The 109,630-nt window shown below is 68.7% G+C and carries 118 protein-coding genes, 5 tRNA genes and 1 riboswitch (1 of these 124 cut by a window edge); of the genes, 41 read left to right on the top strand and 82 right to left on the bottom strand.

The genetic code is table 11. The features are described 5' to 3' along the window. The 3 genes from EPO51_RS06330 to EPO51_RS06320 form a co-directional block, all read right to left on the bottom strand. A protein-coding gene (locus EPO51_RS06330) for a TonB-dependent receptor domain-containing protein (protein WP_293347416.1) crosses the window boundary here: on the bottom strand, positions 1-1,664 show its 5' portion. The gene continues 1,042 nt to the left of window position 1, outside the view; the window shows 1,664 of its 2,706 coding nt (coding positions 1-1,664); the start codon lies at positions 1,662-1,664; its stop codon lies beyond the left edge, outside the window. Positions 1,665-1,900: 236 nt separating this feature from the next. Then, a riboswitch (glycine riboswitch) is annotated at positions 1,901-1,990 on the bottom strand. Between the two features lie 246 nt (positions 1,991-2,236). Then, complete coding sequence (locus EPO51_RS06325) at positions 2,237-3,604, bottom strand: sensor histidine kinase (protein WP_293347413.1); 1,368 nt, start codon at positions 3,602-3,604, stop codon at positions 2,237-2,239. Further along, positions 3,601-4,263, bottom strand: coding sequence for a response regulator transcription factor (locus tag EPO51_RS06320; RefSeq protein ID WP_293347410.1), 663 nt, complete (start codon positions 4,261-4,263; stop codon positions 3,601-3,603). The genes EPO51_RS06325 and EPO51_RS06320 overlap by 4 nt, the downstream gene beginning before the upstream one ends. A gap of 86 nt (positions 4,264-4,349) precedes the next feature. Here EPO51_RS06320 and EPO51_RS06315 point away from each other — a divergent pair, with 86 nt between their 5' ends. Further along, positions 4,350-5,396, top strand: a complete 1,047-nt coding sequence (locus tag EPO51_RS06315; protein ID WP_293347407.1) for an ABC transporter substrate-binding protein — start codon at positions 4,350-4,352, stop codon at positions 5,394-5,396. 61 nt (positions 5,397-5,457) lie between these two features. On the opposite strand, the gene EPO51_RS06310 is transcribed toward EPO51_RS06315, so the two are convergent. The 3 genes from EPO51_RS06310 to EPO51_RS06300 form a co-directional block, all read right to left on the bottom strand. Next, positions 5,458-6,363, bottom strand: a complete 906-nt coding sequence (locus EPO51_RS06310) for a class I SAM-dependent methyltransferase (RefSeq protein ID WP_293347404.1) — start codon at positions 6,361-6,363, stop codon at positions 5,458-5,460. Between the two features lie 110 nt (positions 6,364-6,473). Next, a complete protein-coding gene (locus EPO51_RS06305; protein WP_293347402.1) occupies positions 6,474-6,983 on the bottom strand; it encodes a DUF302 domain-containing protein in 510 nt (169 codons plus the stop codon). Continuing rightward, positions 6,980-8,149 (bottom strand): patatin-like phospholipase family protein, encoded by a 1,170-nt coding sequence (locus tag EPO51_RS06300; RefSeq protein WP_293347399.1) that lies wholly within the window; start codon positions 8,147-8,149, stop codon positions 6,980-6,982. Before EPO51_RS06300 ends, EPO51_RS06305 begins: the two co-directional genes overlap by 4 nt. Positions 8,150-8,368: 219 nt before the next feature. On the opposite strand from EPO51_RS06300, the gene EPO51_RS06295 reads away from it, so the two are divergent. Continuing rightward, the gene (locus EPO51_RS06295) at positions 8,369-8,848 is read left to right on the top strand and encodes a cupin domain-containing protein (protein ID WP_293347396.1); all 480 of its coding nucleotides are present in this window, start codon (positions 8,369-8,371) and stop codon (positions 8,846-8,848) included. Positions 8,849-9,005: 157 nt separating this feature from the next. Further along, positions 9,006-10,214 (top strand): MFS transporter, encoded by a 1,209-nt coding sequence (locus tag EPO51_RS06290; RefSeq protein WP_293347393.1) that lies wholly within the window; start codon positions 9,006-9,008, stop codon positions 10,212-10,214. On the opposite strand, the gene EPO51_RS06285 is transcribed toward EPO51_RS06290, so the two are convergent. From EPO51_RS06285 to EPO51_RS06255, 7 genes are all read right to left on the bottom strand, one after another. Then, complete coding sequence (locus EPO51_RS06285) at positions 10,211-11,149, bottom strand: LysR family transcriptional regulator (protein WP_293347390.1); 939 nt, start codon at positions 11,147-11,149, stop codon at positions 10,211-10,213. The genes EPO51_RS06290 and EPO51_RS06285 overlap by 4 nt on opposite strands. Before the next feature lie 33 nt (positions 11,150-11,182). Continuing rightward, positions 11,183-12,496, bottom strand: a complete 1,314-nt coding sequence (locus EPO51_RS06280) for an NAD(P)/FAD-dependent oxidoreductase (RefSeq protein ID WP_293347387.1) — start codon at positions 12,494-12,496, stop codon at positions 11,183-11,185. Further along, complete coding sequence (locus tag EPO51_RS06275) at positions 12,496-13,320, bottom strand: 3-hydroxybutyrate dehydrogenase (protein WP_293347384.1); 825 nt, start codon at positions 13,318-13,320, stop codon at positions 12,496-12,498. Before EPO51_RS06275 ends, EPO51_RS06280 begins: the two co-directional genes overlap by 1 nt. 76 nt (positions 13,321-13,396) lie before the next feature. Further along, positions 13,397-14,308, bottom strand: a complete 912-nt coding sequence (locus EPO51_RS06270) for an MBL fold metallo-hydrolase (RefSeq protein ID WP_293347381.1) — start codon at positions 14,306-14,308, stop codon at positions 13,397-13,399. Then, positions 14,305-15,225: an ATP-grasp domain-containing protein gene (locus EPO51_RS06265; RefSeq protein WP_293347378.1), complete on the bottom strand. Its 921-nt coding sequence runs from the start codon at positions 15,223-15,225 to the stop codon at positions 14,305-14,307. The genes EPO51_RS06270 and EPO51_RS06265 overlap by 4 nt, the downstream gene beginning before the upstream one ends. Further along, positions 15,222-15,713 (bottom strand): hypothetical protein, encoded by a 492-nt coding sequence (locus tag EPO51_RS06260; RefSeq protein ID WP_293347375.1) that lies wholly within the window; start codon positions 15,711-15,713, stop codon positions 15,222-15,224. Before EPO51_RS06260 ends, EPO51_RS06265 begins: the two co-directional genes overlap by 4 nt. After that, on the bottom strand, positions 15,710-16,177 hold the full coding sequence (locus EPO51_RS06255) for a YHS domain-containing (seleno)protein (RefSeq protein ID WP_293347372.1): 468 nt from the start codon (positions 16,175-16,177) through the stop codon (positions 15,710-15,712). Before EPO51_RS06255 ends, EPO51_RS06260 begins: the two co-directional genes overlap by 4 nt. Before the next feature lie 281 nt (positions 16,178-16,458). Between EPO51_RS06255 and EPO51_RS06250 the strand changes: the two genes are divergently transcribed. The 5 genes from EPO51_RS06250 to EPO51_RS06230 all read left to right on the top strand — a co-directional run bounded on the left by EPO51_RS06250 (position 16,459) and on the right by EPO51_RS06230 (position 20,259). After that, positions 16,459-17,184: an alpha/beta fold hydrolase gene (locus EPO51_RS06250; protein WP_293347369.1), complete on the top strand. Its 726-nt coding sequence runs from the start codon at positions 16,459-16,461 to the stop codon at positions 17,182-17,184. A gap of 144 nt (positions 17,185-17,328) precedes the next feature. Further along, entirely contained in the window at positions 17,329-17,529 is a 201-nt protein-coding gene (locus EPO51_RS06245) for a hypothetical protein (protein WP_293347366.1), read from the top strand. A gap of 113 nt (positions 17,530-17,642) precedes the next feature. Beyond that, a complete protein-coding gene (locus tag EPO51_RS06240) occupies positions 17,643-19,166 on the top strand; it encodes a sensor histidine kinase (protein WP_293347363.1) in 1,524 nt (507 codons plus the stop codon). After that, positions 19,163-19,810 (top strand): response regulator transcription factor, encoded by a 648-nt coding sequence (locus tag EPO51_RS06235; protein ID WP_293347360.1) that lies wholly within the window; start codon positions 19,163-19,165, stop codon positions 19,808-19,810. Before EPO51_RS06240 ends, EPO51_RS06235 begins: the two co-directional genes overlap by 4 nt. A gap of 83 nt (positions 19,811-19,893) precedes the next feature. Continuing rightward, positions 19,894-20,259 carry a response regulator transcription factor gene (locus EPO51_RS06230; protein WP_293347357.1) on the top strand — a complete coding sequence of 122 codons (366 nt, stop codon included), beginning with the start codon at positions 19,894-19,896 and terminating at the stop codon, positions 20,257-20,259. Positions 20,260-20,495: 236 nt separating this feature from the next. On the opposite strand, the gene EPO51_RS06225 is transcribed toward EPO51_RS06230, so the two are convergent. Both EPO51_RS06225 and EPO51_RS06220 read right to left on the bottom strand, forming a co-directional pair. Further along, positions 20,496-21,113 (bottom strand): hypothetical protein, encoded by a 618-nt coding sequence (locus EPO51_RS06225; protein ID WP_293347354.1) that lies wholly within the window; start codon positions 21,111-21,113, stop codon positions 20,496-20,498. A 12-nt stretch (positions 21,114-21,125) separates the two neighbouring features. Beyond that, positions 21,126-21,428, bottom strand: a complete 303-nt coding sequence (locus EPO51_RS06220; protein WP_293347351.1) for a ferredoxin reductase domain-containing protein — start codon at positions 21,426-21,428, stop codon at positions 21,126-21,128. Between EPO51_RS06220 and EPO51_RS06215 the strand changes: the two genes are divergently transcribed. The 4 genes from EPO51_RS06215 to EPO51_RS06200 all read left to right on the top strand — a co-directional run bounded on the left by EPO51_RS06215 (position 21,427) and on the right by EPO51_RS06200 (position 24,601). Beyond that, entirely contained in the window at positions 21,427-21,702 is a 276-nt protein-coding gene (locus EPO51_RS06215) for a hypothetical protein (RefSeq protein WP_293347348.1), read from the top strand. The genes EPO51_RS06220 and EPO51_RS06215 overlap by 2 nt on opposite strands. Positions 21,703-22,177: 475 nt before the next feature. Further along, positions 22,178-23,338 carry a hypothetical protein gene (locus tag EPO51_RS06210; RefSeq protein WP_293347345.1) on the top strand — a complete coding sequence of 387 codons (1,161 nt, stop codon included), beginning with the start codon at positions 22,178-22,180 and terminating at the stop codon, positions 23,336-23,338. Next, complete coding sequence (locus tag EPO51_RS06205; RefSeq protein ID WP_293347343.1) at positions 23,335-23,751, top strand: hypothetical protein; 417 nt, start codon at positions 23,335-23,337, stop codon at positions 23,749-23,751. Before EPO51_RS06210 ends, EPO51_RS06205 begins: the two co-directional genes overlap by 4 nt. Before the next feature lie 529 nt (positions 23,752-24,280). Further along, positions 24,281-24,601, top strand: coding sequence for a hypothetical protein (locus EPO51_RS06200; protein ID WP_293347340.1), 321 nt, complete (start codon positions 24,281-24,283; stop codon positions 24,599-24,601). 503 nt (positions 24,602-25,104) lie between these two features. On the opposite strand, the gene EPO51_RS06195 is transcribed toward EPO51_RS06200, so the two are convergent. From EPO51_RS06195 to EPO51_RS06155, 9 genes are all read right to left on the bottom strand, one after another. Continuing rightward, positions 25,105-25,503, bottom strand: coding sequence for a putative quinol monooxygenase (locus tag EPO51_RS06195; protein ID WP_293347337.1), 399 nt, complete (start codon positions 25,501-25,503; stop codon positions 25,105-25,107). Next, positions 25,493-26,104 (bottom strand): formyltransferase family protein, encoded by a 612-nt coding sequence (locus EPO51_RS06190; protein ID WP_293347334.1) that lies wholly within the window; start codon positions 26,102-26,104, stop codon positions 25,493-25,495. Before EPO51_RS06190 ends, EPO51_RS06195 begins: the two co-directional genes overlap by 11 nt. Next, the gene (locus EPO51_RS06185; RefSeq protein ID WP_293347331.1) at positions 26,101-26,940 is read right to left on the bottom strand and encodes an MBL fold metallo-hydrolase; all 840 of its coding nucleotides are present in this window, start codon (positions 26,938-26,940) and stop codon (positions 26,101-26,103) included. The genes EPO51_RS06190 and EPO51_RS06185 overlap by 4 nt, the downstream gene beginning before the upstream one ends. Beyond that, positions 26,937-27,713, bottom strand: a complete 777-nt coding sequence (locus EPO51_RS06180; RefSeq protein WP_293347328.1) for a TatD family hydrolase — start codon at positions 27,711-27,713, stop codon at positions 26,937-26,939. The genes EPO51_RS06185 and EPO51_RS06180 overlap by 4 nt, the downstream gene beginning before the upstream one ends. Positions 27,714-27,721: 8 nt before the next feature. Beyond that, entirely contained in the window at positions 27,722-28,723 is a 1,002-nt protein-coding gene (locus tag EPO51_RS06175; protein ID WP_293347326.1) for a DNA polymerase III subunit delta', read from the bottom strand. Next, on the bottom strand, positions 28,716-29,351 hold the full coding sequence (tmk, locus tag EPO51_RS06170; RefSeq protein WP_293347722.1) for a dTMP kinase: 636 nt from the start codon (positions 29,349-29,351) through the stop codon (positions 28,716-28,718). The genes EPO51_RS06175 and tmk overlap by 8 nt, the downstream gene beginning before the upstream one ends. Positions 29,352-29,383: 32 nt before the next feature. Continuing rightward, positions 29,384-30,391: a septal ring lytic transglycosylase RlpA family protein gene (locus tag EPO51_RS06165; RefSeq protein ID WP_293347324.1), complete on the bottom strand. Its 1,008-nt coding sequence runs from the start codon at positions 30,389-30,391 to the stop codon at positions 29,384-29,386. Between the two features lie 334 nt (positions 30,392-30,725). Then, entirely contained in the window at positions 30,726-31,505 is a 780-nt protein-coding gene (locus EPO51_RS06160) for an SDR family oxidoreductase (protein ID WP_293347322.1), read from the bottom strand. Further along, on the bottom strand, positions 31,502-31,825 hold the full coding sequence (locus tag EPO51_RS06155; protein ID WP_293347320.1) for a nuclear transport factor 2 family protein: 324 nt from the start codon (positions 31,823-31,825) through the stop codon (positions 31,502-31,504). Before EPO51_RS06155 ends, EPO51_RS06160 begins: the two co-directional genes overlap by 4 nt. A 98-nt stretch (positions 31,826-31,923) precedes the next feature. On the opposite strand from EPO51_RS06155, the gene EPO51_RS06150 reads away from it, so the two are divergent. The 4 genes from EPO51_RS06150 to EPO51_RS06135 all read left to right on the top strand — a co-directional run bounded on the left by EPO51_RS06150 (position 31,924) and on the right by EPO51_RS06135 (position 38,919). Continuing rightward, the gene (locus EPO51_RS06150) at positions 31,924-32,835 is read left to right on the top strand and encodes a LysR family transcriptional regulator (RefSeq protein WP_293347318.1); all 912 of its coding nucleotides are present in this window, start codon (positions 31,924-31,926) and stop codon (positions 32,833-32,835) included. Between the two features lie 349 nt (positions 32,836-33,184). Beyond that, entirely contained in the window at positions 33,185-35,857 is a 2,673-nt protein-coding gene (locus tag EPO51_RS06145) for a hypothetical protein (protein WP_293347315.1), read from the top strand. Between the two features lie 10 nt (positions 35,858-35,867). Then, positions 35,868-37,763, top strand: coding sequence for a GMC family oxidoreductase (locus tag EPO51_RS06140; protein ID WP_293347312.1), 1,896 nt, complete (start codon positions 35,868-35,870; stop codon positions 37,761-37,763). Then, entirely contained in the window at positions 37,741-38,919 is a 1,179-nt protein-coding gene (locus EPO51_RS06135) for a catalase family protein (protein WP_293347309.1), read from the top strand. The genes EPO51_RS06140 and EPO51_RS06135 overlap by 23 nt, the downstream gene beginning before the upstream one ends. Here the strand turns inward: EPO51_RS06135 and EPO51_RS06130 are convergent. The 4 genes from EPO51_RS06130 to EPO51_RS06115 form a co-directional block, all read right to left on the bottom strand. Further along, positions 38,916-40,304 carry a Dyp-type peroxidase gene (locus EPO51_RS06130; protein WP_293347307.1) on the bottom strand — a complete coding sequence of 463 codons (1,389 nt, stop codon included), beginning with the start codon at positions 40,302-40,304 and terminating at the stop codon, positions 38,916-38,918. The genes EPO51_RS06135 and EPO51_RS06130 overlap by 4 nt on opposite strands. A 7-nt stretch (positions 40,305-40,311) precedes the next feature. Beyond that, positions 40,312-41,598 carry a hypothetical protein gene (locus EPO51_RS06125; protein WP_293347304.1) on the bottom strand — a complete coding sequence of 429 codons (1,287 nt, stop codon included), beginning with the start codon at positions 41,596-41,598 and terminating at the stop codon, positions 40,312-40,314. 19 nt (positions 41,599-41,617) lie between these two features. Beyond that, positions 41,618-42,049, bottom strand: a complete 432-nt coding sequence (locus EPO51_RS06120; protein ID WP_293347301.1) for a hypothetical protein — start codon at positions 42,047-42,049, stop codon at positions 41,618-41,620. Positions 42,050-42,497: 448 nt separating this feature from the next. Then, on the bottom strand, positions 42,498-43,700 hold the full coding sequence (locus tag EPO51_RS06115; protein ID WP_293347298.1) for a DUF2235 domain-containing protein: 1,203 nt from the start codon (positions 43,698-43,700) through the stop codon (positions 42,498-42,500). 189 nt (positions 43,701-43,889) lie between these two features. On the opposite strand from EPO51_RS06115, the gene EPO51_RS06110 reads away from it, so the two are divergent. The 3 genes from EPO51_RS06110 (at position 43,890) to EPO51_RS06100 (ending at position 45,768) form a co-directional block, all read left to right on the top strand. Continuing rightward, entirely contained in the window at positions 43,890-44,495 is a 606-nt protein-coding gene (locus tag EPO51_RS06110; protein WP_293347294.1) for a glycoside hydrolase family 19 protein, read from the top strand. A 96-nt stretch (positions 44,496-44,591) separates the two neighbouring features. After that, positions 44,592-45,275, top strand: coding sequence for a hypothetical protein (locus EPO51_RS06105; protein ID WP_293347290.1), 684 nt, complete (start codon positions 44,592-44,594; stop codon positions 45,273-45,275). Beyond that, positions 45,253-45,768 (top strand): hypothetical protein, encoded by a 516-nt coding sequence (locus EPO51_RS06100; RefSeq protein ID WP_293347287.1) that lies wholly within the window; start codon positions 45,253-45,255, stop codon positions 45,766-45,768. Before EPO51_RS06105 ends, EPO51_RS06100 begins: the two co-directional genes overlap by 23 nt. Before the next feature lie 46 nt (positions 45,769-45,814). On the opposite strand, the gene EPO51_RS06095 is transcribed toward EPO51_RS06100, so the two are convergent. From EPO51_RS06095 to EPO51_RS06070, 6 genes are all read right to left on the bottom strand, one after another. After that, complete coding sequence (locus EPO51_RS06095) at positions 45,815-46,147, bottom strand: hypothetical protein (RefSeq protein WP_293347284.1); 333 nt, start codon at positions 46,145-46,147, stop codon at positions 45,815-45,817. After that, a complete protein-coding gene (locus EPO51_RS06090; RefSeq protein ID WP_293347281.1) occupies positions 46,147-46,626 on the bottom strand; it encodes a hypothetical protein in 480 nt (159 codons plus the stop codon). Before EPO51_RS06090 ends, EPO51_RS06095 begins: the two co-directional genes overlap by 1 nt. After that, positions 46,623-46,961 carry a hypothetical protein gene (locus EPO51_RS06085; RefSeq protein WP_293347278.1) on the bottom strand — a complete coding sequence of 113 codons (339 nt, stop codon included), beginning with the start codon at positions 46,959-46,961 and terminating at the stop codon, positions 46,623-46,625. The genes EPO51_RS06090 and EPO51_RS06085 overlap by 4 nt, the downstream gene beginning before the upstream one ends. Before the next feature lie 309 nt (positions 46,962-47,270). Continuing rightward, positions 47,271-47,360 (bottom strand) — tRNA-Ser (locus tag EPO51_RS06080). Positions 47,361-47,404: 44 nt separating this feature from the next. Beyond that, positions 47,405-47,926: a TadE/TadG family type IV pilus assembly protein gene (locus tag EPO51_RS06075; protein WP_293347275.1), complete on the bottom strand. Its 522-nt coding sequence runs from the start codon at positions 47,924-47,926 to the stop codon at positions 47,405-47,407. After that, the gene (locus EPO51_RS06070) at positions 47,923-48,441 is read right to left on the bottom strand and encodes a TadE/TadG family type IV pilus assembly protein (RefSeq protein WP_293347272.1); all 519 of its coding nucleotides are present in this window, start codon (positions 48,439-48,441) and stop codon (positions 47,923-47,925) included. The genes EPO51_RS06075 and EPO51_RS06070 overlap by 4 nt, the downstream gene beginning before the upstream one ends. Before the next feature lie 136 nt (positions 48,442-48,577). On the opposite strand from EPO51_RS06070, the gene EPO51_RS06065 reads away from it, so the two are divergent. Continuing rightward, positions 48,578-50,140: a vWA domain-containing protein gene (locus EPO51_RS06065; RefSeq protein ID WP_293347269.1), complete on the top strand. Its 1,563-nt coding sequence runs from the start codon at positions 48,578-48,580 to the stop codon at positions 50,138-50,140. 126 nt (positions 50,141-50,266) lie between these two features. Further along, positions 50,267-50,497, top strand: a complete 231-nt coding sequence (locus EPO51_RS06060; RefSeq protein WP_293347266.1) for a sulfurtransferase TusA family protein — start codon at positions 50,267-50,269, stop codon at positions 50,495-50,497. Here the strand turns inward: EPO51_RS06060 and EPO51_RS06055 are convergent. The 3 genes from EPO51_RS06055 to EPO51_RS06045 form a co-directional block, all read right to left on the bottom strand. After that, positions 50,494-51,420, bottom strand: coding sequence for a YihY/virulence factor BrkB family protein (locus EPO51_RS06055; protein ID WP_293347263.1), 927 nt, complete (start codon positions 51,418-51,420; stop codon positions 50,494-50,496). The two genes, EPO51_RS06060 and EPO51_RS06055, sit on opposite strands and share 4 nt — an antisense overlap. A gap of 246 nt (positions 51,421-51,666) precedes the next feature. Beyond that, complete coding sequence (locus EPO51_RS06050; RefSeq protein WP_293347260.1) at positions 51,667-52,797, bottom strand: CaiB/BaiF CoA transferase family protein; 1,131 nt, start codon at positions 52,795-52,797, stop codon at positions 51,667-51,669. Positions 52,798-52,859: 62 nt separating this feature from the next. Continuing rightward, complete coding sequence (locus EPO51_RS06045; RefSeq protein ID WP_293347719.1) at positions 52,860-53,618, bottom strand: SDR family NAD(P)-dependent oxidoreductase; 759 nt, start codon at positions 53,616-53,618, stop codon at positions 52,860-52,862. A 125-nt stretch (positions 53,619-53,743) separates the two neighbouring features. Here EPO51_RS06045 and EPO51_RS06040 point away from each other — a divergent pair, with 125 nt between their 5' ends. Both EPO51_RS06040 and EPO51_RS06035 read left to right on the top strand, forming a co-directional pair. Continuing rightward, positions 53,744-55,075: a diguanylate cyclase domain-containing protein gene (locus EPO51_RS06040; RefSeq protein WP_293347257.1), complete on the top strand. Its 1,332-nt coding sequence runs from the start codon at positions 53,744-53,746 to the stop codon at positions 55,073-55,075. After that, positions 55,075-55,605, top strand: a complete 531-nt coding sequence (locus EPO51_RS06035; RefSeq protein WP_293347254.1) for a CcdC protein domain-containing protein — start codon at positions 55,075-55,077, stop codon at positions 55,603-55,605. Before EPO51_RS06040 ends, EPO51_RS06035 begins: the two co-directional genes overlap by 1 nt. Before the next feature lie 4 nt (positions 55,606-55,609). On the opposite strand, the gene EPO51_RS06030 is transcribed toward EPO51_RS06035, so the two are convergent. The 3 genes from EPO51_RS06030 to EPO51_RS06020 are packed head-to-tail and all read right to left on the bottom strand — an operon-like array spanning position 55,610 to position 59,824. Further along, the gene (locus EPO51_RS06030) at positions 55,610-55,993 is read right to left on the bottom strand and encodes a hypothetical protein (RefSeq protein ID WP_293347251.1); all 384 of its coding nucleotides are present in this window, start codon (positions 55,991-55,993) and stop codon (positions 55,610-55,612) included. Positions 55,994-56,046: 53 nt separating this feature from the next. Then, entirely contained in the window at positions 56,047-59,499 is a 3,453-nt protein-coding gene (mfd, locus tag EPO51_RS06025; RefSeq protein ID WP_293347717.1) for a transcription-repair coupling factor, read from the bottom strand. A 28-nt stretch (positions 59,500-59,527) separates the two neighbouring features. After that, positions 59,528-59,824, bottom strand: coding sequence for an FAD assembly factor SdhE (locus EPO51_RS06020; RefSeq protein WP_293347248.1), 297 nt, complete (start codon positions 59,822-59,824; stop codon positions 59,528-59,530). Positions 59,825-59,883: 59 nt separating this feature from the next. Between EPO51_RS06020 and recG the strand changes: the two genes are divergently transcribed. After that, positions 59,884-61,959, top strand: a complete 2,076-nt coding sequence (gene recG, locus EPO51_RS06015) for an ATP-dependent DNA helicase RecG (RefSeq protein WP_293347245.1) — start codon at positions 59,884-59,886, stop codon at positions 61,957-61,959. A gap of 65 nt (positions 61,960-62,024) precedes the next feature. Continuing rightward, positions 62,025-62,375, top strand: coding sequence for a YciI family protein (locus EPO51_RS06010; protein ID WP_293347243.1), 351 nt, complete (start codon positions 62,025-62,027; stop codon positions 62,373-62,375). Here the strand turns inward: EPO51_RS06010 and EPO51_RS06005 are convergent. Genes EPO51_RS06005 through kdsA form a run of 5 tightly spaced genes read right to left on the bottom strand, consistent with a single transcriptional unit; the run spans position 62,372 to position 67,860 of the window. Next, on the bottom strand, positions 62,372-63,367 hold the full coding sequence (locus EPO51_RS06005) for an NADP-dependent oxidoreductase (protein WP_293347240.1): 996 nt from the start codon (positions 63,365-63,367) through the stop codon (positions 62,372-62,374). The genes EPO51_RS06010 and EPO51_RS06005 overlap by 4 nt on opposite strands. Positions 63,368-63,399: 32 nt before the next feature. Further along, a complete protein-coding gene (locus EPO51_RS06000; RefSeq protein WP_293347237.1) occupies positions 63,400-64,491 on the bottom strand; it encodes a DUF3089 domain-containing protein in 1,092 nt (363 codons plus the stop codon). Between the two features lies 1 nt (position 64,492). After that, positions 64,493-65,494 (bottom strand): ADP-glyceromanno-heptose 6-epimerase, encoded by a 1,002-nt coding sequence (rfaD, locus tag EPO51_RS05995; protein ID WP_293347234.1) that lies wholly within the window; start codon positions 65,492-65,494, stop codon positions 64,493-64,495. Then, a complete protein-coding gene (gene rfaE2 / locus EPO51_RS05990) occupies positions 65,491-66,969 on the bottom strand; it encodes a D-glycero-beta-D-manno-heptose 1-phosphate adenylyltransferase (protein WP_293347231.1) in 1,479 nt (492 codons plus the stop codon). Before rfaE2 ends, rfaD begins: the two co-directional genes overlap by 4 nt. A gap of 33 nt (positions 66,970-67,002) precedes the next feature. Continuing rightward, a complete protein-coding gene (kdsA, locus tag EPO51_RS05985) occupies positions 67,003-67,860 on the bottom strand; it encodes a 3-deoxy-8-phosphooctulonate synthase (protein WP_293347228.1) in 858 nt (285 codons plus the stop codon). 189 nt (positions 67,861-68,049) lie between these two features. On the opposite strand from kdsA, the gene EPO51_RS05980 reads away from it, so the two are divergent. The 4 genes from EPO51_RS05980 to EPO51_RS05965 all read left to right on the top strand — a co-directional run bounded on the left by EPO51_RS05980 (position 68,050) and on the right by EPO51_RS05965 (position 71,624). Then, entirely contained in the window at positions 68,050-69,246 is a 1,197-nt protein-coding gene (locus EPO51_RS05980) for a class I SAM-dependent methyltransferase (RefSeq protein WP_465246590.1), read from the top strand. A gap of 45 nt (positions 69,247-69,291) precedes the next feature. After that, positions 69,292-70,293: a cysteine synthase A gene (locus EPO51_RS05975; protein WP_293347222.1), complete on the top strand. Its 1,002-nt coding sequence runs from the start codon at positions 69,292-69,294 to the stop codon at positions 70,291-70,293. Next, on the top strand, positions 70,281-71,123 hold the full coding sequence (sseA, locus tag EPO51_RS05970) for a 3-mercaptopyruvate sulfurtransferase (protein WP_293347219.1): 843 nt from the start codon (positions 70,281-70,283) through the stop codon (positions 71,121-71,123). Before EPO51_RS05975 ends, sseA begins: the two co-directional genes overlap by 13 nt. Positions 71,124-71,228: 105 nt before the next feature. Further along, the gene (locus tag EPO51_RS05965) at positions 71,229-71,624 is read left to right on the top strand and encodes a GNAT family N-acetyltransferase (RefSeq protein ID WP_293347216.1); all 396 of its coding nucleotides are present in this window, start codon (positions 71,229-71,231) and stop codon (positions 71,622-71,624) included. An 8-nt stretch (positions 71,625-71,632) separates the two neighbouring features. Here the strand turns inward: EPO51_RS05965 and EPO51_RS05960 are convergent, their stop codons facing one another. Continuing rightward, positions 71,633-72,733 carry an amino acid ABC transporter substrate-binding protein gene (locus EPO51_RS05960; RefSeq protein WP_293347213.1) on the bottom strand — a complete coding sequence of 367 codons (1,101 nt, stop codon included), beginning with the start codon at positions 72,731-72,733 and terminating at the stop codon, positions 71,633-71,635. 84 nt (positions 72,734-72,817) lie between these two features. Here EPO51_RS05960 and metC point away from each other — a divergent pair, with 84 nt between their 5' ends. Beyond that, entirely contained in the window at positions 72,818-73,981 is a 1,164-nt protein-coding gene (metC, locus tag EPO51_RS05955; RefSeq protein WP_293347210.1) for a cystathionine beta-lyase, read from the top strand. 7 nt (positions 73,982-73,988) lie between these two features. Then, the gene (locus EPO51_RS05950) at positions 73,989-74,837 is read left to right on the top strand and encodes a kinase (RefSeq protein ID WP_293347207.1); all 849 of its coding nucleotides are present in this window, start codon (positions 73,989-73,991) and stop codon (positions 74,835-74,837) included. On the opposite strand, the gene EPO51_RS05945 is transcribed toward EPO51_RS05950, so the two are convergent. The 13 genes from EPO51_RS05945 to EPO51_RS05885 form a co-directional block, all read right to left on the bottom strand. Further along, positions 74,834-75,610, bottom strand: a complete 777-nt coding sequence (locus EPO51_RS05945; RefSeq protein ID WP_293347204.1) for a pseudouridine synthase — start codon at positions 75,608-75,610, stop codon at positions 74,834-74,836. The two genes, EPO51_RS05950 and EPO51_RS05945, sit on opposite strands and share 4 nt — an antisense overlap. A 96-nt stretch (positions 75,611-75,706) precedes the next feature. Beyond that, positions 75,707-75,783, bottom strand: a tRNA-Arg gene (locus tag EPO51_RS05940). Positions 75,784-75,794: 11 nt separating this feature from the next. Next, the gene (locus EPO51_RS05935) at positions 75,795-76,103 is read right to left on the bottom strand and encodes an ETC complex I subunit (protein WP_293347201.1); all 309 of its coding nucleotides are present in this window, start codon (positions 76,101-76,103) and stop codon (positions 75,795-75,797) included. 29 nt (positions 76,104-76,132) lie between these two features. Further along, a tRNA-Pro gene (locus EPO51_RS05930) sits at positions 76,133-76,209 on the bottom strand. A 48-nt stretch (positions 76,210-76,257) separates the two neighbouring features. After that, entirely contained in the window at positions 76,258-76,680 is a 423-nt protein-coding gene (locus EPO51_RS05925) for a PaaI family thioesterase (RefSeq protein WP_293347198.1), read from the bottom strand. Beyond that, positions 76,673-77,182, bottom strand: coding sequence for a DUF192 domain-containing protein (locus tag EPO51_RS05920; protein ID WP_293347195.1), 510 nt, complete (start codon positions 77,180-77,182; stop codon positions 76,673-76,675). The genes EPO51_RS05925 and EPO51_RS05920 overlap by 8 nt, the downstream gene beginning before the upstream one ends. A 26-nt stretch (positions 77,183-77,208) precedes the next feature. Further along, a complete protein-coding gene (locus tag EPO51_RS05915; protein ID WP_293347192.1) occupies positions 77,209-77,787 on the bottom strand; it encodes a cold-shock protein in 579 nt (192 codons plus the stop codon). 207 nt (positions 77,788-77,994) lie between these two features. After that, a tRNA-Glu gene (locus tag EPO51_RS05910) sits at positions 77,995-78,069 on the bottom strand. A gap of 63 nt (positions 78,070-78,132) precedes the next feature. Continuing rightward, complete coding sequence (gene recJ / locus EPO51_RS05905; protein ID WP_293347189.1) at positions 78,133-79,929, bottom strand: single-stranded-DNA-specific exonuclease RecJ; 1,797 nt, start codon at positions 79,927-79,929, stop codon at positions 78,133-78,135. A 105-nt stretch (positions 79,930-80,034) separates the two neighbouring features. Further along, positions 80,035-80,988 carry a class II fructose-bisphosphatase gene (gene glpX, locus EPO51_RS05900; protein ID WP_293347186.1) on the bottom strand — a complete coding sequence of 318 codons (954 nt, stop codon included), beginning with the start codon at positions 80,986-80,988 and terminating at the stop codon, positions 80,035-80,037. A 46-nt stretch (positions 80,989-81,034) separates the two neighbouring features. Next, positions 81,035-82,327, bottom strand: coding sequence for a homoserine dehydrogenase (locus EPO51_RS05895; RefSeq protein WP_293347183.1), 1,293 nt, complete (start codon positions 82,325-82,327; stop codon positions 81,035-81,037). Continuing rightward, positions 82,324-83,544, bottom strand: a complete 1,221-nt coding sequence (locus EPO51_RS05890; RefSeq protein ID WP_293347180.1) for an LL-diaminopimelate aminotransferase — start codon at positions 83,542-83,544, stop codon at positions 82,324-82,326. Before EPO51_RS05890 ends, EPO51_RS05895 begins: the two co-directional genes overlap by 4 nt. Positions 83,545-83,685: 141 nt before the next feature. Continuing rightward, on the bottom strand, positions 83,686-84,081 hold the full coding sequence (locus tag EPO51_RS05885) for a hypothetical protein (protein ID WP_293347177.1): 396 nt from the start codon (positions 84,079-84,081) through the stop codon (positions 83,686-83,688). Positions 84,082-84,418: 337 nt separating this feature from the next. Between EPO51_RS05885 and phaC the strand changes: the two genes are divergently transcribed. From phaC to EPO51_RS05860, 5 genes are all read left to right on the top strand, one after another. Then, a complete protein-coding gene (gene phaC, locus EPO51_RS05880) occupies positions 84,419-86,158 on the top strand; it encodes a class I poly(R)-hydroxyalkanoic acid synthase (protein WP_293347713.1) in 1,740 nt (579 codons plus the stop codon). A 2-nt stretch (positions 86,159-86,160) separates the two neighbouring features. Next, complete coding sequence (locus tag EPO51_RS05875) at positions 86,161-86,565, top strand: lysozyme inhibitor LprI family protein (RefSeq protein WP_293347174.1); 405 nt, start codon at positions 86,161-86,163, stop codon at positions 86,563-86,565. Between the two features lie 117 nt (positions 86,566-86,682). After that, a complete protein-coding gene (locus EPO51_RS05870; RefSeq protein ID WP_293347171.1) occupies positions 86,683-87,009 on the top strand; it encodes a PadR family transcriptional regulator in 327 nt (108 codons plus the stop codon). Continuing rightward, a complete protein-coding gene (locus EPO51_RS05865; protein ID WP_293347168.1) occupies positions 87,006-87,572 on the top strand; it encodes a DUF1700 domain-containing protein in 567 nt (188 codons plus the stop codon). Before EPO51_RS05870 ends, EPO51_RS05865 begins: the two co-directional genes overlap by 4 nt. A 9-nt stretch (positions 87,573-87,581) precedes the next feature. Beyond that, positions 87,582-88,415 carry a GIN domain-containing protein gene (locus EPO51_RS05860; protein WP_293347165.1) on the top strand — a complete coding sequence of 278 codons (834 nt, stop codon included), beginning with the start codon at positions 87,582-87,584 and terminating at the stop codon, positions 88,413-88,415. 48 nt (positions 88,416-88,463) lie between these two features. On the opposite strand, the gene msrB is transcribed toward EPO51_RS05860, so the two are convergent. From msrB to EPO51_RS05835, 5 genes are all read right to left on the bottom strand, one after another. Beyond that, complete coding sequence (gene msrB / locus EPO51_RS05855) at positions 88,464-88,964, bottom strand: peptide-methionine (R)-S-oxide reductase MsrB (RefSeq protein WP_293347162.1); 501 nt, start codon at positions 88,962-88,964, stop codon at positions 88,464-88,466. An 80-nt stretch (positions 88,965-89,044) separates the two neighbouring features. Beyond that, complete coding sequence (gene argC, locus EPO51_RS05850) at positions 89,045-90,022, bottom strand: N-acetyl-gamma-glutamyl-phosphate reductase (protein WP_293347159.1); 978 nt, start codon at positions 90,020-90,022, stop codon at positions 89,045-89,047. Positions 90,023-90,103: 81 nt separating this feature from the next. Next, the gene (rpsI, locus tag EPO51_RS05845; RefSeq protein WP_465246589.1) at positions 90,104-90,592 is read right to left on the bottom strand and encodes a 30S ribosomal protein S9; all 489 of its coding nucleotides are present in this window, start codon (positions 90,590-90,592) and stop codon (positions 90,104-90,106) included. Next, a complete protein-coding gene (gene rplM / locus EPO51_RS05840) occupies positions 90,592-91,065 on the bottom strand; it encodes a 50S ribosomal protein L13 (RefSeq protein ID WP_293347707.1) in 474 nt (157 codons plus the stop codon). Before rplM ends, rpsI begins: the two co-directional genes overlap by 1 nt. Positions 91,066-91,244: 179 nt before the next feature. Beyond that, a complete protein-coding gene (locus EPO51_RS05835; RefSeq protein WP_293347156.1) occupies positions 91,245-92,276 on the bottom strand; it encodes a COX15/CtaA family protein in 1,032 nt (343 codons plus the stop codon). A gap of 89 nt (positions 92,277-92,365) precedes the next feature. Between EPO51_RS05835 and EPO51_RS05830 the strand changes: the two genes are divergently transcribed. Then, positions 92,366-92,563 carry a DUF2842 domain-containing protein gene (locus EPO51_RS05830; protein ID WP_293347153.1) on the top strand — a complete coding sequence of 66 codons (198 nt, stop codon included), beginning with the start codon at positions 92,366-92,368 and terminating at the stop codon, positions 92,561-92,563. A 4-nt stretch (positions 92,564-92,567) separates the two neighbouring features. On the opposite strand, the gene EPO51_RS05825 is transcribed toward EPO51_RS05830, so the two are convergent. Beyond that, positions 92,568-93,215: a TonB family protein gene (locus tag EPO51_RS05825; RefSeq protein ID WP_293347704.1), complete on the bottom strand. Its 648-nt coding sequence runs from the start codon at positions 93,213-93,215 to the stop codon at positions 92,568-92,570. Positions 93,216-93,298: 83 nt separating this feature from the next. Between EPO51_RS05825 and EPO51_RS05820 the strand changes: the two genes are divergently transcribed. After that, positions 93,299-93,375, top strand: a tRNA-Pro gene (locus tag EPO51_RS05820). Between the two features lie 18 nt (positions 93,376-93,393). On the opposite strand, the gene EPO51_RS05815 is transcribed toward EPO51_RS05820, so the two are convergent. The 6 genes from EPO51_RS05815 to EPO51_RS05790 all read right to left on the bottom strand — a co-directional run bounded on the left by EPO51_RS05815 (position 93,394) and on the right by EPO51_RS05790 (position 97,369). Beyond that, positions 93,394-93,801, bottom strand: coding sequence for a MerR family transcriptional regulator (locus EPO51_RS05815; RefSeq protein ID WP_293347150.1), 408 nt, complete (start codon positions 93,799-93,801; stop codon positions 93,394-93,396). Between the two features lie 15 nt (positions 93,802-93,816). Further along, complete coding sequence (locus EPO51_RS05810; protein ID WP_068876961.1) at positions 93,817-94,119, bottom strand: integration host factor subunit alpha; 303 nt, start codon at positions 94,117-94,119, stop codon at positions 93,817-93,819. A 100-nt stretch (positions 94,120-94,219) separates the two neighbouring features. After that, positions 94,220-95,200, bottom strand: coding sequence for a beta-ketoacyl-ACP synthase III (locus EPO51_RS05805; RefSeq protein WP_293347147.1), 981 nt, complete (start codon positions 95,198-95,200; stop codon positions 94,220-94,222). 1 nt (position 95,201) lies between these two features. Next, positions 95,202-96,257: a phosphate acyltransferase PlsX gene (plsX, locus tag EPO51_RS05800; protein ID WP_293347144.1), complete on the bottom strand. Its 1,056-nt coding sequence runs from the start codon at positions 96,255-96,257 to the stop codon at positions 95,202-95,204. A gap of 72 nt (positions 96,258-96,329) precedes the next feature. Further along, positions 96,330-96,845, bottom strand: a complete 516-nt coding sequence (locus tag EPO51_RS05795) for a YceD family protein (RefSeq protein ID WP_293347141.1) — start codon at positions 96,843-96,845, stop codon at positions 96,330-96,332. Beyond that, entirely contained in the window at positions 96,842-97,369 is a 528-nt protein-coding gene (locus tag EPO51_RS05790; protein WP_293347138.1) for a ubiquinol-cytochrome C chaperone family protein, read from the bottom strand. The genes EPO51_RS05795 and EPO51_RS05790 overlap by 4 nt, the downstream gene beginning before the upstream one ends. 110 nt (positions 97,370-97,479) lie before the next feature. Between EPO51_RS05790 and EPO51_RS05785 the strand changes: the two genes are divergently transcribed. Next, positions 97,480-97,974 (top strand): outer membrane protein assembly factor BamE, encoded by a 495-nt coding sequence (locus EPO51_RS05785; RefSeq protein WP_293347133.1) that lies wholly within the window; start codon positions 97,480-97,482, stop codon positions 97,972-97,974. A gap of 84 nt (positions 97,975-98,058) precedes the next feature. On the opposite strand, the gene EPO51_RS05780 is transcribed toward EPO51_RS05785, so the two are convergent. After that, complete coding sequence (locus EPO51_RS05780) at positions 98,059-100,194, bottom strand: sodium-translocating pyrophosphatase (RefSeq protein ID WP_293347131.1); 2,136 nt, start codon at positions 100,192-100,194, stop codon at positions 98,059-98,061. A 210-nt stretch (positions 100,195-100,404) separates the two neighbouring features. After that, the gene (locus tag EPO51_RS05775; protein ID WP_293347128.1) at positions 100,405-100,830 is read right to left on the bottom strand and encodes a hypothetical protein; all 426 of its coding nucleotides are present in this window, start codon (positions 100,828-100,830) and stop codon (positions 100,405-100,407) included. 119 nt (positions 100,831-100,949) lie between these two features. Here EPO51_RS05775 and EPO51_RS05770 point away from each other — a divergent pair, with 119 nt between their 5' ends. Beyond that, positions 100,950-101,900: a retroviral-like aspartic protease family protein gene (locus EPO51_RS05770; RefSeq protein WP_293347125.1), complete on the top strand. Its 951-nt coding sequence runs from the start codon at positions 100,950-100,952 to the stop codon at positions 101,898-101,900. 6 nt (positions 101,901-101,906) lie between these two features. Here EPO51_RS05770 and thiL read toward each other — a convergent pair whose 3' ends face one another. From thiL to glyA, 8 genes are all read right to left on the bottom strand, one after another. Further along, a complete protein-coding gene (gene thiL / locus EPO51_RS05765; RefSeq protein ID WP_293347122.1) occupies positions 101,907-102,854 on the bottom strand; it encodes a thiamine-phosphate kinase in 948 nt (315 codons plus the stop codon). Continuing rightward, a complete protein-coding gene (nusB, locus tag EPO51_RS05760; RefSeq protein WP_293347119.1) occupies positions 102,838-103,299 on the bottom strand; it encodes a transcription antitermination factor NusB in 462 nt (153 codons plus the stop codon). The genes thiL and nusB overlap by 17 nt, the downstream gene beginning before the upstream one ends. After that, positions 103,296-103,760 (bottom strand): 6,7-dimethyl-8-ribityllumazine synthase, encoded by a 465-nt coding sequence (gene ribH, locus EPO51_RS05755; protein ID WP_293347116.1) that lies wholly within the window; start codon positions 103,758-103,760, stop codon positions 103,296-103,298. Before ribH ends, nusB begins: the two co-directional genes overlap by 4 nt. 31 nt (positions 103,761-103,791) lie before the next feature. Next, positions 103,792-104,382, bottom strand: coding sequence for a riboflavin synthase (locus tag EPO51_RS05750; protein ID WP_293347113.1), 591 nt, complete (start codon positions 104,380-104,382; stop codon positions 103,792-103,794). Then, positions 104,383-105,027 (bottom strand): RibD family protein, encoded by a 645-nt coding sequence (locus tag EPO51_RS05745; RefSeq protein ID WP_293347110.1) that lies wholly within the window; start codon positions 105,025-105,027, stop codon positions 104,383-104,385. Between the two features lie 326 nt (positions 105,028-105,353). After that, complete coding sequence (locus EPO51_RS05740; protein ID WP_293347107.1) at positions 105,354-106,196, bottom strand: PEPxxWA-CTERM sorting domain-containing protein; 843 nt, start codon at positions 106,194-106,196, stop codon at positions 105,354-105,356. A gap of 479 nt (positions 106,197-106,675) precedes the next feature. Next, positions 106,676-107,146 (bottom strand): transcriptional regulator NrdR, encoded by a 471-nt coding sequence (gene nrdR, locus EPO51_RS05735; RefSeq protein WP_293347104.1) that lies wholly within the window; start codon positions 107,144-107,146, stop codon positions 106,676-106,678. A 31-nt stretch (positions 107,147-107,177) separates the two neighbouring features. Further along, complete coding sequence (gene glyA, locus EPO51_RS05730; RefSeq protein WP_293347695.1) at positions 107,178-108,467, bottom strand: serine hydroxymethyltransferase; 1,290 nt, start codon at positions 108,465-108,467, stop codon at positions 107,178-107,180. Between the two features lie 205 nt (positions 108,468-108,672). On the opposite strand from glyA, the gene EPO51_RS05725 reads away from it, so the two are divergent. Then, positions 108,673-109,107 (top strand): Ros/MucR family transcriptional regulator, encoded by a 435-nt coding sequence (locus EPO51_RS05725; RefSeq protein WP_293347101.1) that lies wholly within the window; start codon positions 108,673-108,675, stop codon positions 109,105-109,107. A gap of 265 nt (positions 109,108-109,372) precedes the next feature. On the opposite strand, the gene EPO51_RS05720 is transcribed toward EPO51_RS05725, so the two are convergent. Then, positions 109,373-109,630, bottom strand: a 258-nt coding sequence (locus EPO51_RS05720) for an aminotransferase class I/II-fold pyridoxal phosphate-dependent enzyme (protein WP_293347098.1), incomplete at its 5' end; no start/stop codon positions are given.

Raw genomic sequence — 109,630 nt, 5'->3', positions numbered from 1 at the left:
TTGACCGTGAAGTCGCCGGACATCGGTGAGAAGCTGAAGGTCTGGAAAGCCTTGGCCAGGTCCAGCGCGCCGACGGTCTGGTTGACCTTCTCGCGCCGCGCCTCGGCCCCGACCGCGATGGAGACCTGGCCGGCCGGCAGGCTGAACGGTTCGCCGCGCAGGCTGAAGCCGCCCACGCTCAGCGAGGTGGTGGCGCGCTGCGACGGCGTGCCGGTCACGTAGTCGATCGCCTGCTGCGAGGGCGCGCCCAGTCCAAACAGGTTGATGGGCACGCAGTTCGTCGAGGGGTTGGTCAGCGCCACCCGGCAGACCGCCTGACCAGTGGTCGGGCTGATCACCGAGTCCACCGCCTGGGCGTACTCGGTTCGCAGCAGGAACCCGGGGGTGTCGATATTGTTCTCGAACTCGCCGTAGCTGTAGTAGCCGCTCCAGCGCCAGCTCTCGCCGAACTCGCCATCCAGGGCGAGGGTGGCCTGGGTGTTCACCCGCTCGAAGTCGATCCGCGAATAGGACAGGTCGGAGTTGAACCGCCCCATGGTGAAGGTGGTCTGGCCGGCGGCCGCCATCGCCGTCCGCACGGCGGCGGGGAGGAAGGCGTTGTCGCTCTTGATGGTCAGATTGCCGCGGTTGTGGTCGCCGAACCAGATGTAGTCGTTCCACATCCGCGAGTGCCGCAGGTCGGCGGTGATCTTCAGCTTGTCGTTCACGTCATAGGTGATGCCGATCATGCCACTGTAGCGCCGCTGCGGGGTCACCAGCGGGCTGAGGTCGTCGTTGGACGGACCTTCGCCGCCGATCATCGAGGTGCCGACGACCTTGCCGTAGTTGAAATCCCGCAGCGAGCCATCGGGGTTGAAGGCCTTGCCCTTGAGCACGCCCGACATGATCAGGCCGCCGTAGGCCGCATCCGAGAAGCCGACGTCGCCCACATTGATGAAGGCCCCGGCGCCGTTGGAGACCTGGGCCCAGCGGCCGATGTTCTTGCGCGAGACCTTCGGGACGATACCCTCGTTGTCGAGGAACTCGCCGCCGACGACGATGTGGCCGCGACCGTCGGAGAAGGTCTCGCCGTAGGCGCCCTCGAAGCGGAACTCCTCGCCGTCGCTACGCGATGACAGGCCGTACTGCGCGCCGAGCTTAACCCCGGTGAACTCGCGGTCCATGGTGATGTTGGCGACACCGGCCACGGCGCCCGAACCCCAGGCGGCCGACGCGCCGCCAGTCACCACGTCGACCCCCTTGATGAGGACGGTGGGCACGGCGTTGAGGTCGTTGTCGCCCACCAGCCGGCGACCGTCGACCAGCACCAAGGTGCGGCTGATGCCCAGGCCACGCAGGTCGAGGGGGGCGTTGCCGGCGCCGGTGTTGGTGCCGGTGGTCTGGGGCGAGGTGGTGGCGCGGAACTGCGGCATGTCGTTGAGCGCGGCGGCCACGTTCGGCCGCGCGCCGACGCTCAGGTCCTCGGCGGTGATGTGGACGGTCGGGGTCGGCGCCTCGAAGCCGGCGCGGTCGATCCGCGAGGCCGTGACGACGACGGCCTCGACCTCGGCCTCGGCGCCGCCCGACTGCGCGGCGGCGGCGGTGGCGTAGCACGCCGCCAGCAGGGCGGGCGCCAGACTGCAGCCCATCAGCAGGCGAGTGCGGTTGCGGTTGAAAGTGGCCATACGAAATCCCCGATTCTCGTGGTCGTGAACGACAGTTGCTTCCTCCCTGTTCGCGATCTGATGTCGCTTCCCAGGCGGACGGCGCCCTCCCAAGCTCGGCTCATAGCCGCGCCTGGATTACGTCGCCCTCCGGCCGTCCTGCCCCCGCTGTCCACGAGCCTGAGAGATTCGAGCGCCCGTCGGCGTCTTGCTCCGTCGGCGAGGCCGGTTCCCCCGGCCTGCTTTCCAGCGTCAGTCCTTGCTCTGCGGTCCGTTTGCCTGAGCGTTTCCGGGGCGGTTGCGCCTTCGGCGTCGGGTCGACCCCGATCTCTCCCGCGAGAGCGCCGACAGGTAAGAATGAGGCGAGCCCGTGTGTCAAAGCTTCCCAGATCGGCATGATGTTCCAGCAATCTGCGACAGAAGAGCAAGAAAATGCCTCTGGACCCCCTTGGCTATCGTGTGAGTTGTGGGTGCGGGTGCGCGCCGCACACGCCGTGACAGGTTGCTGACAGTTTGGTGTCGAAAAGCCGCTGGCGGTCGAACCGCCGCGGCGCGGCCGATTGCCTAGATCCTGTGGTGTGGGCGCCACATATCTAGGCGGGTCGCAACCGCAGACGGACGACCAGGCCAGCCGCTCTCTGGCGGTTGCCGATCTCAAGACCGATGGAGAAGGCCTCGGCGATGGTTCGGACGATGGCGATGCCCAGCCCGGCGCCCGCCGTGCCCGTGGCCCGGTCGCCGCGGTAGAAGCGTTCGGAAAGGCGCTCCAGATCGCGGTCGCTGAGGCCGGGCCCGTGGTCCCAGACGGTGACCTGGTGGCCGGCGTCGCCGCCCGCCTTGAGGGCGACGAAGACGGTCCCCCCGCCATAGGCCACCGCATTGGAAACCAGATTCCGGAGCAGTTCCTGCAGGAGGACGGGGTCGCCCTTCGCCTCCACGGGCGCTTCCGGCAGGCGGGCGCGCAGGATCGCGGAGGGGTGGGCGCGCTGGGCGTCGAACAACACCTGGCGCACCACGCCGCCCAGTTCGGCGCTGCCCGAGGCGACCGCGGCCTCGGCCCGGGCCAGCGCCAGGAGCTGTCGCAGCACGAGGTGGAGCCGGGCGGAGGCGTCGCGCGAATCGCGGATCAGGGCCAAGGCGTCGCCGCGCGGAAGCCGCGAGCCGCCCAACAGCGCGAGATTGGCGGTGATCACCGAGAGCGGTGTGCGGAGCTGGTGCGAGGCGTCGGCGGCGAAGCGTTGGAGCGCCGTCGCCGTGCTGTCCAGGCTGGCGAGCAGGCTGTCGTAGGCGCGCACGAGGGGCTGGAGTTCGATGGGCAGGCCGCTCATGTCGGCCGGGGCGTAACTCGCGCGGGGTCGGCTGGACTGGTCGGTGAGCCGGGCCACCAGGCGGCGAAGCGGGCGCAGGGCCCAAACGGTGGCCGGCCAGATCAGCAGCGCCGCCCCCAGGACCAGGACGACGGGCAGGGCGATGAGACCCAGGAGCAGTTCCCGGACGTTGGCCTGTCGCGAGTCCAGGGTCTGGGCCACCGTCACGACGACCGGCTCGGCGACGCCGGGCACGAGCACGCGGGTCGCCGCCACCCGCACCGGCATCCCGCGGACCCGGCCGTCGCCGAAGGTGGTCTCGTCCGCCGGCGGCGGAACGCCCGCGGTCAGCTCCGGATAGCCCGTCACCAGGCGCGCGCCCTGACGCACGCTATAGAAGACAGCGTCCCGCTCCGGGCCGTCCAGGAGGCCCAGGGCCCAGGGCGACAAGGCGACGGTGGCGCGCCCGCCCTCGGCGCCGACCTGCTCGGCGATGGCCGAGACCGAGCCGGCCAGCAGGCGGTCCGAGGTGCGCTCGACGACCCGATGAGCGACGGCCGCGCCGCCCGCGGCGAGGGCGGCGGCGAGCAGCGCCAGGGGCAGGATCTGGGCGAGCAGCAGGCGGAACGCCAGGCTCGGGGGCGGCCGCTTCACGGGTCCAGCCTGTAGCCGTGCCCCTTCAGGGTGCGTAGCTGCGGCCCGTCCGGCTGCAGCTTGCGGCGTAGCCGTCCGACATGCACGTCGAGGACGTTCGGCGCCACGGCCTGGTCGCCGGGGAACATCTCGGCCATCAGCAGGTCGCGCTGGACAGTTCGCCCCGGACGGCTGGCCAGCACCTTCAACGCGGCCCACTCGCGCGGGCGCAGGTCGAGCACGCGCGCGCCCACGCGGGCCGTCCCGCCATGGAGGTCGCAGACGAGGGCGCCCACCGCGAGGATCTCTGAGGCCGCCCCCGCTCGACGGCGCGCGACCGCCCGGACACGGGCCACCAGTTCCTCGGGATCGAAGGGCTTAAGCACGTAGTCGTCGGCGCCCATGTCGAGGCCGGCGATGCGGTCGCGGACGGCGTCGCGGGCCGTCAGCATGACCACGGGGAGCGACGATCCCTCGCGCCGGAGCAGCGCCAGAACGTCGAAACCGTCGATATCGGGCAGGCCGATGTCGAGGATGACGGCATCGAAAGCCTGGCCGCCGGCGGACTTCAGGGCGGCTTCGCCGGTGGCGACGCAGTGGGGCTCGTGCCCAGCCGCCTTGAGCGTCGCGGAGAGCGAACGGGTGAGCAGCACATCGTCCTCGACAACAAGTATCTTCATGGTCGAGGTTGCGGGGCCGCGTGGTCAGTGTTTTCGGGGAGGGCAGCGCTATCCGACGCCAGTCGTTCCCGGGCGTCAAGACGGCCATGGCGCGGCTGGCGGCGATGCTCGCGCTGGTGGGCCTGGCGGCCTGCCAGCCGGCCGCCCCGGACCAGGGCACGGCTTCGGGCGTGGTCCGCCGCGCGCTCCACGAGGGCGAGGTCGTCGTCTACGGCAACACCGACGTGGCCGGCCCGGTGGTGGCGGGTTTCGAGCGGCGATTCCCGCGGGTGAAGGTGCGTTACCGCGAGCTCACCGCCACCGCCATCCAGGACGCGATCGTCTCCGAAGCGGCCACGGGCCGGCCGGTCGCGGACCTAGCCTGGAGCTCCTCGATGGACATTCAGGTCAAGCTCGTCAACGACGGCTATGCCCAGGCCTACCGGAGCCCGGGCGCCGCGCGGCTGCCGCGCTGGGCGGTCTGGCGCGATGCGGGCTTTGGGATCACCGCCGAGCCGATCGGGTTCGCCTACAACCGCCGCCTGCTGTCGCCGGCGGAAGCGCCTAAGAGCCATGCCGACCTGCTGCGCGCCATCCGGGAGAACCCCGAACGCTGGCGGGGCAAGATCGCCATGTACGACCCGGCCGCGAGCGGCGTGGGCTTCATGTACATGTCCGCCGACATCCAGGTTTATCCCGATGCCTGGACCCTGATGGGTGAAATCGGCCGCACCCGCCCGGGGCTCTACGTGCCGGGCGGCGCGATCCTCGGACGAGTGTCTTCAGGCCAGCACCTGCTCGCCTACAATATGAACAGCTCGTACGCCGCCGCATGGGCCAGCCGCGATCCGGAGATCGGATACGTCACCCCAAGCGACTACCACTTCACGATCTCGCGGATCGCCTTCATCACGCGTTCTGCGCCGCATCCGAACGCCGCGCGCCTGTTCCTGGACTACCTTCTGTCCGAAGAGGGCCAGGAGAAGCTGCGCGAAGGGCGCCTGACGCCGATCCTGGCGGCCCCGACCGGGCCTCAGCCCGCGGGCGGGCGGCCGATCCGCGTGGGGCCGGCCCTGCTGGCGAATCTGGACCAGGCGCGGCGCGCACGGCTGCTGGCGCAGTGGCGCGCGGGACTTTCGCCGGAAGCTCGCTGACCGCGCGCGCCCGGCCCGCCCGAGACGGACTTCGCCGTCACGCAGCCAAACACGACGCGCCCTATGGCTTCCTGAAAAAGCACGCCGTCGCGTCGCTGGGCAGCAGGCGCGCCAGCGGCCAGGTGATCCAGGTGAAAATCCACGCCGCCGCGGCCATCGGCAGGGATGTCTCCCGCACCATCCGGATGCGCGGCCACAGGCCCTTCAGATCGACGGTCGCGAGGCGAAGGTCGCCAGACGCCTCGAAGCCCGCACGTTCGGCCGCCCGCCGGAGCAAGGCGGGCGTGAAGTACCAGACATGGGGAGAGGGCAGGCCCTTCTGCCAGAGCCGGTCGTAGGGGCCGGAAACCCCGATCCGATCCAGGGCGGCCGCGACGCGGAAGAACAGCCCCCGCTTGTCCGGGCAGTTGAGGCATAGGACCCCGCCGGGTTGGAGGTGCCGGAAGGCGGCGACCAGCGCGGCCTCGACGTCGGGAATGTGTTCCAGCACGTCGTTGAAGACGATGGCGTCGAAGTGCTCTTCGGGGGAGAGGGCATCCGGAAAGAGGCCGCCGCGAATGGCGAGGCCGCGCTGTTGTCCCGTGGCCAGCACGTTCGCGTCCGGCTCGATGCCTTCCGCGGCAAAGCCGAAGTCGGCCGCCTGGTCCAGCAAGAAGCCCGGACCGCAACCCACGTCCAACAACCGCAGGCCCTTCTTTGCCGCGGGATCGGCGAGGGATTGCAGGATCAGGGCGTTGTTGCGCCGCCTCAGGGCGTCGAGGCCCGCCGCCCGCGCGCCTTCGTCCAGGGGGCCGTCGCTCGGCAGGTCCGGAATAGCCACCGGGAGATCCGATGAGAGCACGCCGCAGTCGGGACAGCGGAACAGCCAGTCGTGACGGTACGGGTCTGGTTTGCCGCCACAGACGGCGCAGGGGATAAGCATTGCTGGACCATAGCTCAGGGCTGCTCGGCGGGTCACGCTCTCCACGCACCGCCCGATGTCGCTCTTCGAAGTTGAATCGGAGCGACGTGCAAGCGCGCTGAGCCGACGAGCGTCGCCGCCGCCCTACGCCTGCTGGCCGGCCGTCGGCGCCAAGCTCAGTCGCCCTTCGCCGCGACACTCCCGGCGATCGAGCTGGCCACCTCGGAAGCCATCCGGATCTGGGCCCCCCGGTCGCGGATCTCGTAACGGTCGGCGATCCAGTTGAAGTCGGTGTAGGCGACCCAGACCTTCCCGGCGGCGTCCTGGGTCACCAGGATGCGTACGGGCCAGTCCAGGCCGGCATACGGGTTCGAGGTCAGGAACTGGGCGCCCAGGGGCGGGTTGCCGAACAGCAGCAGCTTGGAGGGGCGCAGCTCGATCTTCGCGCCCCTGGCGAGCTGGGCTTGATCGATCTCGGTGAAGAACTGGATGCCTTTGCCGGCGATATCGGCCTTGATGCGGGCGACGGTGTCGTCGAAGGCGTGGGCGCTGGCCAGGCGGACCACGCCGTGGGCCGGCTGGTTGGCGACGGTGGGGTCGGCCACGGCGGAGGCCGCGCCGGCGCAGAGGGCCAGGCTCACGCCGGCGGCAAGGGCCATCAGGGATTGGCGGGCGATGCGGGTCATTTCTGGATGTCCTTGGGTTCGATGTCTTCGGTGACGCGGCCCGCCTCGGCCTCGTGGAGGATGATGCCCTCCATGGGGTCGACACAGTGGGTCCACGGGGATTGGTCCAGCACCCGGGCGGTGTGGGCGTAGCCGGCTGCCCAGCGCGCCTTGATGCCCGAGGGGCTGAAGTCGATGTCCTTGGCATGGTCCTCGCCGGCGAGCGGCGGGGAGAGCAGGCGGATCACGTGCATCTGCGTCGGGCAGCCGTAGGCGGCGAGCGCGCCGACCTCATTCGAAGCCCGCACGTCAGGCGGCAGCTTCGAGGCCAGCTCCGAAATCACGTGCCTCAGCTTGTGGATCTGCTTCTGACGGGTGATGTGGGTGATCGCGCGGCTGGAATACTGGAGATCCTTCTGCCGCGAGAGCACGCTCCAGATGGAGTCCGGCTCGGGTCCGTTCGGAGCCCACATATGCACCGCGAACACCACGCCCGAACGGCGCGGCTTGTCGTCGAACACCGCCTCGACCGGCGTGTTGGAAAGAATGCCGCCGTCCCAATACAGCTCGCCCTCGATACGGACGGCGGGGAAGGCCGGGGGCAGGGCGCCCGAGGCCATGACGTGGCGCACGGTCAGAACGTCGTCCCGGCTGTCGAAGTATCGCATCTGGCCGGTCTGCACGTTGGCGGCGCCCACGGTGAGCCGGGGACGCTCTGCGTTCAGCAGCTGGGGGTCGAGCAATTCGCCGAGCGTCTTCTCCAGCGGATCGGTGGAATAGTAGCCGGCCAGCTCGGACCCGAGGGGGGTCTGCATGCCGAGGAACGCCCAGGGGTTCGGGCGGAAGAAGGCCTCCAGGCCGTTGGCCACAGTCATGGCGTTGGCCATCAGGGTCCCGATCCCGGGCAGCATCCCGGCGAACTGCGTGGTGCGCGAGTGGGTCATGCGGTCCCAAAACTCGCGCATCCGCTCAAGGCGCTGGCCGGGCGCGTTGCCGGCGATCAAGGCGGCGTTGATCGCCCCGATCGAGGTGCCGATCACCCAGTCGGGTTCGACGCCCGCCTCCTGCAGGGCCTGGTAGACGCCGGCCTGATAAGCGCCCAGGGCGCCGCCGCCCTGAAACACCAGGACGACCTGGCCCAGCTTGGACTTGTCGAGGGCGGCTGAGATCTTGGCGGCGGTCTTCATGCCGTCCTTGTCGCAAGCCGCGCCCCGCTGCGGAAATGTCGGTTGGGTAATGGCGCCATGCGGCCAGCACATCGGCAGCATCCACGCGAGCAGGTGAAGTATTCAACAGTCATGCGGAGCGTGAACCCTCCGCGCATGGCCGCCATAACTTAAAGCGAATTCAGCGCGCCGCGGCCGCTCTCTAGGTTCGGATCATCGAACACCCCAAGAGAGACCCCGATGAAGACCTCCCTGATCCTCACCGCGACAGCTTCGCTCGCCGCCGCCCTTTTCGCGTCCGGCGCCGCCTCGGCCGGGACCTGCCCGGCTGACCAGATGCGCGCCGACGCCCGCACGACCGGCGAGACGACGCCGTCCAAGGTCACCGACAACGAGCTCGCCTTCGTCGCCTTGGGCGGCGAGATCAATGGCCTCGACAACCGCCGCCTGCGCCTGCGGCGGCTGGTGGTCGAGCCGGGCGGTGTCGTGCCGTGGCACAGCCACACCGACCGGCCCGCCCTCATCATGACCGTCTCGGGGCAGATCACCGAGTACAACTCCACCTGCGCCGTGGGCATCGACCACAAGGCCGGCGAGGTCGCCGAGGAGAAGAAGGGCGTCAGCCACTGGTGGAAGAACAACGGCAAGGTTCCCGCCGTCCTGATCGCCGCCGACATCAAGAACGACGCCGACGCTACGGCCGCCGCCGACCACATGTGAGCACCGCCCGCGGCGCCGCTATCCCCCGCCCGGCGCGCCGCGGGTCCACCGAGGCCTCAAACCCCCAAGTCCAAGGCCTCGGCGCAGGCGCGTGGCGCACCCGGATCCGTTCCGGCGCGCCACGCGCCTTTTGCGTCTTCCAACCCGGAGAAACCCCATGACCGCCGCCGACCCCAGCCCGCTGCTGCGCCGAACCCTGATCGGCCTGATCGGCTTCCTGACCCTGGTCGACCTCTTCGCCGCCCAGGCCATCCTACCCACCCTGGCTCGGATGTACGGGGTCTCGCGCTCGGCCATGGGCGTGGCGGTCAACGCCTCCACGATTGGCATGGCGGCCGCCGGCCTGGTCGTGGCCCTGCTCAGCCACCGACTCCCGCGCCGCGGCGGCATCTGGGTCAGCCTGGCCCTGCTCGCCATCCCCACGACCCTGCTGGCCCACGCCCCGGACCTCGCGACGTTCACAGCTTTGCGGATCGCGCAGGGCGTATTCATGTCCGCGGCCTTCACCCTCACCATGGCCTACCTGTCCGAGCAGAACACCGGCGCCGCGACCGCCGGGGCGCTGGCGGCCTACATCACCGGCAACGTGGTCTCGAATCTCGTGGGGGGATTGGTATCCTCGGCGGTGGCTTCCACCGCCGGCGTGGCGGTCAACTTCTACGCCTTCGCGGCCTTGAACCTGGCCGGCGCTGCGCTGGTTTACCTGACGCTGAGCCAAGCCCCGGCCATGGCCGCCGCGGCGGCCGAGATGCGCCGGTCCGCCCTCTCGCGGATCGCGGCCCACTTCACCAACCGATGCCTCGTGGCCAGTTTCGGGATCGGCTTCTTCGTGCTGTTCGCGTTCCTGGGGACCTTCACCTACGTGAACTTCGTCCTGGCCGAGCCGCCTCTGCGACTGAGCTCCATGGCCCTGGGCTTGGTCTACTTCGTCTTCCTGCCTTCGATGATCACCACACCGCTGGCCGGTGGCGTCGCCAGCCGGTTCGGGCCGCGGCCGACCTTCTTCGGGTCACTGGGCCTGGCGGTGGCCGGGCTGCCGCTGCTTCTGGCGGATACGATCATCCCGGTGATCGCAGGGCTGACCCTCGTCGCCGTCGGGACCTTCTTCGCCCAGGCCACCGCCACTGGCTTCGTCGGCCGCGCCGCCCGCGACGACCGCGCGGCGGCCAGCGGGATCTACCTCGCCAGCTACTATCTGGGCGGCCTGGCCGGCGCGGCGGTGATCGGTCAGATCTACGATCGTTCGGGTTGGCCCGCCGCGGTTGGTGTGGTCGGCGCGTCGCTGGTGACGGCTGCGGCCCTCGCGGCGACCCTGCGGCCCGCGACGGCGGGCAGGGCGACCCCGGCGGCGGCGCAGGCGGCCTAGCTGTCGGCCGCTTCCAGTTCGCAGTCGTCGGAACCGCACGGCATGGGGTCCAGGGCGCCCGGCGGCCACTTGAATGCCCGGGCCTGCTGGACGAAAGCGCCGACGGCCGGGGAATGGGGACGGCCGCGGACCGTCACCAGCATGATCGTGCGGGTGAACTCCGGCTCGATCAGGCGGCGGGTGACCAAGGCGGGGTCGGTGACGCTGAGCTCGGGGAAGAAGCCGATGCCCAGTCCGGCTTTGATCATCCCCTGAACCCAGTCGTCCCGTTCCGAGGAGAAGACCTTCTTCCAGAACACGCCGGCCGCGCGAAGCTCCCGGCGGGCGTAGTCGAAGATCTCGCAATCCGTCCGGCTGACGTAGGGCTGCTCGTGAGTGTCCCGGCAGGTCACGACGTTCTGGGCCGCGAGCGGATGGTCCGCCGGCAGGGCGATCACGAAGCGCTCGCTGTAGAGCGGCAGGCCGTGGAAGCGGACGTCCAGCGCTTCCGGCAAGCCGAACAGGGCGAGGTTGAGGTCGCCCTTGGACAGCATCTCCTGCAACTCGGCAGAGCCTTCCTCGATGACTTCCAGGTCTACGTTCGGATGGGCCACCCGGAACCTGACGATCAGGTCGGCGATCATCTGCGGGCCGATGGTGCACATCACGCCGATCCGCAGGGTGACGTTGTCGAGCTTCTTGCTGGCCTTCGCCTGGGCCTTGGCGGCCTCGGTCTGGGTCTGGATCTGCTCCAGATAGGGCAGCATCATCTTGCCCAGCTCGGAGAGGTGGGTGTTCTGCCGCTCGCGGTGGAACAGCGGCCCGCCAAGCTCGTGCTCGAGCTGCTGGATGGCGCGGGTCAGCGCCGGCTGGCTGACGTTGGACTGCTCGGCCGCGCGCGTGAAGTTGAGCGTCCTCGCCAGGGCGAGGAAGTAGCGGACCTGCTGCATCTCCATGGCTGGTTTTCCCCCAGTTGCCAGGAAGCGCGGTTAGGAGGCGATACGCGCCTCCGCCGCCGGTGAGGCTACACGGATTGCCGGATCGCGCCCACGCGTCACGGCCTCGAAAACCAGCCGCGCGCCGCGCTCGAACGTGAGATACGACCACACCCAGTCCAGCACGACCTGCAGCCGGTTGCGGAAGCCGATCAGGAACCAGACGTGGGCCGCGCACCAGAAGATCCAGGCCGGGAAGCCGGTCAGCTTGACGCGCCCGAGGTCGGCGACGGCGGCCTGCCGGCCGATGGTGGCGAGGCTCCCGGCGTTGGCGTAGCGGAACGGGCCGGGCGCCCTCGCGCCGGCAAGCCGGGCGGCAATGACCTTGGCGGCATAGGCGCCGGCCTGCTTGGCGGCGGGCGCCACGCCGGGGACTGGCGCGCCGGTGGCGTCGCGGATGCTGGCGCAGTCGCCGATGAGGAACACCTCGGGATGGCCCGGCAGGGTCAGGTCCTTTTCGACGAAGACCCGGCCAGCGCGATCGGTCTCGGCGCCCAGCCAGCGACCGGCGGGCGAGGCCTGGACGCCCGCGGCCCAGATCACGTTGCCCGCCTCGATCCGCGCCTCGCCAACCTTCACGCCATGCGTGTCGCAATGGGCCACCGGCTGGCCCAGCATCAGCTCGACGCCCAGCGTCTCCAGGGCGCGCTTCGCATAGGCCGACAGGGACGGGCAGAAGGTGCTGAGGACCCGCGACCCGCCGTCGATCAGCAGGATACGCGCGCGCTGGCCGCGGATGCGGCGGAAGTCGCAGGCCAGCGCCCGGCGGGTCAGCTCGGCGATGGCGCCGGCCAGTTCCACGCCGGTCGGACCGCCGCCCACCACGACGAAGGTCAGCAGCCGTTCCCGGGCGTCGCGGTCCATGTCCAGTTCGGCGGACTCCAGGGCCAGCAGCACCCGGCGGCGCAGCGCCAGCGCATCTTCCAGCGACTTGAGGCCAGGCGCGTGCTCCGCCCAGTCGTCGCGGCCGAAATAGGCATGCGTGGCGCCCGCGGCGACGATCAACTGGTCGTAGGGCAGGGTCCGCTCGCCCAGCCGCACCCGGCGGGCGGCGAGATCGACGCCGGTCACCTCGTCCAGCTCGATGTGGATGTTCGGCAGGCGGCGCAGGATCATGCGGATCGGGCTGGCGATCTGCGTCGGCGCCAAGCCAGCCGTCGCCACCTGGTAAAGCAGGGGCTGGAACAGGTGGTGGTTGCGACGGTCGATGATCGTCACCTCAGCGTCGGTCTTCGCCAGCGCCGCCGCGGCGGAGAGCCCGCCGAAGCCCGCGCCGACGATCACCACCTTCTGGCGAGAACTGGCCATCAGTGGGCGGTCCAACCGCCGTCAACAGAGAGCGCCGCTCCCGTGATCGAGGCGCCGTGCTCCCCGCACAGGAAGGCGGTCAAGGCGCCGATCTCCTCCACGCTGGCGAACCTGCGGTTGGGCTGTGCGGTCAGGAGGACGTCGGCGATCACCTGCTCGGCGCTCATCATGTGGGCGCGGGCCTGATCGGCGATCTGCTTCTCGACCAGCGGCGTCCAGACGTAGCCCGGGCAGATGGCGTTGCAGGTCACGCCCATCCGGGCCGTCTCCAGGGCGACGGTCTTGGTCAACCCGACCACCCCGTGCTTGGCGGCGACGTAGGCCGACTTGAAAGGCGAAGCGACCAGGCCGTGGGCAGAGGCGATGTTCACGATCCGCCCGAAGCCGCGCTCCAGCATTTCCGGCAGGACGGCCTTGCTGGCGTAGAACGCCGAGGAGAGATTCACCGCGAGGATGGCTTCCCACTTGGCGTTCGGAAATTCGGTCACCGGCGCGACGTGCTGGATGCCGGCGTTGTTCACCAGGATGTCGATGGGGCCCAGCACATCGCGGGCGAAGGCGACCATTTCGCAGATCCTCTCCGGCATCGAGAGGTCGGCCGGGGAGTAGATCACCTCGACGCCGTGCAGCGCGGCCAGGGTCTCGCGGGTGCGTTCGATCGCCATCGGGTCGCCGAAGCCGTTCAGCACCAGGTTCGCCCCCCGCTCGGCCAGGCTCTCGGCGATACCCAGGCCGATGCCGCTGGTGGAACCGGTCACGATGGCGACCCGGTCCTCCAGCGGGCGGGAGAGGGTGGAGGTGGTCTGGGTGGCGGTGAGCGTCATGTGGGGGTCCTGTTGGGGTCAGGCCGGAAAGGTGCGTCGGCGCGCGCGCCCGGTGAAATACCGGGAGCGCATGGGCTCAGGCCGCGTGGCGCATGAAGAGCGGCCGCCAGAGCCCCCTCATGCCGATCTCGCCGGCCAGGTCGATCACGCCGCGCCGGTAGAGGTCGAGCAGATGGGCCAGGACGGAGTGACAGGCGGCCGGATGCAGGCGCTCGTCCGTGTCGGCGTACAGCCTGGCGGCCAACTGGCGCACGGTGGCCGGGCCGCCGGTCTCAAGCGCCAGCAGGATCTGCTTCTCGCGCTGGCGGCGGTGGACGATATAGGCCGCCAGGAAGCTGTCCACGCGCCGGATTGGCGGGCCGTGCGCCGGGAACAGCGCGTCGTAGCGTCGGGCGCGGATCCGCTCCAGGCTGCGCATGTAAAGGCCCATGTCGCCGTCGGGTGGGCTGACCACGCTGGTCGACCAGCCCATGACGCAGTCGCCGGGGAAAAGGGCGTTCTCCTCCAACAAGGCGAAGGCGTAGTGGTTCGAGGTGTGGCCCGGCGTTGCGACCGCCTCGACCGTCCAGCCCGGGCCGCGGAAGGTCTGGCCGTCGCTCAGCGCCACATCGGGCCGGAAGGCCAGGTCGTCGCCGGCCTCGAGGCGATCCCCGCCGCCCGAGGGCCGGCAGTAGGTCGTCCCGGAGTAGATCACGGCGCCGGTACGCTCCGCTAGCGGTCGCGCGGCCGGGGAGTGATCCAGATGGTTGTGAGTGACGAAGATGTGGGTGATCCGCTCGCCGCGCGTGGCTTTCAGGATCGCCTCGACCTGGCGCGGGTCGTCCGGGCCCGGATCTACGATCGCGACCTCGCCATGGCCGACGACATGAGCGCCGGTGCCCGTGAAGGTGAACGGGCCAGGGTTCTGCGCGATCACCCGCCGGATCAGCGGGCTCACCCGGTCGGGCCGACCGTACTTGAACGCCAACTCACGCACGAAGGGGATCATGACCTTGGCTCCGTGATCAGGGCTCGCAGCGCGCGGCCCATGCGGGCGACGGCCAGGAGCTTGTGGAAGAAGGGCAGGGCGATGGGCGGCCCCATGTCGGTCTTGTTGACGTCCACGACATAGAGCCGGCCGGTGGTCCGATCGCGCAGGATGTCCAGGCCGCCCCAATCCAGGCCCATGGCGCGGCAGAACACGCCTAGGGTCTCGATCTCATCGGGCGAAAAGACGTCCTCGGGCCGGGCCATGCCGACGCTGCAATTGTGGTTGGCGAAGCGATCCTCGACGCGGCGGCGCTTGAGGAACACCACCACCGGCTTGCCGCCCACGAACGGCGTGCGCAGGTCGACGGCCAGGCCGTTCTCGACGTTGTTGATCAGCCGCTGGTAGGTGCGGCCGGGTCGGGCCCGCCGGGGCAGGCGGACGATGCGCCCGTCATGGACGCCGTTGCCCTCGCCCTTTTCGACCGCCAGGCCGGCGCCGGCCTCAGGATCCAGCGACAGGGGATAGCCGAACACCTCGCCGAACACCTCGGCGACCCGGGTCTTGCTGATGTCGGCGCAACCGTAGTTGAAGGCGCGCGAATGCCAGCGAGGCGGCGGCGCGGCGACGGTAGCGTCCTCGAAGTAGAATGCCGCCTGGGCCTCGTCCGGTGATCGCGCGATCCGCACCCCGTTCCAGGCCGCCGCCGCCCAGATCAGGTACCAGGGCCGCGGCCGGTCCGGCGCGAACCAGACGGTCGGTCCCGGCGGCAGCAGGTGGTTCACGAGGCTCTTGGTCTGGATCGCGAGATATAGGCCGAACCAGGTCGCCGCTTCCGAGGCCAGGGCGCGATCGAGGGGGATCACCGCGCCGGTCTTCTTGACCCGGACGGCCCGTCCCTGGACGGAAAAGTCGGAGGTCCATGGCGTATCGCTCATGACTTGGTCGGCGCGAAGACGGCCGCCACCCGGTTGAGGAGGAGCGCGAATTCGCGCCGCCGGAACACGCCCAGCAGAAGGATCGCCGCGCCCAGGTTGATGCAGGCCGCGACGAACAGGCCCCCACCGTCGTGGTTGGGGTCGACGCCCAACGGCGTGAACAGATGGAAGCTGACCGCGCCGGCCATCACCAGGAAGCCGGCCAGGGCCCCGCCGGCCTGGAGGTGGCGCAGTTGCGGCGCGATCCCCAGCACCAGCAGGCTCGAGGCCAGCAGCTCGATCGAACCGATGACGTACTGGCTGAACAGGCCGGTGTGGGCGAAGAGGCCAGGCAGACCCAATTCGCTGGTCCAGCCATCCAGCCGGCCGAAGATCACCTGGGTCTTGGGGTGGTCGGTGAACTTGTAGCGCAGGCTGTCCAGGAAGACCGCCGCCATGAAGAGCGCCAGCGCATGCGGGACCAGGCCCAGGATGCGGGACCGGCTCATTTCAGCACCTTTGGCCAGTTGCGGTCGCCCTTGGCGATGTTGCCGGGGACGTCCTGCGCCCAGCGCTTCTGAACGTTCTGGTCGTAGTTGAGGTAGAGCTTGCCGTTCACGACCTTCCAGGCTTGCGGATCGCCCTTGGCGGTGTAGCCGCCGGCCACGGCCCAGGCGCAATAGCCGCCGTACTGGGGGGCATAGGCGGCCGGGTCGGCCTTGAATTTCGCCAGGTTGGCGGCGCTGGCGAAGCGGAACTCCGCGCCCTTCCAGACGGTGGCGAACTTCGCGTCGCCCTTGACCGGCGCGCCCGCGAAATAGCTGACGGCGTCGTAGCCACCGACCGCGACCTTCGAGAACGGCGCCACGTAGATCTCCGGCGCGGCAAAGGCGGGCGTCGCGATCGCCGTTGGCGCCAAGGCGATGAGCGTCGCAGCGGCGAAGGCCTTCAGGGTTGGTGTTCTTGTTCTCAAGCGAGCGTCCTCCCAGCACCGTCGCCGCTGCGACGCGACCGAACTGCCGGTCGACCTCTGAGATACTCAGTCCGCCCCGCGGGCGCTCATGCCGAAAGGTTATGGTTCGTCGAGGCGGGGCAATGGTCGCCTATCGGAACGAGGCGGGCCCGGCGGCATCAGACTTTGGGATAGGTGGCGACGGCTTGAGATCGGTCTAGGACGGCCTTCGGTTTCACCGGAGCTCGACGTCGATGATCAATAGACGTGCTGTGTTGTTGAACCTTTCCGCTGGCGCCGGCGTGTCCCTAATCGCCCAAGGCGCCGCCGCGCGGGTCAGCGCCCCGTTGAGCGCGCGCAACGTCGTCCTCGCCCACGGACTGTTCGCGGACGGATCATCCTGGGCGGAGGTGATCGGCAGGCTGCAGGCGCGGGGCTTGAACGTCACCTCGGTGCAGAACCCCCTCACGCGTCTGCCCGAAGCCGTGGCCGCGGTCCAGCAGGTGCTCGCGCGCCAGGATGGGCCGACCGTGCTGGCGGGCCATTCCTTCGCGGGCATGATCATCAGCGAGGCGGGCGTGCATCCCAACGTCTCGGCGCTGGCCTATGTGGCGGCGCGCGCGCCTGACGCGGGAGAGGACTATGGGGCGCTGGCCGGCCGCTTCTCGGCGCCGCCGGCGACGGCAGGCATCGTCTATGATGGCGATGAGGGTCGGTTGGGGGAGGCGGCCTTCCTGCGCGACTTCGCAGGCGACGTTCCGCGGGCGCGGGCGCGGGTGCTCTACGCCGCCCAGCAGCCGTTCCGAAAGGCGCTGCTGAGCGATCGGACCACCCAGGCCGCCTGGCGTTCAAAGCCGAGCTGGTACGCCGTCTCGACCGAGGACCGGACGATCAATCCGGACCTGCAGCGCTTCATGGCGAAGCGGATGGCCGCGACCACCGTCGAACTTCGCTCCAGCCACCTGTCGCTGATCTCGCACCCGGACGCGGTGACGCGGCTGATCCTGGACGCCGCGAAGCGAGCCTAGATGGCGGGCGGCGGCATATCCCCGGTGTGGTGGGCCTCGAGAACTCCCGCCGTCCGGGCCGCCCCTAAACCTGCGTATGATACCGCCGGCCACTGCCGGGCGGGAAAGATCGCCTCACACCGCAATGCGGATGAGGAGGCCTCGATGACCACCACGGCCATGAACTTCGGCGTCCCTGCCGGACCGGCGGTCGGCGGCTTCTCGCCCGCCGATGAGATCAACCACCGCGGTTCGGGCCTTGGCCGCCTGCCCATCGAGAGTCTGGCGACGCAGCTGGGCGGACAGCACGCCTGGCGCGACGCCTGCCCAGGTAGGTCCTTCGTGCTCTGGGTCGCGCGACGGTGACTTCGACGCTTCGGCGCACTAGGCGCGCCACCCGCCGGTTGCGGTCGCCCGACTCCTCGTCCAGCTTGGCGTTCGGATGGCTGTTCCTCGACAGGCGGTGGCGGGAGACCATGATGCGGGGCGATGCGGAGGCCAGGCGTATGGCGGGGCGGCTGCAGACCGCGCTCGCGATGACGCTCGCGGTCGGCATCTTCGCGCTGGATATCCTGAGCCCGCTGCAGGGCGCCGTCGCGGTGCTCTACACCACGGTCGTGCTGGTGGCGGCGCGCAGCCAGGCGCGGTCGCACGTGGCCACGGCCGGCGTGGTCTGCGCCGCGCTCGCCATCGTCGGCTACATCGTCAGCCATCGAACCGAGCCGTTGGGCTCGCCGGCCATGCGCCTGGCGGTCAGCCTCGTCGCCATCGGAATTACCACGACGCTCTCCATTCGCCACCAGGCGGCGGCCGAGGAGCGCCGGCGGGCGGACGAGCGCTACCGCGCCATCTTCAACGCCGCCGGGTTTCCCATCTGGGAGTCGGACTGGTCGGCGGCCTTGGCCTTGCTGCGCGACGGTCGCGAGGCCGACCTGGATCTGGTGCGAGAGGTCGTGGGCGCGATCCAGGTGCGCGACGCGAACCAGGCGGCGGCGCGCCTGTTCGGCTGGCGCCGCCGCGAAGAGCTGCTGGCGGGTGGGGTCGCGGCGCACTACACGCCCGCGACCGAGGCGGCTCTCGCCCGGATGTTCGGCGCCTTGATGCGCGGCGACCAAGCCATCGAGGAGGAGGCCTCGTTCCGGACGGCGTCGGGCGAGATCGTCGACGTGGTGCTCCGGGTCACGCTGCCGCCCGAGCACAACGGCTGGACCCATGTCCTGGTCATGGCGCTGGACCTCACCGAGCGAAACCGGGCCCAGGCGCGGCTGACTCAGGCGCAGGCGGAGTTGACGCACGTGTCCCGGGTTACGACCCTGGGGCAGCTTGCGGCGTCCATCGCCCACGAGGTCAATCAGCCATTGTCGGCGATCATAACCTACGCGAAGTCCGCCAAGCGCTGGCTGGCGCGGGAGGCGCCCGACGCGCCGGAAGTGTCGGACTGCCTGGAGCACATCGCCTCCAATGGGACCCGCGCCGCCGAGGTCATCGCCCGTATCCGCGACCTGGCGCGCAAGGCCGATCCCAAGCGGAGCCCGATCGACCTGACGCCGCTCGTCGCGGAGACGATCGCCCTGCTGCGCCGCGATCTACAGGCGCATGAGGTCGAGATCCGCATCGAGGCGCCGCCCGGTCTTCCGCCGGTCGCGGGCGATCGGGTGCAGGTGCAGCAGGTGCTGATGAACCTGATGTTGAACGCCGAGCAGGCGATGGCGGAGACGCCGGCGGAACGGCGCGAGATCGCCGTCGAACTGTCGAGCGATGACGACGGCGTGCTGGTCCAGGTCCACGATGGCGGCCCTGGGATCGTCGGCGTCGAGCCGGAAAGTCTCTTCAAGTCGTTCTTCACCACCAAGTCGGAGGGCCTGGGCATGGGCCTGTCGATCTGCCGTTCGATCGTGGAGCAGCATGGCGGCACGCTGGCCGCCGCCAACAATCCGAAGGGGGGCGCGACGTTCCGATTCCGTCTGCCCCTCGCGGACGCCAGCGAACAGGTCGCAGCATGACCCAGAATCCTGAAGCCGGCCGCGTGTGCGTCATCGACGACGACGCCGAAGTCCGCGGGTCGATCGGCAGCCTGCTGCGGTCGAGCGGGTTCGACGTGGCGCTGTTCGAGGGCACGGAGGCATTCCTGGCGGCGGGCGTTCCAAACGTCGCGTCGTGCCTCGTGCTGGACGTCCGGCTTCCGGGTGAGAACGGGCTCGACTTCCAGGAGCGGCTGGCCGGGCAGGGCATCCACATCCCCGTGATCCTGATCACCGGCCATGGCGACATCCCGATGACCGTCCGCGCCATGCGGGCGGGGGCTATCGACTTCCTGCCCAAGCCGTTCAGCGACGACGAACTGCTGCGCTCCGTCGCCGCCGCGATCGATGCAGACCGCACACGGCGGGCGGGCGACGCCGGGAACGCGCGGCTGAACGAGTGCTACCGGCGCCTGACTCCGCGCGAGCGCGAGGTCATGGGCTTCGTCGTGACGGGCCTGATGAACAAGCAGGTGGCCGCCCGCATGGACCTGTCCGAGATCACCGTGAAGATCCACCGCGGGAACGTCATGCGGAAGATGGAGGCGCAGTCGCTCGCCGACCTGGTGAGGATGGCCGAGGTGCTGGGCGTCCGCGACGAGAGCATCCACCGGTATAACATCTGAGTATGATGGTGCGTGCGCCGGCCGGAGCGCATCTGTCGCTCCCGCCCTGGCGCTCGGCCTGCGCGGCGTCCGGAGTGACCTTCTTGAGCTTCGCCCCCCTCATTGCGATCGTCGACGACGATCCCGGCGTTCGGGGCAGCGTGGACAGCCTGCTCCGCTCCGCCGGCATGGCGGGCCTGGCGTTCGCCAGCGCCGAGGAACTGCTGGCGTCCGGCGCGCAGGGGCGGTTGGCCTGTATCGTTACCGACCTTCACATGCCGGGTATGACGGGCTTGGAGCTGCAGGCGGAGATGGCTCTGCGCGGCTGGCGGCATCCGGTGATCGTGATGACGGCCTATCCGACCGACGCCGCTCGCGATCAGGCGATGGGCCGGGGCGCCGCGGCCTTCCTGACCAAGCCCATCGATCCGGACGGCCTGCTCGAGGCGATCGAGCGCGCCGTCGCCTGACCCGAGGCGCATCCTGGTATGCATGGGCGCGCCCAGGTGTCGCTGACTCTAAATGATCCGATCGATCTACAGGGAAGCCCGACTCCAAAACGCGGTCGACGACTCCAAAAGTGGGCTCACTTGATCGCAAATCGCCCGACTGGGTTTTCGTTTGGATATTGAATCAGGGCGCTCGCCGGAGATGGCGCCGGCGTGGTGACCGCTTAGCCCACGGCCGGAGGCGAGGAGCACGGATGCTACCCACCCCCTTCTTCGAGCCATACCCAGCTTGGCTTGAAAGCGCCGACCGGTGTGGGAATCTCTCGTTGTTCAAATATGTCACGCCGAATGAAGATCCCGCTGCGGTTCACAATGAGAGGCTTGGAACGTGCAGCTGGGCTCGCGAAGAAGGTGCGTCCTTTCAGCATCGAATAGACGTCACCGCAGATGGGGCACGCCTTCACTTGCCCATCGCTTGAGAGGAGAGGCGGCGCAAGGCGACCGTGGAGTGATGTCCAAGCTTCTACCCTTCGCTCGCCTCGGAGCACCTCGCCAGTGAAAATTCCGTCTTCCTCATCGATCAAGTCCTCGATGAGCGAGAGCCAGGGGCGGGCGACCAGCCGAGCGCCAAAATTGCCGGTCCACGTGAACTCGAGCTTGGCTTTCGGCTCCTTCGCCAAGTGTATGTCGAGGCGCGTTCGTCTCGCATCGATGTGGATGCCGCCGTCGGGCGCCCGGCAGGCCCAGTCCGGCCAAGCGATCGGTCGTCCGAGGAACTCGATGCTAGGGTAGGCTCTGCGATCGAGCGGCGCACAGTCGGAGGTTTGAGGGGCAAACCAAGCCCACGCGGTATCTGAGCGCCGCCCGTCAAGCATCAAACTCTCCGCTTACGGACCTCGCCGGGTTCTCTCGGCCATCCGCGCCAGTTCTCGATCAAGATACATAGATACGTTGGTACCCTTCGCCTTGTCGAACTCGCGCGTGACACGCTGAAGGATGTTGAGGGCCTCGTTGTACCGCTCCGGATTCGCCTCGAAGTAGGCGACCCAGTCTGCTCGCGCTCCCCCCTTGCCGCCAGTGTTCGGCAAGCCACCTGCTTCCTTGAAAGCCGACCTCAGCATGCCATGAAATTCCACGTGCAGGCTCTTACGCAGTGGGGCCAGTTCCTGCAGGTACGTGCGCGTCGCCATGTTCGTCCTGGCGGAACCGCCTGATCCATCGAGGGTCGACGTTGGCCCTTTGGGCGCTGGCTGGCTTCGGGACCTTTACGCGCATTCGCGGCCGCACGGATGGGAAGACCGCTTCAAGCACGCCATTCGGGACCCGCTGCTGCTGTTCGCGACCCAGCTTCCGCGAGAAGCCGTCCTGGCGTTGGACGAGCGCTCTTTGGCGTGGCCGGCGGATCTGCGCCGACACTGGACGTATGCCGCCGCGGCGGGCGCGATCGGCGGCTACGTCTCGTAGTGCTTAGCGGCAGATTGAGTGGCGAGGTTTGGAGTCAGAATCGGGCCCGATCGGCGAACGGGAGGGGAACTTGCGGAAAATCGGCGCGAGTCTCACGATATTGAGTCAGTGTCGCGGACTCCAAACAATTCGACTTCCGCTCGCGCGTCGCTGACTCAAAGGCCCGCGACCGACTCCAAATCCATCCGGAAATGATCCCAAACCCTGCACCGAGGATCGGAGGCTCGTATTGAGTCAAACCGGCCAAGGCCGGACTGCGGGCGCAGCGACGGAGCACCATGCAGAACGCTGCGCATAAGGGCGGCAGCATCGCCCCACTTTAGGCCGATAGCGATCGCAAGCCAGCATCGGTCGACTCCGATGTTCGTGTTTTGTTCTTGACTCAAGCTAAGCCTTGTGAGATGCTTCTCCTCTGATGCCGGTAGCGCGCTCGTCGGGCGCTAGGTGGCGTTCTCAGCAGGAAAGGCGAGGCGGGATGGCTGGGTATCGGCAGGCGCGCGGCGTGCTCGAAACGATGGCGGACTTTTATGACCGCCGTACGCGGGAAGTTGCGAGGCTCGGCCGTGAGGCGGAGGCGGTCGCACACAAGGCCTATGGCGATGCTCTGAGGTCGGGAACGGATCTGGTTCTTCGTACCCAGGAGGAGGTCAATCGCTTCGGTGCGAAGCTGCTCGATGATCGCAAGCCGGTCGTCAGGCGGTCTCCCCAGCCAGCCCACCCACCGCGCACCGCAGGCGGCGGTCAGGCGCCGAGGGTCAAGGTCGATCTGAATCGCAATCCTGTGGTGAAGGCGGTCGCCGGAGACCTTGCGGAGAAGGTCGGGAACGCTGCGGGCGTCGTGAGAGGCGGCGTCCATGCTGTGGAGGGTCTCGCCGATGGCGCGGTATTCCTCCAGCGTCTGACAAATCCATTGGACGTGTTGGTGAGCCCGCCTGGCCAATCGGCGGCTGGACAGCTGCTCGGAGCTGCGTCTGAGGGTGTGGACTATGTGCGAAGGGGCGTCGCTGACCCGCAAATCGTCATCCGCGACGTGCGCGACAAGGCGCATCAGATGCGGGTGGATCTGGATCCCACTGCGACTCGTGCGGCGCCGACGGTGAGTGGGGAGGTTCAGCGCCGGCTGAACATCGGCATGAACCAAGGTGAGCTATTGTTCGATGTGGGATCATTCCCTGTCGGCGGTCCCCTCGCCAAGAGCGTGAAGGGTCTCCGTGCGATTTCCCAGCCATCCAGGGCAGAGAAGTATCTGGAGCAGGGGTTCACGCCCGCACAGGCGGCTCACTTGGCCGAGCCTTACCCGAAGTACGGGATGGGCCACCACTTCGGCCCGCGGCGAGAGAGCCTCCCGCGCAGCTACAGCGAGAGCGTCTTCAATCGTCTGAAGCCAGAGGGTATCACCCGAGGTGACATGTACGAGCTTCACTACAAGGTCGACCCCGAATTCAAGGGAACTGGATTTCCTGCGAGGGTTGGCGGCGGCAGATGGAGTGGCGCAGATCTCGGGTTGAAGAAATACGGCCTGGCGGGGCGGATCTGGCACGGTAGTCCGGCCCCGCTGAAGGCGCGCGTAGGAGGTCTGGGAGGCGGCGCCGGCGCGGTTGCGCACGGGACGATGGACGAGGAGGATTCCTGGTGAGCGTCAGGCCGGAAGCGGAATTCCGAACCGCGCTTCCCTATGACGCCATCGAAGACGAGATAGACTTCGTGGAGTGGCCGGGACGGAACGTGACCGAGGCGATCGGGGCGATGCTCGCATCTCTCGGTTACGAGGTGTCGGCCCCGATCCACGCGGCCGAACACGGCTGGGAGCTCGATGTTCGCGCAAATAGTCGGCGCTTCTGGCTGCAGATCACTCGCTGGGATGAGCAGGACTGCAACCTCATGACGAAGGACATGACTTGGCGGATCTGGCGCCTGCAGCCCAGCTTCGAAGAGTTTCTGACCCAACTAGATACGGCGCTTCGTGGGGATGGGCGTTTCAGCCAGATCGGTTGGTTCCGGGATTGGAAGGACGAGACCCGATCGCCACATCCCGTCGAGGCGTCGTGAACTGGGATCTGCCTAAAGCGGTCCGACGACTGACCGTCTTTGGCGCACGCCGATCTCGCCCGAAGGTCGATGGCAGGAGGCGCACCTGTCTCGATACTGGTCCCTTCGGCGGAGCGACTTCGCTTTCTCCGCGTCGCGCTGCGGATTCTCGGCCCAGTAGATGGCCGACCGTCCAGCGACGCCGGCATCAACGCCTGGCTTGCGGATTGCCTGCATCTTCAGCCGGGCTGGGCCGTTCGACCGCGACGCGAATTGGATCCGCTGGCCGTGGTCGCGCTGGGGCTGCCAATCCGCTCGTTCCATGACCTCAGCCGACGATCACACGGTTGGTCCCCGGCGGTTCGTCGACGTTGGCGGCTCGCTGGGGCGCTGCGGTCTCGCCAGGCGATCCCGATCGGGGTGGAGCTGACGTCACACTAGACGCGGACTCGGCGATGAGCGATTCTCGCAGCGGCAAATCAAAAGGTGCGCGCGTCGAATGCCGCCAGAAGCGACGACCCCGAACGAAGAGGCCCGTGAAGTTCTGAGAGTGAACCTCTCCATGCGCCTTCCACGCTGGGCGCATAAGCAGATGAAGGCCGAGGCGAGGGCGGCGGGGCGCACGGCGGCAGACCTCTATGGTGAGGCAGTGACGCATTTCCTGCAGGAGGATGCGCCTCGGTTCCGAAAGTTCTTGCTCACCGGGCCGTCCTCCTCACCCTCCGTCACGCTGGCGCTGCCCAAGGCGACGGTCGCCCGGGTGCGGGAACTCGCTGACGAGTGCGACATGGTGATCAGCGACATAATCTACACAGCCGTGCTGGTGCACCTCGGCGAAGTCCAGCCGCAAGCGTTGGCGAAGGCAGCCTGATGCTCCAGGGGCTCGTTGACTTTGCCATGACGCTGCCGGCGGCCGGCCTTGTCCTCGTCGTGGCCCTGTTGGTCGAGCGCAGACTCGAGCGTTCATGAAGGCCGATGTTCGCCGAGGCGAACCTCAAGCGCTCCATCACAGCTCTCCATGTAGGTCCACGCAGGTCGGATGACCCCGCCGGACGTGGTTTGCGGGCGCGGCCGACTGGGGCGCCGGCACGGTGCGCGCTCCAGCGGCATCGCGCCTGCGAAATGGTCCGCGACGATCCTCGCGAGCAGAGAATGCACGCATCAATTCCGCCGCGCGCCAAAGGCCATGAGCTCACCGCCTCGGGGAGGTGGACAGCAATTGGAAGCTGGTCGCGGATATTCGAACCTGAGCGCGAGTTCTGACTCAAAAGGGGCGCGAAATCGACAAGTCGATCCCCAGTCGCAGTCTATTGAGTCAGCGACAAAACGACTACGAAAGAGGCTCTTCCCCGGCTTCGCGCCTAAGGAAGATTATCAGAAATGTTTGCCGGATGGTTGCAGCAAACCAAGGCCGCCGACCGGGTGGGTTTCGAAGCGTTCACCGAAGCCAGCGATCAGTGGGCGCGCCTTGGCGATGGTCGCCTGCACGCTAGGAAGCCTTAGCGAGCCGGCGTGGCTCTCCGGGCTGTCCCACGCCTCGGTGATCCAGATGGCGTCGGGATTGGCTGGATCGGTGGCGACCACGTAGCTCAAGCAGCCCGGCATGGCGCCCGCGCCTTCCAGCAGCAGCCTGACGAGCGCGTCGCGCTGGCCCGGTTGGGCCAGCATCTTGCCGATCAGGCCGTACATCGTCGCTCCCTCGGCGGCGGCGGCCGGTCCGGCGAGCGCCGCGGCGGCCGCGCCCGCGATGACGGTCCGCCGCTCAAACAGCATCCGGCAGCTCCAGTTCGCCGGTGGCGATCCGCTGCAGCGTCTCCACGAAGAACGCCGGCTCCAACGCCTTCACACGATCTTCCAGGCTCCGCGGCGTGTCACCGGGCGAGATCGGCACGCCACGGCGCGCCAGCTCGGCCCCGTGGTCGTACGCCTCGTCCACCAGGTGGATGACGATGGCGCTCTCGGCCAGGCCCGCCGCCAGCACCGCCTGGTGTACGCGCCCGCCGTACATGCCTTCGCCCCCGAACTGCGGCAGCGGCCCAGGGTGGATGTTGACGATCCGGCCGGCGTAGCGGGCGAGCGTCACCGGCCCCAGGCGGCGCAGATAGCCCGAGAGTACGATGAGCTCGACGCCGTGGCCGGTCATGGCGTCGGCCAGGGCCAGGTCGGCGGCGTCCGGGTTGTTGATCGTGGGGATGGCCAGCGCCGGAACGCCCCGCGCCGTGGCCCAGTCCAGCGCGGGCGCGGCCTTCTTGTTGCTGACCAGCAGCCGCGCCTCGGCGGCCAGGGCGCCACCGGCGACAGCGTCGACGATGGCCTCGGCGCTGGAGCCGTTGCCCGACGCCAGGAAACCGAGCTTAAGCGGCCGGGAAATCACGTCTTTTTGGCCTTCAGTTCATGTTGGAACGTCAGGCCGTCGTAGGCCGGCTCGACCCCGGCCGGCAGTTCGGCGCGAAGCTGCTCGAAATCCAGGTCGATGTGCATGTTGGTCAGGATCGCCCGTCGGGGCTTCACCCGGCCGATCCATTCCAGCGCCAGGTCCAGGTGCGCGTGGGTCGGGTGCGGCCGGCGGCGCAGAGCGTCCACGATCCAGACGTCCAGGTCCGCCAGCGCCTCGAACGCCGCGTCGTCCAGCCCGACCACGTCGCTGGAATAGGCAACGCCGCCAAAGCGATAGCCGACAGACCTCACGCCGCCATGGTCCTGGTCGAAGGTCGTCACCGGGATCGCGCCCGACGGCCCATCGACCTGCCACGACGTCCCGTGGCCCGGGATCAGATGGCGGTCGCAGATGGCCGGATAGCCGCCCTCGCCCTCGAAGATGTAGCCGAACCGGCGCGCCATCGTGGCGTCGGTCGCGGCGTCCATCCAGCACGGGATGCGCGCCTGCTGGCGCAGGTAGAAGGCCCGCACGTCGTCCAGGCCATGCACCTGGTCGGCATGGTCGTGGGTCAGCAGGACCGCGTCGACCCGCTTCACCCCGGCCCTCGCCGTCTGGATGCGCAGCTCGGGCGAGGCGTCGACCAGCACGGTGGTGGCTCCCGCGGCCTCCTGGGCGCCCTCGCCCTCCCCTGATCGCCGCACGAGGAGGGAACAGCGCGTTCGGAAGTTCTTCGGCTCGGTCGGGTCGCACATCCCCCACTCGCCGTCGGCCCGCGGCACGCCGCCGGAGGAACCGCAGCCCAGGATCGTGACCTCCAACGCGCCGCTCATGGCCGTGGAATCCGGTCGAACAGGTCGAAGAAGGCGTCCGTCGTCCGCGCCTCGGCCTCGTCCAGCGACCAGCCGCGCACCTCCGCCAGCTTGGCGAGGATGTGGGGGATGTAGGCTGGCTCGTTGCGCCGGCCTCGATACGGCACGGGGGCCAGGTATGGGCAATCGGTCTCTACGATGATCCGCCCGGCCGGCATGTCGCGGATCACGGCGCGCACATCCTCGGCGGCCTTGAAGGTGGCGATCCCCGAGACCGAGAACCAGGCGCCCAGCGCCGCCGCGCGCCGGGCGAGGTCCGCGCCTGAGGTGTAGCAGTGCATCAGTAGGCGGAACGGGCCCGCGGCGTATTCCGCCTCCAGGATCTCGCCCATCGCCTCGTCGGCCTCGCGGGTGTGGATCACAAGGGGCAGACCGGTCTCACGCGCCGCCGCGACGTGGGCTCGGAACACCTTGGCCTGTATGTCGCGCGGGCTGAGGTCATAGTGGAAGTCGAGGCCGCATTCCCCGATGCCCACGACGCGGGGGTCGGCGGCGAGCTCGACCAGGGTCGCGGAGGACAGGCTGGGGTTTTCCTTGGCCTCGTGTGGGTGCGTGCCGACGGTGCACCAGATGTCGGGCCGGTCGGCCAGGGCGCGCACGGCGGCGAAGTTCGACACGCGGTCCGAGATATTGACCATCAGCTGCACGCCGGCGGCGCGGGCCCGTTCGATGACGGCCTCGCGATCCTCGTCGAATTGCGGCGCGTGCAGGTTGACGTGGCTGTCGATCAGCATCGGCGGGGCTAGGCCTGGGCGGCCTGGCGGAGCTCCGTGAGCGCGGTGAACAGGGCGTCGGCGCGGTCGAGGTTCAAGGCCTCCACCTCGCGCGGCAGGCGCTGGAGCGTCTCCCACGCCTGCGCCCATCGATCAAGTCGCCCATACCCCTGCGCCGCCTGGTCCAGCGTCAGGCGGCGCACCCGGTCGGCCAGTCGGTCGAACAACAGGTTGAACTGAGCCTGGCCCTCGCCGCCCCGGAATTTCTCGGAGATCGAGAGTGCGCGGGTCTCATCGATCTTCGGCAGCTCCGACAGCAGGTCGCGGGCGGCGTCGTCCATGGCCAGGGCATTGGCGGCGGCCAGCGAAAGCGCCTGGCCCGGCGCGCCGTCGGCCATGTGCGCAAGACGCAGCGCCTCTTCCGGATTCACGTCGGCCCGGGCGCTGACGAAGGCGGCGGCGGCCTCGATCCCCAGCGGCTGGAACGCCAGCCGGCGGCAGCGCGAGCGGATGGTCGGCAGCAGCCGGCCGGGTGAATGGGAGACCATCAGCAGCACGCCCCTCGGGGGCGGCTCCTCCAGGGTCTTCAGGATGGCGTTGGCGGCGTTGACGTTCAGGTCGTCGGCGGCGTCGATGATCGCCACCCGGTGCGGCGCGCTGGCGGGCGACTTGGAAAAGAATTCGGCCAGGCGCCGGGCGTCGTCCACGGGAATGACCTTGCGCGCCTTGCCGTCGGGGCCCTCGCGCTCCAGCATCAGCAGGTCGGGGTGGCTGCGGGCGGCCACCTGCCGGGAGACGGGGTGCTCGGGATCGGCGCCTAGGACGCCGTTGGCGGGATAGGATGGCGCGCCCAGCAGGCGGCGGGCGGCGCGATAGGCGAAGGTCGCCTTTCCCACGCCCTCAGAACCGGTCAGCAGCCAGGCATGGTGCAGCCGGCCTCGGGCGCGGGCGGCCTCGAAGGCCTCTTCGGCCACGGCCTGGCCCTGCAGCTCATGGACGTCGCGGGGGTGGGGAACCTCAAGGTCAGCCATGGACGGCCAGCCTGGCCTCGACCGCGGCCCAGACGGCGGCTTCCACCACATCCATCGTGGCGGTGGCGTCGATGACGGCGCAGCGCTCCGGTTCGGCGGCGGCGATGGCCTGGAAGCCTGCGCGCAGGCGCTCGTGGAACGCCATGCCCTTGGACTCGAACCGCATCTCGGCGCCCGCCCGCGCATGGGCGCGGTCCAGGCCCACCTGCGCGGGCAGGTCGAACACGAGGGTCAGGTCCGGGCGCGTCGTCTCAAGGATATAGGTCTCGAGCGCGGTGATGAACGCCGGATCCACGCCGCCGGCCGCGCCCTGGTAGGCCCGCGTCGAGTCGGCGAACCGATCGCAGATCACCCAGGCGCCGCGCTCCAACGAAGGGCGGATGACGCGTTCGACGTGATCGCGCCGGGCGGCGTACATCAGGAGCGTCTCCGTCACCGGACTCCAGCGGTCGGCGTCGCCGCGCAGGACGATGTCGCGAATGCTCTCGGCGCCGGGCGAGCCGCCGGGCTCGCGCGTCGTGACCACCTCGCGGCCGTTCGCTCTCAGGCGCGCTGCGATGCGCTGCACCTGGGTGGACTTCCCGGCGCCCTCGCCGCCCTCGAACGTGATGAACCGACCGCGTGCCACGCGGGCCAAATTGGCCCGTTCGGGCGCTTTGTCTAGAAGCTGCTGACCACGCGGGCGTCCGCGAAGCCGAAGTCGGCGATGCGATCGCGCAGGGCGTAGGCGGCGGCCTCGTCCGCCGGGGCCGGCAGCACCACCCGGTATAATGTGAGGCCGTCCCTCTGCAGCGGCTCGATCGAGGCCATTCCGGCGGGCGAGAGCTGGGCCACCGCGCGCTGGGCGTTGGCCTGGCTGGAGAACGCGCCGGCCTGGATGCGCAGGCCCGGACCGGCCGCCGAAGCGCCCGAGGCCATCGCGACCTGGCCGCCGATGGGCGTGTTGGAGATCGCCGAGCCGGTGATCGGCGGCAGCGACTGGACGCTGATCTCGCCGGCGCTTTCCGAACGCGCCGCCATGGCGCGGGGCTGAGGTCCGCCCGCAGCCATCTCCATGGCCGGATCCGATGTCGCCGAAGCCCCGGCCAGGGGCCCCAGGGCCCCGGGCGCGATGCGCGTCGGCAGCGGCTTGGCGCCGGCGTAGCGCAGGCCGTCGGTCGGCAGCGGCGCGGGTCCCAGATAGCGGACGCGGACGTTGGCCAGCCCAGCCCGATCATAGCCCAGTTGGTGCGCGGCTTCGCGACTGAGGTCGATGATCCGGTTGTCGACGAACGGGCCGCGGTCGTTCACGCGGACCACCAGCTTTCTGCCGTTGTCGAGGTTGGTCACCTCCACCATCGACGGCAGCGGCAGGGTCGTGTGGGCGGCCGAGACGGCGTTCATGTCGAACATTTCGCCGTTGGCGGTGGCTTTCATATGGAACTGGTCGCCGTACCAGGAAGCGACGCCGCGCTGATCGTAGTCCGGCTGTTCGCGCGGCACGTACCAGACGCCGCCGACCTGGTAGGGCTTGCCGACCTTGTACGCGCCCTGCCCCGTCGGCGGGGTCGTGCCCAGGCCGTCGGCGCGGCTGGGATAGCGTGGGGTGACGCAGGCGGTGACCGAGGCCCCGGCGATCAGCACCAGCGCGATCCGGGCCGCGCGCCCGCAGGTCTTGGAATTCGTCATGTTCGCCTCCGACTCACCGTGAATCGTGGGCGGGGAAGCTTGCGACAGGGTTAACCGGATGTTGCCGACATGCCGAGAAGACTGCGGCGGACAGGGTGGATATCCCCTGCCCCAATGAAATCAAACCGTTGGAACGTCTAACCCGGCTACATTTACACATTGAATTCCAAAGACTTTCCGGCGTGTTGTCTAACCGCCGCCAGCCCGCAATCCAATGCAGCCCGCTTGGTGCCAGAGCCTCTGACGCGCCAGTTGCTGACATTGCGTCGAGGTCGCAATGGGGACATCGCGAGCCGCCCAAACTCGTCTCCGACGCCGTCTCGCCACGGTCCGTTCAGGCCGTAGGGACCGTCCCGCCGTCGATGAGGTACTCCGCACCGGTGATCGATGCAGCGCGCTCCGAGGCCAGAAAGGCCACCAGGTTCGCGACCTCCTCAGGCTTGGCCGGGCGGCCCAGCGGAATGCCCCCGAGTGACTGCATGATGATCTGCTTGCCACCTTCACGGTCGACCCCGGCGTCGCGGGCCAGGCGGTCGCTCAAAGCCACCGCGGCCTCGGTCTCGATCCAGCCCGGGGCGACGCGCACCACCCGCACGCCCTTTGGCGCGACCTCCTTGGACAGGCTCTTGCTGTAGGTCGAGAGCGCCGCCTTCGCGGCGGCATAGGCCGTCGTCGCCTCCGGCAACGGTATGAGATGCTGGATCGACGTGACGTGGATCACGACGCCTGCGCCCTGCGCCGCCATCCCGGGCACGAGCGCCCGATCCAGGCGGACCGCAGGCATCAGGTTGAGGTCGAGCTCCCTGGCCCAGATCTCGTCGCCCAGCGCCGCGATCCCGCCGGGGGGCGCCGACGAGCCGCCCAGCATGTGGACAAGGATATCGACCCCGCCCAGCCGGTCGAGCACGGCCGACGCGACGGCGTTGCAGCCCACAGGCGTGCTCAAGTCGGCTTCGACGAACATCTGGTCGGGAGAACGGTCCGCCCGGGATCGCGCAACGGTCAGGACGCGAGCGCCCAACTCGCGGAACAAGGCCACCGTGGCCGCGCCGGCGCCGCGTGTGCCCGAGGTGACGAGCGCTCGTTTGCCCTCGAGAGACAGGAAGCCGCTCATGCCCCGATCTCCAGGCCCTTGATCCGATCGCCCGCCACCTCGAAGGCGAAGGTCAGGGTCGCGGGACTGCCGGGAAAATTTCCGCTCACCCGCGTCCGCACGACGCTCGCGCCGTCCGCCCGCGTCGCCTCCTGCGGTTCGAGGACCGCCTCATACTGCGCCTTCGTCTCGGACCACCATGCGCCGATGGCGTCGCGGCCTTCGTGGATGCGGCCCTCGTCGGCCACGGTCGCGTCGGGGCGGAAGGCCTGAGTCAGGGCGTCGCGGTCGCGACGCCGGTCGGCGTCGAAATAGGTCTGGATCGCGGGATGTAGGTCCATGTCTTTGCTCCTTGGTGCTCCGTCCCTCCCAGCTAACCATGGACAATCGTCGCGATAAGACGGACAGATCGGGACGTGAAGTCACGAAACTCGGGACAATGTATCGAGCCGGTCTGAGCGATCTCGACGCGGTGCTCGCCGTCGCCCGAAGGGCCTCGTTCCGGCGTGCGGCGCTCGATCTCGGCGTATCGACGACGGCGCTCAGCAACGCCGTCGCCAAGCTGGAGGCGTCACTGGGCGTGCGCCTCTTCAACCGCACGACCCGCAGCGTCTCACTGACGGACGCCGGACGCACCTTCGTGCAACAGGTCGGCCCCGCCCTGCAGGACATCCATGGGGCGATGGATCTTGTGCGAGGACAGCAGGCGACACCCTCGGGGGTGCTGCGGATCAATGCGTTCGCCACCGCCGCCCGCGAGGTCCTGTCGCCGCTGATCTTGGAGTACTTGCGGTGCTACCCCGATGTGCATGTGGACCTCGTCACCGAAGGCAGGTTGGTCGACGTGGTGGCCGAAGGCTTCGACCTCGGGGTCCGCGTCGCCGATCTCGTGCCCAGCGATATGATCGCCGTGCCGGTGAGCCCCGCGCTCCGCTACGTCGTCGTGGGTGCTCCGCGCTATTTCGACACCCACCCTGCGCCGCAGGTCCCGAGCGACCTCCTCCACCACGCCTGCATCCGAATCCGGCTGCCGAACGGCGCGCTCTTCCGCTGGCCGTTCACGCTCCGTGGGGAGACCGTCCATGTCGACGTGACGGGGCCCATCACGCTGGACGAGGCCGGGCTCTCCAGGACGGCCGTGCTGGAAGGCCTGGGGCTCGGCTTCTTCATGGAGCCCGACGTGCGCAGCGAGATCGCGACCGGCCGTCTCATCCCGGTGCTGGAAAGCTTCGCGCTTCAGCGGCCGGCCCTGTGCCTCTACTATCCCGGCCGAAAAAACCCCTCAGCCGCCTTCAAGGCCTTCGTGGCGCTTGCCCGCCGGATAGCGGAGCAGCCCAACGAGCAACGCTGAGTTTCCGGCGGCTAGAAGAATGGTCCGGCTCGCGCCACGAGCAGACTCTGACACCTCGCCCTACAGCGGACTCTCGCCACATCCATCATGCCCTCCGCCCGCACCGGGCGGCCCACCGGCGATCAGACCGTCTACGGTTGCTTCTTTCCGATCATCAAGCGGCCGGTGACGAGGTGATCAACATCACCACGCAGCGCCAGCGGTCTGGCTTGCTGCCGCCTCCGTCGCGGCCTGCCCTGCAACCTGTTTGGTGCGTAGCGCAGTCGAGCGTTTTCCCCTTCACGGCATAGGCTCATCTGCTACGCTCGCGGCAGTTGCACGCGTACAAACCTGACGTGTGGAGGGGCTGATGCGGTCGCGGCGGTGGGGTGTCTGCGCGGCGTTGATGGCCTTGCTCGCCATGGCGGGCTGCGATCGGGGCCCGAAATCTGGCTCCGTCCTTGACGAGGCCAAGACGGTGGGACGCGAGGCCGCATCGTTCCCGCACTCGGGCGTCGACTACTTCCGCGACATGGACAATGGCGTGGCGCTGAATGAGCGCCAGGTTCAGGGTCGCAACATGTGGCTGGTGTGGACCGGCGGCAACGACCGGTTCTGGGACGCCATGACCGAGAAGACCTTCGGGGCCTTCGACCTCCTGAAGATCGTCACCTCCTATCCGGGCCAAACGTTTCATCGTGAGAACCGCTGGGCGAACCTGGGGCTGGTCAACGAGCCCTGCTTCCAGGAACCCACGGCGCCCGACCCGCAGCGGTTCGGGCTCTACCTGGACGTCCGGGTCGAAGGCGAAGGTTGCGGCCCCGATCCGTTCGCCGACGAAGCCGCCTACCCCGGCGTCAAGACCGGCTTCCGCGGCAAGGCCTTCCGAGCGGACACTCGTTTCGCCGACGGCGCGCGGCCGCCTGCCGCCATGCCTATAGGCTCGTACTATGGCTATCCCACCGGTGTGATGGGCCTGCGCCTGTTCCCCAATCCCGCCTTCGATGACGCCGCGGCCAAGAAGTGGGACCCGAAGCGCTATTACGAAGACCCGGGCTACTACAACGACCCGAAGCTGGTGCGGCCGTACCGCGTGGGGATGTCGTGCGGCTTCTGTCACGTGGGGCCTAGCCCCATCGCCCCGCCCGCCGATCCCGAGCACCCGAAATTCGCCGAGCTGAATTCGACGGTGGGCGCGCAGTACATGTGGGTCGACCGGCTGTTCGTGCACGACGCCGACGTCAAGAATTACATGTTCCAGCTCGTCCACACCTATCGGCCGGGAGCCATGGATACCTCGCTGGTCTCCACCGACATGATCAACAACCCCCGGACCATGAACGCCATCTACAGCCTGGACGACCGCCTGGGGGTCGCGGCGACCGAAAGTCTGCCGGGCGGGGCGCGCTATCTGGGGCGCGAGACGATCAAGGGCGGCGAACGCAACAACAAGCAGTTCAACAGCTACGTCTCCAGCGGCCCGCTCACCGCCTTCTACACGCCTCCCGGCCAGGTGCTGACCCCGCGGGTGCTGAAGGACGGCTCGGATTCCGTCGGAGCGTTGGGGGCGCTGAACCGCGTCTATCTGAACATCGGCCTGTTTTCGGAGGAATGGTTCCTCCACTTCAACCCAGTGGCCGGCGGCAAGTCGATCACCCCGATCCGCATCTCCACGGCGGAGAAAAACTCGACCTACTGGCAGGCCACGGAGGCCGGCACGCCGAACACCGCGCTGTTCTTCCTGAAGGCCGGACGGCCTGACCGGCTGGCCTCCGCGCCCGGCGGCGCGGCGCACCTGGCGGTCGATCCGGCCACCCTGGCCCGCGGCAAGCAGGCCTTTGCCGACACCTGCGCACGCTGCCACTCCAGCAAGCTGCCGCCGAGCGCGGTGGCCGAGTTGACCAAGGATCGCTGCGTCGGCCCGGGCTACCTGCAGTGCTTCTCCAACTATTGGAAGCGCAGCCAGACGCCTGCCTTCAAGGCCGAGATGCGCAAGATCGTGAACGCGCCGGACTTCCTCGACCACAACTACCTATCGGCCGAGTTCCGGGTGCCCGCGACCCTGCTGCGCACCAACGCCTGCAGTCCGCTGGCGACCAACGCGCTACGCGGCAACATCTGGAACGACTTCTCGTCGGACAGCTACAAGGAGCTGCCGTCCGTGGGGACCATCACCGTGGCCGATCCGTTCACCGGCCAGATGAAGCCCTACAAGATGCCCGCGGGCGGTCGCGGCTATACCCGGCCGCCATCGCTGATCTCGGTGTGGTCCACCGCGCCCTACCTGCTGAACAATTCGGTGGGACCGTTCAGCTATCGTACCGAGCTGACGCCGCGCGGGCAGCCTTATGAGGCCACGCCGATGGTCGGGGTGGAGGACCGGATGAAGGTCTTCCAGCCCTCGATCGAACAGATGCTGTGGCCCGAGCGGCGAGCCGTCGACAGCGTCCTCGGCGCCAAGGCGCACGGCGTCATCGACCGGACCACGGACGTGAGCTGGCTGGTGATCGCACCGGCCTTCGTGCCTGACGACCTGAAGCCCATCCGCGGCATCCTCAAGGGCTTCTATCCCGGCATGGTCTACGACCCGGCCGACCAGGCGAAGCTGCTGCGCGACTTCCCAGGCTATCCGGTCATGCCGGCCTCGATGAAGGGCGCCCTGGTGCTGGGGCCGATCCCGAAGGGCATGCCGGTCAACCTGCTGTCGAACACCAAGCTGCGGGCCGAGAGCGACAATCCGTTCGAGCGGCTGGCGAACGCCTGGCGGCTGCTGACGGTGGCGCACCGGCTGAAGAACGACCTGCGCACCCTGCCGCCGGGGACCCAGGGCGACGCGCTGCGCACCCACTTCGCCGATGTACGCGAGCCGTTCCTGGCGCTCAGCAAGTGCCCCGACTTCGTGGTCAATCGCGGCCACCTGTTCGGCACGGCCGCCTTCAACCGCCAGGACGCGCTCAGCGCCGACGAGAAGGCGTGGGGAACCGAAACTCCCCTGGCCGACGAGGACAAGACAGCGCTGATCGCCTTCCTCAAGACGTTCTGAGCCCTCGCCGATGGACGACCCGTCGGAACTGGAATGGGACTACATCGTGGTCGGCTCGGGCGCCGGCGGGGGGACGGTCGCGGCGCGCCTGGCGGAGTACGGCCACAGGGTGCTGCTGCTGGAAGCCGGAGGCGATCCGCACGACGGCGGCGAGCGCATGCCCGCCGACTATGACGTGCCGGCCTTCCATCCGTTCGCCTCGGAATGCCCGGCGATCAGCTGGAACTTTTTCGTCGAGCACTATGCCGACCCGGCGAAGCAGGCGGCGGACTGGAAGCGACAGCCGCAGGGCGTGCTCTATCCCCGCGCCGCCACGCTCGGCGGCTGCACGGCGCATAACGCCATGATCCTGATCCGGCCGGACGACGCCGACTGGAAGCAGATCGAAGACCTCACCGGCGACCCGTCCTGGGCGCCGAAGAAGATGAGCGCCTATTTCCGCCGGCTGGAGAACTGCCGGCACCGGCCGGTGCTGCGGTTCCTGGCGCGGCTGGGCCTCGATTTCAGCGGCCACGGCTGGAACGGTTGGCTGACCACTGAGCGCGCGCTGCCACGACAGGCCTGCCTGGACCCCCAGATGCTGCGCCTCATCGCCGACAGCGCCCAGGCCGCCCTGGTGCGCGGGCCGCGTGCGTTAGGGGCCATGGTCAGGCTGTTCCTCGGGCGCGCCGATCCGAACTCGAAGCGGCAGATCGCCGGTCGCAACGCCCGCGTCTGGTACACCCCGCTCAGCACCCGGACGCACCGCCGTGTCGGGAGCCGCGAGCGGGTTCTGGACGCGCGGGACCGCGCGGCGGCGGCCGGCGGCCGGCTCGAGATCGTGACCCACGCTCTGGCGACCCGGGTGCTGTTCGACGCGAGCCAGCGGGCTGTCGGGGTCGAGTACCGCCGCGGGGAACGTCTCTACCGCGCCAGCCCCCGCCCGCACCCCGGGACGGGGGCGACCGGAACCCTCCGGGCCCGGCGCGAGGTGATCCTGGCCGGAGGCGCGTTCAACACGCCGCAAATCTTGATGCTGTCGGGCATCGGCCCGGCCGAGGAGCTGGCGCGGCACGGCGTCCAAGTGCGCGTCGCCCTGCCCGGCGTCGGCCGCAACCTGCAGGACCGCTACGAGGTGGGGGTGGTGAACCGGCTGCGGGCCGATTGGCAGGCGCTGGCGCACGCCCGCTTCGACGCCACCGACGCCCTCTTCGCCCAATGGACAGCCGGCTCCGGGATGTACATCACCAACGGCGCCGCGGTCGCGGTGGCCAAGCGCTCCCCAGCCGCCGGGAAGGGGCCGCGCGACCTCTTCTTCATGGGCCTGCTGGCGCCGTTCCGGGGCTACTATCCCGGCTATTCGGCCGAGGTCGCCGCGGGCCACAATTACCTGACCTGGACCGTGCTGAAGGCCCGCACCGAGAACCGCGGCGGGCGCGTGACGCTACGCTCTGCGGACCCATTGGAGCCGCCCGCGATCAACTTCCACCACTTCGAGGAGGGGACCGGTGATGCGCGCGCCGATCTCGGCGCCATGGTCCACGCGGTTCAGTTCGCCCGCCGGATGGCCGAGCCGCTACGGCGACGCGGCCTCATCGCCGCCGAAGCCGAGCCGGGGCCGGACGTCCGCACGCCGGCGCAGATAGAACAGTACGTGCGCGATCACGCGTGGGGCCATCACGCCTCGTGCACCTGCGCCATCGGCCCACGGGACCAGGGAGGGGTGCTGGACTCCGACTTCCGGGTGCATGGAACGACGGGACTGCGCGTGGTCGACGCCTCGGTGTTCCCCCGCATCCCCGGCTTCTTCATCGCCTGCGCAGTGTATGTGATCGGCGAGAAGGCGGCCGACGTCATCCATGCGGCGGCCCTAGCCGCGCCGGCGCCCCACAAGGAGGCCCTCCATGCCCCTGCAGCGGTTGCATGATGTCCTCGTCAAGGTCAGCCGGATCGAGCGTCGGCTGGAACCACCCGTGCGTGACGTGCTGGACGCAATGTTCCGCCCGACGCTGTGCGCCATCTTCCAGTTCTTCATCAACGTCGGCCGCAGGAACGAGGGCCTGAAGCTGGCCGAGGAGCGGCTGCAGCCCGGCGAGGAAGAGGCCACCCAGGCGATCATCGACCTGATGCGCGAACAGATGCGCGGCCGGTTCAAGCCGGGCGGCTACGAGCGCGGCGGCAACACCAAGACCCACGGCCTGGTGCGCGGCGAGGTGACCGTGCTGGATGGCCTGCCCGAACATGTCCGCCACGGCGTCTTCGCCACGCCGCGGACCTTCAAGGCCTGGGTCCGCTACGCCGGGCCGGGACCGGACGTCCCCAAGGACATCGACGACGTGGGCTTCGGCTCCATGAGCATCAAGCTGATGGGCGTCGAGGGTCCCAAGCTGATGGACGAGGAGGAGCACACCCAGGACCTGATCTGCGTCTGCACGCCCACCTTCGTCACGCCGAATTCCATTGAGAACGCCAAGCTCCAGCACTGGAGCCTGCTGCATCAACCGCTCTGGTACTTCTTGAACCCGAGGGACCCGCACATCCTCGACATGCTGATGCAGGCCCTGTGGAACAAGACCATGAGCAACCCGCTGGGCGAGGCCTACTACTCGAACGTCCCCTACCTGCTCGGCGAAGGGCGGGCGATGAAGTACGCGTTCTTCCCCCGCTCCAAGGTGCCTCGGAAAATCCCTGGCCTGCCCTTCGGCCGGGTGCCGGACAACTACCTGCGCGACAACATGCGCAAGACCCTCGACGAGCGCGACGTGACTTTCGACATCGCCGTCCAGGTCCAGACCGACGCGCACCGGATGCCGATCGAGCATGCTGGCGTCTACTGGCCGGAACGGCTGTCGCCTTACGTGACGGTCGCCACCCTGAAGATCCCGCGCCAAGTGTTCGACACGCCGGCCCAAGAGGCGTTCAACCGTAACCTGAAGTACAATCCCTGGCACGCACTGCCGGAGCATCGGCCGCTGGGCAGCCAGGGGCGGACGCGGCGGCGGCTCTACTACGAGCTCAGCCAGTTCCGGCAGCAGATGAACCAGGCGCCCCACATGGAGCCGACCGGCGATGAGGTCTTTTAGAGGGCGGCGAGGTAGCGCAGCGCCTTCACCCCCGGCAGGAAGAAATAAGCGCCGCCCCGCACGGTGACGAACTGGGGCAGGCCCTCCAGGGTGCGGCAGGGCCCGGCACGCTGCGGCCAGCGAAAGGCGTCGGTGGCATGGCCGGCCGGATGCGGCTGGCGCGAGCCCAGCAGCGGATCCTGCTCCCCGCTCAGGCCGCCGAACTTCGCGCTGTCCAGCCAGGCGCCCTGCACAAACTCGAACTGCCGCGCGATGCTGGCGCCCAGGCAGATGAAGTGCAGGCCAGTGTCCGCCCCGGCCCCGTACTTGCGGCCCCGCCGCAGCAGCCGGTGATAGCGGCTCGAGGCGATGGTGTCGGGCCGCCGCTCGATGCCCAGGCCCAGCATGCCGGCAAGCTTGCGGATGATCCCCAGGTTGCCGCCGGGCTGATCGCCGGTGCGCGGATTGGCCCGCCGCACATGGCCCGTGATCGGGCAGCGCAGGCCGTCGACGTCGCTCTCGAAATCATAGCCGTTGAAGTCGATGTCGGACTGTTTTGGCCCCACACCGCGGATGGGTCGCTCGCCCGTGCGGGCCAGTGGCTCGCCGTCGAGTTTGCGACCGACCATGGCCTCGGCCAGGGGCAGGCCGCCGTTGGCGTTCACGAAGTTCCAGAAGCCCTCCACGTCCTGGTGGAGTTGGCGGAACACCAGGTAGGTTCCGTTCCGGCCGAGGTCGGCGTCTTCCGTCGCCGGGGAGCGGGTCACCAGGCCGTACTCGTTGGGATAGCCCAGCAGGAATTCGCCGGCCGAGATCAGATTGCCGTAGTCGAGATCCTCGGAGGTGTCGGGCCGGCGCTCCGCGTCCCAGTCGACGACGGGCTGGCTCAGCCCGTCCACGAACCCGAACGGCTCCCGTCCGTCCAGCGGCGCGGTGGGCAGTTCCAGGGCCTCGAAGGCGGCCTCGAAAGCGGGCGTCCGGGTTTCGGCCAGCAGCGCCGGCAAGCCGCCAGGCAGGGCGAAGAGCATCAGGAGCAGGTGAGGCTCGAGTCCGGCCTGTCCCCATGCCCACCTGGCCGGAGCGTTGGCCCCCACGTCGCCCAGCCGGCGCGAGCGGGCCGGGTCCGCCGCCATACCGCCCACGAACTCGGGCGAGAACCGCTCCAGCACCGTATCGGGCAGGCCCAGGGCCGACAGGCCGGGCGCGCTCACCGCGAGGTGGCGCGCAATCGCCACACGGGTGCGCGCGAGGTCGCCCATGGTGGTCGGCCGGAATGTCGCCAACCAGGCCCGCGCCAGGCCCGGGTCGCGCACCCATAGCACAAGGTTGCTGGCCTCCGTCAGCGGGCCGTAGCCCGTCTTCAGCAGGCCCTGGATATCGTCGAGTTCGGCGACGGCTTGCGGCATGGCGACCTCAGATCTTCGCGAGCCAGGCGCGGAGCGGCGCGCCGGTAAGCTCGGGATCTTCCAGACCGCGGCGGATCTCGCTGTTGCGCGCGAGATCGAAGGCGGTCAGGCCGGGATAGGCCTTGTACCAGACGTCGGTGAGTTGCTGGCGGCGGCGCAGGAACGCCTTGAACTGCTCCTCGCGCTTGGCGCCCTGGAACAGCAGGAAGCTGGTGGTCGGGTAGCCCACGCCGTTGGAGAATGCGAGGTTCAGGCCGAACGCCACCTTGTTGATGAAGTCGTCCATATAGGCTTCCAGCGAGCCGTCATAGTTGCTGACGAATAGCACCCGCTGGCCGCCGTCGATCACGATCCAGCGGGCAAAGTGGATGGTCCCTACCCGGGCTAAGCGGCCGCGCTTGTAGAGGTGCTCGGATCCGAAATTGATCAGCCAGAGCGCCGCGGCGACCACCGCGGCGCGGAAGCCGCCCGGCTTGATGGTCCCAATGGCGGTGAAGGGGTTGGAGACATCGTGGTCCTCCAGCGCCGCGATCCGCTGCTGGCGCCGCCGGTCCGATGGCGTGGTGATCTCCGGGTCGTTCGTCTCGCGCCAGCGCAGGACCCCCAGCAGCACCGGCGCGGCGATCAGCAGGAGGGGCGCGGCGATGGCCAGGATCACGACGCCCGAGACCAACGACCAGAGATGGCGGCGTTTCCAGGCGGCCGGGGTCGGCGCTTCCGGGGTAAGGGCCGGGCCATGGTCGCGGGCGTATGTGCGCAGGCGCGCGTGAAGGGCCTGCGCGGTCACCTCCCCTTCCGCCATGGCGCGGCGCAGCTCGCCGGACAGCGCATCCCGCAGCGCGGCCTCCTCGCGTACCTGCCCCACCGTCCGTCCTGGCCAGTTGCGGTAGACCGCTTGGGGCTTGACCAGATGCGCGTCCATCCAGGCCCTCAGGTCCGTCGCCGGGCCGAACCCGTCGCAATGGCTGAAGATCCGCCGCAGACCCGCCCCGGCCCGCGTGGCGAGCTCATCGAGGAGATCGGTCGCCTCGCCGTCGCAATCGACCATGAACGCCAGGTAGGTCGGCAGGTCCGTGACGGGTGCGCCGAACGCGGCGAGATCCTCACGCGTCTCGTCCTCGAGCACCACGAACCGCGCCACATGGATGGCCGGAAAATCGCCGAATGGCGCCAAGGCGTTCTGCGGATCGGCAAGGCCAGGCAAGCTGTTCATGCCGGCCAGCAACACCCGCAGGGGCGGTACGGACTGTCGGCCCACCGGAGCGAGCACCAGGAACTCCGACTGAGGGGTCATGGCCTTCGGGCCCCTCCCGCTAGAACTCCAGCGCGAAATCGATCAGGCGCGCCTTATTCCAGTAGACCTTGCCGAGGTAGAGGCCGGGCTGGATCATCCGGATCTCGTCGCGGATCCACTGAGCCACAAGCGAGGTTTCCGAGTAGTCGAGGACGATGCACTCCCGGTCGTCGAGCCAGCTCTTGTCCTTGTAGACCCGGGCCACGATGGCGTTGACGCCGAACGGCAGGATGCGGTTGCGCAGCACACCGGCCTGGCTATCGAACACCTTGCCTTGCCAGGCGAAGATGTTGACCATCTTGGCGATCTCGTCGCTGAAGTCCGTGCCCGGCGCGATGATCGCGGTGCCGTCCGCCTGGCCTTCGGGGATGGGGCCCGCCTCGAGGCCCTTGAACAGGGTGTCGAGATCCGCCTGCGACGTCTTGAGAAGCTGTGCGACCGTGTAAGCCATGGGCCGTCTCCCGGCATGAGGCGGCGCGCGCGCCGAGCTGAACCTTACCAAAGATGGAGTGACTCACAACGCGTGATTGCAGCGGTTCTACAGGGGCCGGGACTTCCGCTGGCGGGCTCGAGGGTTGGACGGGCGAGAGGCTGCCGGCGAACCGCACTGGATGCCCGGCTTCCTTTCGCCGCCGAGGCCGGCGGAGCGGGCCGCCGCGCTCGGCGCCAGCGGCGCGGGCGCCGGGTTTGCGAAGGAGCCGCCATCCCCCGCTGGGCTGTCGGTCCGGCAGAACCGGCGCCGTCGGGATAGATGGCGCGTATCACGTCGTCATAGGTGGCGCTGCGCTGGCCGCGGACGACCGAGCGGCAGACGAACAGGGTGATCGGCAGCGCGAGGGCCAGGAAGAGCGGCACGACCGCGCGGAAAGCGTCGGAGAGCTGCTGAAAGAAATGCTCCATCACGGTTCGAACCACAGCAGAGGATTGGTCAGTCCGCCGGCCCGGACGGCGGCGACGGTGGCGTCTTCCAGCGAGTGCGGATCATAGGTCTTCAGGCCCTTCATGCGAGCCTTGGCGGATAGCGAGATCTGGTCGAGATCGTTCGGGCCGTCTCGCCATTTCGCCCCGATGAGCCGCAGGGCGAGCGCGCCCAGATCCATCTTCTCGGGATCGAAGTCGGCGGTGGGATCGGTCTTCGACGCCAGCCACTGGACCTGTTCGGCGTCCAGCGCCAGGCCGGCGCGCGCGGCGCCTTCGGCGATCCACAGCAGCGGGGCCAGGCTGACCGGACTGGCGCCGCCGCCCCCGATCGAGCCATGCACGCCGGGGAACCACTGCTGCTGATAGGGCCGCAGGCCATAGGCCACGCCGGCGGCGCGCGCGTTGACGTTCAGGTCATCGACGTTCGTCCACAGCGTCGGCGCAAAGGTCTCGCGGCGTTCATCCAGGGCCACCGCATGGCGGGCCGAGCGGACGAAGCGCGAGAGTTCAAGGTCGTGAAAGGCGTACTGCTCGTCCACCAGGTCGGCGAACGGCAGCTTTGGCGGAATGCCCAGGGAGCCCACGGTGTCCCACACGCCCAGGTACTGGATCCAGGCGCATTTCTCGGGGTCGGCCGGGACCAAACTGTCTGGATCCTTGGGGTCGAAGGCCTTCTGGCCGACGAAGGCTTCCGAGACGGGATGGGCCCAGAGTTTGTGAAAGTGGGCGACCTCGGCCAGCCAGGCGTCGACCGCGGCCTTGGCGGCGCCCTTCGGCGGCCGGGCGCGATAGAGGTCTATGGCCTCGGGGATATGGCCGCTCGCGTCCGCCCGCAGGATCCAGAACTGGCGCAGGAGCCCCGCCAGGCTACGCACCGTGTAGGCGCCGCGGCTGAAACCGAAGAGGAAGATCCGGTCGCCCACCTCGTAGTTCAGGCACAGGAATTCGTAGCTGCGGGCCAGCTTGTAATCGAGGCCCTTGCCGAAGGCGCCGCCGATCAACCCGTTCAAGGTGTCCAGCGTGCCGGTGCCGACGCCGACGCCATCATCGTAGCGGATCACCTGTTCGGCGCCGGTCGTGGTCCGGCGCAAGGTGGCCCGCGCGAGCCTCGCGACATTGGTCGGATTGGGTTGGCCGAAATTCTGCCAGGTGCCGTCGCAGAAGATGGCGATATGCTTCATCGTCCCTCCCCCTGAACCAAGTCTTCTGGGCGCTGCCTTTGGCGCTCCAAGACGCTTTCTGCGTGGGCGTCCGGAACGATGCGCCCCCTCCGGGACCCTGTCTAGGTTGCATCGGCGCTCGTCGGCGTTGTGCTGCGGCGATTCAGAGCCTAGCGTTCATCGACCAGGGGTCTCGAACAGGCGTACGCGATGCCGATCAACCGCAGGTTCTTCTTCGACAGCGTCCGCTCGGCGCCTTTTTCCGGAAGGCTCGCGGCCAAACAAGTCGAAGGGCTTTCGGCCATCCTCGATGTCTGGGAGTCTTCGTCGGAACAACGGGACGATCGTTGGCTGGCCTACATGCTCGGGACGGCTTTCCATGAGACCGCCACCACCATGCAGCCGATCCAGGAGTACGGCGGCAAGGCGTACTTCACCAAGATGTACGACGTGAGCGGCGCCAATCCGGCGCGCGCGCGCAAGATGGGCAACACCGAGATCGGGGATGGTCCCCGCTACTGCGGTCGCGGCTACGTGCAGCTGACCTGGAAGTCCAACTACGCCGCCATGTCGCCGATCGTGGGCGAGGACCTCGTGGCGCACCCGGAAAGGGCTATGGATCCGACGATCGCCTGCAAGGTGATGTTCCACGGGATGGTCGACGGCGTGTTCACCGGCAAGCGGTTGGAGAACTACTTCCTCGGCGCCACCGAAGACTGGGTGAATGCGCGCCGGATCATAAACGGCCTAGACCGCGCGCCGCTTGTCGCCGGCTATGCGCGAAATTTCTATTCCGCCATGAGCTACACAACTTAGCCGGGGGCGCGGAATCCAGCCAGCGCCTTGACCACATGTTGCTGGGATGAGACGCTGAACGTCGTTCTGCCACAGCCGCAGTCACCCGGAGCTTCCGTGAGCGACGAGCAGGAGTTAGCGGCCGCCAAGATCGGGCGCGATGCCTGGACGGCCGAGTGGCAGACCAAGGCCCGCCCCTTCATGACCCGCGTGATCGTCGTGCTGGCGGTCTTTTTCTTCGTGGGGAGTTTCGCTCAACTGATCTGGCTGAACTGGCACATCGCCCACCCGCCGACCATCCCGCCGGGCCTGCTGCTCGACAGCGCCTCCTGCGCCGCGCCGGGCAAGCCTGCGATGCCGTCGGCGGACTGCCTCGAACTTCAGCAGCGCAGGGCGCTCCTCCTTCTTGAGGAAAACATCGTGAGCCGGCGCTATCATCAGTCCAACGCCATCGTCATGTTCAGCGTCTGGTCGCGCTACCTGGGCTTCGTTACCGGGATGATCCTGGCTTTCGTGGGCTCCGCCTTCATCCTCGGCAAGATGACCGAGCCTTCCACAACCGTCTCCGGCGAGGGGGCTGGGATGAAGGCCGCTCTGAGCAGCACCTCGCCGGGCCTGGTGATGTCCTTCCTGGGCGTGGTGCTCATGGTCGCCAGCATCGTGACCCTGCACAGCCTCAGCACGAAGGACGGTCCCACCTACCTCGGCTGGGGCGTGCTGACTGCCGATGAGGCCACGCCATCCGGCGTGAAGCTGAAACCCGAGAGGGAGACCGAGGATGGACCGACCCCGCAAGAGTAGGCTCCGCCTGGCCGCGAGGCTCTGGCTGGTCGGGGGGCTCGTGGCGCCGGCTTGGGCGCACGCCCAGGGGCTGAGCGCCGACCAGCTGCTCAGCCGGGGCGACCAAGCCTATGGTTCCAACTGCGTTCGAGCCTCGAAGTATTATTACGCCCTGATCCAGAAGTTCCCGGAGCGGCTGGACGCGCAGGGCACAGGGCGGCTCCAGGGACTGATCGCCGGATGCGAGCGCTACCCGCTCGGCGCGCCGGGAAACGACGCCAAGTTCGACGATACGACGGGACGGGCAGCGGCCTGCATCGCTTACGGGGAGGTCGCCGTCGCCGAAGCGCGCGCAGCGTCCTCGATGGCGCGATGCCGCACCGACGGTCCTCGCTGGTCCACGTCCATGGCGGAGCACGTCAACTGGTGCATGGCCCCCGATGTTTCCCGCGCGCAGGTTCGGTCTGAGCGGGACGAACGACGCAAGCATCTCGATCAGTGCGCCTTCAAGTGACCCCGATCGAGGAAGGCCGCCTCGGCCTTTTGCGTCACGCCTCCGTTCAGGGCCGGTCCGGCGAAACCTCGATCAGGTCGGTTCGCCCCTCGATTCGCAGGAAGCTGTAGTGCGTGCCGAGCTTGAGCGGACCGAAGGCGGCAGGGCGTACGGCAGGGCAAGTCACCGCCAGCCGGACGGTGCGGGCGTAGGTGTCACTGAACTCCCGGCCGGGCTTCAACTTCAATGCACGCGGCGGGGCGGCGTCGGCGGTCAGATTGCAGCGGAGCGTCTGGCGGGTGTTGTTCTTCAGGTAGAGTTTGGCGCCAGGCAGGGCTTGCGACCCCGCCGTCCCGGGCGAGACGAGTAGGAGCGCCAGGGCCAGTAGGGCGGCGCGCACTACGGCCTCGGGGGCGGAGGGGCGACTTCCACCAGCTGGGGTGTACCCGCGACGCGCACGAACACATAGCGCTTGCCCAGCAGCAGCGGGGCGTAGGCGGAGCGCCGGATCGCGGGGCAGGTTAGAGCCAGGTCCGGATAGCTGCGGAACTCGTCGGCGAACTCCTCGCCGGGCGCGAAGGTGAGCCGCCGGCTCGGCCGGCCGCTGACGGCGAGCGTGCAGTCGAGGCTGTCGCGGGTGGTGTTCTTCAGCGCCAGTCGGGTGGCCCCTATGGCGGCCGGTCCCCGGTCGATCGAAGCCGCTTCGCCGGGGACTTCCATCTTCTGGGGCGCGGATGCGACCTCCGCGGCTTCCGGTGAAGGCGGGGGCGGCCGTCGGCGCGTCGCGGACGGGGCCGCGTCCTGCGCGAACGCGAACCCCGGCGCTGCGACCGAGACCACAAGCGCCAGGGCCAGAGCCAGGGCGGGATGGTAGGTCATGGCTTGTCCTCCTTGTCGCCGGCGCCCCGGTCGCTCCGGCCGAGGATGTAGCCGGCGATCGTGCCGAAGAGTCCCAGCACCGGTCCGATCTGCTCGGTGGTGTACGACGAGGAAACCACCAGCAGAGTGCCGAAGATGATGATCACCACCACATAGACCCGCAGCACGTCTTCGGTGGCGGGTGTCTTGCGGGTCATGAACAGCAGGGAGCCCAAGGCTACCAGCGCGAAGCCGATGATGACAAAGGTGAGCGTGAACTCGTCGTCGAAGCGGAACGAGCCGACCTCGGCGTGCTGAAGGGCCTCGCTAGGCGACATCGTGGCGGGCGGCTGCATCGACGGTGGCCCTTGAGCGGCGCCGCAAGCTTCGGCTCCACCCATGGTAGAGTCAAGGAGGCTGAGCGAACGGGGGTCGCTGGGCGTCAGGGTTCTGGCTTGCCGAGCGCCGGCCTTGAGTGCGCGCCAAAGGATTTGAAGCCGGCGCCGCAACGCGTCGCACGCTCGCCGCAAATCAGAAGGCGTTGGCAACTGCTGCGATGGGCCGGATCGCGAGGATGGAAAGCGAACAGGATGTGTCTAACCCTGACGGACGGTTAGACATTGCGAGGAGCAAGTAGGTGTTCTTCCCCACCTTTTTCCGATGCGTGGCGGACAGGGTGGGATTCGAACCCACGGTGGGCTCTCACCCACGGCGGTTTTCAAGACCGCTGCCTTAAACCACTCGGCCACCTGTCCAGCGGCCGGCTTCTAGCAGGCGCGCGGTTCAGGCTCTACAGGCTCTAGTCGGTCTTCTCCACCTTCGCCGACAGGCGCGGCCGCACGTAGGCGTGGCGGCTCATGCGGATGTCGTCCGACAGGAATATTCCGAACGTGGGCTCGTAGTTGTAGATCACCTCGGTGAGGATGACGCTCTCGTTCGGCCGCAAGTAGCCGCTGGGCATCGCGGGGGAATTGAGATCCTTGTAGTCCTTCGACGACGACCAGTCGGTTTTGACCGAGCCGTTGTTGTCGGCGCTCATGCTGGAGACGCGCTGCTGAAGCCTCGTCGTCGGGAAGGGGTACATCATCGCGACACTGGCGCCCAAGATGTCGTTCATGTCGGCGGTGGTCACAACGCGGTTGCGCGCGGTGATATCGGCCATGGTGGCGGCGATGTGCGAGACCTTGCGCTGGGCCACAAAGGCCTGCAGCGCCTCGGCTGCGCCGATGTGGATCATGAACAGAATGGGGAAGATCAGGGCGAACTCGATGGCCGAAGCGCCCGACCGGTCCGCCCCGAGGCGGCGCAGGAGAGTGATCATTCGAAGGGCTCGTTCTTGAAGGCGACCCTCGATGCGAGTGTGACCTCGAGCGGACCGCTGCGCTTGAAGGCCGTGGCCACGAAGGGGCTCATGAGGGGCCATTTGTAGTTGGCCTTGACCAGGATGATGTCGCTGGGGCCGCCCTTGTCGAACTGGCCCAGCGGCTGCGAGGTGGCCGCAGCGCCGGCGGTGGCGAAGCTCGCGTAGCGCTGGACGCTGACGACCAGGCGGTCGCGGCAGGAGGTGAGCGCGCCGCCCAGACGGCTGCAGATCTGATCCTCGAATGCGGAGGCCGAGTTCGCGGCGTCGTCGCGACCGGTGCGGATGCGACGGGATGAATCGATGACAGCGTTGTCCAGGCCCGTGCTGATCATGCCCAGCACCCCGACCTCGATGATCGAGAGCAGAACGAAGAACAGCATGGGCGCGATGAGCGCGAACTCCATCGCCGAGGCGCCGCGCTCATCCCGGCGGAAGGCCCTCACGGAGCCAATATGCGCCTTGATCTTGAACATGCCCCCAGCCTCGCGGGGTTAGACCAACATCCGGTTGCAAAACAGGGTGAATAGAACTTAACGATCCTGGATAAGGAGAGATTATCCGTCCTGCGATATTCACAGTCATTAATAACAACAGTTCGCAGGATAGATCATGCGCAGGTCAGGCTTCACCGGCATCGGGCGGCTGGTCCAACGCTTCGACAACCGCGGGAACGTCGCGATCGTGGCGGCCCTCGCCATGGGCCCCCTGTGCGTGGCCGGCCTGGGCGCGATGGATCTGGCGCGCGCGACGACCGCGAAGATGGAGTTGCAGGACGCCCTGGACGCGGCGGCCCTGGCGGCGGCGCGGACGACCGCGACGACCGACGCGGAGCTGAAGGTCGCCGGCGACCGCTTCCTCGGCCAGAACCTGGGGCTGGACGAGGACAAGGAGCTCGACAGCACGTCCTTCACGTTCGGCGAGAACGGCAACGTCGTCGCCTCGGCGCGGCTCAATCTCCGGCCCTATATCGCCGGCATGCTGAGCAACGGGACCATGGCCATCGAGGCCTCGACCGAAGTCGTGCGCGCGAGCGTGAAGGTCGAGATCGCCCTGGTCCTGGACACCACCGGTTCGATGACCGAAGGCACCAAGCTCGCCGACATGAAGAAGGCGGCGAAGGAGTTCGTCACCAAGATGGAAGACGCCTCGAAGAAGAGCGTCGAGCCCGATGCGGTGAAGATCTCGCTGGTGCCCTTCTCCAACACGGTGCGGGTCGACGAGACCGCCTATCGCACCGCCACCTGGATGGACCAGAGCGGCGTCTCCCCGATCAACGACGAGATCTTCACGACCTCGTCCGGCACCCAGCACGGCAACCGCTTCACCCTGTTCTCGACCCTGGGCACGAGCTGGCGCGGCTGCGTCGAGATGCGCAAAGCGCCCTATGACGTGCAGGATACGGCGCCCTCCACCGGCACGCCGGCGACGCTCTATACGCCCTACTTCGCGGTCGACGAGCCCGACGGCAAGACGTCCGGGTACGGCAGCGACTACCAGAACGACTACGTCAAGGACGGCACGAACAGCAACGACTGGCGCGTGCGGCAAGGTTCGATCACGAAGTACGGCGGTGCGAAAAACGGGTCGCTCAATACCAGCTTCGGCCCGAACCGCGGCTGCGGTCTTTCCAGGATGCGGCGGCTGTCCACCAGCTACCAGGCCATCCGCAACGACATTGAGGCGCTGAACGCGGACGGCAACACCAACATCCCGATCGGCATGGCCTGGGGCTGGAACACCCTGTCACCCACCGGCCCGTTCGCGGACGGCGTCGCCTACAACACGCCCAAGCATCAGAAGATCGTCATCCTGATGACCGACGGCGAGAACACCATCGCCCAGCGCGACACGCCGAACGACGGCACCTACGCCGGGACCGGCTACATCTGGCAGAAGCGGTTGATCCGTTCCAACGGCGCGGCCCTGACGAATGGCGCGTCAACGGAGGAGCGGACCGAAGCCCTCGATTACCGCCTGAGCCTGCTGTGCACGAACATGAAGGCCAAGAATATCGAGATCTACACGATCCGCGTCGAGGCGGGTTCCAGCGAGCTGCTGGAGGCGTGCGCCACGTCTCGCGACAACTTCTACAACGTCAAGAACTCCACGACCCTGACGGCGGTGTTCGAGAGCATCGCCGGCCAGATCGCGGCCCTGCACCTCTCGCGCTAGGCCGGGCTTCCGACACACCTCCAGCGGGCGGCTCCACAGGTATGGGGCCGCCCGTTCTCGTATCTGGGGCGCGTCGCTGGGGCGGTCGAGCTTGGGTCCAGGCCCGGGGCTGGTGTATGCGCGCGCATGGCTTCCGACGAGATCCTGGTCGACGCACGCGGGCACCGCTGTCCGGTGCCGACGTTGCGGCTGCGGCGTGCGCTTGAGACCGCGCCGGCCGGGACGAAGGTGCGCCTGCTGGCCGACGACCCCCTCGCCCGTATCGACGTGCCGCACTTCGCCGCCCAGATCGGAGCGCAGGTGCTGGAACAGGCGGAGCTTCAAGGAACCTTGAGCTTCCTGGTGGCGAAGACCTAGCCCTGCAGGCCGCCCAGGTCGGAGGCCAGGGGCACGCGGCGGCGATGGACGGCGATTTCCACCTCCGTGGCCAGGGCGCCGCCGAAGAACACCGCATTCACGTTCCACGACAGCCAGATCAGGAAGATCACCACCGTGGCGACCGAGCCGTAGGTGACGCCCAGGGACGCGATGTCCTCGACGTAGTAGCCCAGGGCCCAGGAGGCGAAAATGCAAAGCGCCGCGGCCGTTGCGCCGCCGAGCAGCGAGGCCCGCCAATCCACCGGCTCGCGCGACATCGCCCAGCGGTAGATCAGCGCCATGCCCAGCGTCATGCCGACGCTGGCCCAGGTCCACTCGCTGTACAGCCACAGCGCGCCGCGCAGGGGACGCAGACCGAAGGTCTCGCCCAGGATCCGGAAGCCGAAGAACACCATCGACAGGATGGCCAACGCCGCGAGCGCCGCGATCAGGACCGCGAGCGCGATCAGATTGAAGCTGAGGAAGCCCCGGGGCTTGTCCTCATCGTGGATGAACGACAGCCCAGCCAGCAGCGCCTTGAAACCGCGGTGCGACGCGTAGCCGCCGATCACCAGCGCGACGCCGCTCTGCACCGACACCGTCTCGGGCGGGGCGCGCGACAGGCGGAGCAGCTCGCTCTGGAAGATGAGCCGCGCGGCGTCCGGCATCACCCTGGCCATGGCCTCTCCCTGGGCGGCCACCTGGGCGGGGTCGGACAGCAGGCTGTAGAGGCCCATGACGATGGCGAGCGCCGGGAAGATCGCCAGCATGAGGAAGAACGAGACCCCGCCGTTGTAGAGCATCACGTCGCGGCCCCAGAGCCGCGACAGCGCCTTGCCCAGCACGGTGAGACCGAGCCGCACACCGTGGATGGGATCGAAGTCCCGCGCGCGGAGGCGGCGGATCAGCTGGGATACGGTCATGCGCGCGGAAGTAGGGCTCGACTCAAGGTCCGGTAAGCCTTGGCCCAAATGATAACGGCGCGCCACCCGGGTTAGTAGGTGGCGCGCCGCCGATGGGCGTGTCGTTCCATCCGGGCCGGCCGCCGCTTCGAGGGACGGGAGAGCGCGACAACCGATCCGAGCCTCAATTTGCGGTTCGGCGGCTGAACCGCGCCTGAACGGGACCTTCAGGTAACACGTTCGATCAAGTCGTTGTTGCAGTTGAGCTTAGGCCATCGCTCCAGCGCCCTGAAGCGCGCCGATTTCGCTGTCCGAAAACCCCCAGTCGCTTAGCGCCTCGCGATCGTGCGCGCCGATGGCCGGCGGTGGCCCCTGGACTGCGCCGGGCGTGGCCGAGAAGCGTGGCGCGGGCGCGGGCTGCACGACGCCGCCGATCTCGACGAAGGTCTGGCGCGCGGCGTTGTGCGGGTGCTTCGGCGCCTCGTCCAGGTCCAGCACCGGCGCGAAACAGACGTCGGTGCCGCCCATGATCCCGGTCCACTCGGCCTGGGTCTTCTGGGCGATGACGTGGGCCAACTTCCGACGCAGCTCGGGCCAGGCCGACCGGTCGTGCTGTTTCTGGAAATCGGGGTCGTCGATGCCGGTCTTCTCCAGCAGCAGGGCGTAGAACTGCGGCTCGATCGACCCGATCGACACCCATTTTCCGTCGCTGCACTGGTAGGTGTCGTAGAAGTGGGCGCCGCCGTCGAGCATGTTCGACCGGCGTTCCTCCTTCCATATGCCCGCGGCCTTGAAGCCGTAGAACATGGCCATCAGCGAGGCCGCGCCGTCGCTCATGGCGCAGTCGATCACCTGGCCCCTACCGGTCTCGCGCGCATGGATCACGCCGGCCAGCAGGCCGAAGGCGAGGTAGAGGGCCCCGCCCCCGAAGTCGCCCACCAGGTTCAGCGGCGGCACGGGCTTCTCTTCGGTGCCGATGGCGTGCAGCGCACCGGTGATGGCGATGTAGTTCATGTCGTGGCCGGCGGCCATGGCGTAGGGGCCGGTCTGGCCCCAGCCCGTCATGCGGCCGAACACCAGCTTGGGATTGCGCTTCAGGGCGACCTCGGGGCCCAGGCCTAGGCGCTCCATCACGCCGGGCCGGAAGCCCTCGATCACCGCGTCGGCCCCGTCCATCAGCTTCAGGCAGGCCTCGACCGCCTCCGGCTTCTTCAGGTCCAAGGCCACCGAGCGGCGGCCGCGCGAAGTGATGTCGGACGGCGCGCCGCGGCCCTGCCCCTTGCGGTCGATCCGGACCACGTCGGCGCCCAGGTCGGACAGCAGCATTCCGCAGAACGGGCCCGGGCCGATGCCCGCGAACTCAACGATCTTCAGGCCGGTGAGCGGACCTTGGCGCATGCTGTTCTCCCTAGCTTTCTGCGCGCGACGCTAGGCGCCTTGCCCTTCGGTCAGCCAAGCCGTCAGCCGCCGCCGGGCAGGGACTGGCCATCGTCCACGGTGATCAGGCTGCCGGTCATGGCCTTCGCGGCGGGGCCGGCCAGCAGCAGGAAGGCCTCGTCCAGGTCCGAGGCGTCCATCAGCCGGCGCCGCGGGAAGCCCTTCAACTGCTTCTGCCCGCCCTCGGTCGGCCACCACGCGTCGTTGATGGCGGTCTCGATGTAGCCAGGCGCCAGGGCGTTCACGGCGATCCCGCGCCGCGCCCATTCCCGCGCCAGACTACGGGTCAGCATCGCCACCGCCGCCTTCGACCCGCAGTAGGCCGACAGACCCGGCAGCACCGTGTGGCTGGCGATCGAGGCGATGTTGACGATCCGGCCCTCCACCCCGGCCGCGATCATCCGCCTGGCCGCCTCGCGGGCGGCGAAGAAGGTTCCGCGGACGTTCACATCGAACGTGGCGTCGAAATCCTCGATCGAGATGTCCAGCGCCAGCCCCTCCCCGCCGATGCCGGCGTTGTTGACCAGGACGCCGATCGGACCGAGTTCGGCCTGGACGACGTCCAGCGCGGGACCGATCGCCGCAGCGTCGGCCACGTCCAGCGCCAGGGCCATGGCCCGCCCGCCGCCGGCGGCGATCTCGTCGGCCAGGGCCTGGATCTTGTCGACGCGGCGCGCCGTGACCGCCACGGCCGCCCCATGGCGGGCCAGAAGGCGGGCGAAATGGGCGCCCAGCCCGCCGCTGGCGCCGGTGATCACCGCAACCATCCCCGTCAGATCCACAGCCAAGACGCATCCTCCTGCGACAATGAAACTCTTCCGCAACCTGCCCGCAGGTATGGGACATACTCTTCCGGCCCTGTGCGATTCCGTGCTTAGGACAGATCAGGGCGGTATTGGATGGGGATATGGCGGCAGGCGTCCAAGCGCGAGTGCTGATCGTCGCTCGCGACGATTCCGCGGCCGGCCCCTTGGCCGAGGGGCTGGACCGTCTTGGCTGGCGCACGGTCACCGCGCGCAGCGAGGCCGCGGCCTCGGCGGCCCTCTCCGACCTGCAAATTCAAGCCGCTATCGTCGACCTTGCCGAGATGGACGAGAGCGCCGTGGGTCTCGCCGGCCGCCTGCGCGCCGCCTGCGCGCCCCGTCATCTGCCCATCATGGCCATGGGCGCGCTGGACCCCTTCCAGAAGGACCACGGCTACGACCTGACCCTGGCCGCGCCGCTGCATCCGGCCCAGGCGGCCATGCGGCTCGAATCGCTGGTCCGCACGGCGGTGGCGGAGGAGGAGTTCGAGGTTCGCGTCGAGACCTTCTCCGAGCGCGGCCACGTCCTCGATGCGCCGGAAGCCGACCCGTCGCCGTTCCGCGTGCTGGCGATCGGCGAACCCGCCCCGCAGTTCCTGGCCCTGTCCAACGCCCTGTCGCGCAATGGCGCTGAGGTGGTGGGCGCGTTCACCGCCTTCACGGCCTTCGACTATCTGCACGAGCGGCCGTTCGACGCCGTCGTGCTGTGGGCCGGCGACAACCCGCACGAGGCGCTGTCGATCGCGGCAGGCCTGCGCCGCAACACACGACTCTATCACACGCCCGCCCTGCTCTACATGCGAGGCGAGTCGGCCGTGACGGCGGCCGAGGCCTATCATCGCGGGATCTCGGACGTGGCGTCGCCAGAGACTCCCGAGAGCGAAACCGCCCTGCGCGTGGTCGAATTGGCGCGCGCCTTCCGCCGCCAGAAGTCGGTCCGCGCCGCGCTGGAGCAGGCGCGCAGCTCGGGCCTGATGGACGCCGCCACGGGCCTCTTCACGCGCGACCTGTTCGCCGGCCACCTGATGCGCCTGGCCCGCAGCGCCCGCGAGCGCAACCGGCCGCTGAGCGTATGCATGCTGAAGGTCGCGGAGAAGGCCGATCTGGCCGCGCCGCGCGCCGGCGGCTGGGTGGCTCGGGCCGTGCCGCAGATCGGCTCGATGATCGGCCGCCTCGTCCGTGTCGAGGACACCGCCGCACGCCTTGCGCCGGAGGTCTTCGCCCTGGCCCTTCCCGCGACGCCGCTGCACGCCGCGCGCTCGGCCGGTGAGCGGATCGCCGCCGTGATCGGCTGTACGGCCTTCGAGGCCGGCCAGGGCGCCACGCCCTTCGTCGTCGAGTTCGATCTGGGCGTCGCCGAGGTGGCGTCGCCTGAAAGTGTGGGTTACGCCTTGGAGCAGGCGGCCGCGATGGCCCACACACGCAAGGCGAGTTGATGCCCCAAGTAACCCTGGGCGCGATGCCTCCAGGCGCCGGCTACTGGACCTACCTCATTCCGCTCATCGTCCTCGGCGTCGTGATCCTGCGCAACGCGCGGGCGCGGAAGCTGCGCATGGAACGGCTGTGGATCTCCCCGGCCATCATCATGGTCATGGCGATCCTGGCGTTCAGCCAGAACCCGCCGCCCGGCCCGATCGGCCTGGCGCTCGACATCGTGGCCGTCGGCCTGGGCGCCCTGCTCGGCTGGTGGCGCGGCCGGGCCAGCACCTTCACCGTCGATCCCGAGACCCATGTTGTGACCAGCAGAGTCTCGCCCTTCGGCATGCTGCTGATCCTGGGCATCTTCGGCCTACGCTACCTGCTGCGCGGCGCGGTGTCCGGCGAGTCGTCGATGCTGCACCTGTCGGCCGCCGAGGCGACGGACAGCTTCCTGCTGCTGGCGGTGGGCGTGGTGTCGGCCCAACGGCTGGAATGGTGGATCCGGGCGCGCCGCATGGTCGCCGAGGCGCGCGCCGCGATCTCCTAGCCGGCTACTTCTTGGCGGGCGCGGCCGCGGGCGGCGGGCCGAACCGCTTGACCAGGTTCTGGTTCACGGCCTGGATCTCCGCGCCGCGTTGACTCAGCTCCGCGCCGCAGCGCGTCAACTCGGCCTGCACCGCCTGGGGCGTGTTCATTGTCTTGCCCTGGGCGGCCATGATGGCCTCGATCCTGGGCAGCGGCCCGCGCGAAGCCACCCGGCCCATGTAGTAGAAGACGCCCCGGGCGGCACTTTCCCTCTGGGCCGGGTCTCGGGAAACCGCCTGCAGCACCATGATGCAGCGGGTGTCGGCGACGTCGCCGGCGGATTGGGCGGCGGCGGGCGACGTGGCGCCGGCCAGGACGGCGGCGGCCAGGGCCAGGGCGGCGTAGCGCATCGGGTCTCTCCTCGGATCGCGCGGCGGATGCGCCCGACCCCATTTTCAAATCGCTAGGCCTGCGCGGCGAGTTTCGCCAGCTCGGCCAGCACTTTCTCGGCGGCGTCGAGACGCTGCTTCGGGGTTTCCCACTCGCCCTTGACCACGACCTTGTTGTCGGGGCGCACGCGCCAGGCGACCTGGTTCTTGGCCACAAACTGGACAAGGCCCATCGGGTTCCTGAAGTCGTCGTTGCGGAAGGTCACGACCGCGCCCTTCGGACCGACGTCGATCTTCGAAACGTTGGCCTCGCGGCAAAGGCCCTTGATCGCCACGACCTTGAGCAGCTGGCCGGCTTCCGCGGGCAGCGGCCCGAAGCGGTCGATGAGCTCCGCGGCCAGGGCCTCGCGATCCTGCGCCTTCTCGGCCTCGGACAGGCGGCGATACAGCGACAGCCGCACGTTGAGGTCGGGAACGTAGTCCTCGGGGATCAGCACGGCGGCGCCGGTGTTGATCTGCGGCGACCAACCCCGGTCGGCCACCTCCTCGGCGCCGGCCCGGGCGCGCAGCTCGCCCACGGCGTCCTCCAGCATCTGCTGGTACAGCTCGACGCCGATCTCCTTGATGTGTCCCGACTGTTCGTCGCCCAGCAGGTTGCCGCCGCCGCGAATGTCGAGGTCGTGGCTGGCAAGTTGGAAGCCGGCGCCCAGGCTGTCCAGCGACTGCAGCACCTTCAGGCGCTTCTCGGCCGAGAGTGTGATCTGCTTCTCGGCGGGCGTGGTCAGATAGGCGTAGGCCCGCGCCTTGGACCGCCCCACCCGCCCGCGCAGTTGGTACATCTGCGAGAGGCCGAACATGTCGGCGCGATGGATGATCATGGTGTTGGCGGTGGGGATATCCAGCCCGCTTTCCACGATGGTGGTCGACAGCAGCACGTCGTACTGGCCGTCGTAGAAGGCGGTCATCACCTCCTCGAGCTGGGTCGGGGCCATCTGGCCGTGGCCGACCACGAACTTGATCTCCGGCACCTGTTCGCGGAGGAACCGCTCGAGCTGCGGGAGGTCCGAGATCCGCGGCGCGACGAAATAGGCCTGGCCGCCGCGGTACTTCTCGCGCAGCAGGCTCTCGCGGATGACGACCGGATCCCAGGGCGTGATGTAGGTGCGCACCGCCAACCGGTCGACCGGCGGCGTGGCGATGATCGACATCTCGCGGATGCCGCTCAGCGACATCTGCAGCGTCCGCGGGATCGGCGTGGCCGTCAGCGTCAGCATGTGCACGTCGGCGCGAAGCTCCTTGAGCTTCTCCTTGTGCTTCACCCCGAAGTGCTGCTCCTCGTCGACGATCACCAGGCCCAGGTTCTTGAAGCTGACCTGCTTGGAGAGCACGGCGTGGGTGCCGATGACGATCTCGATCTCGCCGTTGGCCAGGCCTTCGCGGGTTTCGGCAGCCTCCTTGGCGGTCACCAGCCGCGACAGGCGGCTCACGCGCACCGGCCAGCCCTCGAAGCGCTCGGAGAAGGTCTTGAAGTGCTGGCGGGCGAGCAGCGTGGTCGGGGCCACGACCGCGACCTGCTGGCCGCTCATGGCCACCACGAAGGCCGCGCGCAACGCCACCTCGGTCTTGCCGAAGCCCACGTCGCCGCAGATCAGGCGGTCCATCGGCCGGCCCGCGCCCAAGTCCTCCAGGACGTCGCCGATGGCGTTGAGCTGGTCGTCGGTCTCCTCGTACGGGAAGCGCGCGCAGAATTCGTCGAACAGGCCGCTGGGCGGCTCCATCGGGTCGGTCTGTTTGGTGGCGCGCTCGGCGGCGATGCGGATGAGGCCGTCGGCCATCTCCCGCAGGCGTTCCTTGGCCTTGGCCTTGCGCGCCTGCCAGGCCGCGCCGCCCAGGCGGTCCAACTGCACGCCCTCGCTGTCGGCGCCGTAACGGGTGAGCAGGTCGATATTCTCGACGGGCAGGTAGAGCTTGGCCTCGCCGCCGTACTGGAGCTCAAGCGTGTCGTGCGGCGCGCCCTGGACGTCCAGGGTCTTCAGGCCCTCGTAGCGCGCGATGCCGTGGTCGATGTGGACGACCAGGTCGCCGGGCGTCAGGGCCGAGGCCTCGGCCAGGAAATTGGCGGCGCGGCGGCGCTTGCGGGGCCGGGCCAGACGGTCGCCCAGGATGTCGGTCTCGGAAATGACCGCCAGGCTGTCGGTCTCGAACCCGGCGTCCAGCGGCAGCACCACGCGCTGCGGCTTCTTCGGGTCGGCGGCCCGAGCGGCGTCCCAGTAGGCGGCCAGCGGCAGGCTCTTTAGGCCATGGTCGGCCAGCATATGCATCAGCCGGTCCGACGAGCCGTCCGACCAGGAGGCGAACAGCACGCGCTTGCCGGCGGCCGACAGCTTGTTGGCGTGGTCGACTGTGGCCTCGAACAGGTTGACGCTGTCCAGCTTGCGCTCGGCCGAGAAGTTGCGGCCGGCCCGCGCGCCCATGTCGATGACCGCCTCGCCCTCGGCCTCGTTGAAGGCGGAGAACCGGCGGGTGGCGCGGACCTTCAGCGCCTCATCCCACTCAGCCTCGTCCAGGTAGAGCCGGGTGGGCTCCAAGGGATGGTAGTGGGTCTTGCGCTCGGTGCTGGCGCGCGCGTCGTAGGCGTCGCGGACCATGGCCAGCCGCTCGTCACGGGCCTCGCGGGCCAGGTGGTCCAGGGCGATGGCCGTGGCGTCGGGCAGGTAGTCGAAGAGCGTGGCCAGGCCCGGGTAGAACAGCGCCAGATAGTGCTCCATCCCGGCGCGGCGGCCGCCTTCCGAAATGGCGGCGTAGAGCGGGTCGTCGCCGGGAGCGCCGAAGGTCTCCAGATAGCCGGTGCGGAAGCGACTGACTGCCGCCTTGTCCAGGAGGGCCTCGCTGACCGGCAGCAGGGACACCTCCTTGAGCTGCTTCGTCGAGCGCTGGGTCTCGGGATCGAAGGCGCGGATGCTTTCCAGGGTGTCGCCGAACAGGTCGAGGCGGACCGGTTCCTCGGCGCTGGACGGGAAGACGTCGATCACCCCGCCCCGGATCGCGAACTCGCCCTTCTCCGAGACGGTGGAGGCGCGGCTGTAGCCGTTGACCGCGAAATAGGCCTCAAGGTCGGCGATCTCGACGACATTGCCGACCTTGGCCGAATAGCTGGCGCGCTTCACCGAGGCGATCGGCGGAACCCGCTGGAGCAGCGCCGGCACAGTGGTGACCAGCAGCCGCGGCTTGGCGTCCACCCCGTCGGCGAGGCGCGAGAGCGTGGCCATCCGCTGGGCCGCGACGCCCGCCGAAGGCCCCACCCGATCGTATGGCAGGCAGTCCCAGGCCGGGAAGGCCAGCACCTCGGCGCCCTGGGCGAAGAACGCGAAGGCGTCGACGAAGGCGGAGAGCCGGCCCGCGTCCCGCGCGACGAACACCGACAGGCCTTTGCGCGCCTTGACCAGGTCGGCCATGACCAGGGCGTCGAAGCCCTCCGGAGCGCCGACCAGGTCCAGGCGGCCGGGGTCATCGGCGACCCGCCGCATCTGGGCCGGACCGGCCGGTCGGGCGTCGTCAGCCATCGCTGCCGGTCCCGTTTCCGATCGCCTTGTGAGCCTCGTCCCGGAAAGCCTTGAGTTTGCTCATCAACGGTCCGTCGAACTCGGCCGGCGTCGCCTCGCGCTCCAGGATCCAGCCGTAGAGATCCTGATCAGGAACCTCCAGCAGCGCCTCGAACTCGTCGAGCTCCTCGGCGGTGAAGGTCGAGACATGCTTGTCCGCGAACGGCCCCAGAATGAGGTCCGCTTCCCTGAAGCCTCTGCGCCATGCGCGGAGCTTCAGCTTCTTGAGCCGGGCGTCGTCACTGTTCATCGAGAGCGGCCGGATATAGAGCGGCGCGGCCCTTCGCGCCAGTCGGGTATGCTCCAAGCATGCGGCCCGAGATTCTGTTCCCGCTTTTCGCCCCGATCTCGTCCCTCAAGGGCGTGGGTCCGCGCGTGGCTCCGTTGCTGGAGCGCGTCGCGGGGCCGCTGGTGCGCGATGTCCTGTGGCTGCAGCCGCACTCGCTGATCCGGCGCACGCCCGCGGTGCTGTCGGCCGCCCTCGACGGCCAGATCATGACCTTCGAGGTGGTGATCGAGGAATACCAGCGGCCGCGCACCAAGACCCAGCCGTGGCGGGTGCGGGTCTCGGACCCCACAGGGTTCCTCACGCTCGTGTTCTTCGGCCGCTTCGCCGACCAGATCGAGCAGCGCCATCCGGTCGGCGCCCTGCGGATCGTCTCAGGCAAGGTTGAGGACACCCAGTACGGGCGGCAGATGGTGCATCCCGACTACATGGCCGCCCCGGACAAGGCAGGGGACATCCCTGAGATCGAACCGGTCTATCCCGCGACGGAGGGCCTGCCGCCCCGCCGGGTGCGCGGCTTCGCGCTGGAAGCCCTGGAGAAGGCCCCGCAGCTGCCCGAGTGGCAGGATCCGGCCTGGCTGGCCCGCGAGAAGTTCCCGGCCTGGCGCGAGGCCCTGGCGCGGTTGCATGGACCGCAGGGCGAGGCGGACCTTTCCCCCCTAAGCCTGCACCGCCGCCGTCTCGCCTATGACGAACTGCTGGCCCACCAGCTCGCCATGGCCCAGCGCAAGGCGGCCCGGCGGCGCGAGCCGGCCGCCAGGATCCCTGCGGGCGCGACGGCCGAGCGGATCCGCGCCGACCTGCCCTTCGACTTCACCGGCGCCCAGGCGCGGGCGCTGGCCGACATCCGGGCCGACTTCCAGGCGGGCGAGCGGATGAGCCGGCTGGTGCAGGGCGACGTGGGCTCGGGCAAGACGGTCGTGGCGATGTGCGCGATGGCCGACGTGGCCGACGCCGGCGGCCAGAGCGCGCTGATGGCGCCGACCGAGATCCTGGCCCGCCAGCACTATGAGACCATCTCCGGCCCCCTCGCCGTCCACGGCCTCGGCGTGGTCCTGCTGACCGGGCGCGACAAGGGGGCGGTCCGCAGGGAGAAGCTGGCCGCCCTGGCCTCGGGCGCCGCCCAGGTGGCGGTCGGCACCCACGCCCTGTTCCAGGACGAGGTGGCGTTCCACAAGCTCCAGCTGGTGGTCATCGACGAGCAGCATCGCTTCGGCGTGGCGGAACGCCAGCGGCTGCAGGCCAAGGGCGAGGCCGTCCACCTGATCGCCATGTCCGCCACGCCGATCCCGCGGACCCTGGAGCTGACCATGTACGGCGACCTGGACGTCAGCCGGATCGACGAGAAGCCGCCGGGCCGCACGCCGGTGGCGACCCGCGCCGTGCCCATGGGCCGGCTGGACGAGATCGTGGGCCGGCTGAAGGACGCCGTCGCCGGCGGCGCCCAGGCCTTCTGGATCTGCCCTTTGGTCTCGGAGTCCGAGCTGAGCGACCTGGCCGCCGCCGAGATGCGCGCCATCGCTCTGAAGAAGATCCTCGGCGACCGGGTGGGGCTGGTCCACGGCAAGCTCTCCGGGGCGGAGAAGGACGCGGTGATGGCCGACTTCGCAGACAACCGGCTGTCGGTCCTGGTGGCGACGACCGTGGTGGAGGTGGGCGTGAACGTGCCCAACGCTACGATCATGGTCATCGAGCAGGCCGAGCGGTTCGGCCTGGCCCAGCTCCACCAGCTGCGCGGCCGGGTGGGCCGCGGCAGCCGCGAGAGCGCCTGTGTCCTGCTCTACGACCCGCCGCTGTCCGAGACCGCCCAACAGCGCCTGGACATCCTGCGCCGCACCGACGACGGCTTCGTCATCGCCGAGAAGGACCTGGAGCTGCGCGGCGGCGGCGACGCTCTGGGCCTGCGCCAGAGCGGATTGCCGGACTACGTGTTCGCCGACCCGTTCACGCATCGAGACCTGATCGCGGTGGCGGGCGACGACGCGCGCCTGGTCGTCGCGCGGGATCCGGAGCTCACCAATCCACGGGGCCAGGCCTTGCGGGTCTTGCAGGAGCTGTTCGACTGGAAGGCCGGACTGGCGCTGCGCGACGCCGGCTGACGAAAATGTCGGGTTCGGCGGATGCCGTTCGACCTTGGGCGGAACCCCGCTGAAAGGAGCCTGCCGTGAAGTACATCTGTCTGGTCTACGCCGAACCCAACGCGCTCTCGGGCCTGAACCCGGAAGAGAAGGACGCGCTGGACCGCGACTCCCTCGCCTACGACGAGAAGCTGGCGCGGGACGGCCATTTCCTGGCCGCCTCGGCGCTGCAGGGCGTGAAGACGGCCCGGACCGTCCGGGTGCGCCATGGCAAGCCGCTGGTCACCGACGGCCCCTTCGCCGAGACCAAGGAGGTGCTTTGCGGCTTCATCTTCGTCGAGGCCGAAGACGCCGACGAGGCCCTGCGGATCGCGGAGGGTATCCCCATGGCGCGCCACGGGACGATCGAGGTGCGGCCCGAACTCAACTTCGGCTAGACCCGCACCATCCGCTTGCCGCGGTTCTCGCCAGCCAGCAGGCCGATCAGCGCCCTGGGGAGGTTCTCAAGGCCGTCGATGACGTCCTCCTGCACCTTGAGGCGACCGTCGGCGACCCAGGACTGGAGATCCGCCAAGGCCCTGGCGTTCTGGTCGGCGAAATCCATCACGACGAAGCCACGGAGCGTCAGGCGTTTCGTGACGATCAGGCCCGGCACGCCGCGCGGCCCGTGCGGCGGGGCCGCGCCATCGTACTGCGAGACCGCTCCACAGCAGGCGATGCGGCCGTGGTTCTTCATGGCGAACAGGCAGGCTTCGAACACGTCGCCGCCGACATTGTCGAAATAGATGTCGATCCCATCGGGGACCGCGGCGCGGAGCTGGCGCTTGAACTCCGGCGACTTGTAGTCGACCGCGGCGTCGAACCCGAGCTCATCCACCAGCCACTGGCCCTTCTCGGCGCCACCGGCGATGCCGACCACCTTGCAGCCCTTGAGCTTGGCGATCTGGCCCACGATGGAGCCCACCGACCCGGCGGCGGCTGACACGACCACCGTCTCGCCCGGCTGGGGCTTGCCGCACTCCAGCAGGCCGAAATAGGCGGTAAGGCCGGCGACGCCGTAGACGCTGAGCAGGTGCGTCTCGGGCTTCAGGTCCAGCAGCTTCGTCAGGTGCTTGCCCGGCAGCACCGCATACTCCTGCCAACCCGTGTCGGCGAACACCAGGTCGCCCGGCTTCAGATGGTCCACCTTGGAGTCCACCACCTCCGACAGGCCGCCGCCGGCCATGACCTGTCCGGGCGCCAGCGCCGCGCGGTAGGTCGCCCCCTGCATCCACGCGCGGTTGGCGGCGTCGAGGGAGATGTAGCGGGTCTTGAGCAGCACCTCGCCCTCGCCCGGCGACGGGCGCTCGCCGACGTTCAGGGCGAAATGTTCGGGGGCCAGCCTGTCGCCCTGCGGCAGCCGGTCCAGCACGATCTGGCGATTGGTCATGGCGTCCTCCCATATCTTTGGGAGCGAGCTTGTCACCGTGACTGCCAGGCCGCCAGCCGCTCCTTCGCGTCCGCCTCGAGGTCGGCGTAGAACAGGTTGAAGCCTGGGACCTTGCGCCGATCGGCCCAATCGCCGGTTCGCTTGAGCGCCGACGACTTGGGATGGCTCACCATCAGGACCCCTCCTTCGCAGCGGGCGGAGACCTGGCGCGCCAGGAAGGCGGGGCGCGCGCCCCACTCCAGGCCTGTGGCGTTGGCCGCGCCCAGGTGCAGGCGAGCCGGGGCCGGCTGGTCGGTGACCGCGCCCAGCAGCGGGTTGAAGCAGAGCGCGGGGCGTGGCGCGAGGTTGGCCAGCTCGCCGTGCTCATTCCACACCAGGGCGCGCTCCAACAGACGCCTCGGCTTGTCGAAGTCGCCGTCGTAGACCTGGGCCCACGCGGCCAGGCAGCCGGCCTGGGCCCGCTGGACGCACGGCGCGATGGGCGGCGCGTCGGCCGCGACCACGGTATCGATCAGATAGGCGGCCACCAGCCGGCTCTGCAGCACAGGATCGCGCGCCACCTCGTCGGCCAGCAGCCGGGAGGCCAGGGTGCCGCCCTGCTCCACGCCGACGATGATGAACGGCCGCCCGCCGTTGTCCTGTTCGACGTACCAGCGGAAGGCGTCGCGGACGTCGCCGTAGGCGAACTGGCGAGCCTCGCGGGCGTCCTCGCGCAGGGTGGTCAGGCTGTAGAGGCTGGCCTGGCGATAGCGCGGCGCGAAGACCCGGCCGACGCTGACGAACGGGCCGACGTAGTTCGGCGCCATCACGGCCTCGAACTGGCGGTTGGCCTTGCGCGCGTTCAGCCGGGCGTTCCAGTTGCGGCCGCCGTCGTAGGTGGTGGGCGCGACGAAGAAGATGTCGGCGGCCAGGGTGCTGCCCGGCTTGGCGCGCAGGTACCAGGAGCCCGAGGTGGCGTAGTTCGGTCCCGGTGGCGGGTCGTAGGTCTGGAATGGGACCTTGGGATCCAGCGCGGTCGAGACCAGATCGCCCCAGAAGGCGACGACGCCCAGGGCCAGCACGACGAGCATGCCCAGGATGCCGGCGAACCACCAGCGCGTGCGCCGCGGAGCCGGCTTGTCCATGCTAGCGGTAGGGGTCCGGCTGGCTGAGGTAGCGGCCGACGTAGTCGCCGATGCCCTCCTCCAGCGAGGTCATCGGCCGTGCATAGCCGGCGGCGGCTAGGCGCTCCATCTTCGCCTCGGTGAAGTACTGGTACTTGTCGCGGATGGCCGGCGGCATCGGGGTGTATTCGATCTGGGCGTTCTTGCCGGCTGCGGCGAACACCTGGCGCGCCATGTCCTCGAAGCTTCGGGCCTGTCCGGAGCCCAGATTGTAGAGGCCGTTCACCTGCGGATTGTCCAGCAACCAGCGGGTGACGTCGGCGACGTCGCGGACGTAGACGAAGTCGCGCTGCTGGCCGCCGTCGGGCACGTCCTTGCGATAGCTCTTGAAGAGCTGGACCGCGTGGCCCTCCCGAACCTTGGGCCAGATCTGCGAGGCCACGGACTTCATCGAGTGCTTATGCTCCTCGTTCGGTCCGTAGACGTTGAAGAACTTCAGGCCCACCCACTGCGGCGGCGCATAGTCGCGGCTCGCCTGGCGGGCGGCGAACAGGTCGAACAGCGCCTTCGACCAGCCATAGGTGTTCAGCGGTTTGAGCGCCGTCAGGGCCTTGTAGTCGTTGTCGTCGTCGAAGCCATGCTCGCCCGCGCCATAGGTGGCCGCGGAGGAGGCATAGACCAGGCGGCGCTGATGGTCTGCGCACCAGCGGAACAGGTCGCGGCTGAGCGTGAAGTTGGAATGGACGATCTTGTCCGCGTCCGGCTCCGTCGTGGACGAGACGGCGGCCATGTGGACGACCATTTCGACGTCGCGCCAGCGCCTTTCCAGCCAGTCGAACATGGCCTCCGGCGCCACGAAGTCGCCGATGGGGGCCTTGGCGATGTTCCGCCACTTGCCCAGCTCGGCTTCGCGCAGGCGGTCGCAGACCACGACGTCCAGGTCGCGGTCCTCGGCCAGCCTGGCCACGATGTTCGAGCCGATGAAGCCCGCTCCGCCCGTGACGAAGACGATGCGCCGGGTCATGCGCTCTGTTCCTTCTTCACCAGGCGCGCGATGGCCGCCGAGGTCGAATAGCCCTCGACGATCGCGGCCAGCTTCACCTCGCCGCCCCACGATTTCACCAGGTCGCCGCCGACCACCTGGTCCTCGGAATAGTCCGCGCCCTTGATCAGCACGTCGGGCCGGGCCGCCTGGATCAGCCTGACCGGGGTATCCTCGTCGAACGGCGCCACCAGATCGACGCTGCGCAGGCCGGCCAGCACCAGGGCCCGGCTCTCGAGGTCGTTGACCGGCCGGCCCTCGCCCTTCAGCGCGCGCACCGAGGCGTCGGAATTCACGCCGACGATCAGCCGGTCGCACCAGGTGCGGGCCTGGGCCAGATAGGCCACGTGGCCCTTGTGCAGGATATCGAAGCAGCCGTTGGTGAAGCCGACCCTCAGGCCCTGGGCGCGCCAGCGCGCGACCTCTTCGCCCAGCCGCTGGATCGTGGCGACCTTGCCCTCGGCGACGGCCGTGTGGGCCGAAAGGACGGCCTCCACGAGTTCGTCGGGGCTCACCGTCGCGGTGCCCGCCTTGCTCACCGCGACGCCCGAGGCGAGCTGGGCGAAGGCGATGGCGGTCTCCAGGTCCGCCCCCGCAGCGACGGAGAGCCCGAGCGCCGCCAGGGCCGTGTCGCCGGCGCCGGAGGCGTCGAACACCTCGCGCGCCACGGTGCGGAAATGGCGGACCGGCTGGCCGCGCAGCCCCAGGGACACGCCCTTCGCCGCCCGGGTGACCAGCACACCCCTGGTCGACCACAGCTCCAGGGCGCGGCCGATCGCGGCCTCCAGCTCCTCGTCGGTCTCAGTGGGCAGGTCGGTGGCGTAGCCGAGCTCGGCCGCGTTCGGCTTCACCAGGTCGATGTCGCCGTAGCGGGCGAAGGAACGGGCTTTCGAATCCACGATCACCTTGGCGCCGGTCTCGGCGGCGACCTCGTGCGCCGCGGCGATCACCGCGTCGGTGACCACACCCTTGCCGTAGTCGGAGATCAGCACCACGCCGGCGCCGCGGGCGGCGTCCTTCAGGGTGCGGATGAGGCGCTGCTCGACGTCGCCCGCGACGGCGCGGCTCTCCTCAAGGTCGACGCGCAGGAGTTGCTGGCCGCCGGAGATGAAGCGTGTCTTCAGCGTGGTGGGACGGTCGGCGTCGGTGACGAGGTAGCCCTCGATGGCCGGCTCTTCCTCGCCCACCAGGCGCAGGGCCTCGTGGCCCTCGGCGTCGCCGCCGATCAGGCCGACCAAGGCCACCGAGCCGCCCAGGGCGGCGATGTTGCGGGCGACGTTGCCGGCGCCGCCCAGCATCTTCAGTTCGCGCGAGCGGGCCAGAATGGGGATCGGCGCCTCGGGCGAGACGCGGCTGACGCTGCCGTAGACGAAGCGGTCCACCATGAGATCGCCCACGCAGGCGACGCGCTTGCCCGGAAGGTCCCCGAGCAGGTGCTGAAGAGCGGCCAGATCCATGGCGCTAGCGTGTGCGGCGCGTTGGCGGGCCGGTCAAGCGGCGCGGACGGCTTCGTGGACGGCCTTGAGCTGCTTCAGAAGGCCCGCGGCGGCCGTCAGCGGCAGCGCGCTGGGGCCGTCGCAGAGCGCCCGATCCGGGTCCGGGTGGAACTCCAGGAACACCCCGTCGGCGCCGGCCGCCACGGCGGCCCGGGCGATCACCGGCACCCCATCGCGGCGACCGCCCGTGGCGACGCTGTTGCTGCGCGGGTCGGCGCCGGGAAGCTGGACCGCGTGGGTCGCGTCGATGGTCACCGGGACGCCCAGTTCCTTCATCCGCTCGATGCCCAGCATGTCGACCACCAGGTTGTTGTAGCCGAACGAGACGCCGCGCTCGCAGAGGATGGTCAGGTCCTGACCGGGCGTCGCCTCGCGGATCTTGTCGACGATGGCGCGCGCGTCCCAGGGCGCCAGGAACTGGCCCTTCTTGACGTGCAGCAGGCCGCCCGCCGCGGCTGTGGCGCGGGCCGTCGCCACCACCAGGTCGGTCTGGCGACAGAGAAAGGCCGGGATCTGCACCAGGTCGGCCACGGCGGCTACCGGCTCGGCCTGGTCGATCTCGTGCAGGTCGGTGCAGATCGGCACGTCCAGCTCGGCCTTCACGGCGGCCAGCATCTCCAGCCCCTCGACCAGGCCGGGGCCGCGATAGCTGCGGATCGAGGAACGGTTCGCCTTGTCGAAGCTGGCCTTGAACACGTACGGCAGGCCGAGTTCGGCGCAGGTCGCCTTCAGCTGGCGGCCGACGTACAGCGCCATGTCCAGGTCTTCGAAGACGTTCAGCCCGGCGATCACCGCCAGCGGCTGGCCATCGCCGATGGAGAGGTTCCAGCGATTGAGCGTCAGGACGGCCATGGTCTTCCTTTGGGGGCGCGAAGCGGTTCGCGGGCTTAGTCGCCTGCCCCGCGCGTCATCTCAAGCGCATTCGCCGCGCGTCCTGATCGGCGTCTTGACCGTATCCGTCCCACGACCGATAGCGCGCACCGCCGTCGGTGCTATCCTCGGCGTGGGTATGGGGGCGTGAGAATGGTCGGAGGTTCGCATGTGACGGACCTTTCAGGGACGCCTCTGGTGTTCCGTACAGCGGCGCGGACGATCATCCGGAACTGGAACACGGGGGTGATGACCTTCGTGCTGCCGGATGGCCGCGAGATTCGGCTGGAAGGCGCCGATCCCGGCCCCGAGGCGCGCCTGATCGTCCACGACTACGACTTCATCAAGCGGACCATCTCGAACGGCACCATCGGCTTCGGCGAAGGCTACATGGCCGGCGAATGGGACACCCCCGACCTGTCGGTGCTGCTGGAGGTGCTCGCCTCGAACTACGCGCGCTTCGAGAAGGTCTCGTTCGGGACGCCCTTCATGGCGGCGCTGAACGTGATCGAGCACGCCTTCCGCCGCGCGAACAGCCGGTCGGGCTCGAAGAAGAACATCCACGCCCACTACGACCTGGGGAACGCCTTCTATTCGCGCTGGCTGGATCCCACGATGACCTATTCCGCCGCCCGGTTCGCGACGCCGGGCGAGCCGCTCTCCGACGCCCAGAAGCGGAAATACCGCACGCTGTGCGAAAGCATGGCCCTGGAAGCCGGCCATCATGTGCTGGAGATCGGCTGCGGCTGGGGCGGATTCGCCGAATTCGCCGCCAAGGACGTGGGCGCCAAGGTCACCGCCATCACCATCTCCGAGGAGCAGTTCAAGTTCGCCAAGGAGCGGATGTTCCGCGAGGGCCTGAACGAGAAAGCCGACATCCGACTGGTGGACTACCGGGACGTGGGGGGCCGCTTCGACCGGGTCGCCTCCATCGAGATGTTCGAGGCCGTAGGCGAACGCTATTGGCCGACCTATTTCGACAAGGTGCGCGAGAGCCTGAAACCCGGCGGCCAGGCCGGCCTGCAGATCATCACCATCCGCGAGGAATATTTCGAGCACTACAAGCGCACCCCGGACTTCATCCAGAAGTACATCTTCCCGGGCGGCATGCTGCCGTCGGAGGAGCGGCTGAAGGCCGTGACCGACAAGGCCGGCCTGTCGTGGGGTCCGATCTCAAGGTTTGGCGTCTGCTATGCCGACACCCTGGCGGAATGGGGGCGGCGCTTCGAGGCCGCGTGGGACGAAATCACCGGCCTCGGATTCGACGAGCGGTTCCGGAAGCTCTGGAAGTTCTACCTGAGCTATTGCGAGGCGGGCTTCCGCACCGAGCGCACCGACGTCGTCCAACTCAGCCTCATCAAAGCTTGACCGGCCCCCTGTTCGAGCCCGCCGCCGTTCCTTAAGTAGGCGGCCATGCAAGTCGCGTCCTCGATCCTCGATCTGATCGGCAACACGCCGCTCCTGCGGCTGCGCCGCGCCAGCGAAATGACCGGGTGCGAGATCCTCGCCAAGGCCGAGTTCATGAACCCGGGCCAGTCCGTGAAGGATCGCGCGGCGCTCTACATGGTTCGCGACGCGGAGCGGAAGGGCCTGCTGCGGCCCGGCGGCCGGATCGTCGAGGGCACCGCCGGCAACACCGGCATCGGCCTGGCCATGGTCGGCAAGGCGCTGGGCTACGCCTGCACCATCGTCATCCCCCGCACCCAGAGCCAGGAGAAGAAGGACGCCATCCGGCTTTATGGCGCGGAACTGGTCGAGGTGGACGCGGTCCCCTATGCCAACGAGATGAACTATGTGAAATATTCCGGCCGTTTGGCGGCGGAACTTGACGCGAAGGAGCCGAACGGAGCGGTCTGGGCCAACCAGTTCGACAATGTCGCCAACCGCGAGGCCCACATCCGGGGCACGGGTCCCGAGATCTGGGCCCAGACGGACGGCAAGGTCGATGGCTTCATCAGCGCGGTAGGTTCGGGCGGCACCTTGGCCGGCGTCGCCCACGCGCTTCGCGAGCGGAACCCGAACGTGAAGATCGGCCTGGTGGACCCCCACGGCTCGGCGCTGTTCCGGTACTATACCGAAGGCGAACTGGGCTCCGAGGGCGGTTCCATCAGCGAGGGCATCGGCCAGGGGCGGATCACCGCCAATCTCGAAGGGCTGAAGATCGATCATGCCTACCGCATCGACGACGCGGAGATGCTGCTCGCCATCTTCGATCTCATGCAGTTCGAAGGATTGGTGATGGGCGGATCCACCGGGGTCAACGTCGCCGGGGCCATCCGCATGGCGCAGGACCTGGGGCCGGGCCACACCATCGTCACCATGCTGTGCGACCACGGCCAGCGCTACCAGTCGAAGATCTACAACCCGCCATTCCTGCGGGAGAAGGGCCTGCCGGTTCCGTCATGGCTGGAATAGATCCCCTCGTCTCCACGGCTTGGCTCGCCGAGCGTTTGGGCGATCCGGGCTTGCGGGTCGTAGACGCCACCCTGCCCCTGGTCGGCCAGCCCGGGCATGGCCGCGACAGCTATCTCGCCGGCCACATCCCCGGCGCCGTGTTCTTCGACATCAACGCCATCGCCGATCCCGATACCGACCTGCCGCACATGCTGCCGACGCCCCAAGCGTTCGCCACGGCCGCCGGAGCGCTCGGGCTGGGCCGCGACGCCACCGTCGTCGTCTACGACGCCCACGGGATCTACTCCGCGCCGCGGGTGTGGTGGACGTTGCGGGCGATGGGCTATGCCGACGTCTTCGTCCTCGACGGCGGCCTCAAGAAGTGGCGCGCCGAGGGCCGCCTCGTGGAGATCGAACCCCAGGCGCCTGCGCCCGTGGCCGTCGCGCCCGCGCCGGATCCAGGCCTGGTGAAGGACCTCGCCGCGGTGACCGATATCCTGGCGACGGGCTCGGCCCAGGTGGTGGACGCCCGTTCCGCCGGACGATTCCGCGGCGAGACGCCGGAGCCCCGCGCCAGCCTGCGCTCGGGTCACATGCCGGGCGCGCTGAACCTGCCGTTCGACCGGGTGGTGAACCCGGACGGGACGCTGAAGTCCACGGACGAGCTCGGCGCCGTCTTCGCCCACGTGGACCTCGGCCGGCCGATCGTCACCACCTGCGGATCGGGCGTCACGGCGTCCGTGCTGGCGCTGGCCCTGGCCCGCCTTGGGCGGTTGGACGTCGCGGTCTATGATGGCTCCTGGACCGAATGGGGCGGGCGTTCCGACACCGCCGTCGTCACCGGAGCCTGATCCATACACGTACGCGTCGCCCGAAAAGCCGACCTCGCACACCTCCCCGCCATCGAGCGGTCCGCCGCCGCGGCCTTCGAGGGACACGACGTTCCCGCCTGGTTGTTGACCGACGCCGCGCCGGCGGACAACTGGCGACCGCACCTCGATGCCGGAACCTTGTGGGTCGCCGAGGACGATGGCCAGGCCGTGGGCTATCTGGCCGGCCGGGTGGAGCGGCCCCGCCTGCACATCGACGAGGTGGACGTCCTGCGCGCCTTCCAAGGCCGGGGCATCGGTCGCGGCCTGCTGACCACGGCGGCGGATTGGGCGCGGGCGAAGGGCCTGCGGGCGCTGAGCCTGACGACCTTCCGCAACGTGCCGTGGAACGCGCCCTTCTATGCCGCCTTCGGCTTCCGCGAATGGGACCCGGCCGAGGCGCCGCCCAGCATCCAGGCGTCGCTGGCCTACGAGGCCGCCAAGGGGTTGAAGAACCGCTGCGCCATGATCATGGACCTGTAGCGCGTCGCCTATCGCATAGGGGGCGGATACATGAGCCCCGGCGCCGGCGCGTTCCAGAGCGCGTTCAGTCCGCGGTCCAGGCGCAGGGCGGAGTCCTGGCCCAGGTCGCGGCGGAAGACCTCATGATAGGCGCCGACCTGACGGATCACCTGGAACGCCCAGTCGGCCTTCAGGCCCAGCAGCGCGCCCAGGTCGCCCTCGATGCCCAGCAACCGGCGGGTCTCCGGATCGGTGGCCGTTTCGCGGGCCTGCTCGACGGTGTCGGCGCTCAGGCCCAGTTCCTCGCCCAGGAGGGTGGCATAGACCGTCCAGCGCACGATCTCGGCCCAGACCGGATCCTCGCGCCGGACGACCGGTCCCAGCGGCTCCTTGGAAATCACGTCGGGCAGGATGACGTGCCCATTCGGGTTCGCCAGCAGCGAGCGCGAGGCGGCCAGGGCCGAAATGTCGGCGGTGAACACGTCGCAGTTCTCGGCTTCGTAGAGGGCGCGGGCCTGTTCTTCCGACGTGGCCATCACGGCCCGGTACTTCATGCCCCGGACCCGGAAATAGTCCTCGAGGTTGCCGGCGCTGGCGGTGCCCTCCTGGACGCAAACCCGGGCGCCGCCCAGCTCCTCGGCGCTGGTCAGGCCCATGGCCCGAGGCGCCAGGAACCCTTGGCCATCATAGTAGGTGATCACCGGGAAGCTCAGGCCCAGCCCCGCGTCGCGGGCGAAGGTCTGGGAAGTGTTTCGCGACAGCAGGTCGAGCTGGCCCTTCTGCAGGGCGCCAAAGCGGTCCTGGGCGTCGATGATCGTGAACCGCACCTTCCCGGCGTCGCCCAGGGTCGCGGCCGCCACGGCCCGGCAGATGTCGACGTCAAAGCCCCGCCAGGCGCCGCGCGCGTCCTTGAGCGCAAAGCCTGGCAGGCCCGCGTGGACGCCGCAGATCACGTAGCCGCGCTTCTTCACGGCATCGAGAGTGGGGCTCTTGGCGGGCATATATCCCGGCTGCGTGGCGGTGACCTTGGCCGCCGGCGCCTGCTCCGGAGCCTGGGCCTCGGGCTTGGGTGGTGTGCACGCAGCGAGGAACGCCGTCAGGACCGCCATCGCCGCGAGGCGCCGGATCATCGCTGCTCCTTGAAACCGAAAGTCGCTTGAGGCTCTAAGTGCCGCTGGCACTTTCGCCAGCGTCGACCGGACCCGCAACCCCGCATGTCGGACGAGACCCGCCTGATCCACGCCGGCAAGGCCGCCGGCGCCCTGGCCAAGACCGTCGGCCCACCGATCCAGAAGGGCTCGACGGTCCTGCTGCCCAACGCCGACGCCCTGTACGACGACGCCAACCACCTGACCTACGGCCGCGCCGGCCTGGCGGCCCAGGCGGCCCTGCAGGACGCATTGGCGGTGCTGGAGGGCGCGGTCGGCGTCTCGCTCTACCCGTCCGGCATCGCGGCGATTGCCGGGACGCTGATGGCCATGCTGAAAGCCGGCGACGAGATCCTGGTGGTCGACAACGTCTATAAGCCGGTGCGGCGGTTCTGCGACAACGTCCTGAAGCGCTTCGGCGTCGCGGTGACCTATTTCGATCCGGGAACGCCGCCTGGGACGCTGGTGGCCGGCGCCTCGACGGCGGTGCGGATGATCCTGATGGAGAGCCCGGGTTCCCTTTCCCTGGAGATGCAGGACACGCCGCGGATCGCCGAGCTGGCGCGCGAGCGTGGGATCCTCACCGCCATCGACAACACCTGGGGGGCCGGCCTGCTCTTCAAGCCCCTGGCGCATGGGATCGACCTGTCGATCCAGGCCCTGACCAAATATGTGGGCGGCCACTCCGACGTGTTCATGGGCTCGGCCGCCGCGCGCGACCCGGTGCTGGTCCGCAAGCTGGCGGACGGCGTGAATCACATGGGCTGGGCGGTCTCCGGCGAGGACGCCTACGCCATGCTGCGGGGTCTGAGGACCCTGCCACTGCGGCTGGAGAAGCAGGGCGCCAACGGGCTGAGGGTGGCCCACTGGCTGCGCGACCAGCCGGAGATCGCCCAGGTGCTGCACCCCGCCCTTCCCGACTTCCCGGATCACGAACTCTGGGCGCGGGATTTCAGCGGCGCCTGCGGCCTGTTCAGCTTCGTCCTCAAGCCCGCGCCGGACGTCGCGGTGAACGCCTTCCTGGACACGCTGAAGCTGTTCGGTCTCGGCTTCTCCTGGGGCGGCTTCGAGAGCCTGGCTATCGTCTGCGATCCGCAGCTCAAGGTGCGTCGACACGCCCACGACTACGGCGGCCCGCTGATCCGCCTGCACATCGGCCTGGAGCATCCGGACGACCTCATCGCCGACCTGCGCCGTGGCCTGGACGCCTACGCCAGGCTAGCCGGCTGAGAGGCTGATGGAAGACGAACTCGCCGCCTTCGTGGCCGAGGAGCGGCTGCCGGACACCTTCAGCCTCACGGTCGAGCGCGTGTGCCGGCCGCTGGCGCACATGGCCGCCGAAGCGCGGGCGGCGCTGGGCCACACGGCGGTCATCGGCCTTTGCGGCGCCCAAGGGTCGGGAAAATCGACGATCGCGGCCGCCTCGGTGCGGATTCTCCAGGCGCAGGGCCTGAACGCGGTGACCCTGTCGCTCGACGACTTCTACCTGAGCCGCGAGGCGCGGGGCTGGCTCTCGCGCAAGGTCCACCCGCTGCTTGCGGTGCGCGGGCCGCCGGGGACGCACGACGTGGCCCTGGCCTGCGTCGTCCTCGACCACCTGTCGCGGGCCGAACCCACGCCCCTGCCCGCCTTCGACAAGGCGCTGGACGAGCGCAGGCCACAGGCGGAGTGGCGCGAGGCGATGGGGCCGGTGGACGTGGCGATATTCGAGGGGTGGTGCGTCGGGGCGCGGCCGCAGCCCAAGGCCCTTCTGTCGCGGCCGGTCAACGAGCTGGAACAGATGGAAGACCGAGATGGGCGCTGGCGGCGCTATGTCGACCGGGCCCTGGCGGAGGCGTATCAGGCGCTGTTCAGCCGGCTGGACCGGCTGGTCCTGCTGGCGGCGCCGGGGTTCGAGGTGGTGCGCGACTGGCGCACCGAACAGGAACACAAGCTGCGGGACCGGACCGGCGCCGGCATGGACGACGCCGCGGTGGCCCGCTTCGTGGAGCACTATGAGCGGCTGACCCGCTGGATCCTGGAAGAGATGCCGGGCCGCGCCGACTGGACCGTGCCCCTGGCGGCGGACCGCACGCCGCTGGCCTAGTCGCCGCCGCCCTTGGACGCCACGATCATCGCCTCGCGCTCGGCCGGGGTCAGGATCCGCCACTTGCCCTCGGGCAGGTCGCCCAGCGCGAGCGGACCGATCCGCACACGCAGCAGGTCCATGACCCGCAGGTCCAGCAGCTCGCACATCCGCCGGATCTGGCGGTTGCGGCCTTCCGTGAGGGTGAAGCGCAGCACCTGGCCCTGGATCACCTCGACCTTGGCGGGCCGCAGCTTGCGGCCGTCCAGGCTGAGGCCGTGGCGCAGCCAGCCCAGGGTCTCCTGGTCGATGCGGCCGGCGACCCGGACCACGTACTCCTTGTCCAGCTCGGACTGCGGCCCGATCACCGCCTTGGCCAGCACCCCGTCGTTGGAGAGGATCAGCAGGCCGTGGCTGTCGAGGTCGAGCCGGCCCAGCGGCGGCAGGCTCATCTTGGCGTCCGGGATCGGTGCGCTCTCGCCCACCAGCGCCGCCTTGGTCAGCAGCCGTACGGCGGGCGTGTACCCCGGCTCGGGCTGGCCGGAGACGTAGCCGGTCGGCTTGTTCAGCACCGCGGTGAAGCCCTCGAGCCGGCCCTCGGCCTTGTCGGTGAGGGTCAGGGTCTGGCCGGGCTGGATCTTGCGCCCAGCGTCCTCGACCCGCTCGCCGTCGATATAGACCAGGCCCTCGCCGATCAGGGCCTCGGCCTCGCGCCGCGAGCAGACGCCGGCCTGCGCCAGCCACTTGTTGACCCGCTGCGGTTCGGCCTCGTCATAGGTCTTCGTCCAGGCCAAGGGCTACTCCATCCGGACTGTCGAACGAGACCTAGTCCGGAGCGGGGGCGGAAGGCCAGAGCGATCGGCGCCCTGGCGGAACATGATCCAGGGCGGTGGCGCGCCCGGCAGGACTCGAACCTGCAACCGTCCGCTTAGAAGGCGGATGCTCTATCCGGTTGAGCTACGGGCGCTCACAGCGACCCTAGTGGGTCCAGGGAATCCGTCTGCCGAACGCGAAGTTGTCGGCATAGGCCTTGATGATCCGCTTGGCCGGCGGCGGATCGATGAGCTGGAAGGCGATGCCGTGGGCTTCGGCGTAGCGCACGGCCTCTTCCTTGGTGTCGAAGGTCAGGCGCACCTGGCTCGACTCCGTGTCGCTGGTCACCGTCCAGCCCATCAGCGCGTCGGGTCGTCGCGCGGCGCTGGGTTCGAACTCAAGCACCCAGTTCGCGGCCTTGGCGCGGCCGGACTGCATGGCGGTCTTGGACGGACGGAAGATGCGCGCGAGCATTCTCGTAGGACCCCTAAAGTTCGCCGGCGTGGTCGGGGCGGCAAGATTCGAACTTGCGACCCTCTGCTCCCAAAGCAGATGCGCTACCAGGCTGCGCTACGCCCCGAGGACGCCGGAGGCCCGTCAATATGGGCGTTTCGGCGTTTCGGCAAACCTAACCGTGCCGACTCATCACCTTGAAGACCCCGGAGGCCCGGACGATCTCCACGCCGCGGGCATAGAGGCGACCGTCGGCGAAGGCCACGTCCTTGGTGGCGCGGCTCATTCGCGCCTCGCCGATGATCCAGTCGCCCTGCCGGGCCATGTGCAGGAAATCGATGGAGAGGTGGATGGTCACCGCCACCTTCTGCGTTCCCCGTCCCACGGCCATGGCCAGCAGGCCGTCGGTGAACGCCGACAGCATGCCGCCATGGACCAGGCCGATGCCATTGGTGTGGCGAGGCAGGGCGTAGAAGGCCTGTTCGACCGTGTCGCCATCGGTCACCCGGTGGAAATAGGGCCCGTTGTGGGTCGAGAACTGCCCGCGGCCCTGGGAACGGACGAAGCCGGCGGGCGGCTCGGGGATATCGTCAGCCACGCGGCATGGCCCGGTGCAGCACCCGGTCGCCGGGCAGGAGGCCGATCTGGGCGGCGCGGCCCGCGGCCAGCTCCAGTACGAACTTGGCCGGCCCCGCCGACGGCGCGCCGCTCTCGTCCAGCGGCTGGACGTTGCGGCTGATCGACACCACCCGGCCGTCGGCGCCGATGTAGACGATGTCCAGTGGGATGAGCGTGTTGCGCATCCAGAACATCTGCGGCGTGGCCTTCGGGAACAGGAACAGCATGCCGCGATCGGCGCTGAGCGAGCGCCGGCACATCAGGCCGTATTCCCGCTCCATCTCGCTGTCGGCGATCTCGACCTGGAAGCTCGACACACCCTTGTCCGTGCGCACCTGCAACGGCTCCAGCGGCTTAATCTCGGCCTGGCCCTTGCAGGTCTTGGGGTCCTGGCGCGGGATCTGGGCCATGGCCGGCGCGACAGCCGTCATCGCCAAGGCCAGCGCGACGGCGGCGCGCCGGGCGGTCAACTCATGCAGCACGAAAGTAAGCTCCGAAGCGCGTCTCGTCAGGAGAGGTTAGACGCCTCGATCTCGGCCACGACAAGCCCCTTGGGGCCCTCGGCGAAGCGCACCATCACGCACTCCCCGGGCTGGAGATCCTCCATGCCCGAACGCCGCAGCGTCTCGATGTGGACGAAGATGTCGCCGGGCTCGTGGTCGCGCACCACGAAGCCATAGCCTTTGGCGCGGTTGAACCATTTCACCTTGGCTTCTTCCAGCGGACCGGTGGCTTGCAGGGCGGTTCGCCGCGGCGCCCGGGCCGCGAAGCCCTCGGGACGCCGCAGTTCGTCGGGGCGGCGCTCGGGCGGTGTGGCTGAGCTCTCATCCACAAGTACGACCTCGGCGACCTGCCAGCCCTTCGGCCGGCGGACGACGTCGCAGGTGATCATCGAGCCTTCGAGGCAGCTTTCCCGGCCTGAGGTCCTGAGGCTGGTGACGTGCAGCAGCACGTCCTTGAGGTCCGTCAGACTTGGATCGTCGGGCACAATGAAGCCGTAGCCCTTGCCCGCATCGAACCACTTCACGCGACCTGAGATACGCACCGGCGGCGGCGCATCAACATGCTCGAATTCGTAACCAGCCATTTGCCCCTCGGCCCGCTACCCTCCCGACACATGGATCGGAGCCGACTATAACACTGTTCTTGTAACACATATGGCGTCAATGGTGATTCGAGTCGGCGAATTCTGGCTCCCAAAACGCGGAACACCTGGGCCGCGCATCAAGGGCAGGCATAGGCGCTGCGCCGGGGCCGATATCCAAGATGCGGTGAGGGTCGGGGGGAGCTCGCGTGGCAGTCCCTAGGGGAGTCGAACCCCTCTCTCCAGGTTGAAAACCTGGCGTCCTAACCGATAGACGAAGGGACCGCGTGGCGCGAGGCGCGCTCTATAGCGGCCTTGGTTTAGGAGCGCAAGCGGCCGAAATCACCCTTATGCGCGACGCGGATCGGCCACATCCTCGATCTCCAGTTCGACCCCTTGGCGACCCTGCCAGTCGTCGGGTTTCAGCTTGCCCGCCACGTGGATGGCTCCGCCTTCCTGCATGAGACGTCGACCTGTCTCGGTGTCCTCGACCCGCCAGGCCACCGCTTTCAGCCGTCCGCCGGACCCATCGGTCAGGGTGCAACGCACGTGGCCGCCGCGCAGGGCCATCGGCCGCTCCACCCGAACGTCGGCCGCCGCGAAGGTCGGTTCCGGATTGCCGGGACCAAAGGGGGCCAGCCGCTGGAAGTCGGTCCAGAGCGCACGGTCGGCTCCGCGCGTGGTGACGAGGGCGTCGATCTCCAGCCCGTCCTCGGCCGCGGCGAGCTTCGCTTCCGCCCCCATGCGCTCGCACAGGAACGCGCGCAGCTCGGGGATGGTGTCGGGCCGCACCGACAGGCCCGCGGCCATGGCGTGGCCGCCGCCGGCCAGCAGCAGGCCCTCCTCGTAGGCCGCCTGGACGGCGCGCCCCAGGTTCACGCCCGGCTGGGAGCGGCCCGAGCCCTTGCCCACGTCCGCCGCCCGGTCGATCCCGATGACGATGACCGGCTTGCGGTAGCGCTCGCGCAGGCGGCCGGCGACGATGCCGATGACGCCGGGGTGCCAGCCGTCCTCGGCCACCACCAGGCACGGCGCATCGGCCTGGTTGCTCTCGCGCTCGATATGCCGGACCGCCGCCTCCTGGACCGCCGCCTCAACCTCCTTGCGAGAGGCGTTGAGGCCGTCGAGTTCGGCGGCCAGGGCCGCGGCTTCCTCGGGATCGTCGGTCGACAGCAGGCGTGCGCCCAGGTCGGATCGGCCGATACGCCCGCCGGCGTTGATCCGCGGGCCCAGCAGGAAGCCCACGTGGAAGACCGAGGCCGGCCCCTGCCCCTTGGCCACGTCCATCAGCGCCTTGAGGCCGGGATTGGCCCAGGCGGACATCACCTTCAGCCCCTGGGCGGTCAGGGCGCGGTTGAATCCCGTGAGTTGGGTGACGTCGCAGACGGCGCCCATGGCGGCCAGGTCCAGCCAGGCCCTGATGTCGGGCTCCGCGCCGTTGAACAGGCCGCGCTTCCGCGCCTCGCGGTTCAAGGCGGCCAGCAGGACGAAGCTGACGCCGGCAGCGGCCAGGTGCCCCTGCCCCGAGCTGCAGTCCGGCCGATTCGGGTTCACCAGCGCGGCCACCGCAGGGATCTCGCCCGGCCGCATCAGGTGATGATCGATCACCACGACCGGCAGGTCGATCTCGGCGGCGCAGGCCAGGGCGTCGTGCGCGGCCGCGCCGCAGTCGACCGTGATCACCAGTTCCGCGCCATCGGCCTTCAGGTGGCGAAACGCGGCCGGCGACGGGCCGTAGCCCTCGACGATGCGGTCCGGAACATAGATCGACAGTTCCAGGCCCATGGCCCGGAACCAGCGAACGATAAGCGCCGCGGACGAGGCGCCGTCGACGTCGTAGTCGGCGAACACCACGACGCGGCGCTTCGCCTCCAGGGCGTCGACCAGTATCTCCGCGGCCCGGTCCATGTCGGCGAACGAGGATGGATCCGGGAACAGAGCCTTGAGCGTCGGACTGAGGAAGTCCGCCCCCGCCTCGGCGCTGATTCCACGTGAGGCCAGGGCGCGGGCCAACAGCTCGGACAGGCCGTGACTCAGCTGGTGGCGGCGCGTGACGTCGGCGTCGGCGGCGCGCTGCCGCCAGAGCCGGCCGCTGAGCGACCGCGTGACCCCCAGGAACCCCACGTTCGCGCTCCCGTCAGCCATTCGCTCGTCCACCCTGCATCGGCGGGACTATCGGCCCGCGGCCCACGAGTCGCCAGGACCTATCGCCTTAGGCCGCCGCTGCGACAGGATCGGACGCAACACGCCTCAGACTGGGCGCTTCATCCGCACGTCGCGGACCGTGCGGGTCGCGGAGTTCATAACCAGGGTGTGGGTGTGGACGAAGCCGCCGGAGAAGGTGACGCCGTCCAGCAGCGCGCCCTTGGTCACCCCCGTGGCCGCGAAGATCGCATCGGCTCGGACCATCTCGTGCAGGTCGTACTTCTTGTCGAGGTCGGTGATGCCCACGCGCGCCGCGCGGGCGCGTTCGTCGGCGTTGCGGAACACCAGCCGGCCCTGGAACTGGCCGCCGACGCACTTCAGCGCCGCGCAGGCCAGCACACCCTCGGGCGCGCCGCCGGAGCCGACGTAAAGGTCGATGCCGGTCTCCGGATCCGTGGTGTTGATCACGCCGGCAACGTCGCCGTCAGTGATCAGATGCACCCGCGCCCCGACCGAACGGGCCGACGCAATGATCTCGGCGTGGCGGGGACGGTCCAGGATGCAGACCGTGATCTCGCTGGGCTCGACGCCCTTGGCCTTGGCCAGCGCCTGCACGTTCTCGGCCGGGCTCTTGTCCAGGTCGATGACGCCGGCCGGATAGCCCGGCCCACACGCGATCTTGTCCATGTAGGTGTCGGGCGCGTTCAGCATCGTGCCCTTGGGCGCCCAGGCCATCACGGCGCAGGCGTTGGCCATGGCCTTGGCCGTCAGGGTCGTGCCTTCCAGCGGATCCAGGGCGATATCGATCTTGGCGCCTTTGCCCTTGCCGACCTTCTCGCCGATGTAGAGCATCGGAGCCTCGTCGCGCTCGCCCTCGCCGATGACGATCTCGCCGTCGATATCGAGGTCATTGAGCGCCGTGCGCATGGCGTCCACGGCGGCTTGGTCGGCGGCCTTCTCGTCACCGCGGCCCACCAGCTTCCAGGCGGCGATCGCGGCGATCTCGGTCACCCGGACCGCGTCCAGAACCAGTCCGCGATCCAGAACTTCAGAGCTCATCTTCGTTTCCAACCTTAGCGCTTCTTTCTCGGAGCCGCGTTTGACCCTAGATGCGAGCAATCCGCAACAGGTGAGGACGGTCCAATACCGCTGGAAGCCCTGCGATTCTCTCAACTGCCGCCGTCAGGACAGATTCGGCGACCGCATGCGTCGTCAGGACGATCGGCACGCCCTGCGCCCCTTCGGTCGGCTTCTGCAGGAAGCTCTCGATGGAGACGCCCGCTTCGGCCAGGGTCTCGGACACTGCCGCGATCACGCCCGGCTCGTCCTTCACCAGGAAACGCAGATAGGCGCGGCCCATCATCTTCGAGGGATCGATCGGATCGAACGGCTTCAGCGACACGGCCGGCGCCTGGAACACCGGGCGCACCGCTGCGGTCATCACGTCGGCGATGTCGGCGGCCACGGCGGCGGCGGTGGGCCCCGCCCCCGCCCCCGGTCCCTGGACGAAGATGCGGCCGATCCGGGCGCCCTCGATGAACAGGGCGTTCAACGCCCCGCCGGCCTGGGCCAGCGGATGGTTCAGAGGCGCCAGCGACGGGTGGACCCGCACCAGCACGCCCTCCGCAGACCGTTCCGCCGACGCCACCAGCTTGATCCGGTAGCCCAGATCCTTGGCCATGCGGATGTCCAGCAGGTCGACCTGCTCGATGCCTTCGATCTCGGCGGCCGCGAAGTTCGGCGCGCAGCCGAAGGCCAGGGCGGCCAGGATCGAGATCTTGTGCGCGGCGTCGAAGCCGCCGACGTCCATGGTGGGATCGGCCTCGGCGTAGCCCAGCCGCTGGGCCTCGCCCAGGACCTCGGCGAACGAGCGGCCCGTCGCCTCCATCTCCGTCAGGATGTAGTTGCAGGTGCCGTTGAGGATGCCGGCGATCGACTTGATCTCATCGCCGACCAGGGCTTCGCGGACCATTTTCACGGCCGGGACGCCGCCCATGACCGCCGCCTCGAACAGCAGCGGCGCGCCCTTGGACTCAGCCAGGGCGGCCAGTTCCGCGCCATGCTCGGCGATCAACGCCTTGTTGGCGGTGACCACCGGCTTGCCGGCGGCCAGCGCCGCCTCGACCGCGGCCTTGGCGGGACCATCCGAGCCGCCGATCAGTTCCACGAACAGGTCCACGTCCGGCGAGTTGGCCAGCGCCACGGGATCGTCGAACCAGGGCAGGCCCGAGATGTCGAAGGGGCGCGGGCGCGAGCGCGAGCGGGCGGAAACCCCGGTGACGACCACCCTGCCCCCGGCCGGCGCGAAGTCCGGATGCTCCGAGAGGAAGGTCAGCAGGCCCGCGCCGACGGTGCCCAGACCCGCGACGCCGACGCGCCAGGTTTTTCGATCGCTCATTGCGCAGCCAGGGCGTTGTGCGCCCGCCCCAGAATTTCGTCGGAGTTGGCCAGGAACTTCTTCACGCTGCGCGCGGCCTGGCGGATGCGGTGCTCGTTCTCCACGAGGCCGATGCGAACGTAACCCTCGCCGTACTCACCGAACGCGATGCCGGGGGCCACGGCGACGCCCGCCTCCTCGATCAGCAACTTGGAGAACAGCATGGAGCCGGCGGCTTCGTACTGCGCCGGCAGCTTCGCCCAGGCGAACATCGAGGCCGGCGGCGCGGGAATGTCCCACCCCGCGCGCTTCATTGCGTCCACCAGAGTGTCGCGGCGCGACTTGTAGATGGCCCGGATCTCGTCGATGCAGTCGGTCGGCCCGTTGAGCGCGGCGGCGGCGGCCACCTGGATCGGCGTGTAGGCCCCGTAGTCCAGGTAGGACTTCACCCGGGCGAGCGCGGCGCACATCCGTTCGTTGCCCACCACCATGCCCACGCGCCAGCCGGCCATGGCGAAGGTCTTGGACAGCGAATTGACCTCGACGGCGATGTCCTTCGCCCCCTCCACCTGCAGCAGCGAGGGCGGCGGGTTATTGTCGAAGTAGATCTCGGAATAGGCGATGTCGGACAGCACCAGCAGGTCGTGCTTCTTCGCCAGGGTCACGATCTCCTTGTAGAAATCGAGGTCCACCCACTGGGCCGTCGGGTTCGACGGATAGCTGACGATCAGCACGCTGGGCGGGGGCGCCGAGTGCTTCACAGCGCGGCTGATGCCGGCCAGATACTCCTCGGGACTGCCCGCCGGCACGTGGCGGATCACGCCACCCGCCATGATGAAGCCGTAGGCATGGATCGGATAGGCCGGGTTCGGGCAAATGATCACGTCGCCCGGCGCGGTCAGGGCCTGGGCCAGGTTGGCGAAGCCCTCCTTCGATCCGAGGGTGGCGATCACCTCGCGGTCCGGATCCAGCTTCACGCCGAAGCGGCGGCCGTAGTAGCCGGCCATGGCCTTGCGCAGGCCGCCGATGCCCTTGGAGGCCGAATAGCGGCCGGCCTTCGGGTCGCGGGCCGTCTCGACCAGCTTGTCGACGATATGCTTGGGCGTCGGCATGTCGGGATTGCCCATGCCGAAGTCGATGATGTCCGTACCCTGGCTGCGCAGGCGCGCCTTGATGCGGTTGACCTCCTCGAAGACGTAGGGAGGGAGGCGTCGGATGCGGTGGAATTCGGGTGTCATAGGTAGAGCTCTTTCGCCGCGCTTCGCCCATGCGGCCGATCTGCGAGCTGACGTCGAGGCTTCGATAGACTCCGGGCGGGAGTCCGCCAAGCCGGTGCGGGGATTTTTATGCCTCTCGCGGCCTTCAGCCCCTTGAGGGACTCAGCGCCGCGGAGGCGGTGTAGCTCGCTCGCGGAGCGAGCGGGCGAAGGCTTCGGCGTCGCCGGGCTTCGGGGGTTCGATCTGCGGGCCGGCGTCGCGACGGGCCTTCTCGGCGAAGTCGTCGGTGCCCTGGAGCGTCCAGGTGCCCGGCGCGGTGGCCTGCTCCAACGCGGCGCCTTCCGCCAGGACTGAGCGCGCATCGCGGCCATACTGGGCCAGGGGGCGGATGTCGGTCGGCGCCTTGGGAATGCTGGCGAAGGTGGGAAACTTGCCGTCCTGGCGCGTCAGGCGGGCCACGTCCGCGGCCACCGGCGAGGCCGGATCGATCTTCGAATCGGCGAACGGATTGCCGACGCAGCCGCTGAGCAGCACGGAACCCACCGCGACGGCGAGCACCGTGGCGGCGCCAGGGATAGTCGGAAAAAGCGGGCGCGACGCATTCATTTGCGCCAAGGTCTTATGCGATGATCGACAATGACGAAAGAGCGCGACGTCAGATCGCGGCGCTCGGGAGAACGACAGGATGAGCGAGCAGACCTCGACCCCCGGCAAGGGGCCGAAGAAGGCGGGCTCCAAGAAGGCCGGCAAGAAGGCGGACAAGGCGCCGGCGGCCGAGGCCAAGACGTTCAAGGCCGAACCGCCCCCTGTGCAACCTGCGCCGGCCACGGCGACGTCGGGCTTCGACCCCGGCGCCTTCAGCGCCGAGCAGCGTGCGCAGATCGAGCAGCTGTCGATGAACCTGGCGCGCGCGGCCATCACCGCCCAGGGCGCGATCGCCGAGATGGCCCTGCGCCAGGCGGACCGGCCGGCGGCGCTATCGCCCGACCCCTTCCACGTGGCCCCTGCCCTGAACCAGGTGATGAGCCGGCTGGCCGCCCAGCCCGACCGGATGATGCGGGCCCAAGCCGACCTGTTCTCCCGCTACCTGGATCTCTGGCAGGCCACCGCCCGGCGCGCCAGCGGCGAGGTTCCCGACCCCGTCGTCGCGCCGGCCAAGGGCGACAAGCGGTTCAACGATCCCGACTGGTCGGAGAACCCCGTCTTCGACGTCATCAAGCAGTCCTATCTGCTGACGGCCAATTTCCTGAACGGCCTGGTGGCCGACGTGGACGGCGTCGACCCGCTGGAGAAGCGCCGGGTCGAGTTCTTCATGAAGATGCTCACCGACGCGTTCTCGCCGTCGAACTTCCTGGCCTCAAACCCGACGGCGCTGAGGGAGGTGATGGCCACGGGCGGCGCCAGCCTGGTCAAGGGCATGGAGAACTTCCAGTCCGACCTCCAGCGCGGCGGCGGGCAGCTCTCGATCGCCCAGACCGACTACGAGATGTTCAAGATCGGCGAGAACGTCGCCACGGCTCCGGGCAAGGTCGTTTTCCGGAACGAAATCATCGAGCTGCTGCAGTTTTCCCCAACCACGGAACAGGTCTTCGAGATCCCGTTGGTGATCTTCCCGCCGTGGATCAACAAGTTCTACATCCTGGATTTGCGCCCCGAGAACTCGATGATCCGCTGGCTGGCCAGCCAGGGGATCACGGTGTTCGTGGCCTCCTGGGTGAACCCCGACGCCACGCTGGCGACCAAGACCTTCGAAGACTACATGCGCCAGGGCATCTACGAGGGCGTCGCAGCGGCCAAGACCCAGGCCGGCGTCGACCATGTGAACACCGTCGGCTACTGCATCGGCGGCACCTTGCTCTCGGCGACGCTGGCCCACATGGCGGCCAAGGGCGACACGTCCATCGGTTCGGCGACCTTCTTCGCCGCCCAGCAGGACTTTTCCGAGGCCGGCGACCTGCTGCTGTTCACCAACGAGGACTGGCTGAAGGACCTCGAGGCCAAGATGGACGAAGGCGGCGGGGTGCTGTCCGGCCAGACCATGGCCGACACCTTCAATGCGCTGCGCGGCAACGACCTGATCTGGTCGTTCTTCGTGAACAACTACCTGATGGGCAAGGAGCCGAAGCCCTTCGACCTGCTGTTCTGGAACTCCGACCAGACGCGGATGCCGAAGACGCTGCACACCTTCTACCTGCGCCGGTTCTATGGCGAGAACGCCATGGCCAAGGGAGACTTGACGCTTGATGGCGTGAAGATCGACCTGGGCAAGGTGAAGGTCCCGATCTACGTGCAGTCCTCGAAGGAGGACCACATCGCCCCCGCCCGCTCGGTGTTCAAGGGCGCCCGGCTGTTCGGCGGGCCGACGACCTTCACCATGGCGGGGTCCGGCCATATCGCCGGGGTGATCAACGCCCCCGCCGCCAACAAGTACCAGCACTGGACCAACGACAAGCTGCCCGCCACGCTCGAGGAGTGGCAGGCCGGCGCCGTCGAGGCGGCGGGGTCCTGGTGGCCGCATTGGGTGGCCTGGCTGCAGGCCAAGTCCGGCAAGAAGGTCCCGGCGCGCGACCCTGCCAAGGGGCCGCTGAACCCGCTGGGCGACGCGCCGGGCGAGTATGTGAAGGTGAAGAGCTGACGATGCGGCGCGGCGCCCTCGCCGCCTGCGCGGCGGCCGCGATCCTCATCGGGCCGCCCGCTTTCGGCCAACCGCGGCCCGAACTGGACGGCCCCACCCAACTGGAGATGAACCAGCAGGCGGACGCCCGGTTCAAGATCGCCGACCGGGAACTGAACGCAGCCTACCGCAAGCTCGTGGCCCAGGCCTCGGCCGGCGGTCGGGAACGCCTGCGGCAGGCCCAGCGCGCCTGGATCGCGTTCCGCGACCTGGACTGCGCCGCGCGCGCCGGTTCGCGCGGCGGGTCGTTCCATCCCGCGGCCGTTTCCCTCTGTCTCGAAGCTGTGACGGACGATCGGACGCGCACCCTTCAGGCTGAGCTCAACTGCGCCGAAGGCGACATGGGCTGCGGCGGCCACGTGGACTGAACAGTCGACGCCGGCCCGGCCGTGCGAAGCGCCGCCTTACTAAGGTTTAATGCAAGCTACCTTGCACCGCCCAATACCTTGCCGTACCTCTTGGGTCAGCAAGGAGGGGCGAACCCAGTGCCCGAAGCCATCGAAATCCAGTTGAAGAAAGGGGCGCTCGAACTTTGCGTTCTGGCCCTGCTTTCGAAGCATGACAGTTACGCCTACGAGATCGCCGCCCAGCTGGCCGACGCCATCGGCATGGGCGAAGGGACGATCTATCCCCTGATGCGCCGGCTTCAGGCCGACGGTCTGGTCGAGACCTATCTGGTCGAGAGCAGCGCCGGCCCGCCGCGCAAATATTACCGGCTCAGCGAAGCCGGAAAGAAGAACTTCACCTCGCAGCAGGCGGCCTGGAAGTCGTTTTCCGGCGCCGTCGAGAGCATCCTTGGAGGGGCGCAATGACACGCCAGGCTTTCCTGGCCCGGCTGCGGGAAGGCCTGCGCGGCCTGCCCCCGCAATCCGTGGCCGATATCGTAGCCGACTATGAGGCGCACTTCACCGACGGCGAGGCCGCCGGCCGCAGCGAGGCCGAGGTGGCCGCTGCGCTCGGCGATCCGGACCGGCTGGCCCGGGAGATCCGCGCCGAGAGCACGATGACCCGCTGGCGCGAGGAGCGCAGCCCCTCCTCCGCCGCCGCCGCGGTGTTCGCGGTCCTTGGCCTGGGCGCCATCGACATCCTGATCCTGCTGCCGATCCTGATGGGCGTCGCCGGCGCCATCATCGGCCTGGCCGTGGCGGTCATCGTCTGCTTCTTCGCCGGCGCCTTCGTCTTCGCCGCGGGCCCCTTCACCGACCCGCCGGGCGGCCCGATCACGGCGGTCCTCAGCGGCATCGGCATCATGGCCGGATCGGCCTCGGGCGGCGCGCTGCTGACCATCGTCTCCATCGGACTGATGAACGCCCTCGTCTGGTACGGGCGGCTCCACTACCGGCTGCTGAAGCCGGCCCTCGAACCGCAAGCCTAGGAGGCCACGATGATCCGCGTACTCTTCATGATCGCCATCGCGGGCTTCGTGCTCTCGGTGGGAACCCTCGCCGCGGCCTTCGCCATCGGCGGCCCCGAAGCCGTCGCCCGCGGCGGCTGGGTCGTCGCCGGCAAGGACTGGAGCGGCGACTGGGATTGGGACTGGGACGACCACGACCATCACGGCCGCGGGGCCCGCTGGTCCAGCGACTCCGGCCCACAGGCCACGCGCACCCTCGCCTGGAGCGGCGCCGACAAGCTGGATCTCGATCTGGCCGCCGACGTCCGCTACGTCCAGGCCGCCGGGCCGGCCACGGTCACGGTCACCGGTCCACGGCGCGCCGTGGACGAGGTGATCGTCCGCGGCGACAGCATCCGCTACGACCATCGGCGCGCGCACTGGCGCCCGAAGCTCAGCATCGTGGTCCAGGCGCCGAATGTCACCAGCTTCGATCTGTCGGGGAACAACACCCTGACGATCGAGAACTACCGCCAGGCCCGGCTGAAGCTGGACCTGTCGGGCGACGCCGAGGCCACGGCGACCGGCGAGACGGACCTGATCGAGCTCGACATCTCCGGGAGCGGCGACGTCGACCTGGGCTCCCTGAAGGCCAAGGGCGCGAACGTAGACGTCTCGGGCGCCGCTGATGCGGTGATCGCACCCACCGATTGGGCCAGGCTGGACATCTCGGGCTCGGGCGACGTGCGGCTCCTGACCAACCCGGCCAAGCTCGAAACCGATGTCAGCGGTTCGGGAAAGGTGCGCCAGGACGGGCCATCGACCGGTCCGTCGCCCTCCCCCTCGGCTTCACCGTCTCCCAGCCCAAAGGCCCCCAAGCCCTAAGGCTGTCACTGGCGGCCCGGGGCATTGCGCCGCCCCGGGCCGTCCTTTTCAGGCGGGAATGAACTTCAGCGCCACCCCGTTGTTGCAGTAGCGCAGCCCCGTCGGGCGCGGGCCGTCGTTGAAGACGTGCCCCTGGTGGCCCAGGCATTGGGCGCACTCGTAGGCCGTCCGCGCGACGCCGATCTTGTAGTCCGTCTTGGTGACGAGAGCGCCCGGCAGCGCGCGGTAGAAGCTGGGCCAGCCCGTGCCGCTCTCGTACTTGGTGTCGGAGCTGAACAGCGGTAGGCCGCAGCCCAGGCAGGCGAACGTGCCCTTGCGGTGTTCCTTCAGCAGCGGGCTGGTCCCGGGCCGTTCGGTGTCTTCCTTGCGCAGCACCAGGTAGGCGGCGGGCGGAAGGCGCTTGCGCCATTCCTCGTCGGTGATCTTGCGATAGGGCGACGACGCATAGGCGTCCTTCGCCGCGGCCAGGGACGAGGCCGGGATGCACAGGGCGGCGACGGAGGCGGCGGCCAGGAAGCCGCGGCGATCGAGGGTGCGAGGAGTGCTCATGACCCCGATTACGTGCGCTCTCGCGGGCGAGATGCAAGGGCCCGCCGGCGGATGGGTCCCATGCGCGATCGGTATCGCGGCTAGAGGCCCGCCCCCTCCGGCAGTCCCAGCATCAGATTCAGGCTCTGCACCGCCGCGCCGGACGCGCCCTTGCCCAGGTTGTCGAGCAGGGCGACCAGCCGCGCCTGGCTGCCGTCGGCATTGCCGAACACGAACAGGCGCATCTTGTTGGTGCCGTTCAGCGCCTCCGGATCCAGGGCGCTGACGTAGCCGCCCGCTCCTGCCCGCGTCTTCTGCAGTTCGGCGCATTCCAGTCCGCTGGCCACCTCGACGAAGGCCTCACCGGCATAGGCCGCTTCCAGCGCCACGTGCAGGTCGGCCGGCGACGGCTTGCCCGGCATGGCCCAGAGCTGCAGCGGCACCTCCACCAGCATCCCCTGGGCGTAGCGGCCCACCGACGGGGCGAACACCGGCGCGTGCGAAAGGCCCGTGTGGATCTGCATCTCCGGCAGGTGCTTGTGCGCCAGGTTCAGGCCATAGGCGCGGAAGGCGTCGTTCGTGCCGGCAGGCGCGGCCTGTTCGAACTCGGCGATCAGGCCCTTGCCGCCGCCCGAGTATCCGGAGATGGCGTTCACGGTCAGCGGGAAATCGGCCGGGATCAGGCCCGCGGCCACCAGCGGCCGCACTAGGCCGATGAAGCCGGTGGGATAGCAGCCGGGGTTCGACACCCGCGTGGCGCCGCGGACCGCCTCACGCTGGGTCGGCGACATCTCGGGGAACCCGTAGGTCCAGCCGGGCGCGGTGCGATAGGCCGTCGAGGCGTCGACCACCTTGACGCTGTTGGAGGTGATCAGGCCCACCGCCTCGCGCGACGCATCGTCCGGCAGGCACAGCACGACCGCGTCGGCCGCGTTCAGCAGCTCTGCGCGCGCCTCGGGGTCCTTGCGCCGCGCGGGATCGATCGAGAGCACCTCGAGATCGGCGCGCTTCGCCAGCCGCTCGCGGATCTGGAGCCCGGTGGTGCCGGCTTCGCCGTCGATGAAGATGGTCTGGGTCATGAGCAGGTCCGAAAAAAGAAAAAGGGCGCTCCGGTTTCCCGAAGCGCCCTGATCCGTAAACGCGAGTAATCGCTGCGCGGATTAGCGCTTCGAGAACTGGAAGCTGCGTCGGGCCTTGGCCTTGCCGTACTTCTTCCGCTCCACGACGCGGGGGTCGCGGGTCAGGAGGCCGTGCGGCTTCAGCAGCGCGCGCAAGCCGGGCTCGTAGTAGGTCAGGGCCTTGGAGATGGCGTGGCGAATGGCGCCGGCCTGGCCGGAAAGGCCGGAGCCTTCCACCGTGGCGATCACGTCGAACTGGCCGGCGCGATCGGTCAGCTGGGTCGGCTGGGCGATCATCATCCGCAGGACCGGACGCGCGAAGTAGACCTCCTGGTCACGGCCGTTGATCGTGATCTTGCCGCTGCCCGGCTTGATCCAGACGCGGGCGACCGCGTTCTTGCGCTTGCCGGTCGCGTAGGCGCGGCCCTGGGCGTCGATCTTGGGTTCGCGGACGATGTTCTCGGACGCTTGCGTGCCCATGCCCTTCAGGGCGTCGAAGCCGGTGGCTTCGGTCGTGGTGGCTTCCGACATCAGGCGCTCCGCACGTTCTTGGCGTTCAGGTCGGCGAACGCGATGGTCTCGGGGTTCTGAGCGGCGTGCGGGTGCTCACCGGTCGTGTAGATGCGCAGGTGGGTCATCTGCTTGCGGGCCAGGGGGCTTTCCTTGGGCAGCATGCGCTCGACGGCCTTTTCCAGGACCCGCTCGGGGTACTTGCCGGCCAGGATCTGCGCCGGGGTGCGTTGCTTCACGCCGCCCGGGTGACCCGTGTGCCAGTAATAGACTTCGTCGGTGGCCTTCTTGCCCGTGAACTTCACCTTGTGGGCGTTCACGACGACGACGAAGTCGCCGCAGTCGACGTGCGGGGTGTAATCAGCGCGATGCTTGCCGCGAAGACGCATGGCGATGAACGAAGCCAGGCGGCCGACCACGGCGTCCTGGGCGTCGATCACGATCCAGTTCTTCGTGACCTCGGCGGGCTTCAGCGAAGCCGTGGTGCTCTTCAGCATGAGGGACGATCCAATAGACTAGAGCGGGTGCGCTGGAGGCGTCCCCGACGTGAGGCGCGGCTTATGCAGAATGGCGCCGTCGATGTCAACGCGGCGAAAATTACCCGATCCGCTCTAGCATCTTGTTTTTATGGGCATTTTTTAGTACGGTAAAATAATACCGCGTCTTTCTCGCGTCAGACCCGGCGAACCCGCCAGCCGAAGGCCACCGCCAGGCTCAGGACCAGGGCCGCCATAAGCTGGTGGACGATGCTCATGCCCACCGGCGCGCGCATCATCAGGGTGGCGATCCCGAGCAGCGCCTGCAGCACGACGGCGGCGGCGACCGCGACGCCCAGCAGCCTGGAGTCCCGGGCCAGATAGCTCGAGCGCCACGCCGCCGCGCCAAGTCCCACCGCCACGACCGTCAGGAGGTAGGCCACCAGCCGGTGATGCAGCTGCACCGCCCCCTGGACGTGCGCCAGGGTCGCCCACAGGCTCCCGCCCAGATAGTCGTCGGGGACCAGAGCCCCGTTCATCAGCGGCCAGTCGTTGTAGACGAGGCCCGCGTCATTCCCGGCCACCAGGGCGCCCAGCAGGATCTGCAGATAGACCAGGCCGATCAGCCAAGAGGCCCGCCGCCCCCAGGGGCTGGGCAGGGTCTGCCGCGCCGCCCCGGACCAAGCGTCGAACGCCGTCCAGAGCAACAGGCCCAAGAGGGCGAAGGCCAAGCCCAGGTGGACCATCAGCCGCTCCGGCGCCACCGAGACCCGCTCGGCCAGGCCGCTGGACACCATCCACCAGCCCACTGCCCCCTGCAGCCCGCCCAGCACGAAGATCCCCGCCAGTCGTACGAACAGCCGCCGCGGCAGCTCGCGGCGGACCGCGAACCAGACGAATGGCGCGAAGAACACCAGCCCCAGCACCCGGCCCAGCAGGCGGTGCGACCACTCCCACCAGTAGATCGCCTTGAAATCGGAGAGGCTCATGCCGGCGTTGAGCTGGCTGTATTGCGGGATCTGCTTGTAGAGCGCGAACTCGGCCTGCCAGTCGGCGGCGCTCATGGGCGGCAGCGCGCCGGTCACCGGCTTCCACTGGGTGATCGAGAGGCCCGAGTCGGTCAGCCGGGTCGCCCCGCCGACGATCACCATGCCCAGCACCATGACGGCCACCACGAGCAGCCAGATGGCCACGGGCTTGGAACGGTCGGAACGCAGGAACGAGGTCATGGAAGCGGCGTGGCGCAGGTTCGAGGCTGAACTTTGGCGGGCTCTCTAGCGGGGTTACGCGCCGCCGCCCAGCCCGCTATGAGGCGCCCATGTCCGTCCGCCTGCGCAAGTTCATCGGCCTGATCGCAATCCTGGCCTTCTGCGGCTTCTATATCGTCGTGGTCTCGACCATCGGCGACTACCTGCCGGACCACTGGGCCGTACGGCTGATCTACTACGCGCTGGCCGGCACCCTCTGGGGCGTACCGCTGTTCCCGCTGATCAAGTGGATGAACCGGGAGTCCTGAGTGACTAGAAGCCGCCCAGCCTTCTCGCCGGGAAGCTGACCTCGAAGCGCCAGACGCCGTCGGGCGGACTCGGCGCCCCAGGTTCCAGCGGCGCCGCTGTCATCCAACCCTGCTCCGCCATCTTCAATACCGAATCCGGAAAGCCGAACTCGGCCCCATCCGCCGTGGCGACCCGGCAGTTCTTGAGCCTTTGATCGCTGGCGACGAAGCAATTCACTGCGACGAAGCCGCTCGCATTCATTCGAAGAGCCCGATCCGGCCAGTATGGTCCGGCCGGCGCGTACTTCGCGTACTGCCCGCTTTCCTTGAAGCGCGCCCCGCGCAGGGGCGGCTCTCCCGCAGGAAGGCCAAAGCGAACCGGGATGCGTATCCGCTTTCCCATGGCCGCCGTCCCCAGCGGGGTCGTGACATCCATCTGGAATGCGGGCGTTAGAGACATGGCGGCCAAGCCAAAGTTGTCGCCCGCGGGACTCTCCATTCCAACCCTGCAATCGCTTAGGCGCCCATCCTTCCCGACAGCGCACGACAGCTCCGCCCGACCGACCACGCCCGCGTCGCGCGCGGCACGGGGATACGCCGCGGCGATAGCCTCGGGAGAGGGCAGAGAAAGCCACTGCGCTTGAGCGACGCCGAGCGTGACGCTCGCAAACACGAGGCCCAAGACGGGGCCGTTGAACTTTGTCGTTGCTCTCAATGCCGCATCCGGTAGAAGACGCGCCTCGCCGCCTGGCCCTTCGGAGCGTGGCGCAGCTTGGTAGCGCACTTGACTGGGGGTCAAGGGGTCGCAGGTTCAAATCCTGTCGCTCCGACCAGCGGCCGGCGGCGAGATTTCAGTCCTTGAGCAGATCGTCGAGGCGCGCCTTGGCGGTTTCGAGGCCCCTCAGCGCGTCGAGCAAGGCCGAGGTGTCGCGAGGAGCCTTGGCTGCGGCGGCGGGCGCCGGCTTCTCGGCAAGAGGCGGCGGGGCGACGCCCTCCCCGGCTGCGACCAGGTGCTTCAGCCCGTTGTCGCGGTGGAGCTTCTGGACGCCCTTGATGGTGTAGCCCTCGTCGTGGAGCAGGTGGCGGACGCCGCGCAGCACCGCGATGTCCGCGGGGCGGTAGAACCTGCGTCCTCCCGCCCGCTTCATAGGCTTGATGAAGCTGAACTTGGTCTCCCAGAATCGCAGGACGTGCTGAGGCACGTGAAGCTCGTCCGCTGCTTCGGAGATCGTGCGGAAGGCTTCGGGCCCCTTGGCCATGGGCCTACCCGGCCATCACCGCGAGAGTGCTCGGTCGACGCGCGCCTTCATCACTTGAGAGGCGCGGAAGCCGATGACCCGGCGCGGGTCGATGGCGGCCGGTTCCCCGGTCTTGGGATTGCGGCCCATGCGGGCGCGCTTGGCCCGCACCTGGAAGACGCCAAATCCGGAAAGCTTCACCTGTTCGCCACGCTCAAGCGCCTGGCACATCAGTTCAAGGACGCGCTCGACCAGCTCGGAGCAATCCTGGCGGGTCAATCCGACCTGCTCGTGGACCGACTCGCACAGGTCGGCCCGCGTCACCGTCGCGCCCTTCATGATCGCCCTGGTCCCCGCAGAAACGTCGTTCATGCGCCCTGATTGTCCCATTGCCACAAAGACTTCAAGTCACGCTTTACAGCTTAAGCCTAACCGCCCGTCAAAGGCGCAGGACGCAGGCGCCCCAGGTCAGTCCGCCGCCCATCGCCTCCAGGAGGAGGAGCTGACCCGGCTTGATGCGACCGTCCTTCACGCCTTTGTCGAGCGCAAGTGGAATCGAGGCCGCCGAGGTGTTGGCGTGCTCGGCGACCGTCGAAATCACCTTGCTCTCGTCGATACCCAGCCGCTTGGCGACGCCTTCGAGGATTCGCTGGTTGGCCTGGTGCGGGATGAACCAGTCGACGCTGGCCACCTCGACGCCCGCATCGGCCGCGGCGGCCCGGACCGCCTCGGAGATGTTCACCACCGCGTGACGGAACACCTGGTTGCCCTGCATCCGCAGATAGCCGGTCTGGCGGTTGGTCGAGACCCCGCCGTCCACGTACAACAGGTCCTGCTTGGTCCCGTCGGCTCGAAGGGCGAGGCCCAGCAGGCCGCGGTCGGCGATCGTCCCCTCGCCCTCCTGCGGCTCCACGACCACTGCCCCCGCCCCGTCGCCGAACAGCACGCAGGTGCCGCGGTCGGTCCAGTCCATCAGGCGGGTCATGGTCTCGGCGCCGATCACCAGGGCGCATTTGCTGCGGTTGCGCGCCACGAAGCCGTCGGCGACCGACAAGGCGTAGACGAAACCCGAGCACACGGCCTGGACGTCGAAGGCGACGCCGACCGGACAGCCCAGCTTGCGCTGCACGATGGTGGCGACCGCCGGGAAGGTCAGGTCGGGCGTGGTGGTGGCCACGATGATCATGTCCACGTCGTCGGGCGTGCGGCCCGCGGCGGCGAGCGCGCGGCGGGCGGCCTCGACGGCCAGGTCGGACACCGGCTGGTCGTCGGCGGCCTGGTGGCGCTGGCGGATGCCGGTGCGTTCGCGGATCCATTCGTCGGAGGTGTCGACGATCTTGGCCAACTCGTCGTTGGTCACGATCCGGTCGGGCAGATAGCCACCGACGCCGGTGACAACGCTACGCAGGACTTTTGACAATTCAGGCGGCTCCGTCCGCGGATGCGGGGTTCGCCGGCGCGAGGGCGGCGGGAAGCCGCCTCATATTCCGTTCGATCTCGGAGGCAAACCCGCTTTGCGCCACATCGGCGGCCGCGCGGATGGCTTTTGCGAAGTCACGGGGGTCGGCGCCCCCATGGCACTTGAGCACTAGGCCGTTCAGGCCGAGCAGCGGCGCGGCGGGCGGCGGGCTCATCTTTTCGCGGAACCGCCGCAACGACGGCCGGGCCAACAGATAGCCCAGGTTGCTCATCACGCCCGAGGTGAAGGCGACGCGAAGCTCGCCGGACATGAAGCGCGCGGCGCCTTCCATGGCTTTCAGGGCCACGTTGCCGGTGAAGCCGTCGGTGACCACCACCTGGACCGTGCCGGCGGTGATGTCGTCGCCTTCGACGAAGCCCTTGTAGTCGAGGTCGATGGCGCCCAGGCGCAGGACGCGGTGGGCCTCGCGGACCTCTTCGTGGCCCTTCATCTCCTCGGAGCCGACGTTCAGCAGACCGACGGTGGGCCGGGCCACGCCGTGGGCGGCGCGGTGATAAGCCTCGCCCATGATGGCGAACTCGACCAGCCGCTCGGCGTCGCAATCCACATTGGCGCCGACGTCGAGGAAGGTGGTGAGGCCCGTGGAGTGCGGGATGCTGGTGACCAGCGCCGGCCGGTCCAGGTCGGCCCGCATCCGCAGGATCAGCTTGGAGATCGCCATCAGGGCGCCGGTGTTGCCGGCCGATATGGCGACACCCGCCTGCCCTTCCCGGATCGCCTCGACGGCGTGCCACATGGACGTGCCCTTGCCGCGGCGCAGCGCCTGGGCCGGCTTTTCATCCATGGCGATGACGCGATCGGCGTGGCGCACTTCCGTGCGAGGCGCCAGCGCCGTGTGCCGGGCCATCTCCGCACGGATGGCGGTCTCGTCGCCGTGCAGGAGGAGGCGCGCGTCCGCGGGGAGGTCCTTGAGCGCGATGGCGCAGGCCGGAATGACCACAGACGGGCCATGGTCGCCGCCCATGGCGTCGATCGAAATCACCAGGGATTGGGTCAAATGAAGTGCTTTCGTCCCTCGGCGAACCGGATTCGCGGCGCGACCTTACTCCGGCCCGCCGGTGACTGGAAACTAAGCCTTTGGCTCCGTGAGCTTCTTGAGTGCGGCGAAGGGTGAAGTCTCCTCCTCCGGCGCCTGGTAATCGAAGGTCGCGCCCGGCTTGCGCGGGAACGGATCGATCTCCAGCGCCAAGTGCTCGAGCACATAGCCGGAGACATCGACCACGTCGCGCTCCAGCAGGTCCGGCGGATCGGGCGCCTCGAGATCCAGGTCCAGCTCGCCGCCCTCCGGCGGGCCGGCGTGCGGGCTACCCTCGGGTACGGCCCGCACCTCGATCTGGCCTTCGACCGGCTGTTCGAACGGCTCGAGCGATACGCCACAGACCTGTTCGACCACGGCGTCGAACCGGCCGGTGAGCTCCACCCCGTCCAGCCAGGGCTTGGCCGTGACCCTGGCGGCGAACGAGGGAAGGCTCTTCAGTCCCAACTGCTTGGCGATCGCTGCGCGCTGCGCCTCGTCGGGCTCCAGCGTCAGCTTGACCGGGCCGCGCCCCAGTTCGTGCAGCTTCAGGGTGACGGGCCAGGTCAAGCCGGCCCCCACGCGACGTCGCCCGCCACGATGGCCTCCAGGGCCTGGCCGGCCAGCGCCGCCCGCTGGGCGAGCACATAGTCCGCCAGGTCGGTGACCTTCGCCGCGTCCGTCCCGGCATAGACCGTGCGGGCCACCAGGGCCTCAAGCTCGGTCCGATCGGGCAGGACGGCCAGCGCCGCCTCGTAGGACTGCACCCGGCCATAGAAGGCCTCGCCCAGCTTGCGCATCCGCTTGCCCACCACCGTGTCGCCCACGCCCATTTCGCGCAGCGCGTTGTCCAGGCCGCTCAGATAAGTGTCGAACAGGGCCTGGGCCGTCTCGGCCGCCTGAGGTCCCTGCCCCTTCAGCCGCTCCAGCAGCAGGTACGTGTGCAGGCTGTAGAGTTCGAAGCGTCCCTCGACCGTGTCGGGCGCGCCGAGCTCGGTGTAGAGTCCCGGAACCCGCGCCTGGGCCACCACCCGGGCGTAGAGCTCGCGCCCGGCGAGTTGCGCGGGCCTGGGCTTGAACAGGCGCTTGAGCATGGACTGGCCTCGATTTCGCCAGAAGACGTGGCTAAAGGCGGCATTGAACTAAGGGGCGGCCGGCGATAGGTCAAAGCCTCTTGCCGTCCGGCAGCCAGAAACGAGTCCTGATGTCCCGCCACGCCGCCCTCGCCGCATTCGCCGCCGTCACCCTGGCGGCCGCTGGCCTTTCGGCCTGCTCGCCGATCACCAGCTACTCGGGCTTCCAGGCGATCGACAGCGATCCCAAGGACGTGAAGGTCGGCACGGACACCAAGTCGACGGTGCGCGCCAAGCTGGGCTCGCCGTCGGTGCAGTCGACCTTCGACCCGAATGTCTGGTTCTACGTCAACCAGGTCAAGGAACGCGTGGCGTTCCGGCGGCCGAAGGTGACCCAGCGCAACGTGACGGCCATCCAGTTCAACAAGGACAGCGAGATGGTGGAGACGGTGAACGTCTACACCCTCAAGGACGGCAAGGTGATCGCGTTCAACAACCGCGAGACCCCGACCCGCGGCCGCGAGATGACCGTCCTCGAACAGCTCCTGGGCAGCGTGGGCCGCGGCACCATGCTCCCGCAGGACGACGAGAACGTCCCGGGGAGCCGTCCGGGCGACCGGCGCTAGGCTCATCCAGAACCAAGACGAAGAAGGCCCCGGAGATCGCTCTCCGGGGCCTCTTTTGTATCCGGCCGTCGCCGGTGGGCCGGCCTATTGCGCGGCCAGCACCGCCAGCAGCAGCAGGGCCACGATGTTCGTGATCTTGATCATCGGGTTCACGGCGGGACCCGACGTGTCCTTGTAGGGGTCGCCGACGGTGTCGCCGGTGACGGCGGCCTTGTGAGCCTCCGAACCCTTGCCGTGCAGGACGCCGTCCGAGTCGGTGAAGCCTTCTTCGATCACCTTCTTGGCGTTGTCCCAGGCGCCGCCGCCGCTGGTCATCGAGATGGCGACGAACAGGCCGGTGACGATCACCCCCATCAGCATGGCGCCGACGCAGGCGAAGGCGTCAACCTTGCCGGCGATGGCGTTGATGACGAAGAACAGCACCACGGGCGACACGACCGGCAGCAGCGACGGGACGATCATTTCCTTGATCGCGGCCTTGGTCAGGATGTCGACGGCGCGGCCGTATTCCGGCTTCACCTCGCCGGTCATGATCCCGGGGTTCTCCCGGAACTGGCGGCGGACCTCGACCACGACGGATTGCGCGGCGCGGCCGACGGCCGTCATCGACATGCCGCCGAACAGGAACGGCAGCAGGCCCCCGAACAGGAGTCCCACGACCACGTACGGGTTGGACAGGTCGAAGCGGACCTCACCGAGTTCGAAGAAGAACGACCCTGGCGCCGCGTTGGCGGCGAAGTACTTCAGGTCCTCGGTGTAGGCGGCGAAGAGCACCAGGGCGCCCAGGCCGGCCGAACCGATCGCATAGCCCTTGGTCACCGCCTTGGTGGTGTTGCCCACGGCGTCGAGCGCGTCGGTGGTGACCCGCACTTCCGGAGGCAGACCCGCCATTTCGGCGATGCCGCCGGCGTTGTCGGTGACCGGACCGAAGGCGTCCAGCGCGACCACGAAGCCCGCCAGCGACAGCATGGCCGTGGTGGCGATGGCGATGCCGAACAGGCCCGCGAGGTTATAGGTCACGATGATGCCGACGATGATCACGATCGCCGGGGCCGCGCAGGCCTCCAGCGACATGGCCAGGCCCTGGATCACGTTGGTGCCGTGTCCGGAGACCGAAGCCTGGGCCACCGACTTCACCGGGCGGAAGTTGGTGCCGGTGTAGTACTCGGTGATCATCACGATCAGGGCGGTGATCGCCAGGCCGGCGAGCGAGCAATAGAACAGCGACATGGCGCCGAACGTCTTGCCGTTCACCGTCAGGTCCTCCGTCACCAGCGAGGGGATCAGGAAGTAGAGCGCGATGGCCGACAGGACGCCGGTCACGATCAGGCCCTGGTAGAGCGCGCCCATGATCGAGCCGCTCTTGCCCAGCCGGACCGCGAAGGTGCCGATGATCGAGGTGATGATGCAGACGCCGCAGATGGCCAGCGGCAACAGCATGATGTTGGCCAACAGCGCCGAGCCGCCGAAGAAGATCGCCGCCAGGACCATGGTGGCGACCGTGGTCACCGCATAGGTCTCGAACAGGTCGGCGGCCATGCCGGCGCAGTCGCCGACGTTGTCGCCCACGTTGTCGGCGATGGTGGCGGCGTTGCGCGGGTCATCTTCCGGGATGCCGGCTTCGACCTTGCCCACCATGTCGCCGCCGACGTCGGCGCCCTTGGTGAAGATGCCCCCGCCCAGACGGGCGAAGATGGAGATCAGCGAAGCCCCGAATCCCAGCGAGACCAGCCCGTCGATCACATGGCGATCAGAGGGTTCCAGGCCCTGGGGACCGGTGAGGAACGCGTAGTAGCCCGCGACCCCGATCAGGGCGAAGCCGGCCACGAGCAGGCCCGTGATGGCGCCGGAGGTGAAGGCGAGCTTCAGGCCCTTGGCCAGACTCTCCGACGCCGCCTGGGCGGTCCGCACGTTGGCCCGCACGGAGATCAGCATCCCCGCGAAGCCGGCCGCGCCCGAAAGCACGGCGCCGATCAGGAACCCGGCCGCGGAATAGCCGCCGATGAGAAAGAACAGGATGACGAGTACGACCACGCCCACGATGGAAATGGCGGTGTACTGCCGCTTGAGATAGGCCTGCGCGCCCTCCTGGATCGCCGCCGCGATCTCCTGCATGCGCGCATTGCCTGGCGAGGCCTTCAGGAGCGAAACGGTCTGGAGGATGCCGTACAGCACCGCCAGCGCCCCCGCGCCGATCACCAATAGTAGAACCGAACTCATATTGAATCGCCCCTTTGCGAATGTTTCGCGGGGGTGACCGGCGGCCGCCTCTTGCGGGCGTGCGTCCGGTCGGTCCCGTCCCCCGTCGCGTTTCCCCAACTAAGTTTCCGCCCACGCAAATGCGCCCGCGGAAAGACCGGGAAGCGTACTCAGGTTTTCAGGAGCCGTGCAACCGGAACGCCGGGGAACGCTTCCCCTGCGGGAGGGCGATCAGGCCTGCGGCATTCGCAGGCGGCGGCGCGGAGCCTGGGAGGTCACCACGACCGAACGGATCTGGCCCGGACCGGCGATGGCCCCGGCGTCGCGCGCGAGCGTCGCCGCCAGGCGTGGTACGTCGACGGCGCTGAGGTCGGCGGCGTTGGTGAAGGGCGTGCGATGCCCGGCCCGCACCAGGGCGTCGCGGAAGAACGGTTCCTTCTCTCGCAGCTTGGCCGCATTGGCCGCGGTGGTCAGGTTGATCCGGATATTGACGAAGACGTAGTTGACGAGCCGGCCCTTGCTGACGATCGGCAGGCCGAGCGGCTGCAGGTCGACGTACTGGCCGACGTCGCCCTTCCCCTCCTTCTTGGGTTCGGAGGCGTGCGCCGCGCCGGCGACCAGGGTCAGGGCGGCGGCGATGAGGGCTCTGCGAATCATGCGTCCCAGTATCGCGGACGTCGATTGCTGCAAGGTTGACGCGATCACCGCACGTTGCGTGGCTCCGCTCGGCGAACGGTGGTACCTTCACAATAATGACAAAGGGAGGAGTGCGGAGCATGTCTCCGACCCGTCGCTACGCCGCCCTCGGCCTGCTGGCCGCCGGCGGAGCCGCCCTGCCCGCGGCCCGCGCTTTTGGCCAGGAATCCCCGGCGACCAGAGAACTCACCGACGCCGACGAGCCCGCCACAAGGCTCGACACGCTTCGGAGCAAGTACGAACACATGCTGGCTCCGGTGCAGATCAACGGCCAGGGCCCGTTCAGCTTCCTGTTGGACACCGGCGCCAACGTGAGCTGCGTCTCGCACCGCCTCGCCGAACGGCTGGAGCTCAAATCCAGCGAGACGCGCGCCGTGCATACGGTCGTGGGCGTGCGCCAACGACCCATCGTGCTGCTCGATCATCTCCAGGTGGGTCCGCGCAATCGGCGCAACGTCAAGGCGCCCGCCTTGCCCATCAAGGGACCGGAGGTCGATGGCGTCCTGGGCGTCGACTGGCTGAAGAACCAGCGGCTGGTTCTGGACTTCAAGGCCAAGCGGTTGGAGATCACCCGTTCCCGGAACGATGAGGGCCAGCCCGGGCGGGTCGTGGTCGTGCCGGCGCGCCGCAAGTACGGCCAGCTCACGATCGTCGACGCCGACCTCGGCGGAAAGCGGATCAGCGCCATCATCGATTCCGGCGCCCAGGGCACGCTCTGCAACAGCAAGCTGCGCGAGATCGTCCGTGACCAGGAGGCCAAGGCCGGCAACAGAATCCCGCCCCTTCGGCTGGTCGAGATGGAGACCCTGGCGGGCGAGAACTTCATCGGCGAGGCCCTGTTCCTCCCGTTCCTGCGCCTGGGCGGACTGCATCTGGGCAATGTCCAGGTCACCTGCGCCGACATGCACGTGTTCGACATCTGGGGCCTGAAGGACAGCCCGGCCCTGGTGATCGGCATGGACCTGCTGAGCCAGTTCGAACAGGTCTCGCTCGATTTCGGTCGATCCCAGGTGCGGTTCGACTTCATCTAGCCGGGATCAGCCGTGCCGCCAGCCGCCCTCGCCGGGGTCGACGATCCGGCCCGCGGCCAGGACCTCGACGCCCTGCCCCTCGCGAACCTCGCCGATCTCGGTGAAGCCGGCGGGTTTGCGGACGCCTGAGGCCACGGTGCAGACCACCTCGTAGTCGTCGCCGCCGGTTCCCAGGCGCAGCAGGCTGGCGCCGACGTCGGCCTGCCCCTCCAGCCAGGTGGCGGCCGCGCCGGACAGCGGGATGCGGTCCAGGTCGATCGAGAGGCCCACACCACTGGCCTCGCCGATGTGCCGGGCGTCGGCGATCAGGCCGTCCGAGACGTCCGCCGCCGCCGTCGCATGCCGCCGTAGTGTCTCGCGCAGGTCGACCCGCGGCTCGGGCATCCGGTAGCGGTAGGCGAGCCGGCCGTCGGGATCCTCGATCTCGCCCTTCACGGCGGCCAGGCCCAGCGTCGCGTCGCCGATCGTCCCGCTGACCAGCAGCTTGTCGCCCGGCCGCGCCCCGGCCCGGCGGACCATGCGGCCGGCCGGGACCCAGCCCATGGCGGTCAGCGTGCAGGTGAAGGGACCGGGGGTCGTGACGGTGTCGCCGCCCAGCAGGTCGACGCCGAAGGCCTCCAGGTCGGCGGCCAGGCCCATGGCGAAGTGCTCGCGATCGCGGTCCGAGAAGGTCTTGGGCCAGACCACGGCCAGGAAGGCGGCGAACGGCTCGGCGGCCTTGGCGGCGAGGTCGGAGAGGTTCACCCGCGCCAGCTTGCGCGCCACCAGTTCGGGAGCCTCGCCCACGGGAAAGTGTACGCCCTCGACGATGGCGTCCTTGGTCACCACGAGATCGAATCCCGCGCGCTGCGGGATGACGGCGGCGTCGTCCATCAGGCCGAACGCGCCGGGCGCGCCGCGGGTCAGCGGGCGGAAGAGCCGCGCGATCTCACCGAACTCATCCAGGCCTGACATCCCGCGCCACCGCATCGAGGGCGCCGTTCACGAAGCCCGGCTCGGTCCCCTCGAAGAAGCTTTTGGCGACCTCGACATATTCGTCGATGGCCACCTCGGTGGGCACGTCGGGCCGGTTCGCCAGTTCGTAGGCGCCAGCGCGCAGGATGGCGCGCACCGTGGCGTCCAGCCGCTCCAGCCGCCAGTTCTCGGCCAGCCGCCTGGCGATGGCCGCGTCGACCCGCTTCTGTTCGGAGACCACGCCGCGCACCAACTCGGCGAAGAACCCCTCGTCGGCGGAGGCCAGGGTGTCGCCTTCCCCTTCGACGCCTTCCAGGGCGCGGTCGAAGCGGTGCTCGGTGAACTCGCGGATCACGCTCTCCACGCCGATGGAGGAGACCTCCATCTGGTAGAGGGCCTGCACGGCCGCGAGGCGCGCGACCGAACGGGACGCGTGCGCGCTCATCGCTTGCCGCCGGAAAGCTGGTGCTTCACGTCGATCATGGTCAGGGCCGCGCGCGCCGCGCCGCCGCCCTTGTCGCCCTCGCTGATCCGCGCGCGGGCCCAGGCCTGTTCGTCGTCCTCGGTCGTCAGGATGCCGTTGCCGATGCACAGCTTCTTGCCGATCGTCAGGTCCATGATCCCGCGGGCGCTCTCGTTCGACACGATCTCGAAGTGATAGGTCTCTCCACGGATCACGCAGCCCAGGGCCACGTAGCCGTCATAGTGCTTGCCGGCGGGGCGGTGGCCGCCCTCTTCCGCAAACGCGATGGCGCCCGGGATCTCCAGGGCGCCGGGCACGGTCACGACGTCGTATTCCGCGCCGAACGCGGTCAGCGCCTGGCTCGCGCCCTCCAGCAGGGCGTCGGCCAGGTCGTCGTAGAAGCGCGCCTCCACGATGAGGATGCGGATCGGCTCGTCGCTCATGAATGGTCCTTCGGCTCTTGAGCCGAAGCCTTTAGGCCGTTTCGCGCCAGCGGGCGAGATACCGCGCCAGCATGTCGATCTCGAGGTTCACCCGGCTGCCGACCTTGAGCGTCCCCAGCGTGGTCACGTCCCAGGTGTGCGGGATCAGGTTCACGCCGAAGACGTCGTCCTCGACCTCGTTGACGGTCAGGGACACCCCTTCGACCGTGATGGAGCCCTTCGGCGCGATGTAGCGGTGCAGCGGCCGGGGCACCCGGACCTTCACCCGGTGCGAGCCGCCTTCGCTCTCGATGGAGATCACTTCGCCGACGCCGTCCACGTGGCCCGAGACGATGTGGCCACCCAGTTCGTCTCCGACCTTCGCGGCGCGCTCCAGGTTCACCGGCCGACCCTCATGCCAGTCCGACAGGGTGGTCAGCGACAGGGTCTCGCCCGAGACCTCGACGGCGAACCAGCCCTCGCCCTTCTCCACCACGGTGAGGCAGCAGCCGGCGTGGCTGATCGAGGCGCCGATGTCCACCGTCGAGAGGTCGAAGCGGGTCTCCACCTCGAACCGACGGTCGCGGTTGGTGTCGCGGACGGCGCGGATGCGCCCCACGTCGGTGACGATGCCGGTGAACATTCAACCTCTCGCGTAGCGTTCCCAGAGGTCGTCGCCCAACGGGGTGACCTCCACCCGTCGGAAATGGGGCGCCTCGGCCAGGGCCGCAACGGCCAGGGCGCCGATGCCCGGCCGGCCCTCGCCGCCGATCAGGATGGGCGCCCGGAACCACTCCAGCGCCTCCACCAGCCCGCAGCGCAGGAAACTGCCGGCCACCTGGCCGCCGCCTTCCACGAACAGGTCGGAAAGGCCTTCGTCCGCAAGGGCTTGCACCACGGTCTTCAACTCGGGGCGATCCTCGCCGAGGGCGGGGACCGTGACGACCCGCACGCCCGCCGCGACCAGCGCCGGGTTCGCGTCCTCGGTGGCGATGACGTAGGTCGGGGTGTCGCGGGCCGTCCGCACCAACTTGCACTCGGGCGTCAGGCGCTGACGGCTATCCAGCACGACGCGCGCCGGCTGGCGGCCGCCGTAGCCCGGCAGGCGCACGGTGAGTTCCGGATCGTCCGCGAGCGCCGTCTCGATGCCGATGACCACGGCGTCGTGGGCGGCGCGCAGGCGGTGGACCTGTTCACGCGCCAGCGGCCCGGTGATCCAGCGGCTCTGGCCTGAGGCCGTGGCGATCCGCCCGTCCAGCGACGTGGCGAGCTTCAGGGTGACGCTCATGCGTTCCCCTTTATGGGGCGCGGGCCACGGGCGCCAGCCGTCCCGACACGTGGAGACTCAGCCGGAGACGCGCCAGGACGGCTCTGGCCCAGCTAGCCCCGTCCCCCGGCGCACAGGCGCGAGCGCCAGCCTGCGACAAGCCGATGGGCGAGGTCAGAATCCTCCGCCCCTGCACCCGCTCGGCAAACCGTCGCAGCATGGCAATCGCGGGCAGCTAGGAAGGTCCGGGCCCTCCCAAGCGCCCGCATCGCGAAGATACCTCCGGCTGGCGTATCCAGCCGGAGGCTCCAGACAGTGGGGCGCGATTAATGGCGCCGAGGACGGATCTAGGCGAAGGCAACGCGTCGACGGCGAAGCAGCGAGCCGACACCGCCAAAGCCCAGGATCATGAGCGCCCAACTGCTGGGTTCAGGAACCCCACCGGTCGATGGATCGAAGATCGAACCCCCATCGACCAGCAGGTCGATCTTGTCGATACGGTTACCGAAGTAGTCCGCCGCGTAGAGATAGCGGCCATCGAACGCGAGGTCCTCGTACCGGCTGTTGGGAAGCGATGTGCAACCGACCTCCACGGCGTTGGTTTCGTGGACGCAGAGGCGGCGGGGGTTGAGAGCATCGTTCACGACGATGACGTAGTCATGAGACGCAAGATCGACGAACTCGACCCCCGAATACCCTCCAGCCCCTCCTAGAAAGAGCGTTCGGTCGCCTGAGCCGTTAACCGGCGAGTTCCAGACCAGATCTATGTCGGGCGACCACCAGAGCGTGCCCCCCTCGATGTCCAGGCCGTCGATCAAGCCGCCATAGGCGTTGGGGATCGTGGTCGAGGTCGGGTTGAGCGTCGAGTAGTCCACGTTGGAGCCGGTCGGACGGTCGAATTGCACGAGGTTGCTTCCTTGCTGAACCGCGAGCTTGTTGTTTGCGCTGTTGTAAGCGAGGGCCGACCAGAACGGGCCTTGACCGCTGTTGCCCGTAACCACCCCCGATGTCGTCACTTCGTAGAAGCTGCCATTGCTGCGGCTGACCCACAGGTTCGAGCCATCATACGCTAAGCCGAACGCTTCACCGGTCGAGAAGCTGTCTACCAAACTGAGCGTTACCGTCGCCGCGGCGGGAGTCGCGGCGGCTAGCGCTACCGCGGCGACAGCAGCCATCATGATCTTGCGCATGGCGCACCCTCCAAAAAAAGGATTTCCGATACCATCGTTCGATGGTCACCGTTCCACCATGTCGGCGCCTTGACAATAGGTTTCTAGCAAGTCGGCATGTTAGGCCGCCAGATTGGCGATCACGCATATGTTATCGTCACGCCGCGGAACTTTTTTAGAGTAACTCTAAGAGCGAAACGACCGCTCATATCGACCAGTCCGTATATCGACTACTGAAGTCGATTACGGTGGCGCTTGTTAAATTGCGCAATCAACTTTGGAAGGTGTTCGAGAGCCGTTTCAAACCGAAGATTACGGACCTTCCGCTGCAAGGCTTCGCCCCGGCCAACCCCCGCAACCCGCGGAACGCGCTATAAGCTGGAGTCCCGAGAGCGACCTCGGCTGACCTGTGGGTCCCGTCATGCACCCGTGGCGAAAACCACCAGGACGACGCGGCGGGGTTGGCGCGCTGGCCGGCGGCGAGGGCGCCGCACTACCCTCTACCGCTCTTCGACGGCTTCGCTCAGGCCTTCCGCGCCGAGGAACTTCGCGAAGTCGTCGGTCTCCTTGAAGTCGCGGTAGACCGAGGCGTAGCGGACGTAGGCGACGTCATCGAGCTGCTTCAGGTGCTTCATGATCAGCTCGCCGATCGTGGACGACGGCAGCTCAGTCTCGCCCATGCTCTCGAGCTGGCGGACGATGGCGGAGATCATGCGCTCGACGCGCTCGGGCTCCACCGGGCGTTTCCGGAGCGCAATGGAGAGCGAGCGGGCGAGCTTGTCCCGGTCGAAAGGTGTGCGGCGTCCCGAGCGCTTCAGGATGGTCAGCTCGCGAAGCTGCACGCGCTCGAAGGTCGTGAAGCGGCCCTCGCAGGCCGGGCACAGCCGGCGACGACGGATGGCCGCCCCGTCCTCCGACGGTCGGCTGTCCTTCACCTGGGTCTCGTCGTGGCCGCAGAACGGGCAGCGCATATCTAGCCCCCTTCCCGGCCACTTAACGCTATTAGGCGTATATGGGGAAGCGTTTGGTCAGGGCCACGACTTCCGCCCGCACCTTCTGTTCGACGGCCGTGGAGTCCTCGCCGGTCGAGACCGCGTCCAGGACCTCGCCCATCCACTTGCCGACCTGGCGGAACTCCGCCGGGCCGAAGCCTCGGGTCGTGCCGGCGGGCGTGCCGACGCGCAGGCCCGAGGTCTGCATGGCCGGCAGCGGGTCGCCGGGGATGGAGTTCTTGTTGGTGGTGATGCCGGCGCGTTCCAGGGCGATCTCGGCCTGGGCGCCGCTGACGCTCTTGGGCGTCAGGTCCACCAGCATCAGGTGGCTGTCGGTGCCGTTGGAGACGATCTTGAAGCCGACGCTCTGCAGGCTGTCGGCCAGGGCGCGGGCGTTCTCGATCACCGCCTTCGCGTAGGTCTTGAACTCCGGGCGCAGCGCTTCGCCGAACGCCACGGCCTTGGCGGCGATCACGTGCATCAGCGGCCCGCCCTGGAGGCCGGGGAAGACGGCGCTGTTGATCTTGCCCGCCAGCTTCTTGTCGTTGGTCAGGATCAGGCCGCCGCGCGGGCCACGCAGGGTCTTGTGGGTGGTGGTCGTGACGATGTGGGCGTGGGGGAACGGGTTCGGATATTCGCCCGCCACGATCAGGCCGGCATAGTGGGCCACGTCGCACATCAGGATCGCGCCCACCTCGTCGGCGATCTCACGGAACTTCTTGAAGTCGATGGCCCGCGAATAGGCCGAGGCGCCGGCGATGATCACCTTGGGCTGGCTGGCGCGGGCCACCTCGGCGGCCTCGTCGTAGTCGATCAGGTGATCCTGGGCGCGAAGGCCGTAGGCTACCGGATTGAACCACTTGCCCGACTGGTTGACGCTCTTGCCGTGGGTCAGGTGGCCGCCGTGGTCCAGGTTCATGCCCATGAAGGTGTCGCCGGGCTTCATGGTGACCATGAACACCGCCTGGTTCGCCTGGCTGCCGGAGTGCGGCTGGACGTTGGCGTATTCGCAACCGAACAGTTGCTTGGCGCGGTCGATGGCCAGGATCTCGGCCTCGTCGACCACTTCGCAGCCGCCATAGTAGCGCTTACCCGGATAACCCTCGGCGTACTTGTTGGTGAGCACCGATCCCTGGGCGTCCAGCACCGCCCTGGAGACGATGTTCTCGGACGCGATCAGCTCGATCTGCTCCTGCTGGCGCGTCAGCTCCGCCCCGAGGATCTTCGCGATGGCCGGATCGGCCTGGCCGACGCCGGCCTTGAAGAAGTCTTCGGTGGAGGGCTGGGTTTGCACATGCAGGTTCAAGGGCAAGGCCTTTCGTTGGGCGACCTGAGTCTGGCTTCGGCGGAGGCGCTTCCTTTACTCCTGAACCCGCCCGCCTCCAACCGCGTCCGCCCACAGTAATTCTGGGAACCATTCGCATTTCAGCGGCGTTGACCGGCAAAGGCCGGGACGTGGCTTCGCCGCGTCAACGATGATTCCGCATATCGATGAAGAGGTGGTCATGAGCGTAGGACCCGATTCCGAGGGACCCTCGGGCGAAGAACTGATGCGCCTGGGCGCCGGGATCGTATCCGCCTACGTCAGCCGAAACGCCGTCACGGCCGAGGCGGTGCCGGATATCATCCGCACCGTCCACCATGCGCTGACCCAGCTGACCGGCGCCGCCGTAGCCCCGCAGCCGGAGGAGCGGCCCAAGCCGGCCGTGCCGATCGGGCGTTCCGTGCAGCACGACTACATCGTCTGCCTCGAGGACGGGAAGCGGCTGAAGATGCTCAAGCGCTACCTGCGCTCGCGCTACAACATGAGCCCGGACGACTATCGGCGGCGCTGGGGCCTATCCCCCGACTATCCGATGGTCGCACCGGCCTATGCGGCGCGGCGGTCGGACTTCGCCAAGAAGATCGGCCTGGGCCGCGGCGTTCGTCGCCGGAAATAAGCTGATCGGGGCGCCGGCCCGAATTTAGAACGCCCCTGCTTTGGCACAGGGGCGTTCGGGACCAGTCCAGTGTCGGGCTGTTTGGCGACTGATCTTGATGACGAGTAGGCCATGCTTCGCGCACCCTGGCGTTGTGCCAAGGCGCCGCAGTCAAGTTTGTCGCATGTAACCTGGCGTAACTTCAGCGAACCCCTTGGCTGGCCAAGAAAAAACCTCCCGGGCGGACCCGGGAGGCTGATCATTGCTGCCGCGGATCGGCGCCCGGTCAGGCGGCGTAGCCGCCGATGCGCTTGACGTTGCAGCGGGCCCAGAGGGCGTCCAGCGCGTCGGTGAGTTCGTCCATCATGCCGTCGGTGTGGCCGGGGGACGGGGTGAAGCGCAGGCGTTCGGTGCCGCGGGGCACGGTGGGGTAGTTGATGGGCTGCACGTAGATGCCGTGATCTTCCAGCAGGATGTCGGAGATCAGCTTGCAGTGGACGGCGTCGCCCACCAGCACCGGCACGATGTGGCTGACGCTGGGCAT

It is taken from the genome of Phenylobacterium sp. (genome assembly GCF_004297125.1).
Classification (GTDB): domain Bacteria; phylum Pseudomonadota; class Alphaproteobacteria; order Caulobacterales; family Caulobacteraceae; genus Phenylobacterium.
This window is presented reverse-complemented; position numbering and strand designations above follow the sequence as displayed.

Coding starts and splice junctions, on each gene's coding strand:
- EPO51_RS06320 (WP_293347410.1), bottom strand. CDS start 4,263: ATGAAGATACTTGTTGTCGAGGACGATGTGCTGCTCACCCGTTCGCTC.
- EPO51_RS06315 (WP_293347407.1), top strand. CDS start 4,350: ATGGCGCGGCTGGCGGCGATGCTCGCGCTGGTGGGCCTGGCGGCCTGC.
- EPO51_RS06305 (WP_293347402.1), bottom strand. CDS start 6,983: ATGACCCGCATCGCCCGCCAATCCCTGATGGCCCTTGCCGCCGGCGTG.
- EPO51_RS06300 (WP_293347399.1), bottom strand. CDS start 8,149: ATGAAGACCGCCGCCAAGATCTCAGCCGCCCTCGACAAGTCCAAGCTG.
- EPO51_RS06295 (WP_293347396.1), top strand. CDS start 8,369: ATGAAGACCTCCCTGATCCTCACCGCGACAGCTTCGCTCGCCGCCGCC.
- EPO51_RS06290 (WP_293347393.1), top strand. CDS start 9,006: ATGACCGCCGCCGACCCCAGCCCGCTGCTGCGCCGAACCCTGATCGGC.
- EPO51_RS06285 (WP_293347390.1), bottom strand. CDS start 11,149: ATGGAGATGCAGCAGGTCCGCTACTTCCTCGCCCTGGCGAGGACGCTC.
- EPO51_RS06280 (WP_293347387.1), bottom strand. CDS start 12,496: ATGGCCAGTTCTCGCCAGAAGGTGGTGATCGTCGGCGCGGGCTTCGGC.
- EPO51_RS06275 (WP_293347384.1), bottom strand. CDS start 13,320: ATGACGCTCACCGCCACCCAGACCACCTCCACCCTCTCCCGCCCGCTG.
- EPO51_RS06270 (WP_293347381.1), bottom strand. CDS start 14,308: ATGATCCCCTTCGTGCGTGAGTTGGCGTTCAAGTACGGTCGGCCCGAC.
- EPO51_RS06265 (WP_293347378.1), bottom strand. CDS start 15,225: ATGAGCGATACGCCATGGACCTCCGACTTTTCCGTCCAGGGACGGGCC.
- EPO51_RS06260 (WP_293347375.1), bottom strand. CDS start 15,713: ATGAGCCGGTCCCGCATCCTGGGCCTGGTCCCGCATGCGCTGGCGCTC.
- EPO51_RS06245 (WP_293347366.1), top strand. CDS start 17,329: ATGACCACCACGGCCATGAACTTCGGCGTCCCTGCCGGACCGGCGGTC.
- EPO51_RS06240 (WP_293347363.1), top strand. CDS start 17,643: ATGCGGGGCGATGCGGAGGCCAGGCGTATGGCGGGGCGGCTGCAGACC.
- EPO51_RS06235 (WP_293347360.1), top strand. CDS start 19,163: ATGACCCAGAATCCTGAAGCCGGCCGCGTGTGCGTCATCGACGACGAC.
- EPO51_RS06225 (WP_293347354.1), bottom strand. CDS start 21,113: ATGCTTGACGGGCGGCGCTCAGATACCGCGTGGGCTTGGTTTGCCCCT.
- EPO51_RS06215 (WP_293347348.1), top strand. CDS start 21,427: ATGTTCGTCCTGGCGGAACCGCCTGATCCATCGAGGGTCGACGTTGGC.
- EPO51_RS06220 (WP_293347351.1), bottom strand. CDS start 21,428: ATGGCGACGCGCACGTACCTGCAGGAACTGGCCCCACTGCGTAAGAGC.
- EPO51_RS06210 (WP_293347345.1), top strand. CDS start 22,178: ATGGCTGGGTATCGGCAGGCGCGCGGCGTGCTCGAAACGATGGCGGAC.
- EPO51_RS06195 (WP_293347337.1), bottom strand. CDS start 25,503: ATGCTGTTTGAGCGGCGGACCGTCATCGCGGGCGCGGCCGCCGCGGCG.
- EPO51_RS06185 (WP_293347331.1), bottom strand. CDS start 26,940: ATGAGCGGCGCGTTGGAGGTCACGATCCTGGGCTGCGGTTCCTCCGGC.
- EPO51_RS06180 (WP_293347328.1), bottom strand. CDS start 27,713: ATGCTGATCGACAGCCACGTCAACCTGCACGCGCCGCAATTCGACGAG.
- EPO51_RS06175 (WP_293347326.1), bottom strand. CDS start 28,723: ATGGCTGACCTTGAGGTTCCCCACCCCCGCGACGTCCATGAGCTGCAG.
- EPO51_RS06165 (WP_293347324.1), bottom strand. CDS start 30,391: ATGACGAATTCCAAGACCTGCGGGCGCGCGGCCCGGATCGCGCTGGTG.
- EPO51_RS06160 (WP_293347322.1), bottom strand. CDS start 31,505: ATGAGCGGCTTCCTGTCTCTCGAGGGCAAACGAGCGCTCGTCACCTCG.
- EPO51_RS06155 (WP_293347320.1), bottom strand. CDS start 31,825: ATGGACCTACATCCCGCGATCCAGACCTATTTCGACGCCGACCGGCGT.
- EPO51_RS06150 (WP_293347318.1), top strand. CDS start 31,924: ATGTATCGAGCCGGTCTGAGCGATCTCGACGCGGTGCTCGCCGTCGCC.
- EPO51_RS06145 (WP_293347315.1), top strand. CDS start 33,185: ATGCGGTCGCGGCGGTGGGGTGTCTGCGCGGCGTTGATGGCCTTGCTC.
- EPO51_RS06140 (WP_293347312.1), top strand. CDS start 35,868: ATGGACGACCCGTCGGAACTGGAATGGGACTACATCGTGGTCGGCTCG.
- EPO51_RS06135 (WP_293347309.1), top strand. CDS start 37,741: ATGCCCCTGCAGCGGTTGCATGATGTCCTCGTCAAGGTCAGCCGGATC.
- EPO51_RS06130 (WP_293347307.1), bottom strand. CDS start 40,304: ATGCCGCAAGCCGTCGCCGAACTCGACGATATCCAGGGCCTGCTGAAG.
- EPO51_RS06125 (WP_293347304.1), bottom strand. CDS start 41,598: ATGACCCCTCAGTCGGAGTTCCTGGTGCTCGCTCCGGTGGGCCGACAG.
- EPO51_RS06120 (WP_293347301.1), bottom strand. CDS start 42,049: ATGGCTTACACGGTCGCACAGCTTCTCAAGACGTCGCAGGCGGATCTC.
- EPO51_RS06115 (WP_293347298.1), bottom strand. CDS start 43,700: ATGAAGCATATCGCCATCTTCTGCGACGGCACCTGGCAGAATTTCGGC.
- EPO51_RS06110 (WP_293347294.1), top strand. CDS start 43,890: ATGCCGATCAACCGCAGGTTCTTCTTCGACAGCGTCCGCTCGGCGCCT.
- EPO51_RS06100 (WP_293347287.1), top strand. CDS start 45,253: ATGGACCGACCCCGCAAGAGTAGGCTCCGCCTGGCCGCGAGGCTCTGG.
- EPO51_RS06090 (WP_293347281.1), bottom strand. CDS start 46,626: ATGACCTACCATCCCGCCCTGGCTCTGGCCCTGGCGCTTGTGGTCTCG.
- EPO51_RS06085 (WP_293347278.1), bottom strand. CDS start 46,961: ATGCAGCCGCCCGCCACGATGTCGCCTAGCGAGGCCCTTCAGCACGCC.
- EPO51_RS06075 (WP_293347275.1), bottom strand. CDS start 47,926: ATGATCACTCTCCTGCGCCGCCTCGGGGCGGACCGGTCGGGCGCTTCG.
- EPO51_RS06070 (WP_293347272.1), bottom strand. CDS start 48,441: ATGTTCAAGATCAAGGCGCATATTGGCTCCGTGAGGGCCTTCCGCCGG.
- EPO51_RS06065 (WP_293347269.1), top strand. CDS start 48,578: ATGCGCAGGTCAGGCTTCACCGGCATCGGGCGGCTGGTCCAACGCTTC.
- EPO51_RS06060 (WP_293347266.1), top strand. CDS start 50,267: ATGGCTTCCGACGAGATCCTGGTCGACGCACGCGGGCACCGCTGTCCG.
- EPO51_RS06055 (WP_293347263.1), bottom strand. CDS start 51,420: ATGACCGTATCCCAGCTGATCCGCCGCCTCCGCGCGCGGGACTTCGAT.
- EPO51_RS06050 (WP_293347260.1), bottom strand. CDS start 52,797: ATGCGCCAAGGTCCGCTCACCGGCCTGAAGATCGTTGAGTTCGCGGGC.
- EPO51_RS06040 (WP_293347257.1), top strand. CDS start 53,744: ATGGCGGCAGGCGTCCAAGCGCGAGTGCTGATCGTCGCTCGCGACGAT.
- EPO51_RS06035 (WP_293347254.1), top strand. CDS start 55,075: ATGCCCCAAGTAACCCTGGGCGCGATGCCTCCAGGCGCCGGCTACTGG.
- EPO51_RS06030 (WP_293347251.1), bottom strand. CDS start 55,993: ATGCGCTACGCCGCCCTGGCCCTGGCCGCCGCCGTCCTGGCCGGCGCC.
- mfd (WP_293347717.1), bottom strand. CDS start 59,499: ATGCGGCGGGTCGCCGATGACCCCGGCCGCCTGGACCTGGTCGGCGCT.
- EPO51_RS06020 (WP_293347248.1), bottom strand. CDS start 59,824: ATGAACAGTGACGACGCCCGGCTCAAGAAGCTGAAGCTCCGCGCATGG.
- recG (WP_293347245.1), top strand. CDS start 59,884: ATGCGGCCCGAGATTCTGTTCCCGCTTTTCGCCCCGATCTCGTCCCTC.
- EPO51_RS06005 (WP_293347240.1), bottom strand. CDS start 63,367: ATGACCAATCGCCAGATCGTGCTGGACCGGCTGCCGCAGGGCGACAGG.
- EPO51_RS06000 (WP_293347237.1), bottom strand. CDS start 64,491: ATGGACAAGCCGGCTCCGCGGCGCACGCGCTGGTGGTTCGCCGGCATC.
- rfaD (WP_293347234.1), bottom strand. CDS start 65,494: ATGACCCGGCGCATCGTCTTCGTCACGGGCGGAGCGGGCTTCATCGGC.
- rfaE2 (WP_293347231.1), bottom strand. CDS start 66,969: ATGGATCTGGCCGCTCTTCAGCACCTGCTCGGGGACCTTCCGGGCAAG.
- kdsA (WP_293347228.1), bottom strand. CDS start 67,860: ATGGCCGTCCTGACGCTCAATCGCTGGAACCTCTCCATCGGCGATGGC.
- EPO51_RS05975 (WP_293347222.1), top strand. CDS start 69,292: ATGCAAGTCGCGTCCTCGATCCTCGATCTGATCGGCAACACGCCGCTC.
- sseA (WP_293347219.1), top strand. CDS start 70,281: ATGGCTGGAATAGATCCCCTCGTCTCCACGGCTTGGCTCGCCGAGCGT.
- EPO51_RS05960 (WP_293347213.1), bottom strand. CDS start 72,733: ATGATCCGGCGCCTCGCGGCGATGGCGGTCCTGACGGCGTTCCTCGCT.
- metC (WP_293347210.1), top strand. CDS start 72,818: ATGTCGGACGAGACCCGCCTGATCCACGCCGGCAAGGCCGCCGGCGCC.
- EPO51_RS05950 (WP_293347207.1), top strand. CDS start 73,989: ATGGAAGACGAACTCGCCGCCTTCGTGGCCGAGGAGCGGCTGCCGGAC.
- EPO51_RS05935 (WP_293347201.1), bottom strand. CDS start 76,103: ATGCTCGCGCGCATCTTCCGTCCGTCCAAGACCGCCATGCAGTCCGGC.
- EPO51_RS05915 (WP_293347192.1), bottom strand. CDS start 77,787: ATGGCTGGTTACGAATTCGAGCATGTTGATGCGCCGCCGCCGGTGCGT.
- recJ (WP_293347189.1), bottom strand. CDS start 79,929: ATGGCTGACGGGAGCGCGAACGTGGGGTTCCTGGGGGTCACGCGGTCG.
- glpX (WP_293347186.1), bottom strand. CDS start 80,988: ATGAGCTCTGAAGTTCTGGATCGCGGACTGGTTCTGGACGCGGTCCGG.
- EPO51_RS05895 (WP_293347183.1), bottom strand. CDS start 82,327: ATGAGCGATCGAAAAACCTGGCGCGTCGGCGTCGCGGGTCTGGGCACC.
- EPO51_RS05890 (WP_293347180.1), bottom strand. CDS start 83,544: ATGACACCCGAATTCCACCGCATCCGACGCCTCCCTCCCTACGTCTTC.
- phaC (WP_293347713.1), top strand. CDS start 84,419: ATGAACCTGGCGCGCGCGGCCATCACCGCCCAGGGCGCGATCGCCGAG.
- EPO51_RS05875 (WP_293347174.1), top strand. CDS start 86,161: ATGCGGCGCGGCGCCCTCGCCGCCTGCGCGGCGGCCGCGATCCTCATC.
- EPO51_RS05865 (WP_293347168.1), top strand. CDS start 87,006: ATGACACGCCAGGCTTTCCTGGCCCGGCTGCGGGAAGGCCTGCGCGGC.
- EPO51_RS05860 (WP_293347165.1), top strand. CDS start 87,582: ATGATCCGCGTACTCTTCATGATCGCCATCGCGGGCTTCGTGCTCTCG.
- msrB (WP_293347162.1), bottom strand. CDS start 88,964: ATGAGCACTCCTCGCACCCTCGATCGCCGCGGCTTCCTGGCCGCCGCC.
- argC (WP_293347159.1), bottom strand. CDS start 90,022: ATGACCCAGACCATCTTCATCGACGGCGAAGCCGGCACCACCGGGCTC.
- rpsI (WP_465246589.1), bottom strand. CDS start 90,592: ATGTCGGAAGCCACCACGACCGAAGCCACCGGCTTCGACGCCCTGAAG.
- EPO51_RS05835 (WP_293347156.1), bottom strand. CDS start 92,276: ATGACCTCGTTCCTGCGTTCCGACCGTTCCAAGCCCGTGGCCATCTGG.
- EPO51_RS05830 (WP_293347153.1), top strand. CDS start 92,366: ATGTCCGTCCGCCTGCGCAAGTTCATCGGCCTGATCGCAATCCTGGCC.
- EPO51_RS05815 (WP_293347150.1), bottom strand. CDS start 93,801: ATGGCCAAGGGGCCCGAAGCCTTCCGCACGATCTCCGAAGCAGCGGAC.
- EPO51_RS05810 (WP_068876961.1), bottom strand. CDS start 94,119: ATGAAGGGCGCGACGGTGACGCGGGCCGACCTGTGCGAGTCGGTCCAC.
- EPO51_RS05790 (WP_293347138.1), bottom strand. CDS start 97,369: ATGCTCAAGCGCCTGTTCAAGCCCAGGCCCGCGCAACTCGCCGGGCGC.
- EPO51_RS05785 (WP_293347133.1), top strand. CDS start 97,480: ATGTCCCGCCACGCCGCCCTCGCCGCATTCGCCGCCGTCACCCTGGCG.
- EPO51_RS05780 (WP_293347131.1), bottom strand. CDS start 100,194: ATGAGTTCGGTTCTACTATTGGTGATCGGCGCGGGGGCGCTGGCGGTG.
- EPO51_RS05775 (WP_293347128.1), bottom strand. CDS start 100,830: ATGATTCGCAGAGCCCTCATCGCCGCCGCCCTGACCCTGGTCGCCGGC.
- EPO51_RS05770 (WP_293347125.1), top strand. CDS start 100,950: ATGTCTCCGACCCGTCGCTACGCCGCCCTCGGCCTGCTGGCCGCCGGC.
- thiL (WP_293347122.1), bottom strand. CDS start 102,854: ATGTCAGGCCTGGATGAGTTCGGTGAGATCGCGCGGCTCTTCCGCCCG.
- nusB (WP_293347119.1), bottom strand. CDS start 103,299: ATGAGCGCGCACGCGTCCCGTTCGGTCGCGCGCCTCGCGGCCGTGCAG.
- ribH (WP_293347116.1), bottom strand. CDS start 103,760: ATGAGCGACGAGCCGATCCGCATCCTCATCGTGGAGGCGCGCTTCTAC.
- EPO51_RS05750 (WP_293347113.1), bottom strand. CDS start 104,382: ATGTTCACCGGCATCGTCACCGACGTGGGGCGCATCCGCGCCGTCCGC.
- EPO51_RS05745 (WP_293347110.1), bottom strand. CDS start 105,027: ATGAGCGTCACCCTGAAGCTCGCCACGTCGCTGGACGGGCGGATCGCC.
- EPO51_RS05740 (WP_293347107.1), bottom strand. CDS start 106,196: ATGCGCAAGATCATGATGGCTGCTGTCGCCGCGGTAGCGCTAGCCGCC.
- nrdR (WP_293347104.1), bottom strand. CDS start 107,146: ATGCGCTGCCCGTTCTGCGGCCACGACGAGACCCAGGTGAAGGACAGC.
- EPO51_RS05725 (WP_293347101.1), top strand. CDS start 108,673: ATGAGCGTAGGACCCGATTCCGAGGGACCCTCGGGCGAAGAACTGATG.